Here is a 114,547-nt window from a genome sequence, read left to right as displayed (position 1 = left end):
CGCGCTGGCGTGTCTCGATCTCATCGTCAGCCTCGGCCTGCCGCAGAACCGGATCATCGTCACGGACGCGAAGGGCGTCGTCTACGCCGGTCGCACGGAAGGCATGGACGACAACAAGGCGCGCTATGCGGTGAAAACCGAGGCGCGAAAGCTCGACGACATCATCCAGGGCGCCGATGTCTTTCTCGGCCTGTCGGCAGGCAAGGTGCTGACGCAGGACATGGTAAAGCGGATGGCACGGGATCCCCTGATCTTTGCCATGGCCAACCCGATTCCGGAAATCATGCCGGAAGATGCACTGGCGGTTCGTCCCGATGCGATCATCGGCACGGGACGGTCGGACTATCCCAACCAGATCAACAACGTTCTCTGTTTTCCGTTCATCTTCAGGGGCGCGCTGGACTGCGGAGCGACGACGATCAACGAGGAGATGAAGCTCGCGACGGTGCGCGCGCTGGCGGATCTGGCCATGGCCGAAGTCCCCGAGGTGGTCGCTGTGGCCTACAAGGGAGAGGATCTTCGCTTTGGTCGCAACTATCTCATTCCAAAGCCGCTCGACCCGCGGCTGATCGAGGTCGTGGCGCCCGCGGTCGCAAGGGCCGCGGCGGACAGCGGCGTCGCCCGGCGTCCGATCGCGGACATGGAGGCCTATCGCCAGCAGCTGAGCCGGTTCGTCTATCATTCCGGCAACGCGATGCAGCCGGTGTTCTCGGTGGCGAAGGGAAGCGGCAAGTCGCTGCTTCTGGCCGAGGGCGAAGACGAGCGTGTGCTGCGCGCCGCACAGGTGGTCGTCGACGAGCGGATCGCAAAGCCGCTATTGGTGGGCCGGCCATCGACGATCGAGGAGCGGATCAAGTCGTTCGGTCTTCGGCTCAGGCCAGGCAGCGACTGCGACATCATCGATCCGCACGATTCCGAAATCTATTCTCAATGTGCGGAGGTCTACCACGGGCGCAGGAAGCGTGACGGTGTGTCAGCTGCGTTGGCGCTTTCGGAGACCCGCAGCAACGCCACCGTGCTCGCCTCGATCCTGCTCGAAAGGGGGCTCGGCGATGCGATGCTGTGCGGGGTCATCGGCAGGACGTCCGATCATCTGGCCGCGATCCGCAACGTGATCGGTACGCGCGACGGCCTGCGCACGCTCGCCGTGATGCAGATGCTCATCCTGCAGCAGCATCAGCTGTTCATCTGCGATACCCACTGCAATCTCAATCCGACCGCCGAACAGGTTGCCGACATCGCGCTGATGGCTGCGGCGGAGGTGAGCCGATTTGGCATTACCCCTCGGGTCGCGCTGCTGTCGCATTCCAGCTTCGGAAGCTCCGCGGTCCCGGACGCGCACAAGATGCGCGAGGCGCGGGCGATCATTCTGGAGCGGTCCCCTGATCTCGCGGTCGAAGGCGAGATGCGCGGCGATGCTGCATTGTCGCCGTCCGTGCTGCATCACGAGTTTCCGGATTCCGGTTTCGAGGGGCCGGCGAACGTGCTGGTGATGCCGAATCTCGACGCCGCCAACATCTCCTACAATTTGCTCAGGATGGCGGCGGGGCAGGGACTGACGGTCGGCGGCATCCTGCTCGGCGCGGCGAAGCCGGCCCACATCCTCACGCCATCGTCCACCGTCCGGCGCATCGTGAACATGGCGGCGGTCGCTGTCGCGGATGCGGTGTCCGAGAGGGCCTAATCCGGAGGATAACTTGGACACGTTGTGAGCGCGCTTGGTCGAGGCCATCATGGGTAAGGCGCAATTGGGAAGACCCCGGATTGTGATCGTCGGCGGCGGAGCCGGCGGACTCGAGCTTGCGACCCGCCTCGGCGACAGATACGGACGCAAGGGCAAGCTCGACGTCACGCTGATCGAGCGAAACCGCACCCATGTGTGGAAGCCGAAGCTGCATGAGATCGCCGCCGGCAGCATGGATATCTCGGCTCACGAGGTCGACTATCTCGCGCAGTCCTATTGGCACGGCTTCCGCTATCGCATCGGGGAGATGATCGGGATTGACCGGGACAAGCGCCAGGTGCTGGTCGCGCCCTATCTCGATTCCGATGGCCGGGAGGTCACTCCGAAACGGCTGTTCGACTATGACGTCCTTGTCGTCGCCGTCGGAAGCCAGAACAACGATTTCGGCACGCCCGGCGTCGCCGATCATGCGATCAAGCTGGAATCGCAGCTCGATGCGCGGCGGTTTCACGAGCGCATGGTCAACGCCTGCATCCGCGCCCATGCCCAATCGGCGCCGTTGGGAACGCACCAGCTCAAGGTCGCGATCATCGGCGCCGGGGCCACCGGTGTCGAGCTGGCCGCCGAGCTCCACAGGACGACGCGCGAGGTGGTGGCGTATGGCCTCGACCAGGTTGATCCGCAAAAGGACATCAGGATCACCCTGGTCGAAGCCGCCGATCGGGTGCTTCCCGCGCTGCCCGAACGGGTCTCGAAGGAGACCGAGAAACTGCTTGCCAGGCTCGGGGTCAATGTGCTGACCGGGGCTAAAGTCTCCGAGGTTGGTTCCGACCGCGTGAGCCTGACAGACGGCCGGACCATCCCCGCCGAACTGATCGTCTGGGCGGCCGGGGTCAAGGCGCCCGACTTCCTGAAGGATATCGCCGGCCTCGAGACCAATCGCATCAATCAGCTGGTGGTGCGTCCGACATTGCAGACGACGCGCGACGACGGCATCTTTGCCATCGGCGATTGCTCGGCCTGCTCATGGGGCGAGCGCGGCAACGTCCCGCCGCGCGCGCAGGCGGCGCATCAGCAGGCGTCCCATCTCTATTCGGAGATCCCGCGCCATCTTCGGGGCGAGCCGCTGAAAGAATATCGCTATCGAGACTTCGGATCGCTGGTATCGCTCGGTGAATTCAGCACGGTCGGATCGATGATGGGCGCACTCGTAGGCGGCAGCCTCGTGTTCGAAGGCATGTTCGCGCGGATGATGTACCTGTCGCTCTACAAGATGCACGAACACGCGCTGCATGGTTCGGTCAAGGTCGTGCTCGATACGCTGGCCCGCCTGATCACCCGGCGCACCGAGCCGCATGTGAAGCTGCATTGACGCGCATGAGTCACGCACGAGACGTTGCCTGACCGGGAGGGTTGTTGATGGACGCCGTGTTCCTTGCGCGCATGCAATTCGCCGCCAACATCACCTTCCATATTCTGTTCCCGTCGATTTCGATCGCGCTCGGCTGGATGCTTCTGTTCTTCAGGTTCAAGTACCTGCGCGCGACCGATCCGCAGCAGAAGCTCGACTGGCTTCGCTCGTACCGTCAGTGGACGAAGGTGTTCGCCCTGACGTTCGCGCTCGGCGTCGTCAGCGGCGTCACCATGAGCTTCCAGTTCGGCACCAACTGGCCGGGCTACATGGAGCGCGTCGGCAACATCGCCGGCCCGCTGCTCGGCTATGAGGTGCTGACCGCGTTCTTCCTGGAGGCGGGCTTCCTCGGCGTCATGCTGTTCGGCCATCGTCGTGTCGGCGAAATGGTTCACCTCGGTGCGACCATCCTCGTCGCGTTCGGCACGCTGATGAGTGCCTTCTGGATTCTCTCGCTCAATTCGTGGATGCAGACGCCTGCCGGCTACGAGATCGTGGGCGGTCAGTTTCACGCCCGCAGCTGGCTGGAGATCGTCTTCAATCCCTCATTCCCGTATCGCCTGGTCCACATGGTGCTCGCATCCACGCTGACCTGTGCATTCCTGTTGATCGGGATCAGCGCCTGGCAGCTGCTGAAAGGCGTCGCGACCACCAGTGCGTCACGGGTGCTGCGGACCGGGCTGATCCTGGCCGCGCTGGTGGCCCCGGCACAGATGGTGGCGGGCGACTTTCACGGGCTCAATACGCTCAAACATCAGCCGCAGAAGATCGCGGCGGTCGAGGGCATTTGGGAAACCATGCGCGGCGCGCCGCTCCTGCTGTTCGCCATCCCGGATGACGCGGCGAGAACGAACCATTTCGAACTGGCGGTGCCGAAGCTCGCGAGCCTGATTCTGCGGCACGATCCAGACGGGGAGCTCAAGGGGCTGAACGAGTTTCCCTCTGCTCATCCGCCGGTCCTGCCGTTGTTCTGGTCGTTTCGGATCATGGTGGGCACCGGCATCCTGATGCTTCTCGTCAGCTGGGTCGGCCTGTGTTGGCATTGGCGCGATGGCTGGGATTTCGCCAAAATGCCACGACCGATGCTGCGGATATTTGCGGGCATGACCTTTGCCGGCTGGGTTGCGACCATAGCCGGATGGTACGTCACGGAGATCGGCCGGCAACCCTTCATCGTCTCCGGTCTGGTTCGAACTGCGGATGTCGCGTCGCGGGTTCCGCCATCGAGCATCGCGGTGACATTCTCCCTCTATATCGCGCTCTATCTGGCGCTGCTCGCGGCCTATATCGGCGTGCTCAAATACCTGGCCGAGGCCGCCGATAAGAAGCCGTACGCAAGTACGTCGGCCGCCCTGCCGGGGGAGCCGAAGCCATATCAGCGCGACGGAGAATTCGCATGACCTCGATGTCATTCGACGAACTGCTGCCGCTGATCTTCATCGGGCTGATGGGCGTGTCGCTGCTCGTCTACGTCGTGAGCGACGGATACGATCTCGGCGTCGGCATGCTGATGCACCGGGCGACGCCCGAGGAGCGGGATACGATGGTCGCATCGATCGGTCCGTTCTGGGACGCCAACGAGACTTGGCTCGTGCTCGGCGTTGGCCTACTCCTGATTGCCTTCCCCAAGGCGCACGGGCTGGTGCTGTCGGAACTGTACCTGCCAACCACGCTTATGCTGGTCGGCCTGATCTTGCGCGGCGCAGCCTTCGATTTCAGGGTCAAGGCGAAGGCCAGCCGGAAAGGAATGTGGGACCGTCTGTTCATCGCCGGCTCGATGCTTGCGTCGGTCTGTCAGGGCTGGATGCTCGGCCGCTATGTCAGCGGCTTCGGCCAGGGCTGGAATTATCCGATCTTTGCCGGCGCCATCGCGGTCGCGCTGCCGATGGCCTACGCGCTGCTCGGCGCCACGTGGCTGGTGATGAAAACGGATGGCGCACTGCAGGGAAAGGCGATCGAGTGGAGCAAGATCGCCTGGCCGCCCATGGTCCTCGGCCTTATCCTGATTTCGATGGCAACGCCGTGGATCAGCGAGACCGTTCGCGAGCGGTGGTTCACCTTGCCGGCGATCATTGCCGTGGCATCGATCCCGGTAACCGCGGGGATTGCGCTCGTGACCGTACGCGTGGTGCTCGGCTCGTCCACCGTGCGCGGCCCCCTCTGCTGGCTACCGTTTGCCTTGCTCGTGCTGGTCTTCCTCCTTAGCTTTCTCGGCCTCAGCTACAGCATCTACCCCTTCGTGGTGATCGACAGGCTTACGGTATGGGAGGCTGCCAGCAGCCCGGATTCGCTCAAGATCATCCTGATCGGCGTATGCCTCACGCTGCCCGTCATCGTCGCTTATACCGGATTTTCCTATCGCGTATTCCGGGGCAAGACCATAGAGTTGGACTATGCGTGAGCCATCCTTTGCCATGGCCGGCGCTCCTCGGTTTGTCCTGGTTCACAAGATGACGGAGCTTTCATTCCCGGTGAAGGTCAAGAGGGGGTATGAAGCCGGTTCAACCGCATCCAGCTCGATGCGCTGGCTTGTTCGCGGAATAGCTGCTCTTGCCTTGGTCGCAGCGGCGTTGTGGCTCGGCTATGCCCTGGCGTTCCAACGGGGACTTGACCGTCTGCACGTTGCCGCTCAGCAGCGGCTTGCGGTCGAAGCGGCCAGGCTCGACGGCTATCTCTCCAGATTTGAATATCTGCCGTCGCTGCTGGAGACGTCGCCAAGCGTATTCAAGTTGCTCGGTGATCCCGCCGATCCCGAGCTGCAGCAATCGGTCAGCCTGTACCTGAAGTCAATCAATCTGCTTGCCGGGGCCGACAATCTTTACGTCCTGAGCGTCTCGGGCGAAGCCTTGGCCGCCGCCGACTTCGATGATCCCGGCACACCCGTCGGCCGGAACCTGTCATATCGCCCTTATGTGAGCGAAGCCCTCGCACGTGGCCGGGGCGCGTTTTTCGGTGTCGGCATCACCAGTGCACGCGCCGGCTATTACCTCTCCTACGCCCTCAAGGAGGGCGGGGCCACCAAGGGGATCGCCGTCGTCAAGATCAATCTCGATTCGTTCGAGCGCGGGTGGCGCGACCTTCCCGGCGACGCACTTCTCCTCGACGAACGGGGCGTGACGATCCTCGCCTCGCGCGAGGCGTGGCGCTATCGCCCGATCGCGCCGCTGTCGCGCGGAATGCTCGACGATATTGCGCGCTCCAAGCCTTACGCAGACTACAATCTGGCGCCACTCGGATGGACCGTCATCGCTCGGTCCGAAAGCGGTTCCGCACGCCTCGCCACCGGGAATGGAGCGGCCTATACGGCCAGCGAGCTTCCTATCAATCGGGGCCTCTGGAAGCTCGTCCTCCTCGATGACGAGGCGCCGGTCCGGCAGACCGCGCTGATCTTTGGCGCGCTTTCGGGTGTTGCCTCCATCGCTGCCTTGCTGGCGCTCGGACTCGTGCTGCAACGCCGCAGGGAGATCAGGCAAAGGCTGGCCAATCAGGCTGCATTGCAGGCGGCGCACGACATGCTCGAAGTCAGGGTGCAGGAACGAACCGCCGAGTTGCGGGCGGCCCAGGACGAATTGGTGCATGCCGGCAAGCTCGCTGCTCTCGGGCAGATGTCGGCCGGCATCGTACATGAGCTGAACCAGCCCTTGGCCGCGCTGCAGACCGCGGCCGACAATGCCATCCTGCTGGTCGATCGCGGGTCGGTCGCTGACGCGCGCGGCAATCTCACCCGGATCGGCGAGTTGGTAAGCAGGCTCGGGCGCCTGACCGGCCAGCTCCGGGTTTTCGCCTACAAGTCGAGCAGCCCCCTTGGTGCGATCTCGGTCGAACAGGCCGTGAGCGAGACGCTCAAGATATTCGCCGCGCGCGTCAAGGAGGGCGGCGTCAGCATCGTCACGGACATTCAGGCCGACCTCAGCGTCCTTGCCGACCAGACGCGGCTCGAGCAATTATTGTGCAACATCGTGGCGAATGCGCTGGATGCCGTCGAGGGCGTCGAACAAAAGTCGATCGTCATCCGGGCCACGAGGGAAGAGGGGCACCCGGCGCGCTGCCGGATCGCCATCAGCAACACTGGCCCCGCGATCGCGGCCGACGTTCTCAGGCGCATGTTCGAGCCGTTCGTGACGACCAAGCCTGCGGGCAAGGGCCTCGGCCTTGGCTTGATGCTGTCGAACCACATCGCGCGCTCCTTCGGCGGCGAATTGCAGGGGCGAAACCTTCCTGATGGCGCCGAATTTGTCGTGATTCTTCCGTTGGCCGAGATGACAGAGGCGGCTTCGCATGGCCGATGACCAATCCATTGGTGTGATCTACGTCGAGGACGACGAGGATGTCCGCATCGGGGGCGTTCAGGCGCTCGAGCTTGCGGGGTTCTCGGTCTCGGGTTTCGCCTCGGTCGAGACCGCCAACGCAAGCGTGCGCGCCGACATGCCCTTTGTCGCGGTCTGCGACGTGCGGCTGCGCGGCAAAAGCGGCCTTGATTGGCAGGCCGATCTGCGCAGGCTTGATCCGGACCTGCCCGTAATCCTGATCACCGGGCACGGTGATATCTCGATGGCTGTGCAGGCGATGCGGAACGGTGCCTACGACTTCATCGAGAAGCCGTGCTCGTCGGAGCAACTCGTTGCCGTGGTGCGCAGGGCGGCTGAAAAGAGACGCCTGACCCTCGAGATTCGCTCGCTGCGGTCGGCGCTATCCGACCGCCGGGGGATCGAGGCGAGCCTGCTCGGCCGGTCTCCGCAGATCCAGGAAGTGCGAAGGCTAGTGTCTACCCTGGCCTCGACCAATGTCGACGTCACGATCTATGGCGAGACCGGCACCGGCAAGGACGTGGTCGCGCGTTGCCTGCACAATCACAGCGCGCGGCGCGGCGGCAACTACGTCGCCGTCAACTGCGGCGGCCTGCCCGAGTCGCTCGTCGAGAGCGAACTGTTCGGCCACGAAGTGGGAGCGTTCACCGGAGCCACCCGCCAGCGCATCGGCAAGATCGAGTACGCCAATGGCGGAACACTGTTTCTCGACGAGATCGAGAGCATGCCGCTGAGCGTTCAGGTGAAGTTGCTCCGCTCGTTGCAGGACCGGTCGATCGAGCGCGTCGGAACCAACAAGCCGATCTCTGTGGACTGCCGGGTCGTCGCAGCGAGCAAGACGAATTTGCTCGAGCTGAGCGAAAAGAAGCTGTTCCGCGCCGATCTCTACTATCGGCTCGGCGTCGCATTCATCGACCTGCCGCCGCTTCGAGAGCGGCGTGAAGACATTCCACTGTTGTTCGAGCATTTCACGCTGGACGCCGCCAGGCGGTTCGAGCGTGATGCGCCGATCCTGGATGAGCAGACGATGTCCGCCCTGCTGGCTTATTCCTGGCCCGGCAACGTACGCGAGCTTCGCAATGTCGCCGATCGTTTCGTGCTGGGCGTGCTCGACGGCAAGGCGATCAACAAGTCAGGGTTTGGCACCTCGGATCTGTCGTTGCCACGACAGCTCGAAAACATCGAGCGATCGATCATCGAGGACGCGCTGCGGCGCAAACAGGGCGACGTGCAGGCAACCGCAACGCTCTTGGGCATCCCCAAGCAAACCTTGTACGACAAGATCAAGCGCCTCGCCGTGAACGTCGACGGCATCCGCGAAGGTTCGGTCGTTCGCTCCAGGACCTGAGGTTTCGGAGCGACGGTGCCGTGGGGGCGCGAAGCAGAAAAGGGCGCCGGATAGAAGCGACCCAATGTCGAAATGCAATACATCAATCTGGTTGCAGAGTGAGGAAATCCAATGGATCGGCCATTCAATATGCCTGATGAGTTCGTGGACGCGTTCGCGAAGGCGGGTGCGAGCCTTTGGCGATCGCTGGGGTGGCCGTCGAATGATGAACGCGACGGCGCGATGATCAACCCGTCCCTGGCTTCTTCAGGACGCATCGCCGAGCTGCAGGTTGAGTATCTCAAGGGCCTGTACCAACTCTCCGAGCACCATGTCACGTCGGCGGCGGACGGAAAGGGAAATGGAGGCATCGAACCTGTGCGCGGCGATCGCAGGTTCAGCGGCAGGGAGTGGCGGGAGAATTCGCTCTACAGCCTGCTGAAGCAATCCTACCTGCTGAATTCGCGCTACTGCACGGACTTGGTCGAAGCGCTCGATATGGAGGAAAAGGAAAAGCACCGGCTGCGTTTCTTCACGCGCCAGCTGGTCGAAGCGATGAGCCCGACCAATTGCATTGCCACCAATCCCGAGGTGATCAAGCTTGCAGCCGATACGGATGGTCAGAGCCTCAAGACCGGCTTGGACAATCTGGTGGCGGATCTGGGCAAGGGGAATCTGACGATCACGGACGAGACCGCGTTCGAGGTCGGAAAGGACGTCGCGACGTCCAAAGGCGCGGTCGTGTTCGGGAACGAGCTGTTTCAGCTCATTCAATACGAGCCGGCAACCGAGCAGGTGGCCGCACGTCCCCTGCTAATCGTGCCGCCTTGCATCAACAAGTTCTATATTCTGGACCTCCAGCCAGCCAATTCCTTCGTCCGGTTTGCGGTCGAACACGGTCTGACGGTCTTCATGGTGTCATGGCGCAATCTAGACGCTTCTTGCGGGCACTTCGGCTGGGACGATTACGTTGAGCATGGCGCCATGCGCGCCATCGAAATCACGCAATCGATCTCGGGGAGCGACAAAATCAACGTCGTCGGCTGGTGCGTCGGAGGAACCATCCTGTCCTCAGCACTCGCGATCATGCGGACGCGGGGCGATGAGTCGGTCGCCAGCGTGACGTTGTTGACCACCATGCTCGATTTCCGCGAGCCCGGCGATCTCGGTGTCTTCGTGGATGAAAAGAGCGTGCGACAGCGCGAACTGACGATCGGCAATGGTGGCATCTACCGCGGCGCGGAGCTGGGATTCGTCTTCCAGACACTGCGCTCGAAAGAACTGATATGGCCGAATGTGATCAATCACTACTTGAAGGGAAAGCCGCCCGAGCGCTTCGATCTCCTGTTCTGGAACACGGACGTCACCAACCTGCCCGGGCCGATGTATTGCTGGTACATCCGCAACATGTATTTGGAGAACAATCTCCGTGTCCCCGGCAAGTTGACGATATGCGGCACGCCAGTCGATTTGGGGCGGGTCGATTTGCCTGCCTACGTCCTGGCGACCGTCGAGGACCATATCGTGCCATGGCGATCGGCCTACCGGACGACGGGCCTCTTCAAGGGCGATACACGTTTTGTCCTTGGTGCGAGCGGGCACATTGCCGGCGTGATCAATCCGGCATCGAAGAACAAGCGGAGCTACTGGGTTTCAGACCAGCGCTGCGATGATCCGGCTGCATGGCTGGCGGGTGCGGACGAGAAGCCGGGCAGTTGGTGGAACGATTGGATCGCTTGGCTCAAGCCGCGGTCGGGAGAGCAGCTGCCGGCCCGCACTCAACTCGGCAATAACCTCTATCCGCCGGGCGAATCTGCCCCGGGTCGATACGTAAAGGCGAAAGCGGACTGAAGATCGGCCCGGTACGCGGGCCCGCGAGCGAGAATGCCGTCCTGCTAGTTTCTCCCTCGACTTTCGCCGATACGCTTTCCGGGATGAGCCGCGTTAGACTAGGCTAGGAGATCGGATGAGATATCGGAGGTTTTGTCGGCGTGGGGAAAGGCGGTAGCGCTCCCCCGCTACCAACGTTCCCCCCGACATAGCCATGTTCGGAAACAGGGCGGGATTGCCGCAGAGCGCGGCGAGGCGACCCTTGATGTCGATCCGAACGCTCCGATCATCCTCGGCATTGGCTTTGGTTCCGGCTCTGCCCGGCCGGCTTGAGCTTGCGTGTACGATGATTGCAGTCACCAACTCGCGGATGTTCGCAAACTCGGTCGGGCTGCCGCTCTTGAAATGGTCGGCCAACTCCAGGACGGCGCGCTTGTAGCGGTCGAGCGCCTTTGGGTGCAGGGCGATGACGTCGTCGACTTCCTTGGCCTCTTTAAGTCGGCCGGCAAGGACTGTGCGCTCAGCTTCCAACTCGCGCATTCGAGGCGCTAACGGTCCGGGCGGTACCTCTTCCTTCGTGATCGCGTCGATGGCGCGCCTGATCTCGCGGTCGATCTCCCCGAGCCGCCGTTCTATCCGGGCGTGCTCGGCATTCGCCTCCTTCTTCAGCCGTTTGCGCTCTGCATTATACACATCAACGAACTCGGTGATCGCCTCGGGGCGGTCGAGGTGTTGACGCAATCCCTTGATCGCCAAGGCTTCGATGTCATCGAGATAGATGCGTCGGCTGTTGTTGCACGATCCACTTTCCCGGTACGCGGAACATTGCAACCGCAAGCCTTTGCGATCACTGCCAACAGAACATCCGCCGCCGCACGAGCCGCATCGGATCAATCCCGAGAACACTCGCTTCGGCGTGCGCGCCCTTTGTGCTGATGCCGGCGTTGCTTCGCGGCGGCGCTCGACCTTGATGGCTTGTGCTGCCGTCAACGTCGCCTCGTCGACAATGCGCAAGTGCGGCGCCTCGACCCTCTTGTATTGCTCTTTCGGATTGGGACGCGACAGCCGCTTTCGGGTCACCGGGTCTTTGACCATATGCACCCGGTTCCAGACGATGCGCCCAGCGTAGAGTTCGTTCGAGATCATGCCACCGGCACGTGAGACGTTGCCGTTGATCGTTGATGCATTCCAAAGTTTGCCGCGCGGTGGGCGCACGCCGCGCTTATTGAGATGATGCGCGATCGCGCGCGGCGTCTCGCCTTGCACATAGCGGCCGAAAATCTCACGTACGATCTCGGCCTCGCTCTCGACGATCTCTAACTCGCCGGGCTTGCCGGGCACAGCGCGATAACCATGCCCAGGAGTAAGGAGTTTTTGGTGGAGCAGATCGCCCGCGCGCGGCGCTTCGCGGCGGCCATGAATACCGCGGCAGACCGAGAGCGCTTCGTTAAGATGGCGGCCGACCTGCAATTGCAAGGCGCCGAAGGGGAGGAGAGTCAATCGTCCGTCGCCCCGAACGCATCGGAAGACGGGGTCCAAGGAATGGAGCTGCCGGAGTGCAGTCCGAGACTGCGAACTCGGATGATACCGACCCAACGGCGAACGCGGAAGGCGATCAGCGGCCGCCGACGGACTAGCTTGTGGGCCTCCAGTCGCCCTTGCTGAAGCTTATCGGCACGCTGCACGACCACCGGGGCAGATCAGGCTGACCACTTATCTTTTTCGCGCCGAGCTTCGTCGTCGTTAAGGCGCCCGGGGCAGCGAGATCTGCATCCTCCGTGCTTGCGATCGGCTTGCCGTCCTGCTTTTTTATTTCTTGGCCTTCGGCAGTCACCGGGAAATCAGCGTGGAAGTCGGCCGCAGAAAATGTTTCCAGCCTTGGCATTTTTCGGGCAGGCATGGTCTCCTAACGCGATAGACGGAGACGAATTCCATGAAGAAACCTGCGGCGCTCGTCCCGGAAATCGAGATGAACCAAGCCAAGTTGGCCTTATTGCAGAAGCAGCATGCCGACATCGAGTAAGATTTCGGCCTTGGTCGCATCGAACAAGGTGAAGATCATCCAGCTTGTCGGGACCACGGTCGAAAGCCTGGATCTCCCGCGCACTCGTTTCGAAGCTGTCGCAGTTGGGCGAAGGGCTCATCCACGAGGAACCGGGCGGTCTTTGTAAAGTACGGACGCAATGCTTCTTCGGCGAACCGCCAGATGCTCGTGTCGGCTGGCCTCCACTGGCACGGCCGGGATGGCGGGTGGGTGGGCCAGGTGACAGAAGTGCAGCTTGCCACCCTGCGTTAGTCGTTCGGAGACCGCGTCAGCGCGCCGACGGGGCAGGATGCGGGCCATCCTATTGGGGAGCCGCCGGCTGCCCCTCCAGACCTGGCTTCTGCCGACGTGGCGGCCATTGTGCCATCGTCGAGGACGACGAAGGGCAGGGAGAACGAGCAACTCACCAAGTTCAGCCTGCATTCAGGTTGGTGCGGCCGTCCTTCCCGTTCCGCCGCGCCGGCCTGCGGAGCCCTGAGCGATGCCGGGATTGTGGGAAAACGCCCAGTGCCCGACGTCGTGAAGCCGTCGGTGGCGAAATCCCCGGCGGCATTGCTTGTCGGTCTTGCTTCGACCTTCAAGCCGTCGCCAGCTGCTGGCCTTGCAGGCTGCAGCACTGAGGTGCTACACATCGCACCGGTGTTGCCTGATTCGTTAATCTTTTCAGGTGGTTTGCCCCAAGCGATTTGTGGCTGAGTACCCTCCCGCCCCAGCCAGAAGCTCCGCTTGATCCGATCCTGCCCCGCTGCGTGGATCAACCAGCGGCGAACCGGTGTTCGGCAAGTCCCTGCGCGATGCCGTGAATGGCGAGCAGATGGCCGGCTTCGGACTCTCGGTCCAATTGCATGGGATCGAGGAATTTTCTTGCGGTGGTGACGAACATGGTCGTCAGGTCACGGCCGCCGAAGCAGACGCATGTCGGATTGGTCACGGGGAGGGGAATGATCGTGTCGATCCGGCCGTCCGGCCGATAGCGCACGATCCGGCCGCCGGAGAAGAACGCGGTCCAGAGCCCGCCATCGACGTCGACGCAGGCGCCGTCGGGTCGCTCTTTCGAGGCGGTATAGTCTGCGAACAGTCTTCTGTTGCCGATCACGCCATCATCGAGGTCGAAGTCGAACTGCCAGGTGCAGTATCGCCGCGTATCGGTGAAGTAGAGCGTGCGATTGTCGGCCGAAAACGCAATTCCGTTGCTGACGATGACCTCCGCGAACATCGGCGTGGCTGTACTGCCGTCGACGCAATAGAGCGAGCCGTTCGGCCGGTGCAGATCATTGTCCATCGTCCCGATCCACAGGCGGCCCCGCGCATCGACCCGTCCGTCGTTGAGCCGATTGTCGCGCCCCGTCTCGACTTCGCAGAAGCGGCTCGATTCCCGGCTTGCAGCATCGTAGCGAAACAGCTCCAGATCCTGCGCGAGGATGTGTGAGCCGTCCGACACCAGCGCCTGGCTTCCGAGAAACCGGCAATCGTGGCGAGTTGTCCGGTGAGCGCCAGTCGACGGATCGAACGATTGATGAAGCCGGCGGTCGATATCGATCCACCACAGCTTGTTTAAGCGGCTGCACCACAAGGGCGTCTCGCCCAGCACGTCACCTGCCGGCACTGCGGTTTGAACCTTGTCGGCAGCGATGATCCTCGCCGTCACCGCGCACTCCTTCAGCGCAGCGAGCTGTTGGCGAGCGCATCGGCAACGCAGTTGTTGACATGCGCGCAGAGCACCTTCTGCGCCGTCTCGGCGTCGCGCCTCAGCGCGCATTCGAGCAGTGCCCTGTGCTGCTCGGCCGGCTCAGCGCCACGATAGCGGAAAGCCACCATCTGGTAGCGGAAGTATTTGTCGAAGACGAGGCTATGCGTTTCCATCAGCAGGCGCGACCCGCAATTCGAGATCAGGGCCTGGTGAAACTCGCCATCATAGCGCTTCCATTGCTCCGGCTCGCCGATCCCCGAGTCCATCAGCCGCTCCGTCGAGGCGAGCTTGTGATGGGCCGAGACGACGCGCCCCTCCCATTCGACGTCGGCGCTGGCGAAAGAGATCGCCATGGCGTGCGACTCCAGCAGCAGCCGCAAGCCGGCGAGCTCGCGCAGATTATCGGCGGACACCCCGGCAACTTCGAAGCCGCGCTTGCCTTCTGCGGCCACGAAGCCTTCCGCCGCCAGCCGGCTCAGGATCTCGCGCAGCGTGCTGACGCTCACGCCATAGCTCTCGCGCAACGCTTCGAGCCTGAGCCGATGGGCTGGCTTGAGCCGTCCGAAAACGATGTCAGCTCGGATTCTGCGATAGCAGTCCTCGCCGATCGCTGATTCCTCTTTACCGATCAAGGGTATCGTTCCGTCTCCATGCCTTCATATGATAATCTAAACTTCATATGATGAAAAGAATTTCCTCCTTTGACTCCGATAATACCCTATGTTTATGCTTGCCAAAAGCCGCGGCCTCAGACCGCGGCGTGATCGAGGGAGCTGGGCATGCAGAGGAAAATGCTGGGCTGGGCCGTCATCGCGGTGGGGGCAGTTCTCGCCGTGCTACCTGCGGCTGCGCAGGTGCAGGAGCGGACGATCCGCTGGGGGCACCTCAACAACACCGACCACCCCGTCAGCCTCAGCGTGCAGAAATTTGCCGAGGTCCTGACCGCCAAGAGCGGGGGCAAGCTGAAGATCCGCGAATTTGCCGCGTCCCAGCTCGGAAACGAATTGCAGCAGCAATCGGCGGTCCGGGGCGGCACCCAGGAAATCTTCTCGGCGTCGACCACCTCGCTCGCCAGCGTCGTCAAGGATCTTGGCCTGTTCGATTTCCCCTTCAGCGTCGCCAACTTCGACCAGGCGACCGCGCTTGCCGATGGACCGTTCGGCAAGACGATGATGGACCTCCTGCCAGGGAAGGACCTGATCGCGCTCGGCTATTGGGGCCTGGGCTTCCGCAACGTCACCAACAGCAGAGGGCCGGTGGCGAAGCTCGAAGATCTCGCCGGCCTGAAGCTGCGTGTGATTCCGAACCCGGTCTATTTGGAGACCTTCAAGGCCTTCAAGGCTAACCCGGTGCCGATGGCGTTCGGCGAGCTCTACACCGCCCTCGAGAACAAGACGGTCGACGGCCAGGAAAATCCCTACAGCGTCATCCTGTCCAACAAATTCTACGAGGTGCAGAAATACGTCTCGGCGACCAACCACACCTTCACCCAGAACATCATCATCGTGAGCAAGAAGTTCTGGGACAAGCTGTCGCCCGAGGAGCAGAAGATGTTCCGCGACACCTACGCGGAGACGGTCCAGTATCAGCGCGAGCAGACCAAACTCGCCGCCGATCGGGCGCTCGGCGAGCTGAAGGCCAAGGGCATGCAGTTCAACGAGATCGCGCCGGCGGAATATGCGCGGATGCAGGAGGCGGTGAAGCCCGTCATCGAGAAGTTCTCCAGCGAATACGATCCCGACAAGGTGAAGCTCTTCAACGCCGAGCTCGCGCGCATTCGCAGCACCATCAAGTGACGGGACGGTAGATAAGGCGAATGGCAAAGATCCTCGACGCTTATTGCGACGTGTTGAAGGCGGCGGTCGCCGTTTGCCTTGCTGCGATGGTGGTGCTCGTGTTCAGCAACGTGGTGCTGCGCTACATCTTCAATTCGGGTATCGCGGTATCCGAGGAGCTGTCGCGCTGGCTCCTGGTCTGGCTGACCTTTCTCGGGGCCATCGTTGCACTGCGCCAGCACGCACATCTCGGCGTCGATACGCTCGTGCGTGCGCTGCCGCCGCGAGGCAGGATGCTCTGCTTCGTGGTCAGCTATCTCCTGATGCTCTATGCCGATTGGCTGCTGACGCTCGGAAGCTGGAAGCAAGCCGTTCTGACCTTCGGCGACACCGCGCCGGCGTCGGGTATCTCGGTCGGGCTTTTCTTCTACTCATCCGGGCTCGTCTTCGGCGTCTCGGCGGCCGCCATCCTCGCTTACGACCTCTTCCAGGTCGTCACCGGCGCGGCGAGCGGCGAAGACCTCATTGCTGTGAAGGAAAGCGACGGGCACAGCTGAGCTCCGCAAGCCCTGTTCTCGGCCGGATTGCACCATGACGATTGTCGTCTTCACAGTCTCGCTCCTCGGCGCCATGGCGCTGGGCATGCCGATCGCGTTTGCGCTGATCGTCTGCGGCATCGCCTTGATGCACTTCCTCGACATATTCGACTCACAGATCGTCGCGCAGAACATCATCAACGGCGCTGACAGTTTCCCGCTGATGGCGGTACCGTTCTTCATGCTTGCCGGCGAAATCATGAACAAGGGCGGGCTTGCCAGGCGAATCGTGGACATCGCGTTCGCGGTCGTCGGCCACGTGCGGGGCGGGCTCGGCTATGTCGCGATCCTGGCATCCTGCGCGCTCGCCTCGCTGTCCGGATCGGCGGCGGCGGATGCTGCGGCGCTGGCCGCCCTGCTGGTCCCGATGATGGTCGCGGCAGGCCACAAGAAGATGTACGCGGCCGGGCTGGTCGCGGCGGGAGGGATCATCGCACCTGTCATCCCACCGAGCATCGGCTTCGTCTTGTTCGGTGTCGCCGGCGGCGTCTCGATCTCGAAGCTGTTTCTCGCCGGCATCGTGCCCGGGCTGCTGCTCGGCCTCGGCCTTTGTGTTGCGTGGTGGTGGGTCGCCCGTGACGAGAACATCGAAAGCCCGCCGCGCAAGTCCCTTCGTGAGATAGCGAAAGCGGTGTCCGACGGATTTTGGGCGCTGATGCTGCCGGTCATCATCGTCGTCGGTTTGCGTTTCGGCATCTTCACGCCGACCGAAGCGGCAGTCGTGGTGGCGGTCTATGCGTTATTCGTCGCCACCTGCATCTACCGGGAGCTGAAGCTCTCGCAGCTCTACGAGGTGATGGTCTCGGCGGCGCTCAGCACAAGCATCGTGATGTTTCTGGTCGCGGCAGCGCTGGTCTCGTCCTGGCTCATCACCGTAGCCGAGATCGCGACCCAGGTCGTCGATCTCGTGCGCCCGTTCATGGGCAACCCGACGCTGTTGATGCTCGCGATCATGATCCTCGTCGTCATCGTCGGCACCGCGCTCGATATGGCGCCGACTATCCTGATCCTGACGCCGATCCTCATGCCCATCGTCAAGCAGGCCGGGATCGATCCAGTCTATTTTGGCGTGCTGTTCATCATCAACAATGCGATCGGCCTGATAACGCCGCCAGTGGGCGTCGTGCTGAACGTCGTCTGCGGCGTCTCGCGGATCAGCATGGAGGACGTCATCAAGGGCGTCTGGCCCTTCCTGATCGCGCAACTCGCCGTGTTGCTTCTGATGGTGCTTTTCCCCCAATTGGTCACGGAGCCGGCAAAATGGTTCGGTGGCTAGTCACGTCCTGTCGAAAGGAGCGGCCCCATGGCCACGCGGATCATGATCCTGAACGGCCCCAATCTCAATTTCCTCGGCATCAGGGAGCCACACATCTATGGCTCAACGACCCTTGGCGAAATCGAGGCAAGCTGCCTGGAACTCGCCAAGCTTCTTGACGTCTCGCTGTCGTTTCATCAATCGAATATCGAAGGTGAGCTCGTCGGCCTGATCCAATCGGCTCGTGGCAACGCGGATGCGATCATCATGAACCCGGCGGCGTTCTCGTTCACTTCGATTGCTTTGATCGATGCCTTGAAGATCTTCGATGGCCCCACGATCGAAGTGCACATCTCCAACATTCACGCCCGCGATGAGCTGCACCGGCATTCGATCACGTCCAGCGCCTCGACGGCCGTGATCTGCGGGCTTGGTCCTTACGGCTATATCGCCGCCATTCTGGCGGCCGTTCAGCGGCTCGGACGATTGCCCGATGGCGTTCCGGCTGCATTGCACGGCTTGAAGCCGAGGCGCAAGGCGTAGAGCAGGGAGGAGCGGATGCGCGGTGCGGGACTTCTAGCAATCTGGAGCGATATCGCGTCTGAGGACCTGACAGACTATCGGCATTGGCTCACCCGCGAGCACACGATGGAACGTGTGACGACGCGGGGCTTTCTCGCCTGCCGTGTCTTCCGCGCGTTGCGCGCCGATATCAACCGCTTCTTCATCTTGTACGAGCTCGAAACGCCTGACGTCCTGGACGGCCCGGCCTATCTGGCGCGCCTCAATTCACCGACGCCCTGGTCGCAGCGCATCATGCCCCGGCTGGGCAATTTCGTTCGCGGCGGGGGCAATGTGACAGTTCGCGCCGGGCGCGGCGAGGGCGCCACCGCGATAGTGCTGCGGATCGACCGGCCTCTGGACGATCCGGCAGGGTTTGCCAATGCCATTGCCGGTTGCGACGGCGTGGTCGCCGTTCAGATCGGTGCGACGGATCAGGATCGCACGTCAGTTCCGACGGTCGAAAAAGGCATGCGGACGAGCGAAGGCCTGTTTGCCGGCCTGCTGATGGTCGAGGCTCTCGACGAGACGGCGCTCCAAGCCGCTTGGCACAAGGCCGCCGAACTGGCGCCTGATGTCGGTGGCCGCCTTGGGGATCCGGAAATTTACCAAGGCATTTTCGCCCTCGATGCGCGTATCGCGGATTTCAACTGATGCGGTCGAGCGGGCGTTCGCAACCCGACGGGCCTGACACCAGGATGGATAGCGATGACGCGCGCGTAGTGTCTCCTTCAGGAGAGTTGGCGATAGGCGCGCGCAGCGGCGTGATTGTGTCCTTGCGCGCAACGGTACGCCGCTGCGCAGGCTCTACGCCGTGGGCAATGATGCGGCAGGCTTAGCCTATCCCTCATACTGATCCGGCCCCATCGCCCAGGCCGCCTCGTCATGCCCGTACGCATAGTTCCGGTTGGTCAGCGCCGGGTTGCGATTGACCATCGGCCGCATGAACATCGGGTGGGTCGCGCTGCGCACCTCGTGCTCGACAGTGAAGAGGTGCTTGCCGCTATCGAGGTCGACGATGTCGCAAAACCGGTACTGGTATTGATTGTCCTCGCGGGAAATCAGGTCGCGCGCCAGGAGCTTGCGATAGGGGCCGGAGAAGTCGGTGATGTAGATCTGCACATGGTGGCCGTCATAGTCCGGCTGCGGCCGATCGGTCTCGCGGAACAACAGGTGCTGGTCGCGGCCCGTCTTCACCGCGGCCACCTTGCCGCCGCCGTTTCGCAAGTCGGCGGGCATGCCCATGACTTCAGGATAGAACGCGCAGATGCCGGTTGCCGATCCCGCCGGCACGTTGAACTCGACATAGGGAATCCCGAGCGCGATGCGCCCGAAGCGCGCGGCGTCGGGCTCGTAGCAGCGCAAGCGGTTGCCCCATGGACAAACCGCCTCGACATGGTCGTTGCGCTCGGCGAAGGTGAACGCGGTGCCATCGAGCTTTTTGGCGACCGAAGCCAGCCGCGCGAGCAGTGCCTCGCGGCCGGCGATGACCAGCCCGACATGGCCGCGCAGCACCTGCGGCCTGCCGCTCGGCAAATGAAACTGGCTCCGTCCGGCGTTGATCCACATATTGGTGTCGGACACCATCAGATAGGGATCGCGGGTCAGCCCGAGTCCTGCCACGTAGAACAGGGTGGCGAGGCGCTGATCGGGGACCTGGATGTTGACGTGCTCGAAATGGATCGCGTTGCCGAGATCTTCCTTGGAGCGATCGAATGGCTGCGGCATGGATGGGGGCACTGGCTGGGGCACGGAGTTCATATTAAAGCAAACTTCTCCGCCGGTCGAAATTGTTCGCGCAGGGGCATCATGTCCACCGCCAGCCTTGCTGGGATCGCCAGTCCCTGCAAGTCGCACCGCGCGAGCAGGGGCCGGCGTGTGAGGGGAAAATTTTCGCGCAGCCCCCTTGAACAAAGATCGACTTGTTCCTAGGTCGTTTGCCGCCCGGGGGCCGGTTCCGGACCCGGATTTTGGACATCGCTGAACCTAGCAAGGAGGATGTGCATGCATTTCCGCCCGTTGCACGACCGTGTGCTCGTGCGCCGAATCGATGCCGAGGAGAAGACCGCCGGCGGCATCATCATTCCCGACACCGCCAAGGAGAAGCCGCAGCAGGGCGAGATCATCGCCGCTGGGCCGGGGGCGCGTAACGAGCAAGGCCAGCTCGTGCCGCTCGACGTCAAGGTCGGTGACCGGGTGCTGTTCGGCAAGTGGTCGGGCACCGAGGTCAAGATCGACGGCGAGGAGCTCTTGATCATGAAGGAAAGCGATCTTCTCGGCGTGGTCGAGCAGGCCGGCACGCTGAAGAAGGCGGCGTAACACTGACAGTCATCGAACGGAAAGGAGTTTGCAAAAATGGCTGCCAAGGACGTGAAGTTCGCGACCGAGGCCCGCGAGCGCATGCTGCGGGGCGTCGACACACTGGCGAATGCGGTGAAGGTCACGCTCGGTCCAAAGGGACGCAACGTCGTCATCGAAAAATCGTTCGGCGCGCCGCGCATCACCAAGGATGGCGTCACCGTCGCCAAAGAGATCGAACTGGAGGACAAGTTCGAGAATATGGGCGCACAGATGGTGCGCGAGGTCGCGTCAAAGACCAATGATCTTGCCGGAGACGGCACCACGACGGCGACCGTGCTGGCGCAGGCCATCGTCAAGGAGGGTGCCAAGGCAGTCGCCGCCGGGATGAACCCGATGGATCTCAAGCGCGGCATCGACCTTGCCGTGGACGCCATCGTGACCGACCTCAAATCGCACGCCAAGAAGGTTACCTCGAACGACGAGATTGCCCAGGTCGGCACCATTTCCGCCAATGGCGATACCGAGATCGGGCGCTTCCTGGCCGAGGCCATGCAGAAGGTCGGCAATGAGGGCGTGATCACGGTCGAAGAAGCCAAGAGCCTCCACACCGAGCTCGAGGTGGTCGAGGGCATGCAGTTCGATCGCGGCTACGTCTCCCCCTACTTTGTCACCAATCCGGAGAAGATGCGGGTCGAGCTCGAAGACCCCTATGTGCTGATCCACGAGAAGAAGCTGTCGGGCCTGCAGACGATGCTGCCGCTGCTCGAACAGGTCGTGCAATCGGGCAAGCCGCTGCTGATCATCGCAGAGGAGGTCGAGGGCGAGGCGCTGGCGACATTGGTCGTCAACCGTCTGCGTGGCGGCCTGAAGGTTGCCGCCGTCAAGGCGCCGGGCTTCGGCGACCGCCGCAAGGCAATGCTGGAGGACATCGCGATCCTCACCGGCGGCACCGTGATCTCCGAAGATCTCGGCATCAAGCTCGAGAACGTCTCGGTGAAGATGCTGGGCCGCGCCAAGAAGGTCGTCATTGACAAGGAGAACACCACGATCGTCGACGGGGCCGGCGCCAAGAAGGACATCGAGGCGAGAAGCCAGCAGATCAGAACCCAGATCGAGGAAACCACCTCGGATTACGACCGCGAGAAGCTCCAGGAGCGGCTGGCCAAGCTCGCCGGTGGCGTCGCGGTGATCCGGGTCGGCGGCGCGACCGAGGTCGAGGTGAAGGAACGCAAGGACCGCGTCGACGACGCGCTGCATGCGACCCGGGCTGCGGTCGAGGAGGGCATCCTGCCTGGCGGCGGCGTGGCACTGCTGCGCTCCCTCAAGGCGCTCGAGGGCGTCAAGACCGCCAATGCCGACCAGAAGGCCGGCGTGGACATCGTGCGCCGCGCAATCCAGGTGCCGGCTCGGCAGATCGTGCAGAATGCAGGCGAGGACGGCTCCGTCGTCGTCGGCAAGCTCCTCGAGAACCAGACCTACACTTGGGGCTTCAACGCGGCGAGCGGCGAGTACCAGGACATGGTGCAGGCCGGCGTGATCGATCCTGCCAAGGTGGTGCGCACGGCCTTGCAGGACGCGGCCTCGGTTGCTTCGCTGCTCATCACGACCGAAGCGCTGGTGGCCGACAAGCCGAAGAAGACGGAAGCGGCAAGCGCTCCCGCGATGGACTTCTGAGACGAGCGAGCCCGGCCCAGCGGCCGGGCTCGTTCTCCATGAGCTGTCACGATCAATTGCATCTGTTTTCGAACGATAGGAGGATGAGATGATCAAGGATCGTACGTTCTCCGCTCGCGCGGAGAACGCCCGAATAATGTTGCGGCACCTCGCCGCGTTGGCCGTTGGTGCCGGCCTTTCCCTCGTGCCCTTTGCGGCCTACGGCGCCGAAAGTCCCGGTTCTATCAGGAACGCGGCAGACAGTTTCGAACAGCTCGCGTTGCCGTCGATCCCATACCTGGACACGATGCCCTGGCAGAATTGGGAGCGGGCCAGTGCAACCATGAAGGTGGATACATTGCTGTCGCCGGTCCTGGGACCATCGGGTATCCGGCTCGATCTCGCGCCGCCGGATCGGGTCCGACCACAGCCTGCCATGAGCTGACAGCGGAGCGGCCGGCCGGCCGCTCCGGACGTGACGAGGCCGCGAACCGAAAGGAGGATGATCAGAGATGAGAGGCGTTATCGCTGCCATTGCCTTGTTGGGGATGGTCAATGCGCTTCAGGCCAAAGAGGCCGACTCTCCGCGCGCAGAGGCGCGGATTTCGGCCGAGCCCGCCCGGCAGCTCGCTACCAGTTCCGTTGCAACGTCTCGCAGCAATGCTGAAAAAGTGCGCCAGAATGGGCGCAGAAGCGCTGACTTTTCGGCCGAGCGTATCGTCCCCGACATCTGCAGAGGATGCTGATCGGCCTGGCCGATCAGCATCCGTTTCGCGCTCATCTAATGTATTGTCGCGAGGTTCGGATCGGCCAGGCCCGCGCAGACCTTCGCCTTGATCCGTTGCAACGCGCGCTGCTCGATTTGGCGGATTCGCTCGCGCGAGATGCCGAACTTGCCGGCGAGCGAGTCCAACGTCTTGTGCGGCTCGTCCAAATATCGTGCTTCGATGATGCTGCGCTCCCGTGGCGACAGCGCAGCAATGGCGTCCGTGAGGGCAGCTTTCGTTCGTTCACGATCGGCTGCTTCCAGCAGCAGACTTTCAGGATCGGGGGAGGGATCCACGAGACGATCCTGCCATTCATCGCCTTCTGTCTCGACGCTGAGCGGCACGTTGAGCGAGATGTCGCCGCGCAGCCTGCCATTCATCTCGACCACGTCATCCTCCTTCACCTCGAGACTATCGGCGATATATCTGAGCTGATCGGTGCGCAGATCGCCATCCTCGGCCACGCCAAGCCTGCGCTTCAGCTTGCGGAGATTGAAGAAAAGCTTCTTCTGCGCCGCGGTGGTGCCCAGCTTGACCAGCGACCATGATCTCAGGATGAATTCCTGCACTGATGCCCTGATCCACCAGGAGGCATAAGTCGCAAGCCGAAAGCCTTTCTCCGGATCGAACCGCTTGACGGCGAGCATCAGTCCGACGTTAGCCTCCGAGATGAGGTCGGCGATTGCCAGGCCGTAGCGGCGATGCTGGAGCGCAATCTTGGCCGCCAGCCGCAGGTGGCTCGTCACCAGCCGATAGGCCGCGTCACGATCGCCGCAATCGCGCAAGCGCCGGGCATATTCGGCTTCTTCCGACGGCTCGAGCAGCGGAAATCGATGGATCTCCTTCAGGTAGCGGGATAGCCCGCCTTCGGAATGGATCGCGGGAAGTGATGAGGCAACTAACATCGCGCACCCCCCTCACGAACATCGTTCGCGCCGATCGGGGGCGCGCTGCTGATCAATGTGGGAGTGGCGAAGAAGCGCCGAAAGCGGCACAGCTGGGAGCGCGGCGATTTTGGCGGGCCGCGCGGTCGTAGCGCAGGCAGGTTTCATGTCCAAATCCTCAATCGAGCAAGATGGTCAGAATCACCACCAGCCTCACTCGCTGAGCCCGAACTTGGCACCCAGACGCTCTCAGGCCGGTGGACGCATTTAGAATTTGAAAATCGGCGGAAGGTTCCGACTTGAATGTTGGATGCTGAAATTGGCAAGGAGAGGCCCGCCCCTTTCTTCGATGCAGACAGCCTCTTGAAACCTGAAGCCTTCGTTCCAATTTGGTCCACGCGCGCGGTGGAGTTCTCCGAATGCCATTCGCGTGCCCGGCAGGTTGGTCGGCCCCCTTCGCCTGGTGCGCATGTCTGGTTAGTGGGATGGATGATTATCGTGATCTTGTCAGCGCGGCTCTTGCGCTGTTCTGCGCCGGCGTGATCTTGGTGGCCGGCCACCTCTTGATCGAATGGCACGCCAGGCATGCCGAGCCCGGCATAGAGGTCGAGGCGCCGAAGAGCGGAGGCTCGCCTTCGCCGCTCCTCTCAAACGGCTCGCCGCCAAATAGGAAGATGATCGAACTCTCAACGGAGGTCAGGCGGAAGCGGCCTACTTAAAGCTGTCTTGCGTCATGAAGCTCAAATCGCACGCAGCCCCTCCTTGGGCATTTCGTGGATCAGCGCATCGATATCGCTCTGCTCCAGTGTCTCCCGTTCCAAAAGCTTCTTCGCGGCGCGGTCCAGGATCGGCCGCCGCGTGTTCAGGATGCCCTGGGTGCGCTGGAAGACCTGATCGACAATGGCTTTCACCTCGCGGTCGACTGCGGCCGCAGTTTCTTCCGCATAGTCGCGCTCGCGAACCGGATAGGGACGGTCGGCGCCGGCAAGGAAGTTGCCGGGATCGCGTTCATAGGCGACGCTGCCCAGTCTCTCGGACATGCCGTAACGCGTCACCATGCTGCGGGCGATGTCGGTTACGCGCCGCAGATCGTCGGCCGCACCGGTGGACAGGTGTCCGAACACGATCAGCTCCGCGGCGCGGCCGCCGAGCAGCACCGCCATCTTGTTCTCCAGCTCCTCCTTGGTCATCAGGAAGCGGTCTTCGATTGGTCGCTGAATGGTGTAGCCGAGCGCGCCCACACCGCGCGGGATGATCGAGACCTTGTGCACGGGATCCGTGCCCGGCAGGGAGAGCGCGACGAGGGCGTGCCCCATCTCGTGGTAGGCGACGATCTCGCGCTCCTTGGCGTTGAGCAGGCGATTGCGCTTTTCGAGGCCCGCGACCATGCGCTCGACCGCATTGTTGAAGTCGCTCATGCTCACCGCGTCAGCCGCGCGGCGCGTCGCCAGCAGCGCGGCTTCATTGACGAGATTGGCAAGGTCCGCACCCGTGAAACCCGGGGTGAGCGCGGCAACGGCGTCCGCATCGACGCCTGCCGCCAGGCGCACTTTCTTCATGTGCACCTTGAGGATCTCTATGCGGCCCTTTTTGTCGGGCCGGTCGACCAGCACCTGCCGGTCGAAGCGTCCGGCGCGGAGCAAGGCGGGATCGAGGATTTCGGGCCGGTTGGTGGCGGCGAGGATGACGAGCCCGGAGCGCGAATCGAAGCCGTCGAGCTCGACGAGCAGCTGGTTGAGCGTTTGCTCCTTCTCATCGTGGCCGCCGGCGAAAGGGCCGATGCCGCGGGCCCGGCCAAGCGCATCGAGCTCGTCGATGAAGATGATGGCCGGCGCCTTTTCATGCGCCTGCTGGAACAGGTCCCGCACACGTGCGGCGCCGACGCCGACGAACATCTCGACGAACTCCGAACCCGAGATCGAGAAGAACGGCACTCTGGCCTCGCCGGCGACGGCCTTGGCCAGCAGGGTCTTGCCTGTGCCCGGCGGGCCGACCAGAAGCACGCCTTTCGGCATGCGGCCGCCGAGGCGGCCATAATCGGTCGGGTTCTTCAGGAAATCGACGACCTCGCGAAGCTCGTCCTTGGCTTCGTCGACCCCGGCGACGTCGGCAAAGGTGACGCCGGTATTGGACTCGACATAGACCTTGGCCTTGCTCTTGCCGATGGCCATCAATCCGCCGCCGATCCCGCCGCCTTCCGCCATGCGGCGGCCGATGTACCACCACAGGCCGAAGAACAGGAGCACGGGCATGACCCACGACAAAAGGTCGCGCAGGAACGTGCTCTCGATCTGCCCGGTGAAACGGACGTTGTATTTCTCCAGCTCCTGCGCAACGTCGTGGTCGACACGCGTGGTGACGAATTGCTTCTGGCCGCCCGGCAGCGGCTCCTTCAGCGTGCCCTGCAGGGTGCGGTCGGAGATGCCCACGCTATCGACTTTCCCCTGACGCAAGAGCTGCTGGTATTCGCTAAAGGGGATCACGGCTATCTGGTGGGCCGCGGAGATCAGGTGCTGGATCAAGAAGACCGCGAAGATCGCGGCGACAGCATACCCAAGATTGAAGCGGACATTCTTGTTCATGCGAAAGCCAGGTCCGATATCGTTGCGCAGCCGGGTAGCCTCGAGGCGCGTTTTTTAGCGCGCTCGTTTGGGCCCGGTACGCATCCGGACCTGCATCGTACCGACAGAACTTTTCCCGCCGCCATCTGTTCCTGGCAGACCAACTGCGCCCTCAGTGAGAGGTACTCGCATCCGCAGGGGTGCGTTCAGGCGATGGCGACGCAAGATAGCAATAAGGCCCGGTTGCAGGCCGGGCCTTATCTCAGCTCACCAGGGATACCAATAGGGATACGCCGCTGGATAATAGCGGACGGTCCGATAGTATCGGGGTCCATAATAGACCGGCGGACCATAGACCGGCTCATAGTAAACCGGCGGTGCAGTCGCGGCGGCCAATGCTCCGGTGAACAGGCCGAGCGCGACGGCCGGACCGATGCCTGGACCACCCCAGTGATGATGGCCTCGCCAGTGGGCCGAAGCTGGCGCAACCGTTCCGATGAGGAGCGTTGCTGCCGCGGCGATTGCAAGAGCAAGCTTTCTCATGTGACTTCCCTCGAATACGCGCCCGCGAAGCGCGGGCTTCCCAATCCTCTGCATGAGTTCCGTTTTGCCGAACACGCGGCCCGGCAGCATCAAAACTTAGGAATGGCCGCGGCGAGTTCAAGTCTCGTGCTTCGGCTCCTTTGCGGATCCGACGTTTGGTCGCACTGGCGAAACGTGCCCGGCCTCCCTTGCCGTGGCCGCCAGCCCCTGTAATTTGGAGCGCAAACATCAGGGGGGAAGCGATCAATGGGAGGAGTTCTGGAAGGCGTCCGCGTGCTCGATTTCGGGCGCTATATCGCGGGGCCCTATTGCGCGACATTGCTGGCCGAATTCGGCGCCGAGGTCATTCGGGTCGAAAAGCGCGACGGCAGCGAGGATCGCTTCGTGGCACCGGTCGGCGACGATGGCGAAGGCGCGCTGTTTCTCCAGGTCAACCGCAACAAGAAATGCATTACGCTCGATCCGATGAAGGAGGAGGGGCAGGAGGTGATGCGCCGCCTGATTGCCACCGCGGACGTTGTCGTCGCCAATCTGCCGCCGCAGACCCTGCGCGCGATGAAGCTCGACTACGCGTCGTTGCAGACGATCAAGCCCGACATCATTCTGACCACGGCGACCGCGTTCGGCGGGCCGGGGCCCTGGTCCGACCGGGTCGGCTTCGATGGCGTGGGGCAGGTGATGTCGGGGGCGGTGTACATGACCGGCGCAGGCGATCCGCCGTATCGGGCCGCGGTGAATTGGGTCGATTTCGGCACGGCGCTGCACTGCGCGTTCGGAACGCTTGCCGCGCTGATCGAGCGCGGCAAATCCGGGCGCGGGCAGATCGTCGAGGGCGCGCTGCTCGCAACGGCTTTGTCCTTCACCAATGCCACCTTGATCGAGCAGGCCGTCATCAACGTCAATCGCGTGCCGACCGGCAACCTCGGCCAGACCGCGGCGCCAGCCGACATCTACCGCACCAAGGACGGGTGGGTGCTGTGCCAGGTCACGGGTCAGCCGCTGTTCAAGCGCTGGGCGAGGCTGATGGGCGAGGAGGAGCTGTGGCTGAACGACGCGCGCTTTGCCGACGACATCAGCCGCGGCAACAACGGCCCTGTCATCAGCGAGCGGATGGCGCGCTGGTGCGCCGAGCGCACCACGCAGGAGGCTGTCGACACCCTGGGCAAGGCCATGATTCCGACCGGACCTGTCCTCAGCCCGCAACAGGCGCTGGACCATCCGCACATTCGCGCCGCCGGCTTCATGCAGGACGTCGACTATCCAGGCCTGCCGAAGCCCGCACCGATCGCCCGCGCCGCCGTGCGGCTGTCGGAGACGCCGGGCGAAATCGCAACGCGCCCGCCGACGCTGGGCGAGCACACCGATCTCGTCCTCACCGAGCTCGGCTACGACGAGGCCGCGATCGCGGCGCTTCGGCAAGATGGCGTCATCTAGACCATGACAGGAGGGCGCAGCCAATCCGAATGGCTGCGAGCACGCCCGCCACTGAACACCCGCGGCGAAAAACCAGTGAGAGCGGCGCAAAGGTCTTGCAAGGGGAAGCGAAAATAATCGATCGCGGACGCTCGCGTCCGGCGGACAAACGGAACGAGGCGGGGAGCGGCGAAGGAGCATCTTGACAGCGTAACAAGCCGGAATATTTTTCACGCCGGAAGAACTATCTTTCGATATATCGAAATCAAGAGGACCGTGGAAAGACCGTCAGGAGTGACGATGATGCTTGACCAGGATCTGGCCCGCATTCGTGCGCACCGAAGCAACCTCCAGCGCTATCGGCGCCTGCTGAAGACGAAGCTCTCAGATATCGAACGCCAGTTCATCGACCGACGGCTCGCCGAAGAGCAGGCCGCGCTCGAGGCGCTCGCCGCCGATGTCTTTCCCGCCACGTTCACGCTCCCGAATATGCAATCGGCTTCCGCCGCGATGGGAGCGGAACGATGAGCGACGTCCGCAACCTCCTCATCCGCGGCAGCGAGAAGGTGATCCAGCACTATCGCCTGCTGCTGGCCAGCGCGAAGACCGAAAGCGAGCGCCAGCTCTATCGGAGCCGGATCGAGCGAGAGCAGCGCCTGCTCGAGACGCTGCAAGACGGCGTCCCGCAGCGATCGGCGGCATGAGGTCCCACCCTGGTGTAGCGACAATCAGGTGCAGCGCAGTGTGGCCGGGCGCTACAGCAATTGCTTCAACGTCCGGGCATCGGCCGGCGCCGCGCTCTTCTGGTCGTTGTCGAAATAAACATAGACGTCGCAGCCCTGCCGCTTCCATGACTTGATACGCCGCGCCCATTGCGCCAGCATGGTCTTGGTATAGTGCCCGTGATAGCGCCCGCTCGGCCCGTGTCCGCGCACATAGACGAAATCCGCCGTGCGCTTCCATGGCGCCGGCGCATCGTGATGATCCGACAGGCACAGCGAGATGTTCTCGTCGGCCAGCATGCGCAGGATGCGCGGCTGGTACCAGCTCGGATGACGGAATTCGAAGCTATAGCGCCGTTTCCTCGACAATAGCTTGAAGAAGGCGGCGAGGCGGTCCGCGTTGGCCTCGAATTGCGGCGGGAGCTGGAACAGGATCGGCCCCGCCTTGCCGCCCAGCCTTGAAATACGATCCTCCAGCAGCTCGAGGCTGTTGACGGAGCGGTCCGACAGGCGCTTCCAATGCGTGATGAATTTCGACGCCTTCCAGGCGAAGACGAAATCGCGGCCGGTCTGCTCGCGCCACCCTTTCACCGCTTCCGGCGTCGGCGTGCGGTAAAACACGCCGTTCAGCTCGGTGGTATCGAACTGTCCGGCGTAGTAGCCAAGCTGCTGCTTCAGCGGCAGGCCTTCGGGAAAGAACGGTCCTCGCCAGGAATCGTAGTGCCAGCCGGAGGTGCCGATCAGAATGCGCGCCATGTTTCACGTGCCATCCGTTGCCATTTGCCGGAGGGAACGTCCGCGCGGCCGATACGTTGCTCGTGAGCTTGATCAACGCAGGACTGAACCGATGTACGCGCTGTTCGAAGGCAACAAGCAGATCGGGGACCCCTTTCCGACCGAGAAAGAAGTGTGGGAGGCCGCCTTGATCGAGGGATTGGTGACCGACGTCCCGGTCGCCGACGAGGAGGGCGGCGGCCGGCTGCTGCCTGCCGGCTATCATGTCGAGCGGGTGGAAGAGGTTTGCGAGCCGCGGCCGGACTGGAAGCTGCCGCGCGAGATCTCCTGAATAGGCCTGCGCCTAATTCGACGCCAGCGCCATCTTGGCGACCTCGGCCATCCAGCCCGATGCGACGGGGAGGATCGCGTCGTTGAAATCGTAGCGCGGGCCGTGCAGCTCCGCGCCATCGCGCAAGTCCCCGTTGCCGATCCAGACGAAGGCGCCCGGCCGCTGCTGGAGATAGAATGCAAAGTCCTCGCCGGCCATGCTGGGCGCGAGATCGCGCCGCACGGGAGCCTGCACCTTCTCCGCGGCGATGCGGGCAAGCTCCGCTTCGGCCGGCGTGTTGATCACCACACCCACACCCCAGATGATCTCTGGCGTGACCGTGACGCCGAAGCTCGTCGCAATCCCGGCGCAGGTGCGCTCGATCCCGTCGAGGATGGTATCCTTGACCGCGTCGCGATGGTACCGCAGCGTGCCGCGGACCACGACGCGTCCGGCGATCTGGTTCGGCGCGGTGCCGCCTTCGATGGTGCAGAGCGAGAGCACTGCGGTGTCGAGCGGATCGACGCTGCGCGAGGTGATCGATTGCAGCGCCACGATCAGGTGGCCGGCCGCCACCACCGGATCGCGCGTCAGATGTGGCATGCCGGCATGTCCGGCATGGCCCTCGATGGTGATGGTGATGCGCCCGCCCGAGGCCATGACGACGCCGTCATGCACCGCGATGGTGCCGGCCGCAAGGCCCGGCCAGTTGTGAAAGCCGAACACCCGCTCCATCGGAAAGCGGTCGAACAGCCCGGCCGCGACCATCGCGCGCGAGCCGCCAAAGCCTTCTTCGGCCGGCTGGAAGATGAAGTCCACCGTGCCGCTCCAATCGGTGTCGGCGGCGAGCAGTGCTGCCGCGCCGAGCAGCGAGGCGGTATGCCCGTCATGGCCGCAGGCATGCATCACGCCGGGAGTTTTTGAGGCGTAGGGCAGGCCGCTGTCCTCGGTGATCGGCAGCGCATCCATGTCGGCGCGCAGGCCGACGCGCCTCTGCGCATGCCCGCGCATCAAGGTCGCGACGATGCCGTGGCCGCCAAAGCCTGAGACGAAGGAGATGCCGAGCTCGGTGAGCCTGTCCTGCACGAAGGCAGAGGTCTCCTTCTCCTGCAGGGACAATTCGGGATGCGCATGCAGATGGCGGCGCCACGCGGTCAATTTCTGGTGCAGCTCGGGTGTCAAGATGGGGGTCTTTCGCAGGGGATTGGCGGCGGCACCATAGCGGAATATCCGTGCCCTGCATCAAGCGCCATGGAATGCCTCACTTGCAGCCGCATCGTCATGGCCGGGCTTGACGGAGCACTCTACGCCGCCAGCTTCGCCAGCCCCTTCCAGTCAAAACCGACGCCGTGGCCGGGACGGTCCGGCGCCAGTGCCATGCCGTCCTTCAGCACCAGCGGATGCTCGATATAGGTGTCGAGCCCGAAGCCATGCGCTTCCAGATAGGAGCGGTTCGGGCACGCCGCGAGCAGATGCACGGTGATGTCGTGCGCGCCGTGGCTGGTGACGGGCAGGTTGAAGGCCTCCGCCAGCCGCGCGATCTTCATGAACGCACTCACGCCGCCGCAATTGGTGACGTCGGGCTCGGGATAGGACACCGCGGCATTGGCGATGTAGTTCTTGAACTCCCACAGCGAACGCAGATTCTCGCCCGCTGCGATCGGCACACAGCCCTCCTGCATGATCCGCGCATGGCCTGCGACGTCATCGGGGATGATCGGCTCCTCGAGCCAGGTGAGGTCGAAGGGCTGAAGCGCGCGGGCGGCGCGGATGGCCTCCTCGACGGTCCATTTCATGTTGGCGTCCGCCATCAGCGGAAAACCGTCGCCGAGATGCTGTCGCATCGCGGAGACACGCCCGATGTCGGATTTCAGGTCGGGCCGGCCGACCTTCATCTTGATGGCGCGAAATCCCTTGGCGAGATTGCCGTCGGTCTGCTTGAGCAGCGCCTCGACCGAAAGATCGAGATCGATGCCGCCGGCATAGCACGGCACGGCAGCGTCAAAACCGCCGAGCAGACGGAACAGCGGCAGCTTCGCGCGCCGCGCCTTCAGATCCCACAGCGCGATGTCGAGCGCGGAGAGCGCCAGCACCACCGGCCCGCCGCGGCCGCCATAATGCAGGGCCCACCAGACATGATGCCATATCGCCTCCGTGTCCTCCGCCTCGCGGCCCTCGACGAGCGGTGCAATTTCGCGCTTGACGATGTCCGCAGTCGCCCCGCCATTGCGCCCGACCGTGTAAGTGTAGCCCACGCCTTCGGCACCGTCAGCATCGCGGATGCGGCAGGTGATCAGCTCGAACGCCGCCATCTCGCCATGCATGGAGTCGGAGAGCGTAACGGGCAGCGGGATTCGGTAGAGTCCGGTCTCGGTCGTTGCAATGCGCGCCATGTTTCCTTCCTGCGCTTTTCCCGCAGGCTAGGGCGATGTGCGGGCCCCCGCAAGCGCGCACCGTGCAAGGCAGCTCACCGCATCGTCGCGAGCTGCAGGGCCAGCGCACAGGCGCGGTCGTATTCGTCGAGATTGATCCACTCGTCGATGGTGTGCGCCTCGTTCTGGCCGGCGCCGAAGGTCACCGTCGGAATGCCGTGGCGGACCATCCAGTTGGCATCCAGGCCGCCATTAGCGGCGCGGACGTTCGGGGTTCCCCCGACCGCGGACACCGCCGCGATCGCGCGTTTGACCACGGGCAGGCTCTCCTTCATGCGGAACGGATAATAGTCGGTCTCCGCCTTGAATTTGACGCGACCGGACTTGCCTTGCGCGTTGGTGACCTTCTTGGCGGCCTTCTCGAACGCGGCCTTGTAGGCCCTGGTGATCTCTTTGAAGAATTTTCCGTCGTGGCTGCGGCTCTCGCCGCGCACATGCACGTAGTCGGTGACCACATTGGTGGCATCGCCGGCGGGGCGGCCCTCGCCGCCGGTGACGGGACCGACATTGCTGGTGCCTTGCCGCTTGCCCTTCACCACCTTGCCGAACCAGCCGCCGGCCTTCACCTCGGCAAGCGCGAGCGCCATGATCATCGTCGAGGAGATGCCGCGCTCCGGCGCGACGCCAGCATGGGAGGCGCGGCCGAAGATCTCGACGGTCCAGCGGTCGGCGCCGACCGCGCCGATGACGACGTTGGAGGCCGAGCCGCCGTCATAGTTGAACGCCATCTCCGGCGCGCCGAGCTCGTCGAGCTTGACGTGGCGCGCGCCGTAGAGCCCGCTCTCCTCGCGCACGCAGAACAGCAGCGTGATCGGCGGATGATCGGGCTTCTGCCTGGCAAGCTCCGCGGCCAGCGTCACCAGCACGCCGCAGCCGCAGCGATTGTCGCCGCCGAGCGCGGTCCTGGCGTCGTTGACGATCTTGCGCCCCGATTTCTTCGGCTTGGCGCCGGCGCAGAGCGGCACGGTGTCCATGTGGGTCATGAACATGATACGCGGCTGGTTGTGCAGAGCGCCGCGGCCGGGCAGGTCGACGATGAGGTTGCCGGTCTCGGTCGGCACGGGAATGCGCGTGTTGGCATCGTCGAGCCGGATCGCCTTCGCCGGCACGCCGCTCTCCTTCAGCGCGGCCGCGAGCTCACGCCCGATCGCCGCCTCCTGTCCCGTTACGCCCTCGACAGAGAGGAAGCGCATGAGGCGGTCGGTGGCGGCTTTGGTATCGACAGGCATGAATGATTCCTTTGGCGAGCGGGCGCGTCATCCTATGGGCTTGGCGAGGTGTAAGCCAAGAAGATCAGCACGCCGAATGCGAGCATGGCAGCCATGAACAGCAGCACCGCCGGCAGCCCGGCGAGCGCCGCCACCGCACCGGTGACCGACTGCATCAAGGCCGCGCCGAGAAAGAACGCGAGGTTCACGGCTGCGAGCGCCTTGCCCGCTGTCTGCGCATCGACCAGCTGCCGGGACATGCCGAACAGCAGCGGCTGCGCAGAGGTCGCAAGGCCAATGAGCACGAACAGCACGAAGTCGTATTGCGGCGGCATCACCGGAAGGCCGAACAGCACGGAAACCGCGTGATGCGGTGCCCCCAATGCCATCAGCGCCAATAACAGCGCCCCGGCCATATGCGTGCCTGCCACAAGCGCGCGGCGGCGGCCCAGCCTGCGGTCGATCATACCGATGCACAAGGGGCCGGCGATCATCGCCAGCGTGAACGCGCCGAGCTGATTGCCGGCTTCGACCCGCGACAGGTCCTTGACCTGCATCAGCCACGGCCCGCCCCACAGGCCGCGCAGCACCAGCGAGGTCGCCAGCGACACCAGCGCCAGTGCGATCAGGCCGCGCAGGGGCCGCGACAGTCCGAGCCGGAGCACCTCGATCATCTGCGACAGTGGCGAGGACTCGTCCTTGTGCTCGGCCGCCTGGTGCGGCACCAGCGCGAACACGGCGAGCGCCACCGCGACGCCGCCAGCCGCGGAGATCCAGAACCCTGCGCGCCAGCCCCAAGTGTCGACCACGAAGGCGAGCGGGCTCGACGACAGCAGCATGCCGATATTGCCGATCGAGAGGATCGCGCCAGACCATAGGCCGAAGCGACTTGCCGACAATTGCTTGGCCGCCAGCGTCATCGGGCACATCAGCATGCCCGAGGTGGCAACGCCGAGCAGCACCTGCCCGACGGCAAAGCTCGCAGGTCCGGCCGCAAACCCCGACGCGATGGCGCCGATGACGGTTCCCGCGAGCAGGCTGAGCGAAACGGGGCGCACACCGAAGCGGTCCATCGCCGCCCCGACCGGGATCTGCGCCGCGGCAAAGGCGAAAGGATAGACCGAGGTGAGGCTGGCGAGCGCCTGCGGCTCGATATGGAAATCCGCCGCCATCAGGTCGAGGCTGACCGCAGGAATCGTGCGCAGCAACGTGGAAAGCATGTGCCCGCAGGCGAGCGCGAGCAGCGCGAAGATCAGCGCGCGGGTGCCATCTCCCGTGGCAGCGGTCGTCATGAGCGTCCCGTCCCTGGAAGGTTTCGGATCGGCGTACATGATCGTCGGGCGGACGCCAATGGCGGCAGCGGGACCCCCTCATTCCGGAATGTGGCTTCTGGATCACCGCGCGAAATGACCAGGTGCAGACAGCCGGCAATCAGCATGGCGCTTGCCGAGCGCCGGCCGTCACGACGACGCGCTTGGCAGGCGTTCAGGCCTCGGACGGTTTGTGAACCAGGACGGCCGCCAGGACGTTATACTCAGGAAAAACGTGGTATCCTGCCAGGCAGGTGCGCCATGATCTGCGGCGGCAGCGGCAATGTCTTCGTCCGAGAGTCCAAGTCAGACGACCAGCGACGCGGCCCGCCGAGAGCGGAGAAGGAGCAATTCCTTACTGTTGGTCCTCGCCGTTGGATTTCTTGTTTTTGGCGTTGCGGCGGGTGCACTCTATTACGCGTTACGGCCGGACATTCTGCGGATCGCCGTCGGACCGCCCGGCAGCGACGACTACAGAACAATTCAGGCGATGGCCGATGCCTTCGGCAGCGAAAGCCGAACGACCAGGCTGGCTCTGATCAAGACCGAAGGGGCGGTGGAGTCTCTCGCCCTGCTTGGGGCAGGCAAGGCAGATCTTGCCGTCGGCCGCGGCGATCTGGAAATGCCCGCCGAGGCGCAGACCGTTGCAGTCGTGCGTAAGAATTTCGTCGTGCTATGGGCGCCGTCTGGACTTGCCGGCAAGAGCTCCAAAAGAAAACCCTCGCCGAAAATCAAGGAAGTCGCCGATCTCGCCGGACGCCGTGTCGGCGTGATCGGGCGGACCCCGGTGAACGCCGCGTTGCTGCGGGTCATCCTGAGCGCGTCCGGAGTACAGGCGGACAAGGTCGCGGTCGCGCAATTTGGCACTGACCAAATCGAGGAACTAGCACGCGATCTCACCCTCGATGCATTCATGGCGGTCGGGCCCCTCGACAGCAAGATCACATCCGATGCCGTGGCCGCAACGGCGCGGGTGCGCGGCGAGCCGAAGTTTCTCCCCATCGAGACATCGGAAGCGATCGCCCTGAAGCACCCCCGCTATGAAACCGAGGAGATTCCGCCCAGCGTCTTCAATGCGGATCCGGCTTGGCCGGATGACAAAGTTGAGACGGTCAGCGTCAGCCACCTCATCGTGGCGAGAAAGACCTTGTCCGAAACGACGGTCGCCGCGTTTTTCCGGCAGCTCTTTGCCGTTCGTCAGGCGATTGCGAGGCAGGTCCCCGGTGCGGCACACATCACCAAGCCGGACCTCGAGAAGGACCCCGAGCTGCAGGTACATCGGGGAGCGGCGGCCGTCATTGATGGCAACGAACGCACCTTCCTCGACCGCTATGGCGATTACTTCTGGTTCGGGCTCCTGCTTCTCTCCGGAATCGGCTCGGCCGCCGCCTGGTTGCGCCGCTATTTGAACCGCGACGAAAGGGACGATAACACCAGCCATCGCAAGAGAATCCTGGCCATGGTTTCCAGCGCGCGGACCGCGGAATCCAACCAGGAACTACTTGCCCTGCAGCGTGAGGCCGATGCCATCATCGCCGAGACGCTCGAGTGCTACGATGACGGTGCTATCGAGGAAGAGGAGCTCGCGGCATTCGGGCTGGTGCTCGACCTCTTGAGCAATGCCATTGCCGAGAGGCGAGCCGCGCTGCAACGGGCTACCTTCGAAACCGTTCGCGGCGCGGCAACAGGCCATGGCGTTACGCCGCGCGGATAACGGCAGCCATCTGAACCTGTCGTAGCGGGCTCCGCGGCGCCCGCGACGGCTGCCATTCGCCGCCTTGCCGTACTCAGCTCTTGAGTGGCCTTCCGATCGGCGGACGATAGGAACCAAAAAGACATCGTCGCTCTTACCTCGGTCAGGAGACCTACTCATGCTGTCCTCAAAACCGCCACGGCCCATTCGCACAACGCTCGATCTTGCGAACGCAGAGCAGGTCAAGTCTGTACGCAGGCGGCTTCGCATCTCAGCTACCGATTTGGTCAGGATCGTCGACAAGATCGGCAACTCTCTAACGGCCATAGAGAAGGAAGTGGAGCTCGAGAAGCTGGCCGTTCAGCAGTGTAATGCCAAGAACGCGCCCACGACTCTCGAATAAATTCGAGTCATCCCGTCGAAAAGGAGAATTGCGATGAACGGCCTGATTTACCTCATAGGGCTAGTCGTTGTGATCGCGGCCATTCTTTCGTTCTTTGGCTTGCGATGACCGTCTCGGTCCTGCAGGCTGACGCACCGCCGATCCGGTGAAGTCGTTCGCAATTTCGCGTGCAGCAAATGGTTGATCCGCACCAGGTGAATACCATCATAGCCACGACGATTTGTGCGTTCTTCAAGGGACATCCTGACGCCCAAATCGGAGCCGAAGAAGCCAAGCTGCTGGCCAAGCAGATCACTGAAGCGCTGAACGGGGCTGGGCTGCAGATTGCTGCCGTCAATGAGATCACGCCGCGCTAGCCCTGCCGCTGGCGAGCGCATGACTTAGCTCGATGTATGGAGATCGGGCTTGAGGCGGCGAGGGGCAGCCGTGCATCGTTCAGCACGAGATCGGACATGTGGCCGCACCGTTTGGGGCACCCTCGGGTCGTTTGTCGACCAGGATCGTCGGATCCGGGGCTGAGCGCTAGCTCCGTTCGAACGTATCGACGTTCGTTGTAACGGCGCGCCACCAATTCACCGGTTTCAGCTTCGCCGGCTCGCCCTCGCTGGAGGCGCTCAGCGCTTGGTCTGTAATCACGAACCAGGCGGTCTCCATCTTTCCGTGACGCAACAGTCCGGTATAGGAGACGGCCCGATCGCCCGTCGCAGACGAGCCCACCGCGACAAAGGCGATGCAATTGCCCTTGTGAAACCCGGTGATCGGCACCGCTTGCCCGTAAAAGCCGCTGTCTTCGAGCGCGGTCTCGAAATTCCCCTCGATGCGGCCGTTCGCATCATTAGTGATGCGCAAGATGGAGCCGAATTGATTTCGCCAATTGCCGACCCAGGCGATCTCGGTTCCCATGCCGGTTCTCCTACGCTCGTCGATTTGGTTCGGCGCGCAGCCGGGCAGCCTGTCCAGTTCCTTCGCGACGCCGCCTGACTGTGGCTGATCTTGCTGCCCCTTCAAACGCCTCGGGAGGCGCGACGGTGCTTCAGCCGGAGATCGCGCCCGCGTGCTGTCCGCCTGCCTGTGAAATCCCGTGCAGCGCCTTCGCGGCACCGTCGCCCGGCTTGCACACGGCGATGTCGCCGAGCGAGATGATGCCGACCAGCCGCTTGTCTCGATTGAGCACGGGCAGCCGCCGCACCTGGATGTCGGCCATGTTGCGGGTGACCTCGTCGATGTCCTGGTCCTCGAAGCAATATTTGACATCTGCCGTCATGACGTCACGGACCGGCGCATCCGGTCCCAAGCCCATCGCGACACCTCGCGTGGCGATATCGCGATCCGAGATCATTCCGACCAGGCGGTCATCGTCGGTGACGGGCAACAGCCCGACATTGAGCGCCGCCATCGCCTCGGCGGCCTCCCTGATGGTGTCTTGGGGTGTGCAAAGCTGCACGTCGTGGGTCATTGCGTCGCTAACTCTCATTGGAAACCTCCATCCCTGATAGGCCGCCAACAAAAATCGCTGGCGGTCGTTCCTCCGGAGCAGGTCGCCGAAGGCGACGAATTCATGACGTGGCGATGGCGTGCCCATGGCACGATTCTCGGGAGCGACAGCGCATCTGACTGACCTCCCACGGACCATCTGACACGTCGGGCGCACGCAACTTACTTTAGGTCATTCAGAAGCTTCCATGCTTCATCCAGCAAGACCTGAACCTGCCGTCGCTCGGCGGCGCTATCCTTTGTGAACATTCCATGCTTCCGCGCATTCTGATTTCCCTTCGGCGCGCCGGATCTCCGTGCGCCGCCGTGCATGCGGCAGCGGACCTTGCCGTGCATTGCCGGCGCACGACAGACGGTGCCGCTGCGCGTCCGTGCGCCGCAGCGCAGGCTCGACTGCATTGCATCCGTGTTGCGGACGTGTTCGCTGCTCATGCGCTCGCGTCGTTTTCCACGCCGAGTCCGCCTTGTCCGCCCTCGCGTGCCGGGACCGCTTCTGCCTCGGCCGCGCCTGGCTGCGCAACGATCACGCTCGCATGCTGGGTGACGTTGCCCACAATAGCGCTGCCGCCGTCCTGCACCGACACGTTCTGCACCGTGATGGCGCGCTCGCCATTGCTGCGGTGGCGGCTGAGCGCCTCGGTCTGGGCTGCAAACGTGCGGGCCAACCGGGTCAATGCACGGGTGATGCCTTCCTGCTGCTGAAGATTCTCGGTGAGAGCGAGGCGAAAGGCGGAGCGCATCGCCGCGACGTGGACGGACACCATCTGCGCCATCAGCATGGTTTCGATGGAATCCCTGGGCCCGATGCTCTTCATCATCGAGATCATGAAGGCGAGATTGGCCTCGTCCGGCTTTTGGTTGATCACGCTGGCCTTGAGCAATTGCTTGAGAATGCCATGCAGCGCGTCGCGATCGACGGCACCGAGCGCCTCGGCCAGCAGCCGCTCGCCAGCTTGCGGGTCGGGATGTTGGATCGTCAAGCGCCGTCGGGTGAGCTTGATGCGAGGCGTGGCTCTGCTGCGATCCGTTGTTGCCGCGGTGGGTGCCGTGCTGGTGCAATTGAGAGATGTCGTCATGTCCTGGGTTCCTTGCCGGAAGAGGCGCGAGCGCTTGCCGCGCGAAGGCGGGTCGCGCTCGGCGCGCGGTGATTGCGATTTTCAGATGTCGATGAAGGGCTTACGCGCAGCCAGCTCGATGTGCCCGGGGGCTGGACCGGCCTGGACGCTCACGGCTGCTGCGATGATGATATTCTGCCAGTGTTTTGCCCGACGAGTCAATTCGATTTCGTAATACCAGAAACTCCGCTCGTCCTGCGCAAGCCCTTGTTCCGACAGCGGTCGGCTACTGTGCATGGGGTTGTTTTCGCATCTTTTGTTGCAGAGCTGCTCTCTCGTGCCGCGCGGCGGAATGCCGGTGTGCAAACGTGATTGCGAATTTTGGCGGAGCCGCTCATCATGATCTACGAGCGCGTCGCACCAACAAGCATGCACAAGCGGCGCGATGAGGTCTGGGGAGGGAACGAATGCAACGAACGCTTCGCCTGCTGGCGATTGTCGCCGGATTGTGCGTGACGACACAGGCGCTCGCGCAGAAATATCCGGCGCGGCCGGTCAAGATCATGGTCGGCTTCAGCGCCGGCGGCCCGGTCGACGTCGTCGCGCGCATCATCGGCGATCGCTTAAGCAACAAGCTCGGACAGCCCTTCGTGGTCGAGAACCGCGCCGGCCAACGGCATGATCGCGGCCGAAGGCGTCGCGCGCGCGGACGCGGACGGCTACACTATCCTCGCTTGCAATTCGTCCACAATCACGCTCAACAAGACGCTGTTCAGGGATATCCGCTACGATCCGGAGAAAGACTTCGCGCCGCTCACCACCGTGGTCTCGGCGCCGCTCGTGCTCGTCGTCAATCCCGAGAATCCCAAGACGGCGAACATCAAATCGGTGGCCGATCTCGTCGCCGCCGCGAAGGCCGCGCCCGGCGCGCTCGCCTACGGCTCGGGCGGCAACGGCAACCTCGCCCATCTCGCCATGGAGCTGCTCAGCCAGAAGGCCGGCATCAAGATGATCCATGTGCCCTATCGCGGAGGTTCGGCGTCCGAGGTCGGCCTGCTCGCTCAGGAGGTGCTGGCGGTGTTCGATCCGCTCTCCGCGGTGCCGCTGGTGAAGGCCGGCAAGCTGCGCGCCCTCGCGGTGTCCTCAGCCGAGCGGCTGCCGTCGCTGCCTGATGTGCCGACCGTCGCGGAAGCCGGCTATCCCGGCTTCGACATCTCGTTCTGGGTCGGCTTCTTCATGCCGAAGGCGACACCCGCCCCGATCCTTGAGACGCTGCACCGGGAGATCATCACTGCTGCCAAGGATCCGTCGGTCGAGGATAAGCTCGGCTCGCAGGGCGTGGTCTCGGTGCTCAGCCCGACTGAGTACGCCGCCAAGATCGCGAAGGAGACCAAGGAGCTCGCCGACGTCGTGGCGGCCGCGAGCATCAAGGCGGAATAGGGAGGCTTGCGTTTGCGCATGATCGCGCTGCGGGCCTCCCTTAACCGCTTCCGCTTGCGGGAAGGTCGGCGCGTAGCGCCGGGTGAGGGCATTTTCCTCTCGGGGACTCCCAATGCGGAGACACCCTCTCCCCAACCCTCTCCCGCAAGCGACGACAAGCCGGTCTGAGCGGCGCGCCTATTCGCCGCTGGCCAGTCGCTTCAGCCGATCAAGCAGCGGGCGTTGTCCTGCGTTGATCCTCTCCTTCGCCTCTTCGAGCGCGAACCATTCGGCACGGTCGACCTCCGGGAAGGTCTGCCGTTTGCCGCTGCGTGGCGGCCATTCAATCTCGAACGTGTTGCTACGCATGCTGCGCGTGTCGATGTCGAACTCGGCTGCGAACGCGGTGACGAGCTTGCCGCCGCGCTGCCTGACCTCTCCAAGCGCGATCAGCGGCACGGACAGCTCGAGTCCAAGCTCCTCGGCAAACTCCCGCCGCGCGGCGATTTCCGCATCTTCTTCGCCCGCATACTCCCCCTTCGGGATCGACCATGCACCGAGATCCTTGTTGCGCCAGAACGGGCCTCCGGGATGAACGAGGAGAACCTCGAGTCTGCGGCCCTTCCGATAGGCGATGATTCCGGCGCTCTTCGATGGCATCGCAGTTCCGTGGCGGCGGTCTGTCCTTCTCTCGGGAAAAAGTGGAACAGAGCGTTTTAACGCAAGTTAGTAGCCAATGTTCATTTGATAAAATGGAGTGAACCATGATCCGCCTGTTGGCAACCACCGCCTTAGGGCTGGTGCTGGCGAGCGCCGCTCTTGCGCAATCGCCAAGCACGACCACGAAGTCCGAGCAGACACCGCAATCCCAATCAAATTCCACCGCGCCGTCCACCACCTCGCCATCGGGCGCGGCTGACAAGCAGTCGACCACATCGCAACCGCAGCAATCACCGCCGACAGGAAGCTCGGCGCAGAATGCGCAGACAAGCGCACCGCCTTCCGGGTCTGCGAACTCCGGTTCCGGCACCTCAAATGCTGCCAACAGCGCGGACACGTCCACGCGGCCGCAGAGCGGCGCGGCAGGCTCGAACACGGCCGGCAACCAGCCTGCGACGCAGCAGGGCGCCAACCCGCCACCGGCGAACACGAACCAGGCGCAGGATCGGTCCAATCCGCCGCCGGCCAATCAGGCTCAGCAGGCGCCCGCGGCATCTGGGGCCAACCAGGCGCAACAGTCGCCGAATGCGCCAGCCAGCAATCAGGCGCAGGGCGAGCGGTCCGGCACCAATTCACAGGCGGCCGCTCAGACCGACGTCAACCTCAACAAGCAGCAGGAGACCAAGATCAGTACCTCGATCTCGCGCCTGAACGTGCGGCCGCTGACCAGCGTGAATTTCTCGCTGAATGTCGGCACCGTGGTGCCGCGCGACGTGCATCTCTCGACATTGCCGCCTGACGTCGTCGAGATCGTGCCGCAATATCGCGGCTACAGCTTCGCGCTGGTGAAGGATCAGATCGTCGTGGTCGATCCGGCGACCTACAAGATCGTGACGGTGCTGCCATATTCGGGGCAGTCCACCGCAACAACGACGACCACGCGCGAGCGTAGCGCCAGCAAGTTCTCAGATCGCGATCGTGAAGCGATCCGCAAGCATGTGAAGACCCGCACCGAAGGACGGAGCGAACGGCAGACCACCGGCAGCACGGCACGCACCGAGATTCGTGTCGGCGACCGCGTTCCTGAGAGCGTCGAGGTGGAAGAATTTCCGAGCACCGTCTATCACGATGCGCCGGACCTGCGGGAATATCGCTACATCCACCGTGACACGCGCACCTACGTCATCGAGCCGCGCGAGCGTCGCGTGATCGAGGAGATCGACTAGCCTCCCGCCGATCGGAAGTCGCTCTGTCGAGCGACTTCCGAATCAGAGCATCAGCCCGAAGTCCGTTCGCGCGCCGCGAAACGGATAGCGCGGGTCTTCGCGCTCTTTCCGGCCGCGCGTGCTGCAATCATGCTGCGCGCGTTGCCGTGAGCCGAAGTGTTCTTCCGGAGCAAGGTCGCGAACCGCTTGCGGGCGCGGTTCGCGGTCAGCCGTGCGGCAAGCTGTTCGCCCTTGCGAATGATGGTCGTGACCGAAGGCGTCAGGTTGACCGGAACCCAGGCGACATCCCTGGCTTTCGAGAGGCTGCCGACGCCTTCGCACGGCGCTTCGCGCGGCAGGTCGATCCGAATCGCAAGCGCTTCCGCGCGCTCGGTCCAGTCGTCGGCCCTGGTCCCGGTGATGATGCGGACATAGTCGCGTGTCTCTCGCGGCAGCTCGCTCTCCTTCGCAAGCCACTTCTGGATGCGGCCGGGGCCTGCGTTGTAGGCGGCGGCTGCGAGGCCCAGATTGCCGAAATCGTCACGGAGCTTGCGCAGGAATTTTGCCGATGCCGGCAGCGCCTTCATGGGATCGAACGGATCGTCGAGCCCGACTTCGGCGGCGGTCTCGGGCATGAATTGCGCGACGCCCTGCGCGCCGGCGTGGCTAACCTCGTTGGACTTGAAGCGGCTCTCCTGCCAGATGAGGCGCGCGAAGAACGGCACCGGAATGCCGCTGGTTTCGGCTGCCTCACGAAGCGCGTGGCAGAACCGGTCTGTCGGTGAAACGGGCCCCTCGGCGACGGTTTCGCTCGCGCGTGGCGGATCGCTCTTCTCCTCATAGGCCGCGCGTGCATTGGCGAGCTCGATGGCCTGCACGCTGGCAAGGAAGAGCTCGACCACCGGAACAAGTGGCAAGGCATGATTGTTCTGAAGAACAGTGGTGTCGAATGTTGATGTTTGCCGGGACGCCGACGGATCGAGATCGCACATCAGAATTAGAAATGCGGCGCAAGCCGCGACGACAAATCGCATTACTGGGGCAACCTCGAACTGTGGGGTGAGCGGCCAGCGATGCGCCGGCGATAAGGAGTTCTTAACCGCGCGATTGCGGCAAAGCTGCGGTCTTATGGGTTCCGTCGGTGCTACTACGGTGTTCCTGATGAGAAACTCTCCGCGGCTTTGCGGATCGCTGTTGCGAGCTGGGAAGAGCGATCATGGTGCGATGGATGCTTGGCGCGGTGATGTCGCTCTGGTTGCTCTGCCCGGCATTCGCGGGCAATTTCGACGCAGCAGCGGTGAACGATGCTGCGCGTCCTGAAAAGCAGCCGGCGACCGACAAGATCAACGCTTCGGTGTTGAAGCTTCAGATCCTGCTCGATCGTGCCCAATTCTCTCCCGGCCAGATCGACGGCAAATTCGGCGAGAACGCGCAGAAGGCGCTGAAGGCATTCGCCGAGCAGAACGGGATCGCATCCGACGCGGGCATAGCACCGGAGCTCTGGGAGAGGCTGAGCACGGCGAGCGAAGGTCCTGTCGTCGTCGACTACAAGATCACCGAAGCAGATGTGAAGGGGCCGTTCCTCAAAAAGCTGCCGGCCAAGCTCGATGACATGAAGTCGCTGGAGGCGCTGAGCTACACCAGTCCGCTCGAAGGGCTCGCGGAAAAATTCCACATGAGCGAGGAGCTGTTGAAGGCGCTCAATCCAAGAAAGGCCTTCGACAAAGCCGGCGAGACGATTGTCGTGGCCAATGTTCCGGCGCGACGGGAGCTTCCGCGGATTGCGCGGGTCGAGATCGACAAGACGAACGCAACACTGAAGGCGTTCGACGAGACCGGTCGTCTCATCGCGTTCTATCCGGCGTCAATCGGCAGTCCGGACCGCCCGACGCCAACGGGGACGTTGAAGGTAACCGGCACCAACGAGCAGCCGACCTATCACTACAATCCCGAGTACAAGTTCAAGAGTGTCAAATCCAAAAGGCCGTTCGACATCAAGCCGGGGCCGAACAATCCGGTGGGTTCGTACTGGATCGGCTTGTCGGCGCAGGGCTACGGCATTCATGGAACGGCAGAGCCCGACAGGGTCAGCAAGTCCGCGTCTCACGGCTGCATCAGGCTCACCAATTGGGACGCTCGTGTGCTCGGCGAGAACGTGAAGCGCGGTACACCCGTCGTCTTCCTCGATGCGCCGACGGAATCCTCCTCCAAGCAGCGGAGCAGACCGACCGGCGGGCGGACCTCGAACTGATCTTTGGGAAAATCCTTGCGCATCGCGATCTCGGCGGCGTCGCCGGGCCGCAGCACGGTCTGGAAGGCCGGTTGCGGCCTCGTCATGATGTCGTAGAGCGAGGTGGCCTTGATCGGCTTGCCCCTCAACTCGCGGACGCAGTCGGCGAGCGTGCCGCTGTAGACGAGATAGGGCGGGCTTCGGTCCTTCTGCCTCTACCCTTTCGCCGACGGCCACTTCTTCGGCTCGGCCGGCGCGTCATAGGCGATCGCCGATCCCTCTTTGAACATGCGCTTGGACCCTGAACGCTAAAGAATTGGTTCAGATCGGCCGGCAACGAAGGCGAGCAGGGTGCCGTTGGCCTTGGCCGGCGGCACGCAGATGGCGCCCCCGCTGCGCATGGCTGCCGAACCGAGCGCCTTCTCGGTTGCCGCGAGGTCGCCGCTGATGAGCACCAGCGCCGCGCCGCCGCGCTCGGAGAGGCCCGCGAGCGGCACGCCGGGATAGCGTTTGGCGAGCTGGTCCAGCGTCAGGTAGACGAAGTCGGCGCGATCGCCGCCGGAGGGCACGGTGACCGCGCCGTCCGCCTCTGCCTTCGGCTCGCGGTCGATCAGTTGGCCGAGGTGCGCAGCTTCTTTCGCGGGCTCAGGCGTTGCGATCAGCGTCTGCTTGATCCGCCTGGCTGCATTGGCATGCTTCATCAATTCAGGAATCCACACCGTCTCGCGGGTCTTGTGCTGGCAGGCGAAGATGCGGACGCCGCCGGGCGCCTCCACGGTCGGCCACATGAAGGTGCGGAATTTTGCCGCCGAGACCGTGCCGTTCGGCAGCGTCACGGGCCGTTCGAAATCGGTCGGGCCGATCGGCTCCAGGCCCCGTGCACGGATCTCTTCGGCACCTGCGGCGGAATCGACCGAGGTGAAGGCGATGCGCTCGATGCCTTCGCCGTGCTTGTCGAGGAAAGCGCGCGCCGGGGCGTTGAGCTCGGTCGCAGCGAGCACGCCGAGCAGCTCCATATAGTCGGGATCGAACATGATGGTGTAGTTGCCCGTGCCCATATGGACGCTGTGGGTGCCGCGCGGGGAGACGGTGAAGCCGAGCTGCCGATAGTTCTCGGCGGCCTTGTCGAGGTCCTTGACCATGACCACGGCGTGGTCGATACCGATGACGTTCTTGAGGGCCACTGTTCTTTCCCCGATTGCGAGCTGAATTGGGCCGCTCCGGCGGCTGCCGGTCCTGTCTACGCGTGATAGACGGTTAAGTCATTTTCAATTCAGCGAAACATGCGGAAATTTCATTCTGCGAAATGCTGTCGATGCGCGGCGGCATCAACGGGCCTGCTCGATGTAAGCGGCGAGGATGGCGCGCTCCTCACTGGTCATCTCGGTGATGTTGCCCGGCGGCATCGCATTGGACCAAGCCGCGACGCGGCCGATCAGCCGCATGTTGCGATGGATGTGCTCGGGCGCGTCGAGCAGTATCCCTTTCGGTGCGGCGACGATGCCGGCCCAGACCGGCTCGACGGCGTGGCACATGCTACAGCGGGACATCACGATCTCCTCGACATTGGCGAGCGTCGGCTGCGCCGGCAGGGCGCTGGTCTTGACGTTGCGCGGTCCGGCGGCGGAGAGGAACAGGATCGCGATCACGCCAACCGCTGCCACGCCCCACACCCACCACGGCGATTTGCGCCCCGCATGCCGCGCGTTAAAGAAGTGGCGGATCACGGGGCCGAGTGCCAGGATGATCGCGACGATGATCCAGTTGAAGCGCGTGGCGTAGAGCAGGGGATAGTGGTTGCTGATCATCAGCACGACCACGGGTAGCGTCAGATAGTTGTTGTGGACCGAGCGTTCCTTGCTGGCCTTGCCGAGCCTGGGATCGGGCGCCTGTCCCGCGATCAGGCTGGCTACGATCTTCTTCTGGTTCGGGATGATCAGCGCGAAGACGTTGGCGACCATGATGGTGCCGATGATCGCGCCGATCTGGTTGAAGGCGCCGCGGCCGCTCAGCACATGCGTGAAGGCGTAGGTCAGCGCGACCAGGAACAGATAGCCGCCGATGGCAAAGGGCAGCTCGCGCTGCGCAAGCCCGGTGCAACAGGCAGCCTCATAAAGCAGCCACGCCAGCGCGAGACTGAAGAAGCTGAACAGGCCGGCCTGGAACGGCGTGAGGTCGAGGATCGATCTGTCGACCAGGAACAAATCGGCCTCGAGATAATACACCACCACCATCAGCGCGAAGCCGGACAGCCAGGTGGTGTAGGCCTCCCATTTGAACCAGGTCAGCTCGTCCGGCATCTGGCTCGGTGCGACCAGATATTTCATGATCCGATAGAAGCCGCCGCCATGGACCTGCCAGGCTTCGCCCTGCACGCCGTCAGGCAAGTCGCCCGGTGGGTCGCTCTTGGGCCTGAGGCTGAGGTCGAGAGCGATGAAGTAGAAGGAACTGCCGATCCAGGCAATCGCCGCCACCACGTGCAGCCAGCGCAGCAGCAGGCTCGCCCATTCCGATATGACGGATCCCCACATGATCACCCCAATCAGCCGCGACACCAATGCCGCAGCTTTGAACAATCGGCAGTCGCGCCCCAGCAATGTGTCGCACCGATCAGCCGCATTTTCCAGTACGATGGGCCGCGGCTGATGCCCATCGTGCGGGCATGAACTGATGTCGGATTCGGCAGGCGCATGACCTGCCGCAGAACGTTTGCGGATCGTCGCATGTTGACGTTGAGACGCGCAGGCCGGGAGAAAGACGTGAAAGACAGAATATGGTCCGTTGCGATGTTCGCGGGATTGCTGGTCGCGGCTGCCACCAGCGCACAAGGTGAGCCGGTGCTGCAGGGCAAGGATGCCTACGGCGATTGGCGGGCCGACAAGCCCGGCACGGTCAGGTTGATCCGGCCACAGGATCTGGTCAGGCCCGGCGCCACGCGCTCCGTTGCGAGCTCGTCGCGTGTGGTGCCGCGTCCACCGGAGGCCACGCTCCAGGTCCCGGCCGGATTCAAGATCGAGCTGTTCGCCGAAGGCCTGCGCGCGCCGCGCATCGTGCGGGTCGCGCCGAATGGGGATGTCTTTGTCGCGGAGACACGGGCCGGCACCATCCGCGTGCTGCGCGCGGGCGATGGCGGCAAGGCCGCGACCAACGAGGTGTTTGCCGGCGGCCTGAGGCAGCCGTTCGGCATCGCCTTCTTTCCGGACGGTGACAATCCGCAATGGGTCTATGTCGCCAACACCGACAGCGTCCTTCGCTTTCCCTACCAGGCCGGCGATCTCAAGGCACGCGGCAAGGCGGAAACGATCGTGGCAAGCCTGCCGCATGACGGCGGACATTCCACCCGAGACATCGTGTTCGCGCCCGACAACAAACGCATGCTGGTGTCGGTTGGCTCACTCAGCAACGTCGCCGAGGGCATGGGCACGCCGCCGGGTGGATTGGAGGCTTGGTCGAAAGCGCAACCGCTTGGCGCTGCCTGGGCCAGCGAGACGGAGCGCGGCGCCGTGCTGGCCTTCAATCCCGATGGCAAGGAGCGGAAGATCTACGCCACGGGCCTCCGCAATTGCGTTGGACTTGCGATCCAGCCGCAGACTGGCCTGCCCTGGTGCTCGACCAACGAGCGCGACGGCCTCGGCGACGATCTCGTGCCCGATTACGTGACCAGCGTGAAGGAGGGCGGCTTCTACGGCTGGCCCTGGTTCTACATCGGCAACAATGAAGACCCGCGCCACGCCGGCGCGCGGCCGGACCTCAAAGACAAGGTGACCGTCCCGGACGTGCTGATCCAGCCGCATTCGGCCTCGCTCGGCATGACCTTCTATCAGGGCACGCAGTTTCCGCCCGAGTATCAGGGCGACGCCTTCGCCGCCGAGCACGGCTCCTGGAACAGATCGAAGCGCACCGGCTACAAGGCGATCCGCATCCGCATGAACGACGGCAAGCCGACGGGCGAGTACGAGGACTTCGTCACGGGGTTCGTCGTGAGCGACACTGAAGTGTGGGGACGGCCGGTTGGCGTTGCCGTGGCGAAGGACGGATCGCTGCTGGTGTCGGAGGATGGCAACGGCACGATCTGGCGGGTGACGTATTCGCGCTGAGCGCGCCGCGTGACGCTGCCCCCTCTTCCCTTGTGGGAGAGGGTGGCTCGCCGCGAAGCGGCGTGACGGGTGAGGGTCTCCATCCTCACGAACGGTTGGGCGATTGGAGAGAACCCCTCATCCGGCGCTTCGCGCCACCTTCTCCCACAAGGGGAGAAGGAGAAAGAGAACCCTACCCCCGTCTCACGCTCGCACCGCCATCCACCGGCAGCGTCACGCCGGTGATGAAGCTCGCTTCATCTGAAGCCAGGAACAGCGCGGCATTCGCGACGTCCCATCCGGTGCCCATCTTCCTGCGCAGCGGCACCTTGCTGTCGCGTTCGGCTTCGACTTCGGCGCGGGTCTTGTGCCATTCGCGGGCGCGGGTATCGACGGCCATCGGCGTGTTCATCAGGCCGGGCAAAATGACATTGGCGCGGATGCCGTATTCGGCATTCTGGTAGGCGAGCTGTTCGGTGAAGGCGATCATCGCCGATTTCGTCGCCTTGTAGGCGACGTAAGGGTAGGTCGTGATCGCCGCCATCGAGGAGATGTTGATGATGGCGCCGCCTCTCTGCGTGCGCATGATCGGGATGACCTCTTTCGCGGCGAGAATGCAGCTCTTCAGATTGATGGCGACGACGCGGTCGAACGCTTCTTCGGTCAGTTGCAGCAATTCTGCATCGCCGCCGGCGAGGCTGACGCCGACATTGTTGTGCAGCACGTCAATCCGGCCCCAGCGCGATTGCGCGTCCGCGACCATCGCCTTGATGTCGGCGGCTTTGGTCACGTCGCCCTTGAAGGCTGCGGCTGTGCCCTGCTTCGCCGTGCTCATCGCGACCGTCTCCTGCGCCGAGTCCAGATGATGATCGACGCACAAGACCTTGGCACCCTCCCGCGCGAACGTGAGCGCAGTGGCGCGGCCGTTGCCCATGCCCTCGCCCGGGCTCTGCCCCGCGCCGACGACGATCGCAACCTTGTCCTTCAAGCGCATCTCGGTTTACTCCCGGGCCCGGATCCTGTTGATCCAATATTTTCGTGCAGATTAGCAATCGCCTCGACCGGAGAGAAGGGCGCCGCTCCCGCGTTCATGTCATTGACATCACATGCGATTGCATGTTGCCGCCGGCCGACCGCGCATGGCTGACCCCAGCGGTTCAGGAACCGTTCTGAGGTCGCAGCGTTTGTTGCGGAGCCTTTCCCGCGCTAGGCTCTGTCCCGGGGCTTCCCAACCGCCAGTGGCTTGCCGATGAATCTGCTCGATCCGCAAGGGCCTGTGGCTGCGGCCAACAGCACCATCCTGATCGATTCCGTCTTCATCATGCTCGTGATCGTGGTGCCGACCATCGTTGCGATACTCGGCTTCGCGTTCTGGTTTCGCGCGTCCAATCCGAAAGCGCGCTACCAGCCCGACTTCGTCTATTCCGGGCGCGTCGAGATGGTGGTGTGGGCGATCCCTGCGCTCACTGTCATCCTGCTCGGCGGCGTCGCCTGGATCGGCTCGCATCAGCTCGATCCCGCGGCACCCGTGCCGGGCACCGGCAGCCCGGTGCGCATCCAGGCCGTCTCGCTCGACTGGAAATGGCTATTCATCTATCCGGATCAGCGCATCGCCACCGTCAACACGCTAACGGTACCAGCCGGCGCCGAGCTGAACTTCCAGCTGACGTCGTCGAGCGTGATGAACACGTTCTTTATCCCGCAGCTCGGCAGCATGATCTACACCATGAACGGCATGGTGACGAAGCTGAACCTGCGCGCCGACCACGAGGGCAGGCTCCAGGGCCTGTCGGCGCATTTCTCCGGCGACGGCTTCCCCGACATGATGTTCGACGTCAACGTGATCTCGCCGCTCGCGTTTCCGGATTGGGTGGCGGGCACGGCGAAGACCGATGCCGTGCTGAATGAGGACAGCTACAGGACCCTGCTGCAGCAGGGAATCGAGAAGAGCCGGCCGACTTATCGGCTCGAGGATCCGCGCCTGTTCGATCTGATCGCAACCCAGCACATTCCGCCGGGTCCTGGGCCGGAGCTGGCATCCGAAGCCGGCCGGTCGCACAGTGGAGGCCACGATGCTCGGTAAGCTCGATTGGTCCGCCATTCCGTTCGATCAGCCGATTCCGCTCGTCGCCGGCGCGGTGGTGCTGGTCGCCATCCTGGGCGTGCTGGCCTGGGTCGTGGTGAGGGGGCATCTGCCCTATCTCTGGAGCGAATGGATCACCAGCGTCGACCACAAGCGCATCGGCGTCATGTATGTGCTGCTGGCCTCGGTGATGCTGCTGCGCGGCGGCAGCGACGCCATCATGATGCGAATCCAGCAGGCGGTCGCCTACCAGTCGCAAGGCTATCTCCCGCCCGAGCACTACAACCAGATTTTTTCCGCGCACGGCACCATCATGATCTTCTTCGTGGCGATGCCGTTCGTGATCGGGCTGATGAACTTGATCGTGCCGCTCCAACTCGGCGTGCGCGATGTCGCGTTCCCGACGCTCAATTCGGTCGGGTTCTGGCTGACCGCGACCGGCGCACTGCTGGTCAATATCTCGCTCGTGGTCGGCGAATTCGCGCGCACCGGTTGGCTCGCCTTTCCGCCGCTGTCGGAACTGTCCTACTCGCCCGGGGTCGGCGTCGATTACTACGCCTGGTCACTCCAGATCTCCGGCGTCGGCACGCTGGTCGCCGGCATCAATCTCGTCACCACCGTGCTGAAGCTGCGCACCAAGGGCATGAACTATCTGCGCATGCCGATGTTCTGCTGGACCACGCTGGCCTCGAACCTCCTCATCGTCGCCGCGTTCCCGATCCTCACCGCCACGCTGGCGATGCTCTTGCTCGATCGTTACCTCGGCTTCCACTTCTTCACCAACGAGGCCGGCGGCAACGTCATGATGTTCATGAACCTGATCTGGGCTTGGGGGCATCCCGAGGTCTACATCCTGGTGCTGCCGGCCTTCGGCATCTTCTCCGAGGTGGTTTCGACCTTCTCCGGCAAGGCGCTGTTCGGCTATCGCTCGATGGTGCTCGCCACCATGGCGATCTGCGTCATCTCCTTCATGGTATGGTTGCATCATTTCTTCACGATGGGTGCCGGCCCCGACGTCAACGCCATCTTCGGCATCGCCAGCATGATCATCGCGGTGCCGACGGGGGTGAAGATCTACAATTGGCTGTTCACGATGTATGGCGGCCGCATCCGTTTTGCGACGCCGATGCTGTGGGCGGTCGGCTTCATGGTGACGTTCATCGTCGGCGGATTGACGGGCGTCCTGCTCGCGGTGCCGCCGGCCGACTTCATGCTTCACAACAGCATGTTCCTGGTGGCGCACTTCCACAATGTCATCATCGGCGGCGTGCTATTCGGCGCCTTCGCCGGCTTCGAATATTGGTTTCCGAAGGCGTTCGGTTTCCGCCTCGACGAACGCTGGGGCAAGGCTGCGTTCTGGTTCACCTTCCTCGGCTTCTTCATCACCTTCATGCCGCTCTATGTCGCCGGCATGCTCGGCATGACGCGGCGCATGCAGCATTACGATGTCGCGGCCTGGCGGCCCTGGATGCTGGTGGCGGCGGTGGGCATGGCGGTGCTGACGATTGGCGTGATCTGCCAAATCGTGCAGATCGTGGTCAGCATCCGCAACCGCGAGGCCTTGCGTGACCGCACCGGCGATCCCTGGGACGGCCGCTCGCTGGAATGGGCGACCTCGTCGCCGCCGCCGGTGTTCAATTTCGCCTTCCATCCCGACGTGCGCGGCGAGGATGCCTATTGGGAGATGAAGGCCCATGCCAAGCAGCAACTGCTCGAGCACGAAGAGCCGGAATATCAGGACATCGAGATGCCCCGGAATTCTCCCACCGGTTTCGTCTGCGCGTTCTTCGCCACCATCATGGGCTTCGCGCTGATCTGGCACATCTGGTGGATGGTGATCCTGGGCGGCCTGGGCGCCTTCGCCACCTTCGTCGTGTTCGCCTGGCGCGACCATGACGAATACGTCATCCCGGCCGATGAGGTCGCCCGCATCGACCGCACCAATCTCGAGGAGCGGCGCAGCCTCGTCAGCATGGCGGGGGCAGTCTGATGTCGATGACCGCCACGGCCGGCCGCGCCCACGCCGATCCCCATCACATCGGGCTCATCATCGAGCATCCCGGACCCGCGCCGAAGCGGATCGTGACCGCCTACGGCTTCTGGATCTTCCTGCTCTCCGACATCGTGATGTTCTCCTGCTTCTTTGCGGCCTATGCGGTGCTGGCCGGCCAGACCGCCGGCGGCCCGAAGGGCTCGGAGATCTTCGAGCCGAAGAACGTCGCGATCGAAACGGTCTGCCTGTTGCTGTCGAGCTTCACCTGCGGCATGGCCAGCATTGCAGCCGACGTGCGCAACCGGTTCTGGTTCTACCTCGGCATGGCCGTGACCTGTGTGCTCGGCCTCATATTCCTCGCCATCGAGTTCCGCGAATTCGTCGACCTCGTCGCCCGTGGCTATGGCCCGTCGCGCAGCGCGTTCCTGACCGCGTTCTTCTCGCTGGTCGGGTGTCATGGCCTGCACGTCTCGGCCGGAGTGCTGTGGCTGCTCACCATGATGGCCCAGGTGTTCGCCAAGGGCTTTCGCGCCGACATATTGCGGCGGATGATGTGCTTTGCGCTGTTCTGGCACGCGCTCGACATCATCTGGGTCGCGGTGTTTTCCGTGGTCTACCTGCTCGGGAGCGCGCCATGAGTGATCAGACCCATGGGTTGGTCAAACACGACCTCGCGCCCGGCGAGGAAGAGCAACACAGTGTCGGCACTCGCATCCTCGGTTACGTCGTCGGTCTTGTCTTGGCCCTGCTGCTCACGGCGACGTCGTTCTTCATCGCCGGTACGGATCTGGTCTGGCAGCCGTCGATCCCTGTTGCGCTGATCGTGCTCGCGATCGCACAGATGGGCGTGCATCTCGTGTTCTTCCTGCACATCACCACAGGTCCGGACAACACCAACAACGTGCTGGCGCTCGCCTTCGGGCTTCTGGTCGTCTTCCTGGTGGTCGGAGGAACGGTCTGGATCATGGCGCATCTGAACGCCAACATGCCACCGATGGACCACATCATGCAGATGCGGAGTTAGGACCCGCCCAAAAAGAAAGAGCCGCTTGGATAACAAGCGGCCCAAGTCTAGGGAGGAAACGCCCGAGCAAGGCAATCGGACCGAAGCCGGATTGCTGCCAAAGGAAACGCTCGCGCAAGGCGCTTGCGTACGCATACAACTGACGCAACTCCCGATAGACTTCAATTCCGGATCAATACGGTCTTGGACTACTACTCACGGATGTGTGAAGGAATTGTTCACTTCGGCCGACGGCAATTATAGGCCTTGCGGAAACCGGCGGCCTGGGCGTCGTCCTCCGAGCAGAACCAGCGGTCGGGCTTAGTCGTCGCCGGATAGCTCGGGCAGCCCCGCAAATGATAGATGCCGATATTGCCGGTGACGCGTGCGCGCACCGCAAGCTTGCCCTTGATGCTGCAACTCGGCGGCATCGTCAGCTCCTCCGGGAACAGCACGGCGCGGATTTCCTTGTCCCGGTCTGGGCGGCACGCGGCGCCGAGAAGCGCGCCGTCCCTCTTGCCGGCGCGGAAATCTTGCGGTGCAACAAAGCAGCCCTTCCAGATCCCAGCGGCCGCCGTCTTGGCCTCGGTGGCCGCCGGTTTGACGTTGGCCTTGATCGGCTCGCGCGCGAGGGCAAAGCCGAGCTTGATCAACTGCTCGTTCAAGCTGGCCTTGTCGCCCTCGGCCGTGCAGATGGCGCGGTGCCGCTTGCCAAAACTCTTTTCCGGTCCGACGTCGTCGCAGCGCACCGTCCGTTTTCCGATCAGTTTCGTCAGCTGGTCGCGGGCCTCGATGCCGCAGCTCCAGGAATCGGCGTGCTCGTCGATGCAGACCTGATCAAGCTCGGGCGCATCAACGCCGTCGAGCCGATAGGTGACGTCGCCGAGCTGGATGGAGTTGCCGTCGCGGGCTGTCGCGGCGGCAGTCAGCGCGGAGGCTGGTCCGGGCGAGACCAGAAGTCCGGACAAGGCGAAAAATGAAGCGAGCGCAAAAGCGCGGGCGGGGGCAAAGAAATTTCGGAAGGACATACGTTCTCGCTATCGATGGCTCGTGCGGCCCTGTTCCTAGCATCCGGATGTGGCGAGACCAATGGTCTGCGCCCTGCGAAGTGCGACATTCCGGCCTCGCGGCTTTACTCAGCCGTTGCTCTGATCCTATCGTTCGCCGGCCTCGCGGACCGCAGGGCCGAATCGCCCGGAAAGCGGCGAGGGGAGGAAAAGGTTGCAATGAAAGACCCCGTGGACGTCCTGATCATCGGCGCCGGCGCTTCCGGCGCGGCGGTGGCGTGGTCGCTGGCCGAGACCAAGATGCACATTCTCTGCCTGGAGCAGGGCGGCTGGATGAATCCGGCGGAATATCCCAGCACCGGGCGGGACTGGGAAGCCAAGTTCTACGGCGAATGGTCGTCGAGCCCCAACGTCCGCGGGCGGCCCGAGGACTATCCGATCAACGACGACAATTCGCCGATCAAGGTCGTCAACTACAATGCAGTAGGCGGCTCGACGGTCATGTACACCGCGCACTGGCCACGGCTGCATCCCTCCGATTTCAAGGTGAAGACGCTCGATGGCGTCGCCGACGACTGGCCGATCGACTACGATGCGCTGACCCCGTTCTTCGAGGAGAACGACCGGATGATGGGGACCTCCGGCCTGTCAGGCGATCCGCTTTCGCCGCTGACGCATCCGCCGATGCCGCAACAGCCGCTGGGATTGTCCGGCGCCATCATCGGCAAGGCCATGAACAAGCTCGGCTGGCACTGGTGGCCGTCTGACACGACGGTCGCGACCATGGACTATGAGGGCCGGGCGCGCTGCATCAATCTCGGCCATTGCACGCCGGCCTGCGCGCAAGGCGCAAAGTCTTCCACCGACATCACCTATTGGCCGCATGCGATCCGTGCCGGCGTCGAGCTGCGCACCCATTGCCGCGTGCGTGAGATCACCACCGACGAGACCGGCATGGCCTCGGGCGTGGTCTATTACGACAAGGACGGCATCGAGCAATTTCAGCCCGCGCACGTCGTCATCATCGCCTGCAACGGCGTTGGTACGCCGCGACTGCTGCTGAACTCGGCCTCGGGGCGTTTTCCGAATGGACTTGCCAATTCGTCCGGCCTCGTCGGCAAGAACCTGATGTTTCACCCCTATGCGCAGATCTACGGGTATGTGAAGGAGCCGACGGATAGCAACCGCGCGCCGCCGACCTGCCTGTGGAGCAAGCAGTGGTATGACACGGACCTGTCGCGCGGCTTCGTGCGCGGCTATGGCGTGCAGTTCGTACGCGGGGCAGGACCGGTGTTCGAGGCCGTCGTCAGCGAGCAGAAGGGCATTTTGCCCTGGGGCGCCGACCATCACCGCGTCTTCCGCAAGCTCAATGGCCATCGGCTGGGTTTCTCCGCGATCTGCGAGGACCTGCCCGAAGAGCATAATCGCGTCACGCTCGATCCGGTGCTGAAGGACAGCCACGGCATTCCCGCACCGAAGATCGATTATACGATCAGCGAGAACAGCCGGAAGATGATGGAGCATGCGCTCGCCCGCGGCCGCGAGGTTCTCGAAACGGCGGGCGCGACCGACATCTGCATCAATTCGCCGATCCCGTGGGGCGGCTGGCACCTGCTCGGCACCGCGCGGATGGGCACCGACCCCGAACGCTCGGTCGTCAACGAATGGGGCCGCACCCACGACGTCAAGAACCTGTTCATCGTCGACGGCAGCATCTTCGTCACTTCGGGCGGGGTAAACCCGACCTCCACCATCCAGGCCCTCGCGCTTTATATCGCCGATCAGATGAAGCAGCGCCTCGCCAATTTGTTCGATTGAGGGCCCGTGATGGATGCACTGAACCCGCCACGAATTCGCTGCACCTCTCCCGCTTGCGGGAGAGATCGCCGCGCTCGAAGAGCGCGGCGGGTGAGGGCTCTCCCCTCTCGAGGAGTCTCTCTGCGGAGATACCCTCTCCCCAACCCTCCCCCGCAAGCGGGGGAGGGAGCAGACCTTCATCGCGGCGTTAGAAGAGCGCACACAATGACTGATCAACTCTCCCTCACGCCGCGTCAGCGCGGCGACCTCCGCACCATTGCCGCGATGATCATTCCGGCCAGCGAAGAATACCGGGTCCCGGGCGCCGACGATCCCGCGATCCAGGCCGACATGTTGGCCACGCTCGGCCGCGACACCAAACAGGTGGCGGCGGCGCTGGATCATTTGGCGCGGCTCGCCGGAGCGCCGCTCGTCGAGCTCGATGCCGCCAGGCGCGATGCGGTGGCGCAGGATTTTCGCAAACATGGCGGTGTCGCCGCCGCAACGCTCGTCCGCGTCGTGCTGCAATGCTATTACCGCGACGACCGCGTGCTGGGCTCGCTCGGGCTCGAGCTGCGCGCACCATTCCCCAAGGGCCATGTGCTCCCGGATGGAGACTGGTCGCTGCTCGATCCGGTCAAGGCGAGAGGCGGCTCGCTGAGGCGGGCACCCTAGCAGCCCAGCCTTGCGCCGCGGTCGGGCCACTTGCGCGAGAGAGAACAGGCCACCATCTGTGTGAGCCTCAAGGACTCTTGCCATGTTGGACTTCACCTCAGATGTCGCCGATGACGCATCGTCATCGCGAACGACGGCGTCTGCTCCGGTCGATGACCGGGCTCTGCTGGACGCCTATTCCAATGCCGTCATCGACGTGACCGACCGCGTCGGCCCTGCGGTCGTGCGTGTCGAGACCGGGCCGAAAGTGCCGAACGGCCGCGAGCGCGGCGGGTTCGGCTCGGGCATCGTGATCTCGCCTGATGGACTCGTGCTCACCAACAGCCATGTGGTCGGCTCCTCAAAAGAGATTCGGCTGCGCGACGTTGAGGGGCACGTCGGCGACGCCCGGGTGCTCGGTGTCGATCCCGACACTGACCTCGCGCTCTTGCGCGCCAACGGCGTGCGCCATTTGCCTTATGCCGCGCTTGGCAACTCCAAGAGCCTGCGGCGGGGCCAACTCGTGATCGCGATCGGCAATCCGCTCGGCTTCGAGTCGACCGTGACCGCCGGAGTCGTCTCGGCGCTCGGCCGCTCGATCCGCTCGGTCAGCGGGCGCACCATCGAGGATGTGATCCAGACCGATGCCGCGCTCAATCCCGGCAATTCCGGCGGACCACTGGTCTCGTCGAATGCCGAGGTGATAGGCATCAACACCGCCATCATCAACGGGGCGCAGGGCATCTGCTTTGCGGTCGCCAGTAACACCGCGCAGTTCGTGCTGTCGGAGATCATCCGCCACGGTTATGTCCGCCGCGCCTATATCGGCGTTGCCGGGCAGACCGCGCCGGTCCCGCGGCGGCATGCGGTGCTGGCCGGTGTCGAGAACAAGATGGGCGCGCTCTTGATGCAAATCGAGCCGGACGGCCCGGCGGCGAAGGCGGGCCTGTTGCCCGGTGACGTCGTGATCAGGCTCGACGGCATCGAGATCAACGGTGTCGACGATCTGATCCGCGTGCTCGACCGCGACCGGATCGGCCGGCGGCTGTCCATGGACGTGCTGCGGCTCGGCCGCCTGCGGGCGATCGATATCGATCCGATCGAACGCAAGCCAGCGCGCTAGCACGGTTCCCCTTGGGCGAGGTACGACGGTGTCATGCCTTGTCCTCGGAAGCCCGCCGCACGATGCCGGCACATCAAAGCTACGACATCATCGGCGCCCGTGCCGGCGGCATGACAGCTGCGGCCGTCGCTGCGGGCCGAAGGGCTGCGCGTGGACGCGCGGCCAAACTGTCAGTGATGTGTCCGAACAGGCGTCAGCCATGTCTGCGGTCTAAACACTTCGCGGGCGATGATACTCAGTGTGTCGCGAGGCGCATTCCACCATCTCCGTCGTTGCGAACGTAGCGAAGCAATCCAGAGTCTTTCCGCGGGGGTTAGTCTGGATTGCTTCGTCGCAAGGGCTCCTCGCAATGACGCGGGGCGAGAGCTTCGCGCTCTCGCCACTACTCGGCCGCGGCGGCAAAGCGGCTGTTCTCCAGCTCCGCTTCCAGCCGCGCCGTCTCGGTCGAGGCAAGTTTGATATTTGCTTCCTTGACGTGGCCGAAGCCGCGGATCATTTCCGGCACGCGCGCAAGCCGCACCAGCAGCGGGATCTGCTCTGCCTTCAGTCCCGCGATCCGCTGATCGATCATGCCGAGATAGTCCTCAATCAGCTTGCGCTCTGTCTTGCGCTCATCGGTACGGCCGAACGGATCGAACGTGGTGCCACGCAGGTACTTGAGTTTCGCGAGAACGCGGAAGGCGTGGATCATCCAGCCGCCGAACTCCTGCTTTTGAAGCCGGCCCGTCTTGTCGCGTTTCGCGAAGATCGGTGGGGCAAGATGGTATTTCAGCGTGAAGTCGCCGTCGAATTTTTCCGACACCTTCTTGGCGAAGCTGCCATCAGTGTAGAGCCGTGCGACCTCATACTCGTCCTTATAGGACATCAGCTTGAACAGGTTCTTTGCGACTGCCTCGGTCAGTTCGGTGGAGCCCGGCGTGGCCGCGCTCTCCGCCTTGCGTACCTTGGCGACGGCTGCGAGGTAGCGCTCGGCATATGCCCTATTCTGATAGCCAGTCAGGAACTCGGCGCGGGTCGCGGTGATGTCGTCGAGCGACTTGGTCGGTGCGGCCGCCCTGTTCTTGAACTGGAGCACGCTGCGCACCCGCGACATGTCGTGGGCGGCGAGACGGCCCCAAGTGAAGGCGAGCTTGTTCATCTCGATCGCGGTGCCGTTGATCTCGAAGGCGCGGAGCAGGGCCTCCAGCGACAGCGGGATCGCGCCCTTCTGGAAGGCGAAGCCGAGCATGAAGGGATTGGTGGCGATGCTGTCGCCCATCAGCGCGGCGGCAACGCCCGTCGCGTCGATGATGTCGAGATTCTTGTCCCCGACGGCATCGCGCAGCACCGTCTGCATCGTTCCCATCTCGAAATCGAGATCCGGGTTTTGCACGAAGCTCGCGGTCGGCTGCAGATCGGCGTTGATGTAGGCCTTGGTCACGCCGCGCTCGGCGCGGCTCAGCGCGGTGGCACCGGCCGAGACGATCATGTCGCAGCCGAGGATGACGTCGGCGCCGCCGGTCGTGATGCGGACGGCGGAGATATCCTCCGGCTTCGGCGCGATACGGACATGGCTCATCACCGCGCCGTTCTTCTGCGACAGTCCGGTGAAATCGAGCGCCGAGCAGCCGCGGCCCTCGACATGGGCGGCCATGCCGAGCAGCGCGCCGATGGTGATGACGCCGGTGCCGCCGATGCCCGTAACGAGGATGTTATAAGGGCGGTCCAGCTCGCGCATTGGGGGCAGCGGCAGGTCGGCGAACAGTTGGCCGGAATCGACCGCTGACGTCTTCATGCGCTTCAGGCTGCCGCCATGCACGGTCACAAAACTCGGGCAAAAGCCCTCGACGCAGGAAAAGTCCTTGTTGCAGTTCGACTGGTCGATCTGGCGCTTGCGGCCGAACTCGGTCTCCAGCGGCTGCACCGAGACGCAGTTGGAGGCCTGCGAGCAGTCGCCGCAGCCTTCGCAGACGAGCTCGTTGATGAAGGCGCGCTTGGCGGGATCGGGATAGAGCCCGCGCTTGCGGCGGCGGCGCTTTTCTGCCGCGCAGGTCTGGTCGTAGATGATGACCGTGAGGCCCTTGATGTCGCGCAGCTCGCGCTGCACGGCGTCGAGCTCGCGGCGGTGGTGGATGGTCGCGCCTTGCGGGAAGTAATTTCCTGGCGGATACTTGCTCGGATCGTCCGAGACGATCGCGAGGCGCTTGACCCCTTCGGCCCAAACCTGATGCGCGATTTGCGCGACGTTAAAGCTGCCTTCGGCTGGCTGGCCCCCGGTCATGGCGACGGCATCGTTGTAGAGAATCTTGTAGGTGATGTTGATGCCGGCAGCCGAAGCGGCGCGGAGCGCCAGAAGTCCGGAATGCGTATAGGTACCGTCACCGAGATTCTGAAAAATGTGCTTCTCGGTGGTGAAGGGCGATTGGCCGATCCAGTTCACGCCTTCGGCGCCCATATGCGAGATCAGATCGGTGCGGCGCGTCGGCATGCTCAGGGCCATGCCGTGGCAGCCGATGCCGGCCATGGCGCGGCTTCCTTCGGGCACGCGCGTCGAGGAGTTGTGCGGACAGCCCGAGCAGAAGAACGGCGTGCGAGCGAGCTTGATCGGCGGGATGGTGATAACAGGGTTGTCGAACGCCTCGAGCCGCGCGAGGCGCTGCTCCAGCACCGGGCTGTGATGGCCGAGCTTGCGTAACCGCGCCACCAGCGCAGAGGCAACGATGGTGGGCGTCAGCTCGCCCTCGCTCGGCAGCAGCGGCGCGCCGCGCTCGTCGCGCTTTCCCGTGACAGTCGGGCGTTTCGAGGCATCGATGTTGTAGAGGATGCGCATCAGCTGGTCTTCGATGAAGCCGCGCTTCTCCTCGACCACGAGCACGTCCTGAAGACCCTCGGCGAAACGCTTGGCGCCGCTCTCTTCCAGCGGCCAGGTCATCGCAACCTTGTAGATGCGAAGGCCGAGGTCCTGCGCGTCCTTGTCGGTGATCCCTAAGTCGGCGAGCGCTTGGCGCAGATCGAGATAGGCCTTGCCGGTCGCGACGATGCCGAGCCGAGCCGGCTTGGAATCGAGCACGATACGGTCGAGTTGGTTGGCTCGGGCGAAAGCCTGCACCGCTTCCATCTTCGGCCCGAACAGGCGCCTCTCGGCCTCCAGCGGCGGATCAGGCCAGCGGATGTTGAGACCGCTGGCCGGCATCTCGAAATCGTCGGGAAGCCTGATCTGGATGCGCTCGGGGTCGCTATAGATCGAGGCCGAGCTCTCGACAGTTTCGCTGATGGCCTTGAAACCGACCCAGCAGCCGGAGAAGCGCGACAGCGCAAAGCCATAAAGGCCGAGGTCGAGATAATCCTGAAGCGTGGCGGGATTGATCACTGGGATCAGCGCTGCCGCGAACACCTGCTCGCTCTGATGAGCCAGCGTCGAGGACTGGCAGCCATGATCGTCACCGGCCAGCGCCAGCACGCCGCCATTGAGCGAGGTGCCAGCGGCGTTGGCGTGCTTGAGCGCATCGACCGAGCGATCGACGCCGGGGCCCTTGCCGTACCAGATGCCGAACACGCCATCGACCTTGGCGCCGGGAAACAGCCCGACTTGCTGGCTGCCCCAGACCGCGGTCGCCGCGAGGTCCTCGTTCAGGCCGGGCACGAAGGCGATGTCATGCTGCTGCAGATGCGATTTCGCGCGCCACAGCGCGTGGTCATACATCCCGAGCGGGGAACCGCGATAGCCCGAGATGAAACCGCCGGTGTTAAACCCCTGAAGCCGGTCGCGTTCGCGCTGCAACATCGGCAAGCGGACCAGGGCCTGGGTGCCGGACAGGAAGATCCGCTTCGATTCGAGCCGGTATTTATCGTCCAGCTCGACCTGCATTAGCGTCATTTCGGAAGTCCTCGTCTTCTTGCTCGGCGCGGGTCTGTGCTGCGGGAGGGATTGCGCGGCGCGACGCGAATTGTGACAGTCAAAGCATGGGTCGGCGAAGTCAATATCGCTGGCCGCATCCGTGGCGCTCCTGCTAGTCATGGCTACTTGTGGAGAACACCATGGCTGCAAACGCATTCGACACCGAGATCACTGAGACGGCCCAGGCGTTGATCGGACCGTGGCGCCGGCCGCGCCAGATGCTGCAAGCGCAAACTTACGAGGCGCACGCCTCGATCCATGACGACGCCACGGCGCAGAAGCTCGGCTTCAAGGGCGGCACTATCGAGGGGCCCACGCATTTCAGCCAGTTCGCACCGCTCGGCGAACGGCTGTGGGGGCGCGCTTGGTTCGAAACGGGGTGCCTCTCCGCGCATTACCGCAGCGTCTGCTATGAGGGTGAGGAGGTGCAGGCAATCCTGTCGAAGCCGCTGCCGGCTACCCGCCAGTGCCAGATCCAGATGGTCAAGCGCGACGGCACCGAGGTGCTGCGCGGCACCGCCTCGGTCGGCGAGCCGCACGTAGCGACCGCGCTCGAGACGCGCCTTGGCGAGCTCAAGCCGCTGACCGATCCCGTGATCCTGCGCGACGTGAAGGTGGCGCAGACCAGCAAACGGCAGACTGTCCGCATGGCATTTGATCAGAATATGGGCGATCTCTACCCGTTCTCGCTGCGGCAGAAACTCGCGGTCATCACGGAGAGCTCTCCGTACTACTCTGGCGCCGACAATCCATGGCGCAAGCCTATCATCCCGATCGAGATGCTCAGCGTGCTGTTCCAGTACCGCTCCAAGGACGATCCGCTGCCGGCCAAGGGGCCCGCGGTCGGCCTGTTCGCCGATCAGGAGATCCGCCTGCTGAAAGGCCCGCTCTTCGTCGACGAGGACTATGAGGTGGAGCGCGAGGTGGTCGCACTTTCCGGCAGCCGGCGAACCGAAAGCGCCTGGGTCAAGACGCGCGTGTTCGACAAGGCGAATGCGCTGGTCGCCACCATGCTGCTGAACATGGCAACGCTGAAGGAGTCGTACGCGCCGTACGAGGACGAGTATCGGCAGCTGTATGGGGGACGGTAGCGGCGAGCGGTGGCGTTCGCCTCTCCGGTGAGAACGGGAGCAAGACCAGAGAGCGTCGCTTCGAATGGCACGGCGCTTGCACAAGTTTGCGGCACAGCGTTTCGGGCGGGGGGCATCATGCTGAACTCAACCAAGCCGGCACGGGGGATCATCAACGCCGAGCCCGAGCCGATCGGGCTCGACTGGCTCGCCACCGCGCTCCTCATCATCGACATGCAGCGCGACTTCATGGAGCCCGGCGGCTTCGGTGAGACGCTGGGCAACGACGTCAGCCTGCTCGCGCGCGCGGTGAATCCGATCGGCGCGGTGCTGAAGGCGGCGCGCGACACCGGCATGCTGGTGATCCACACCCGGGAAGGCCATCTGCCGGATCTCTCCGACGCACCGCCGGCGAAGGTCGAACGCGGCGCGCCGTCCTTGCGCATCGGCGATCCCGGCCCGATGGGGCGTATTCTCATTCGCGGCGAGGCCGGGCACGATATCATTCCCGAGCTCTATCCGCTCGACAGCGAGATCGTGATCGACAAGCCGGGCAAGGGTGCGTTTTACGCCACCGAGCTCGGCGATGTCTTGGAGAAATACGGCATCGAAAACTTGCTCGTGTGCGGTGTCACCACGGAGGTCTGCGTCAACACCACCGTGCGCGAGGCCAATGACCGCGGCTATCGCTGCGTCGTCATCTCCGACGGCTGCGCATCCTACTTTCCCGAGTTTCACGAGATGGGCCTGAAGATGATCAAGGCTCAAGGCGGCATCTTCGGCTGGGTCGCGGATTCGGCCGCCATCCTGGTGGCGATGAAGACTTTGACGGGCTAGACGACGGCCAGTTTCAGATTCGTTATGACCTACGGCCGCACCGCCGGCGTCTCCATTGGCAAGCCGCGCGCCCGCGACATCAGATAGAGCTCGAGCGCAACGAGCTCGGGCGAGCCGTAATCATAAGCCTGGGCGCGCACGCCGGTCATGCAGCTGCGCAGCCGTCGCTCCAGTGAACCCAGCGTCTGCCATTCCAGGCGATAGAGTGGATATCCGGTCGGCTGTCCCTGCGTGATCGGCGCACCGGCGAGACGTTTATCGAAATTGTCGTCATGGCAGTTGGAGCAGGCAAGATTGAGCTGGCCCTCGCGCTGCATGAACAGGTCGCGGCCCTGGTCGACGAAGGGTCTTACTTGCGGATCGTCGCCGGCGGTGATCGGAACGCCGCGCGATTGATGGGCGACGAAAGCGGACAACGCCAGCAGGTCGCGGCTCTCGTATGGCAGTGGCGTAGCCTGCTGGTGGTTGCTGCGGCAGAGATTGATGCGTTGGTCGAGCGTGACGGGGCGGCCGAGCGCCTTGTCGAAGGCGGGATAGCGCGCCGCGACGCCCTTCATGCTGCCGCGGGCATCGCCATGGCAGTCGGCGCAGGAGTTCTGCGCACGGCCGGTCTTCTTCCCCCACAGCGCCTCGCCGTCGAGCACGAATAGCATGCCCGGATTGGAGGTGTCGTCATCCTGCATCGCGCGCGTGTCGGGTCCCATGAAGGAATAACCGGAGCGACGCGCCTCGGGCGGGATTTCACCGGCGAGCAGGGCAGGGACCGTGGCGGTCAGCGCCACCGCTATCGCGCGCCAAAACCTCATTCGACTAGGATGGACACCGATGCGGTGGACGAATAGCCGTTGTCGCCGATCCATTCGAATTCGAACTTGCCGCTGTCCTTGGCGACCGTGAAGAACGACAGATAAGGGTTCGCGGCGATCGCCGGGAACAGATCCGCGCGGAAGATCTCGGTGCCGTTGTAGCGGCACGTGAAGCTCGTGATGATGTCGCGCGGCACCAGCGCGCCGGCTGCGGTGTGGCGGAAGCCGGTCTCCATGATGTGTGAAGTCAGCGTGCGGATCTCGATGATCTCGCCGCGTTTGGCCTTGGCCGGAACATTGATGAGCGCTGCCATCAGTTCATCTCCTCTGTGCAGGCGGCCAGCGTCACGACGACGTCGGCGGCGACCTGCCAGAAGGTGTCGTCGGAAAGGCGCGCGATCGCGACCACCTTCTGGCTGTCGGCGAGCCGGATCCGAGTCGAGACCTGGGCGCGGCCGGAGGAGGGACCGAGATGGAAATTGCCAATGTTCGGCTGCGGGTTCTTCTCGTTGAAGACGTGGATGCTCTTGACGTAGTCCGCGTCCGTCATTGGACTTGCGACGCTCACCGTCAACGGCACGGTATTGCCGTTCTCGACCAGCGGCGGGATGTCGAGCTTGATTTTGCCGGTGCGAATCTGTGCCTCACCGACGACGTTGCGGATCGCGGTGTTGAGCATTGGCGGTGTCGCCTCGACTGGCCGCAGCGTGACGATCGGGATCGTGCCGGCGGCCGTCAAGCTGCCGGCGAGGCTTAAGAATTGTCGTCGCGTGGTTGGCATGAGCGATCCTAGTCTCGGAGCGTTGCAAGATAGGCCACGATGTCCTCGATCTCGACGGCCGATAATATCGGCTCGCCGGCGAAATTGCGCCCGACGCGCACAAGCCCGTCATGGCGATAATAGGACGGCATGATGGTCTGCGGGTTGAAGCGCGAGGCATCGACCAGACGAAGCCGCAACTGACTCGCCGTCCACCGGTTCCCGGCACCGGTGAGATCGGGCGCGAGATCGCCCTGGAACGGCGTTTCCGGGAATGGACCGGAATGGCAGAGGATGCATGTCGTCGTGCGCGCCAGCACCAGCGCGCGGCCGCGCACGGCATCGCCGGGCGAGCCGGTGAGCGAAGCCGGAATGCCGTCGCCGATGATTGTGTAGGGCGCGAGGCTTTCGGCTTTCGCAACACCCGCGAGTGCAAGACTTGCTGCGACCAGCGCAGCGACAGTCAAGCGATTGTGTGAAGAGAAATCTAGCCGCGAACCCCTTTTACCTCTCCCGCTTGCGGGAGAGGTCGCGCCGAAAGCGCGGGTGAGGGCTCTTTCCTCTTGGGGGTTCTTGATTGCGGAGACACCCTCTCCCCAGCCCTCCCCCGCAGGCGGGGGAGGGAGCGCACCGTGTTCGTGGCTGGCAAGCGGACCGAATCTCATCCAAAGGTGTCCGCCGTGATGGTTTGAAACCAATGCTCGGCCTCAATCGCCTCGCGCGCACGCAGCTCGCGCGGCGCGTCAACGGGGCTGGTCGCGCCGCCTTCGACCTCCGCAAAGATGTCGCCCTTCGGCTGGTAATTGCCGGCAAGCGAAAAGCCGTAGTCGGGAGCGACAATGTTGTAGCAGACGCCGGTCAGCCGTGGCGTCTCCGGCGCACGGCCGGCAAGGAGGTTCACGATGGCAGCGGCGCAAGCCCTGCCTTGCGCGCTTGCAGCGGAAGCCGATTTGGGAATGCCGCCGCCGAGGCAGGCGTCGCCAATGACGTGGACATTCTTGACGAGCTTTGATTCGAAGGTGACGGGATCAATCGGGCACCAGCCGGTCGCGTCCGCAGCGCCTGCGATTTCGGCAATGCGCCCGGCGCGCTGCGGCGGAATAACGTTGGCAACATCAGGGGTGTAGTTGCCGAATTCGGTGACGATGGTTCTGGTTGCGGCATCGACCGAGGTGACGCGACCGCCTTGCGACAGCGCGACGCGATCGATCATATCGCCGTAGAGCTCCTTCCATGCCTTTTCGAACAGCCGCTGCTGTGAGAAACTGTCCTTGGCGTCGAGGATCAGCACCTTCGAGCGCGGCTTGTTCGTCTTGAGATAATGCGCAATCAGGCTGGCCCGCTCGTAAGGTGCTGGCGGACAGCGCGAGGGATTGGCGGGAATTGCGATCGCGACGGTGCCGCCGTCCGCCATCGCCTCCAATTGCCTGCGCAGCAGCAGGGTCTGCGCACCCGCCTTCCAGCCGTGCGGCATCTTTTCCGATGCGGCGTCGTCGTAGCCGGGCAGCGCTTCGACATGGAAGTCGATGCCTGGGGATAGCACGAGATGGTCATAACCGAACGCTTCCCCATCGGCCGCCGTCACGCTGCGCTTTTGCGTGTCGATGGTCGTCGCAGCCTGGGCGACGACGCTGATGCCCTCGGCGGTGAGCTTGTCGTACCCGAACTGCTGCGCCTCGATCTCGCGCAGGCCCGCGATCACCTCGTTGCTGAAGGGGCAGGAGATGAAGATATTGTTCGGCTCGATCAGGGTCACCTGCAATTTCGTATCGACACGCTTGAGCGCGCGGGCACAGGCCGCGCCGCCAAAGCCGCCGCCGACCACGACGACGCGGCCCGCCGATTGCGCCCGCAGGATCGAAGGTGCGGCGAGCGATGTGGCCGCAGCGGTGATGCCGAGGACGGCATTCCGCCGTGTCACCGGCGCATTCATGAGACTTGTCCGGAAAAATGCTGCGGCTGCCGTTGTGGCAGCCGCAGCGCTCTCTTAGGCGAAGGTGATGTTCTGGTCGCGCAGCGGCACCGAGCGGATGCGCTTGCCCGTTGCCGCGAAGTAGGCGTTGAGCACCGCCGGCGCCGCGACGCCGATGGTCGGCTCGCCGACGCCGCCCCAGAACCCGCCGCTCGGCACCATCACAGTTTCGACCTTCGGCATCTCGTTGATGCGCATCGAGTTGTAGGTGTCGAAGTTGGTTTGCTCGATCTTGCCGTCCTTGACGGTGCAGCCGCCGTAGAACAGCGCGGAGAGGCCATAGACGAAGGAGCCAGCGATCTGCCGCTCCACCTGCGCCGGATTGACGACATAGCCGGGATCGGTGGAGGCGACGATTCGATGCACCTTGATCTTGCTGCCATCGGTCACCGAGATTTCGGCGGCGCCGGCGACATAGCTGCCATAGCCCATGACCTGCGCGATGCCGCGATAGACGCCCTGCGGCGCGGGCGTGCTCCAGCCGATCTTCTCGGCAACGGCGTTAAGCACCGCGAGGTGCTTGGGGTGATTGCCCATCAGCTTGCGGCGGAATTCGAGCGGGTCCTGGCCTGCGGCCTCGGCCAGCTCGTCCATGAAGCATTCCATATAGATCGCGTTGTGATTGACGTTGACGCCGCGCCAGAAGCCGGGCGGGACGTGCGGGTTACGCATCGCGTGCTCGATCAGCAAGTTCGGCACCGAGTAGCCGAACGCGGCCTCGCCCGATTGGGCGACGCCCTGGAATGCGGCCGGATCCATGCCATTCTGCAACGCTTCAGGGCGGAGCGAGAACAGGATCGATTGCCCGGACAGGCGGTAGTGCAGCGCGACCAGATTGTTGTTGGCATCGAATGCGCCGGTCATCTTGCACTGGGTGATCGGGTGATACTTGCCGTGCGCCATGTCCTCTTCGCGCGACCACAACAGCTTGATCGGTGTACCCGGCATCTGCTTGGCGATCATGACCGCCTGGCGGACGTAGTCGGTCTGACCGCGCCGGCCGAAGCCGCCGCCGAGCATCACCTTATGCACGTCGCACTTCTCCGCCGGCAATCCCGATGCCTCCAGCACCGCCGCGAACGCCGCCTCGCCATTCTGCGTGCCGCACCAGACCTCGCATTTGTCCGCGGTGTAGAGCGCGGTGGCGTTCATCGGCTCCATGGTGGCGTGGTTCTGGTACGGGTAGCTATAGACGGCCTCGATCTTCTTAGCGGCACCGGCGATTGCCGCTTTGGCGTCGCCGTTCTTGTTGCCGACATAGGCCGGCTGCGCGTCGTCGAGGCCTTCAGCCAGCCATTTCGCAATGGACTCGCTGGAGACCTTGGCGTTGTCGCCCTCGTCCCAGACGATCGGCAGCGCCTCGAGCGCGGTCTTGGCGTGCCACCAGGTGTCGGCAACCACGGCAACCGCGGTATCGCCGACCTTGACGACCTTCTTGACGCCCTTCATGCCGGAGACCTTGGCTTCGTCAAAGCTCTTCAGCTTGCCGCCGAACACCGGGCAGTCCTTGATTGCGGCGTTCAACATGCCCGGCAGCTTGACGTCGATGCCGTAGATCATGGCGCCGGTGGTCTTGTCGGCGGTGTCGAGCCGCTTCACGCCCTTGCCGATCAGCTTCCAGTCCTTCGGATCCTTCAACTTGACGTCCGCCGGCGGACTAAGCTTGGCCGCAGCCTCGGCGACCTTGCCGTAGGTCGTCGTCCTGCCCGAGGGCGTGTGGGTAATGACGCTGTTCGCGGCCGTGCATTCGGATGCCGGCACTTTCCACGCATCGGCGGCGGCCTGGATCAGCATCACGCGCGCGGTGGCGCCACCCTTGCGGACATAGTCCTGCGAGGAGCGGATGCCGCGGCTGCCGCCGGTCGAGAAATCGCCCCAGACACGCTTGCGGGCGACGCTCTGGCCCGGAGTTGGATATTCGGTCGTGACCTTGGTCCAGTCGCATTCGAGCTCCTCGGCGACGAGCTGGGCGAGGCCGGTCAGCGAGCCCTGACCCATTTCCGAACGGGCGATGCGGATCACGACCGTGTCGTCCGGCCGGACCACGACCCAGGCGCCGACCTCAGGCGAGCCGTCGGCGGCGCGGACCACGGCGGGGCCGCCGAACGGGATGTCGAGGCCGATTGCGAGGCCGGCGCCGACCGCGGCCGTGCCGATGACGAAGGCGCGGCGGTTGAGCCGCGGCGAAACATGCTTATTCATGTGGGATTTCCTTACGCGCTTGCGATCGTGTGAATCGCCTCGCGCACCTGGGCGAAGGTGCCGCAGCGGCAAATGTTGGTGATGGCCTCGTCGATGTCGGCGTCGGTCGGCTTCGGCTTCTCGTTCAAGAGCGCGGCCACCGCCATAATCATGCCGCTCTGGCAATAGCCGCATTGCGGCACGTCCTGGGCGATCCAGGCTTCCTGCACCTTGTGCAGCGAATCTCCGGAGGCGAGCCCTTCGATCGTGGTGATCTTCTTGCCCTCGGCCTCACTGACGGAAACGCCGCAGGAGCGCATCGCCACGCCATCGATGTGAATCGTGCAGGCGCCGCATTGTGCAATGCCGCAACCGTATTTGGTGCCGGTCAGGCCAGCGTTCTCGCGGATCGCCCAGAGCAGCGGCGTATCCGGCTCGACGTCGAGTGTGAAAGTTTTTCCGTTGATTGTTAGATTTGCCATCGCAAGTCCCCTGATTGGCCCAATCCACCGATTGAACTCAGGGACGCAATGTGTCGGGCAAACTGGAACTGTTCAAATCAACAGTCCGAGGGTATCTGTTGCGCTGCCGCTCGAGAGGATGGACCGGAGCGCTGTTTTGCCTCATCCCTTCTCGATCGATTCGGGTTGACGCCTCTTCGGTGGGCGCCAATCCGCGGCTTAAGGCGACGTCCGGCCGTGAACGCCGGTTCCGGGCCGGACCGCCGCCGCACAGCGGCGACAGTTTGTCCCTTTTGCGGGATGCAAGACGCAGGCACTTTGGTACACTGCGCCGCCGCCAACAGGAGTTCCATGAACGTGCCGAGTCCCTGCAACGTACTGATGCTCTACCCCCTGTTCTCGGCAGAGTCCTTCTGGAGCTTTGGCGAATCCTGCAAAGTGCTGGGCGTCAAGCGCCCTGCCGCTCCTTTGGGGCTGATCACCGTCGCCGCAATGCTCCCCAAGAGCTGGACGGTCCGGCTGATCGATTGCAACACGGCGCCTTTCAGCGACGAAGATCTCGCCTGGGCCGACGTCGTCTTCACCGGCGGGATGTTGCCGCAGCAGGCCGACACGCTGCGCCTGATCGAGCTCTGCCGCGCCGCCGGCAAGCCGGTGGTCGTCGGCGGTCCCGATCCCACCTCGAGCCCCCACATCTATGAGCGGGCCGACTTCCGGGTGCTCGGCGAGGCCGAGAGCGTCATCGATGAATTCATTGCGGCCTGGGACAGCGGCGCCCGGTCCGGCGTCTTGACCGCGCCGAAATTCCAGGCCGACGTCACCACCACGCCGGTTCCGCGTTTCGACCTGCTCAAGTTCGAGGACTACCTCTATCTCGGCGTGCAGTATTCCCGCGGATGTCCGTTCACCTGCGAGTTCTGCGACATCATCGAGCTCTACGGACGCGTGCCGCGGACCAAGACCAACGAGCAGATCCTGCGCGAGCTCGATACACTCTATCAGATGGGCTATCGGGGCCATCTCGACTTCGTCGACGACAACTTCATCGGCAACAAGAAGTCGCTGCGGCTGTTCCTGCCCCAGCTCGCCGAATGGCAGCGCGCCCACGGCTATCCGTTCGAATTCTCCACCGAAGCCTCGGTCAACCTCGCCGACGATCCGGAGCTCCTGGAGCTGATGGGGGCGGCCAATTTCTTTGGCATCTTCGTCGGCATTGAGAGCCCTGATCCGGCGACGCTGGTCGCGATGCGGAAGAAGCAGAACACGCGGCGCAATATCGCCGAGAGCATCCACAAGATCTACGCCGCCGGCATTCTCGTCACCGCGGGCTTCATCGTCGGATTCGACAACGAGAAGGTCTCGATGGCGGAGGCGATGATCGATTTCATCGAAGAGGCAGCGATCCCCGTCAGCATGGTCGGCCTGCTCTATGCCTTGCCGAACACGCAGCTGACGCGCCGCCTGGAGCGGGAAGGCCGGCTACACCCGGGCCACGATGTGGCGCCGACCGTCGGCGCCGATCAGTGCACGGCGGGGATCAACTTCGATCCGGTGCGCCCGCTGCGCGACATCCTGATGGATTACAAGCGGGTACTCGAGCACATCTACAGCCCCTCGGCCTATGCAGGACGCGTCGACCGCCTGATGACGCTGCTTGACCGTTCGCGGCAGCGCCACGAGCTCGCGGAAGGCGACAAGCGCGCCAAGCTCGGCGCGATGGAAACGGTGCACCGTGTGGTCACCGCCCTTCCCGAGGCGCGCGGGCCGCTGTGGCAGACCTTCATGAACTGCGCCAAGCGCGATACCTCATCGGCGCGCATCGCCGTGCAGATGATCGCCGCCTACGCCCATCTCGGACCGTTCGCGCGCAAGGTCATCGCTGCCATCGACGAGCGCCTGGCGGCGCTGGACAACGAAACCGTCACTCCGGCGACTGCCGACGTGACGGCGGCTTGACCCCTGGGCTCGGGAGCTTACTTCACCGCCAGACGCAGGAAGCTCATCACGCTGCCGAGCGCGGCAAAGCCTGCGCCGAGCGCCAGCGCCAATGTCGCGCCGTCGTGGCCCGCGAGCGCGAAGCAGGCCGCGGCGAGCGCCGCGCCCGTGGTCTGCCCGGTCAGGCGCGCGGTGGCGACGATGCCGGAGGCGCTACCGCTGCGATGCGGCGGCGCGCTCGACATGACCGCCTTCATGTTCGGCGCCTGGAAGAAGCCGAATCCCATGCCGCAGATCACCATCCGCCAGATGATGTCGGCAATGGCGGGATTGGCCGGCAGCATCGCCAGCAGCGCCATGCCGAGGCCGAGCAGCACGAGGCCGATGCCGCCGAGCAGGCCGACCGCGTGGCGGTCGGACAGGCGCCCGGCGATCGGCGCCATGATGCCGACCACCAGCGGCCATGGCGTCATGAGGAATCCGGTCTCGACCTGCGAGCGCCCGAGCACGTCCTCGAAGTAGAACGGCAGCGAGACGAAGGCGAGGCCCTGCACGGCGAAGGAGCACACCGCGGTTGCCGCCGACAGCGCGAACATCGGCCGGCTGAACAGGTCGATCGGCAGCATCGGCGCGGGATGGCCGGCATGGCGGCGCGTCAGGATGATTCCGAGCGCGAGCGCCGAGACCAACTCGATGCCGACGACCACCGGCGACAAATTATGCGCGGCGCTGCCGATCCCGGTGATGAACAGGCCGAGACAGGCGGACGCCAGCATCGCGCCGAGAAAGTCAAAACCGTGGTCGGCGCGCGGAGTCTTCGGCAGCATTGCAAAGCCGATGCCGATCGCGACCAGGCCGAACGGGATATTGACGGCGAACAGCCATGGCCACGGGCCGAGCGCGAGGATCGCCGACGCAATGGACGGCCCGAAGGTGAAGGCGGTCGCAACCACCAGCGCGTTGTGGCCGAAGCCGCGGCCCTGCATCCGGCCGGGATAGACGAAGCGGACCAAGGCAGTGTTGACGCTCATGATGCCGCTGGCCCCTAGGCCTTGCAGCGTGCGCGCGACGAGCAGGCTGTCCAGCGACCAGGCCACCGCGCAGAACAGCGAGGCGATGGTGAACAGGATCAGGCCGCCGAGATAGATGCGCTGGTGCCCGACGATCTCGCCGAGCGCCCCGAGCGGCAGCAGCGTCGCCACCAGCGCGATCTGATAGACGTTGACGACCCAGACCGATTGCTCCGGCGTGACATGCAGGTCGGCGGCAATGGCGGGCAGGGCGATGTTGGCGATCGCGGTGTCGAGCGAGGCCATCGCCAGCGCGGTGAAGATCGCGGCGATGGCCCAGCGCCGCTGCGCGGCCGGCAGGCCATCGGAAATGGTGTGATCGGGCTTGCGCGCTGCGGCAGGTAACGTGATTGTCATTGCGTTATTGTCATTGCCTTGCGCATTGCACCGGCGGCGTGTTGAGGGGCTTTCGGCATGTACTACGGCCGGGCCGCCTGCCACAGAGACAAGCACGCATGCTGTGTATGCGCACGCCCGCAGCTGGGCGCTCAGACAAAAAGTGCGAAAACAACCCCATGCACAGTAGGGATGGGTTTGATCGACAAGGGGTTTTCAACTGCACCGGGACGACATCTGCCGTCGCAGCGACGTTGACACGTCGGGCAAAACACCGGCAGGATGCTATCCTGCCATCGATGGGCACAGGCGCGCATTGGTTCGCTGGAATGCGCGTCCGCTTTGCGAGCAGCATATCCGATCATCTCGTCGCCATGCGCCCGACTGATCGGATGGTCGCTGTCGTCAACTGATCCGAACAACCATCTTCCCGAGGGCGGAGCGCGTCGTCATCGCCGCGAAGGCATCCCGGAATTCCTCGAAAGGGAAAACCTTTCCGACAACCGGAATAAGCGTCTTGTTGCTGAGCCAGTCGAACAATTGGGCAACCGAACGGTCTCGTACCTCCGGCTCTCGACGGCCGATCTGGGCCAGGTCCACGCCCAGCAGCGCACCCCCCTTTCAGGAGGGGCAGATTGAACCGCAGCGCCGGAATGGTCCCTGAGGCAAAGCCGATCACGAGGTGCCGGCCGTTCCACGCGATCGACCGAAACGCCTGAAGGCTCAGGTCGCCGCCGACCGGATCATAGATGACATCGGCGCCGTGACCGCCTGTCAGTTCGCTGAGCTCGTCGCGCCACCTCTCACCCGTGTAGTCCAGGGCGGCATCCGCGCCGAACCTGATCGCAAACCTTCGCTTGTCATCGGTCGATGCCGCCGCGATCACCCGCGCGCCCAGCAACTTTCCGACCTGAACGGCGGCTATGCCGACGCCGCCCGCAGCACCTAGAACCAGAAGTGTCTCGCCCCTGACCAGCTTGGCCCGCGCACTGAGCGCATAGAGCGCCGTGAGATAGTTGGCAAAGAAGGCGGCTCCAGTTTCTGGATCGATGCCATTCGGCGTCACGAAGAGGTCTGCGGCCCGAACGCAAATATAGTCTGCAAGGCCGCCGTTTCGGACCATCCCGATGACCGGCGTCCCTCGTGCAAAGCCCGCCACATCGGAAGCCGCCTCATCGACGACGCCCGCAAATTCCGAGCCGGGCGTAAAGGGCAGAGGGTCCTTGGTCTGGTAGAGGCCCTGCACCTTCAAGCCGTCCACGAACCCGACCGCGGCCGCCTGGACCCGAACCCTGACGTGCCCTGGCGACAGCTCCGGCCTCGCGATCTCCTTGATGGCGATGTTTTCAATGCGATCGTAGTTTTCGACGACAACTGCTCTCATGACTCGTTCCCAAACCTGGCGTCGGGCGAGGACGAAGCTCCGCTGCCGCTCGAAAAGCAAATGGTATTGTTCGCTTCCTATTCCGGCAATAGCGCCCATCGCTTGCCTTCGAACTTCATCAAACGGACCTTCTTGATCAGGCGATAAATCCCCTGATGATCTGGGCGCATCCGCCGAGACGGACCAGACTTGCTTCGGGCAATGCGCTGATGCGATCCGTGCCCGCATGCATGATTTAATTTGACTTTTGTATAGCGTCAAAATTATATGGTTAATACATTTAAATATTTAATAATTATAAGCGGTTATTTCGATCTAAGCGTGTTTTGGGCGAGGACTGAAACCATGCGAACAGGCCGAAGTATTCGCCGCAACGGACTCGCTGTCGAACGAGGCCTGATCCATGCGCCGACCAATTGATACTGCACCGAGGAACGGAGAAGGCATCTGGGTGGAAGATGCGACCGGGGCTGTTGAGGTCGGCCATTGGTCATCGGAGGCGGGCAAATGGGTCTGGCAGGACGGCTCTCCCATCAATCCTGCGCCGACCCATTGGTGTCCGGCGATCGAGGAAGCCGATCCAGAGGAGGAACGATCGGGCAGTTGGCTGGTGGCGGTGGCAATTTTTGTTCCTATCATCCTCGTTGGCGCTTCCCTGCTCGGTGTGTTCGAGCCCTTCAATGCGCAAACGTTTCCGGACATGACGCGCATCGGCAGTGAGAGCGCCCTCAGCCTCGATCAGCGGCCGGAAATCACGACCGGATCGCTAGCTCCCCTTCAGAACGAAACGGCCGGAGCCCTGATCCACGCGGAGCCGGCAAGCGTGGTTCGAGCTCAGCAGCGGCTGGACGAAAACGCTCCGCGCGTTGAAGCACTCGCCAATCAGCTGGCCGAGGCGCACCGAGAGCTCGACGAGACAGTCCAGCGCACGCAGGCGGCGGAAATCGCCGCGGAGGAGCTGCAGAAATCACTTCAACAGGAGCAAGCCCACAGCGCCGCGCTCGTGAACGAACTTGCCGAAGCGCGCCGCGAGATCGATGCTGGTAAGGCACAATCCCGAAAGGCGGACGAAGTGGCCGCGCAGCAGAGAGAGGCGGCGGCGGGCGAGATCGCAGAACTGCAGCAGTCCCTTCAGCAGGAGCGGCAAAGAACCGGCCTGCTCGTGAAGCAGGCGAACACCGCGCAGGCAGCGGCGGCGAGCGCTGAGCAACAACGCCACGAGGCGCAGGCACGCGCCGCCGCACTCGCGAGCGAACTCGCCGGAATACCTCGCGGATCGCTCATGGCGGAAGCTGCGGCAGCGGAGCAAAGCGAGGCGGCGGAGCGGGAGATTGCGGAGCTGCGGCAGTCTTTGCAAGACGAGCGGCAGAAGAACGCCGACCTCGTCGCCGGGACCAAAGCAGCGCAAGCGATGACGGCCAATGCCGAACAACAACGGCGCGCTCTCGAAGAGGCCCAGGCGCATGCAAGCGCGCTCGCGAGAGAACTTGCGGAAACGCGCCGTGAGATCGAAACGCGGAACGTGCAATTGCGCGAGGCGGCCGATGCGGCCTCGCAGCAGAGACAGGCAGCGACGCGCGAGATTGCCGAGTTGCGGCAGTCGCTGCAACAGGAGCGGAGCGCGGTCGAAGCTCGGGAAAGAGCCGGCGCATCGGCAAGGGGCCTGACCGATGTGCGCCTTCCGGTGGAGCAAACGAATGAAGGCGTCATCTTGCCGGCGAGGCAGAACGTGGAAGTGACCGTACCGGAGCCGCCGACAGCCGCAAATCAAAACGAGGCGGAGGCCCGATTGATCCCGCGCGCCAGGGCATTGCTCGACCAGGGAAATATCGGTGCAGCGCGGATTGTCCTCGAGCTCGCGGCTGAGAAGGACATTGCGCAGGCAAGCTTCATGCTCGCGGAGACATATGATCCGGCGGTCTTATCCGCCTGGGGGACTTATGGAACGCGCGGCGAAGCGGCCAAGGCGCGAGAACTCTACGCGAAGGCACACCGGGGCGGTATTCGCGAAGCGAAGGAACGGCTGGATGCGCTGCGGCGCTGAGAATCGGCCCGTTGCATTTCGGCGGGACAAAAGGTTGCGACAGATGATCCAGAAGGGAACGACATGAACAGGGTGCCAAATTCAACCTCGTTGCTTCTGCTCGCCGCGCTGACGACATTCGCCTCGATGCTTCAGCCGGCTCGCCTGGAAGCGCAAACCGGAAAAAGCGCCAGGGCCGAGGCACAAATGGTCCGACGGCCGCTCCCGCTAGAGAACGAAAAAGACCGGATGAACGCCTGGACGGTCGGGCTCGCCAGCGGCCTGCTCGAGGGCGCGCCGATCCGCCTCGCCGCAGAAATGGCTCGCGTCGTCGATGACGGAGCAGACCTGCATCTCCTGCCGATCGTCACCCGGGGCGCCACCGACAATCTGAATGCGCTGCTCTATTTGCGTGGCGTGGATACCGCCATCATCAATTCCGACGCACTCGAAGAGTACAAGGTTCAGGCACCGCAGATCCGAAGCCGCATCACGTATCTGCTCAATCTCTTCCCATCCGAGCTGCACATTTTCGTGCGACCGGAAATCGCGAGTCTGCAGGATCTTGCCGGCAAGAAAGTGAACTTCAACACTCTGGGCACCGCAGCCGCCTATTCAGGACCACTGATCTTCAGCCGCCTCGGCATCGATGTCGACAAGACATTCATTCCGCATCAGGTTGCCTTGGAACAGATGCGCAAGGGCGAGATGTCGGCCGTCGTGTTCATCACATCGAAACCGGTCGACGCCTTCGTAAAGGGCCGCTGGGAGGCTGGATTCAAGTTCCTCCCGGTCCCTTACGACAGCAAGTTCGAGGACTATTATCTGCCCGCGAGCCTTGACGCCAATGAGTATCCCAATCTGATCAGGCAAGGCGAGCGGGTCTCGACCATCGCGGTGCCAACAGCGCTCGTTGCCTTCAACTGGCCGCAACGTTCGAATCGCTACCAACGCGTGGCGCGCCTTGTCGAGTACCTGTTCTCGCGAATCGACCGCCTGCAGGCTCCAGGCTTCGATCCGAAATGGCAGTCGATCAATCTCGCGGCAGAGGTTCCAGGGCTCACCCGATTCCAAGCTGCGCAGGTATGGCTGGATCGCAAGGCTCGCAGCGTACAGGCGAGGCCATGAAGACTGCCGCTCCTCCGATTGCCCTCGCCCTGAACGTCGCCTGTGGAATCGCTTACGCGCAAAACACGAGCGATCCCATGGAAACACTTCGGGCTTGTTCGGCGATGGAGGGGGCAGCCCGGCTGGAATGTCTACAAGATCTGTCCCGCAAGATTCCGCCGCCCGGCCGGCGGGCGTCGGACGATAGCTGGCTGGTCAGCGAGACCACTTCGCCGGTCGACTATTCACCGATCGTCACCGCCACCACCTCTTCCATTGGCGGCTCGGATGGCGCGGCGATGCAACTCGCAATCCACTGCCGCAAAGGCCGGACGGAAGTCATGGTCGCAGGACCGACGGTGTCGCGCAATGCAAACGAATACGTCGTCTCCTTTCAGCTCAATGCGGAGCCGCCAATGCAACTCACGGCAGCCTCGCCGTCATTCGGCTCTGGCGTTGCTTTCGGCGGCGACGTCGTGCAGTTGCTGAGGTCGCTACCCGATGACGGTTACATCGATGTGCGTCTTTCCACCCGTACTGGCGCGGTGCAAGAGGGACACTTCCTGCTCAGCGGATTCAAGAATGTGCGCAAAAAAATGGGGGCTGCATGCAAATGGCCACATGCCGTCGCCAGACCAGGAAGGTGATGGTCAGGGAACGGGAGACACGAGATGATTAATCCAAAGTTGACGATGGCAGTCATCAGCGGCCTGGCGATGCTGCTTCTCATCGGACCAAGCGCGCAGGCGCAGCAGGACAACCAGTGGCTCCCGCAGGCGAGTGCGAACAGTCACGCGAGCTACCCGAAGCATCCGGCTCGACAGAAGCCGGCGAGAAAGCCGGAGCATAACCACACAAGCAAGCAGGCCGCTGCGAACAACACGATGATGACGCAGGCAACAAAAACCGAGAGCGCCAGCAAGCCGCACCGGCTGATCCTGCAGGTCAATTCCAACGAACCTGCGATGATGAACCTCACACTCAACAATGCGACCAACGTCGCGCAATACTACCGCGATCGCGGTGAACCAGTATCGATCGAGGTTGTCACCTTTGGTCCAGGTCTTCACATGCTGCGTGACGACACCTCGCCGGTGAAGCCTCGGATCGAGGTGCTAGCGATGAGCAATCCCGAAATCGCCTTCAAGGCTTGCGGCAACACGCAGGAAAACATGCGTAAGGCGGAGAACAAGGACATAAGCCTGATTCCACAGGCCACGCTTGTCAAATCCGGTGTCGTCCGCGTCATGGAGCTGCAGGAACAGGGCTGGAGCTACGTCAAACCGTGAGGTCCGCCCGCAACCCAGGGCAATCCCATATGGCAAGCAGCATTCTTTGCGGCCCTTCCTTCGAGACCCCCCGCTTTGGCGGGCTCCTCAGGATGAGGCGGAGTGTGCGGCAGCAGTTTCAACGGGCCCGATGCCAATTAGCCTCATCCTGAGGAGACCGCTGGAAGCGGTCGTCTCGAACGACGAGGCGCTTGCTCAAGCCGCTCCAAGAGATCATATGCGACAGCCCTGCCAGCAAACCGGACCCCGCATGCATTCGCGGGCCGAGCGGATTCAGCAGCCCGCCCTTAAAACTGATATCTCCGCAAGCCCCCGTCCACCGGGATCACCGTGCCCGTGATGTAGCGCGCCACCGGTGATGCCAGGAACACCGCGAGCGCAGCGAGATCTTCCGGCTCGCCCCAATAGCCGACCGGGATCTCTTCCTCGGCAAAGCGCTCGCGATAGTCCGGCGGGTAGTTGCGGCGGATCTGCTCGCTCATGATGCGGCCGGGCGGGATGCAGTTGATGGTGATGCCGTGCGCGCCGATCTCGCGTGACAGGCCCTTGGCCCAGGCATGCACGGCGGCCTTGGCGGCGAAGGCGGCGTTCAGGCCCTCCGGCTCGGACTTGCCGGTGATATTGACGATGCGGCCCCATTTGCGTTCGATCATCTGCGGCAGCAGCGCGTGCGCGATGCGGCGGTAGCTGGTGAAATTCAGCGCGATCGCCTCGTCCCATTTGCTGTCGGGCGCATCAACGGGCAGCGGACGGCTGCCACCGGCATTGTTGACGAGGATGTCGACATGGCCGAGCTCGCTCACGGCGAAGGCCGCGATGTTCTCGGCGGCGTCCTTCGCCATCACGTCCTGCTCGAACGGAGCAATCAACCCGCCGCCGACTTCTTTCACCAGTTCGGCGAGAAGGTCGTTCCGCCGCGCCACGCCCACGACGCGCACGCCTTCGGCAGCAAGGCCCTTGGCGATGGCGCGGCCGATGCCGATGCTCGCGCCCGTGACGACAGCGGTTTTCGATTTGAGCCCGAGGTCCATGGTCACACGCTTTCTTAATTGCTTCTGGCTGTTGCTTTCGTTTCCTGCCCGGTCCTGCGGGCTTTGCGAATTGCCCGACCGGGACGAGCAGTGGTAACCAGAAGCTTCGGCGAAGGAAATACGAAAAAGAAAAGGCGCGAGCGATGGTTTGGGACCCGCAGCAATATCTGAAGTTCTCCGGCCACCGGCTCCGGCCCGCCCTAGACCTGTTGATGCGGATTCCGGATTTCGCTCCGCGCGCGATCGCCGATCTCGGCGCCGGCGCCGGCAACGTGACCAAACTGATTAGGGAGCGTTGGCCTGAGGCCACCGTGACGGGAGTCGAGGGCTCGGCCGAGATGGTCGCGGCCGGCCGCAAGACCGCGCCCGAGGTGGAATGGTCGCATGAGGATCTCGGCCATTGGCGCCCTGCCCAACAATACGACTTGATCTATTCCAATGCCGCACTGCACTGGCTGCCCAATCACGCGGCGCTGTTTCCGTCGGTGATGGAGAAGGTGACCCCCGGCGGCATGCTCGCGGTGCAGATGCCGCGCAACTTCACCGCACCGTCGCACGTGCTGATCGGCGAGACCGCGCTGAATGGTCCCTGGCGGTCCAAGGTCGCGCATCTCGTTACGCCACCGCCGGTCGAAGCGCCGGCCTTCTATCATGATCTGCTTGCACCGATGTCGGCCTATATCGACATCTGGGAGACGGAATATCTGCAGGTGCTCGAAGGCGAGAACCCCGTGAAGGAATGGACCAAGGGGACCTGGCTGACGCGCTATCTCGATGTGTTGCAGGGCGATGAGAAGGCCGCGTTCGAAGCGGCCTATGGGATGCGCGTTGCCAAGGCCTATCCGAAGAATGCGGCGGGGCAGACGCTGTTCCCGTTCCGGCGTCTCTTCATGGTCGCCCAGCGCAAAAGCTGATGGCGCTGCCGCAATGCGGCATAAGCGCTCGTTTCCTTGCACTGTAGCGGCTCCGGGTTGCGCACCCGGCTGCCGTCAAGTTAGCTTGGCTGCGGCAAATTGGGCTTAGGTCTAGTTGTTCGGGTGGCAGATTGCTGCCACTACTGACCTGAAAAACAAAAAGAACCCGGCTTTCGAGGTTGTTGGGAGGTTACTTCATGCGCAAGCTGCTTCTTGCGGTCGCCGCCACGGCCATTCTCGTGGCCTCCGCCGCTGCCCAGGCCCAGAACCCCGTCGTCATCAAGTTCAGCCACGTCGTTGCCAACGATACTCCGAAGGGCAAGGGCGCGCTGAAATTCAAGGAGCTCGCCGAGAAGTACACCAACGGCAAGGTCAAGGTCGAAGTCTATCCGAACTCCACGCTATACAAGGACAAGGAAGAGATCGAGGCGCTCCAGCTCGGCTCGGTGCAGATGCTCGCGCCGTCGACCGCGAAATTCGCGCCGCTCGGCATCAAGGAGTTCGAGGCGCTCGACTTGCCGTGGCTGTTCAAGGACGACCAGACCTATGCCAACGCGATGAAGGGTACGGTCGGCAAGTGGCTGTTCCAGAAGCTCGAGGCCAAGGGCATCACCGGGCTCGCTTATTGGGACAACGGCTTCCACATGGTCTCCGCCAACCGGCCCCTGATGAAGCCGACCGATTTCCAGGGCCTCAAGTTCCGCATCTCGGGATCGAAGATTGCCGACCAGTATTTCCGCCTGGTCGGCTCGATCCCGCAGATCATGGCGTTCTCCGAAGTCTACCAGGCGCTCCAGACCGGCGTGGTCGACGGCTGCGAGAACACGGCGTCCAACTATCTGACGCAAAAGTTTTACGAGGTGCAGAAGGACATCACCGTGTCTTATCACGCGCATCTGCAATATGCCGTCATCGTCAACTCGAAATTCTGGTCGGGCTTGCCGCCCGACATCCGCACCCAGCTCGACAAGGCGATGGCGGAGGCGACCGATTACACCAACTCGATCGCGCGCCAGGAGAACGAGGACGCGCTGGCCGAGATCAAGAAGACGGGCAAGACGACGCTGCATTACCTCAGTGACGCCGATCGCAAGGCGTGGCAGGAGGCGATGCAGCCGACCTACAAATGGGCGAAGGGCCGGGTCGGGCAGGAGGTGCTCGATCTCCTCGCCAAGGAACTCGACGTCAAGATGAACTGACGGCCGCGGCCTAATAAGGACAATAACAACGGTCGGGGGTGATCGCACTCCCGGCCGTTTCGCTCTTGAATGGACGAGCCAATGCTGGGGGGACCAAGTTGCTGCGGGTGCTGAATCGTTTTCTCGACCATCTCGAGGAATGGCTGATCGCGACGATGATCGCGGCTGCGACGTCGCTGATCTTCGTCGCCGTGCTGCACCGCTACGGGGCAGGGCTGTCGATCGATATCGCCAAATGGGCCGAAGCCCGCAACCTGGCTTTCCTCGCCGTACCCGCGCGCGCTGCGTTCGTGTGGCTTGCCTCGCTCGACCTGTCCTGGGCGCAAGAGCTCTGCATCTACATGTTCATCTGGATGGCGAAGTTCGGCGCGGCCTACGGCGTGCGCACCGGCATCCATGTCGGCGTCGACGTGCTCGTCAACATCCTTCCGGGCGGATCGCGCCGTCGCGTTATCACCTTCGGTCTGTTGTGCGGCGCGCTCTTCACCGCCATCGTGGGCTATTTCGGGGCCGCGTTCGTCGGCCAGATGTGGCAGACGGGCCAGCAGTCCAACGATCTCGAAGCGCCGATGTGGATGGTCTATCTCACCATTCCGCTCGGCTCCGGCCTGATGTGCTTCCGCTTCCTGCAAGTGGCGTGGTCGTTCTACCGCACCGGCGAGCTGCCGCATCACGACATGGCGGGCGTCGAGGGCGTCGAAGCGGATCCGGTGCATCCGGCCCCGGTCACCCCCAGCCAGGTCGCCCGGGACGAGCGCAGCCCGCTCGGCTGGATCCTGATGCTGCTGCCGATTCTGATCGTCGCCCTGTGCTTTGCGCATGCCGGCCACATCATCACGCTGCCGCAAGGCCTGCGCGTCGCCATCGTGTTCGCGCTGCTGCTGTCATTGATGCTGACGGGCATGCCGATCTCGATCGCGCTTGGTCTGACCGTGCTCAGCTTCATGTTCACGCTGACCGACGTGCGCACGGAATCGGTGGCGCTGAAGCTGTTCACCGGCATCGAGAATTTCGAGATCATGGCGATCCCGTTCTTCATTCTCGCCGGCAACTTCCTGACCCATGGCGGCGTGGCACGCCGGATGATCACGTTCGCGACCGCGCTGGTCGGCCATTGGTACGGCGGCCTCGCACTCTCCGGCGTGGTCGCCTGCGCGCTGTTCGCGGCGATTTCCGGCTCCTCGCCGGCGACCGTGGTGGCGATCGGCTCGGTGATCCTGCCTGCGATGGTCGCGCAAGGATTTCCCAAGCGGTTCGGGGCGGGGGTGATCACGACCTCCGGCTCGCTCGGCATTCTCATTCCGCCGTCGATCCCGATGGTTCTCTACGCCGTCTCCACCAACAGCTCGGTGGGCAAGCTGTTCATCGCCGGCATCGTGCCGGGGTTGGTGCTGGCCTCGCTGCTTGGGGCGACGACATTCTATCGGGCCTGGCGCAACGACTATCCGCGGATGCCGAAGGCTACGTTCCTTCAGCGTCTCGACGCATTTCGCAAATCGATCTGGGGCATTTTGCTGATCGTCATCGTGATCGGCGGCATCTATAGCGGCCTGTTCACGCCGACGGAAGCTGCCGCCGTCAGCGCGGTCTACGCCTTCATCGTCGCAGTGTTCATCTACAAGGACCTGAAGCTGCGCGATGTGCCGCGGGTGCTGCTGTCGTCGGCGAACCTATCGGCGATGCTGCTCTATATCATCACCAACGCGGTGCTGTTCTCGTTCCTGATGACCTACGAGAACGTGCCGCAGGCGCTGGCACAATGGATGATCGACCAGGGCTTGGGCTGGATCGGCTTCCTGCTGCTCGTCAACCTCCTGCTGCTGCTGGCGGGCAACGTGATGGAGCCGTCCTCGATCATCCTAATCATGGCGCCGATCCTGTTTCCGGTCGCGGTCAAGCTCGGCATCGATCCGATCCATTTCGGCATCCTGATGACGGTCAATATGGAGGTCGGGCTGTGCCATCCGCCCGTCGGCCTCAATCTCTACGTCGCATCAGGTATCGCCAAGATGGGCATCACCGAGCTCACCGTCGCGGTGTGGCCCTGGCTCCTGACCATGTTGGGATTCCTCGTGGTGGTGACGTATTGGCCAGGTCTGTCGTTGTGGCTGCCAAGGCTGCTGGGGATGTAGCTGATAGCCCTCTCCTTGCGGGAGAGGGTGGCTCGCCGCGCAGCGGCGAGACGGGTGAGGGGTCTCTCTGCGCGTGAGGCTCGCGCAATCGAGTTCGCGGCGAGAGACCCCTCATCCGGCGCTTCGCGCCGCGGTCTTTCACACAAGGGACGAAGGGAATGAGGCACCGTCCGGGAGGAGAGCAACATGGCTGAAGCCAACAACGAGTCGAAACACGCTTCTCCCTCTGTCATCGCGCAGCATGACGCCATGCTGAACGCGCTGCCGTTTTCAGACACGCGCGATTTCGACGATGCCGCGCGCGGCTTTCTCGGCACGATCGAGAACGCGACAATCACAAATCCGCAAGGGCGGACGGTCTGGAGCCTGGAGCCTTACGGCTTTCTCTCTGCTGAACGGGCGCCGCCCACCGTCAATCCGAGCCTGTGGCGGCAGTCGCGGCTCAACATGCATCACGGCCTGTTCGAGGTCGTGCCCGGCGTGTATCAGGTGCGCGGGCTCGACATCGCCAACATGACGCTGATCGAGGGCGACAGCGGCGTCATCGTCGTGGATACCCTGACCTCGATCGAGGGCGCGCGCGCCGCGCTCGATCTCTACTTCAGCCATCGTGGCAAGCGCCCGGTCGCGGCCGTCATCTTCACGCACACCCACACCGATCATTGGGGCGGCGCGCGCGGCGTGCTGGAGGAGGAGGCGCTGGCGACTAGCCGCGTGCCGATCATCGCGCCGAACCTGTTCATGGAGCACGCCGTCTCCGAGAACATCATCGCCGGACCGGCGATGCTGCGCCGGGCGCAGTACCAGTTCGGTCCCTTTCTCGCGAAGGGCGTGCGCGGGCAGGTGGATTGCGGGCTCGGCAAGTCGATGGCGGCGGGATCGGTCGCACTGCTGCGCCCGACCGATTTGATCATGGCGACCGGCGAGACGCGTGTCATCGACGGCCTCGAGTTCGAATTCCAGATGGCGCCGAACAGCGAAGCGCCGGCGGAGATGCATTTCTTCGTCCCGCGCTACAAGCTGCTGAACCTTGCCGAGAACTGCACCCACAATTTCCACAATCTGCTGCCGTTCCGTGGCGCCGACGTGCGCGATGCGCTGGCCTGGTCGAAATATCTGGGCGAGGCCCTGCTGCTTTGGGATGACAAGGCGGAGGCGATGTGCGGCCAGCATCACTGGCCGGTGTGGGGGCGGGAGCGCATCGGCACCATGATCCGGCAGCAGCGCGATCTCTACAAATTCGCGCACGACCAGACCATCCGCCTGATGAACCACGGCCTCACCGCCGCCGAGATCGCCGAGACCATCCAGCTGCCGAAGAGCCTTGAGTCCGCCTGGCACGGCCGCGGCTATTACGGCCACATCCGGCACAACGTGAAGGCGATCTACCAGAAATATCTCGGCTGGTACGACGCCAATCCGGTCAATCTCGATCCGCTGCCTCCGGTAGAATCAGGCAAGAAGTATGTCGAATACATGGGTGGCGCGGATGCCATCCTGGCGCGGGCACGGACGGATTTCGACAAGGGCGAGTTTCGTTTCATCGCGCAAGCGCTCGGCCATCTCGTCTTCGCCGAGCCGGACAATCAGCCGGCGCGCGCGTTGCTGGCGGATACGCTCGAGCAGCTCGGCTATGCCGCCGAAAGCGCGACCTGGCGCAACGCCTATCTGTTCGGCGCGCAGGAGCTGCGAAACGGCATGCCGAAGGCGCCCCAGCGCCCGCCAATGCCGCGCGAAACGCTGGCCGCATTGCGCACCTCGCAGCTCTGGGACCTGCTCGGCATCCGCCTCAACGGCCCGAAAGCGGAAGGCAAGCACATCGTGCTGAACTGGAGTGTTTCCGACACCGGCGAGACCTTCGTGCTCAATCTGGAGAACTCTGCGTTGACCTATGCCGAGGGCGTGCAGGCGGAGCGCGCGGATGCCAGCTTCACGCTGGCACGCGCGACGCTCGACGAAGTCATTGCAAAACAGACGAGCTTTCCGGAGGCGGTCGCCGCCGGCAAGATCAAGCTATCAGGCAATCCGATGCGGCTCGCCGAGCTGATGGGCCTGATGGATGAATTCCCGCGCATGTTCGAGATCGTCGAGCCGAAGCGGGCGTTGGTGAGCTAGGCGCGCGGTCTGTTGGCTCTGACCTCTTTCCTTCTCCCCTTGTGGGAGAAGGTGGCGCGAAGCGCCGGATGAGGGGTCCGTTTCCGCGGAGAGATTTTTCCTTGGCGAGGCCAACCCCTCACCCAAGCGAGTGTGCCGCGTGGGTCTTGAGCCCTCTCCCACAAGGGGAGAGGGCACTTCGACCAGCAGCGTTGCTTGAGGCGCTACTCCGCGCTGCTCACCAGCTTGATTCGCGGCGCCTGTGCCTCGGTCAGGCTGCGATACGCCGCGAGATAGTCCAGTGCCATGCGCCGCGCCGTGAAGCGGGTCTCGAACTGCTTGCGGATTGCAGTGCGGTCCAGTTGCGCGAGGCGTTTGACCACTCCCGCTGCGCTGATGACGTCCTCGACGATGAAGCCGGTGAGGCCCTCGTCGATGATCTCCGGCACCGAGCCGCGGTTGAAGGCGACCACCGGCGTTCCGCACGCCATGGCTTCGATCATCACCAGACCGAACGGCTCCGGCCAGTCGATTGGCAGCAAGAGACCGAGCGCGCCGCTCAAAAAGTCCGATTTCTCGTGATCGCTGATCTCGCCGATGAACTCGACCAGCGGATTGTTCTCGATCATCGGCCGGATCAGTTCGTCATAATAATCCTGGTCGGCGCGATCGACCTTGGCGGCGATCTTCAGCGGGATGCCGCAATGCGTCGCGATCTTGATGGCGCGGTCGACGCCCTTCTCGGGCGCGATGCGGCCGAGCACGGCGAGATATTCCTGCTTGACGGGTTTCGGCGTCAGCAGATTCTCTGGCAGGCCGTGATGAATGGTGGTGACCCAGTTCGCCTGCGGCACGGGCCGCCGCTGCGCATTGGAGATCGAAATAACCGGCATTTTCGAGAAAGTGTTGAAGACCGGCTGGTGCTCCGGCAGGTCGAGACGGCCGTGCAGCGTGGTCACGAACGGCGTTGGCTGCCGGTAGAACAGCGACCAAGGATAGTAGTCGAGGTGGAAGTGGAGGAAGTCGAACTCCTCGTCGTCACATTTCTGCCGCACGCGCTCCAGCAACACCATGTGCAGCGCATTGGGATCACGCACGGAACCATCCAGGCGGAGCGCCCGCGGCCATAATGCATCCAGCTTTGCCGAGGTTTGCGAGTCGCCGCTGGCGAACAGCGTCACATCGTGTCCAAGGGCCACCAGCTCTTCCGTCAACCAATGCACCACCCGCTCGGTGCCGCCATACAGTTTGGGTGGAACAGCCTCCGTCAACGGAGCAACCTGCGCGATGCGCATCTCACCATCTCCTCTGTGCGATCATGTATTGAAACCCCCCGCCTGTACGGCACCGGCAATGCCAGACAAGGGAACGTTCCCGCACCTGCGAAGTTCCTCCCTCCGAACGTTACATATTCGACACGTCAGGGGGACGTCTCGATGCTGCCACTACATCTTCTCAGATCGTCCGCATCCGCATGTCGTGATCGCCGGGCCCGGGAACCGAGGCGAAGTGGTCGCTGTTCACTCGACCAGTAACGAAATTGAAAATCAGCATAACGGGGCGATAGCCATATGGATCAGCTTTCTGGATACGCGCGCAGGCCATTTGCCTTTGTCTTGCGCTATCTCCGGCGTCGTCTCGCGTCACACCTGGTGATTCTGACCGCTGTCGTGGCAGCGGTTGCCTGCTCCGTGGGCACCCAGTACGGCGTCAAATCCCTGGTCGACAGCCTGTCCGCCGGGCCATCTCATGGCGGGAGCGTATGGCTGGCATTCATTCTGCTCATGTCACTGATCGCCGCCGACAACTTCCTGTGGCGGATCGCGAGCTGGACGGCGAGCTTCACCTTCGTCCGGGTCACTGGTGATTTACGCCGCGACATATTTCGTCATCTGACCGGCCACGCGCCGAGCTATTTCTCCGATCGCATGCCGGGCATGCTGACGAGCCGCATCACGGCGACTTCCAACGCGGTGTTCACGGTCGAGAACATGTTCGTCTGGAACGTGCTGCCGCCCTGCATCGCCACAATTGCGGCAATCGTGCTGATCGGAACCGTGAGTCCGTATATGGCGCTGGGCCTGATCGCGATCGCCGGCGGCATGGTGGTCGCGATGTTCCACTTGGCCGCCGCCGGCAAGCCGCTGCATGACGATTTCGCCGACAAAGCCGCGGTGGTCGACGGCGAGATGATCGACGTGATCAGCAACATGCCGCTGGTGCGCGCCTTCTGTGGCATCAGCCACGAGCATGAGCGGTTCGACGCGACGGTGAACCGGGAGCTCACCGCGCGGGGCCGCAGCCTGCGGTACCTGGAGAAGCTGCGGATCACGCATGCCGGCGTAACCGTCGTGCTGACCGTGGCGCTGATGGCCTGGGCGATCACGCTGTGGCAGAAGGGCGAGGCGACCACCGGCGACGTCGTGCTGGTCTGCACCCTCGGCCTGTCCATTCTCAATGCGACGCGCGATCTCGCGGTGGCGTTGGTCGACGTCACCCAGCACGTCGCGCGGCTGACCGAGGCGATCGCCACCCTGCTGGTGCCGCACGAGCTGCGCGATCACCCCGAGGCCGAGCCTCTGGTCAAGAGCGGCGCCGCGATCGCGTTCAATAACGTCACCTTCGGCTATCCCGGTGGTGAGAAGATTTTTGAGCGGTTCAGTCTACGCTTGCAACCCGGCCAGCGCGTCGGCCTGGTCGGCCAGTCCGGCGGCGGCAAATCGACCCTGTTCACGCTGCTGCAGCGCTTCTACGACGTCGATGAGGGTAACATCACCATCGATGGCCAGGACATTTCCAAGGTGACGCAGCTGAGCCTCCGCGAGGCGATCTCAGTCGTGCCGCAGGACATCTCCCTGTTCCACCGCTCCATCCGCGAGAACATCCGTTATGGCCGGCCGAACGCCACTGACGACGAGGTGCTGCGCGCGGCGATCGCGGCGCGCTGCGATTTCGTCGAGAGCTTGCCGGAAGGTCTCGATACTATGGTCGGCGACCGCGGTGTGAAGATGTCGGGCGGCCAGCGCCAGCGCATCGCGATCGCGCGCGCCTTCCTCAAGGACGCGCCGATCCTGCTGCTCGACGAGGCGACCGCAGCGCTCGACAGCGAGTCGGAGGAGGCGATCCGCGAGGCACTGTCGCGGCTGATGCGCGGCCGCACCGTGGTTGCGATCGCGCATCGCTTGGCGACGCTGCGCAATTTCGACCGCGTGGTCGTGCTCAAGGCCGGCAAGATCATCGAGGATGGCGCGCCCGACCGGCTGATGCAGGGTCACGGCCCCTACCGTGAGCTGGTGACGCAGGAGATGAGCCGGCTCGCGAAGGTCGCCGCGTAGATCGAGCAGTCACATTCGCGTTGGTTGCGTTTCGAATCAAGGCGCAGGGGAGCAGCTCATGGCAGCCGAAACCGTAACCCAGATCATTTCCGTGTCCCAGACGGTGGAGGCCGTCGCGGAGCAGACGTTCTACATTCCGATGACGGGACCCGCCGCCCGGCCGCGGCGGTCCCTCAAGCACGACGATACCTTCATCGTGCTCGACAGCCACGGCGACATCGGCGCTTCGGCGGGCGGGCCGGACGGGCTGTTTCACTCCGACACGCGCTACCTGGCGCGGCTGGAGCTCGTGCTCGACGATCTTCAGCCGCTGCTGCTCGGCTCGAACCTCCGCGACGACAATTCGGCGTTGACGGTCGATCTCACCAATCCCGACATCTACCGTCAGGGCCGCCTCGTGTTCCAAAAGGATCTGCTGCACATCGTGCGCACGATCTTCCTGTGGCGCGGTAGCGCTTATCAGCGCATCGGCGTGCAGAACCACGGCGACGCACGCGCCAGCTTCGAGCTGACGCTGCTGTTCGACAACGACTTTGCCGACCTGTTCGAGGTCCGCGGCGAGCGGCGCCCGCGCCGTGGCACCGGTACGAGCCGCTTGTTAGGTCCGACCGACGTGTTGTTCGAGTATCGCGGCCTCGACGAGGCCGAGCGCATCACTGGGCTGCATTTCGATCCGCGTCCGACGCGGCTGTCGGTCAATGCTGCGACTTGGCAGCTCGAGCTCGACCCGCACGAGGCCAGATCGCTGTTCGTTGCCGTCTCCTGCAACCGGCCGGTGACGGAAAAGCCGGCGCGGTTTTTCCCCGGCCTCTTGGCGCACCGCCGCGAGATGCGGCAGTCGACCATGGGCGCCGCCAGCATCGAGACCTCCAACAACATCTTCAACGAGGTGCTGTGCCAGGCCATGGCCGACCTCAACATGCTCATGACGGAGACGCCGCAAGGGCGTTATCCCTATGCCGGCATTCCCTGGTACTCGACGACGTTCGGCCGCGACGGGCTGATCACCGCACTCCAGATGCTCTGGGTCGATCCGCGCGTCGCCAAGGGCGTATTGCGGCGCCTTGCGCATTTCCAGGCGAAGGCGGTCGATCCGCTCGCCGACGCCGCGCCCGGAAAGATCCTGCACGAGATGCGCGGCGGCGAGATGGCGGCGTTGGGCGAGGTGCCGTTCTCCCAATATTACGGCAGCGTCGATTCGACCGCGCTATTCGTCCTGCTCGCGGGAAGCTATTTCGAACGTACCGGCGACGAGGCCACGTTGATCGAGCTGTGGCCGGCGATCGAGGCCGGGCTCGCCTGGATCGACGGCCCCGGCGATCCCGATCAGGACGGTTTCGTCGAATACCAGCGCGCGACGGAGAAAGGACTCGCCAACCAGGGCTGGAAGGATTCCTACGACGCGATCTTCCATGCCGACGGCCAGCTCGCGGAAGGCAACATCGCGCTCGCCGAAGTCCAGGGCTACGTCTACATGGCCAAGCAGTCGGCGGCGCGCTGTGCCCTGCAGCTCGGCAAGCCGGACCGCGCGCGCCAGCTCGAGGCCGAAGCCAAGGCGCTGGCCGAGCACTTCGAGAAGGCGTTCTGGTGCGAGGAGCTCGGCACCTATGCACTCGCCCTCGACGGCAAGAAGCGCCCCTGCAAGGTGCGGACCTCGAATGCCGGGCAGGTGCTGTTCAGCGGCATGATCCGCGAGGACCGCGCCCGTCTGGTCGCAGCCGATCTAATGCGGCCGCATTTCTACTCGGGCTGGGGCATCCGCACGGTCGCGCAAGGCGAGGTCCGCTACAACCCGATGTCCTATCATAACGGGTCGATCTGGCCGCACGACAACGCGCTGATCGCGCTCGGGCTCGCGCGCTACGGCCTCAAGCATTCGGTGGCCCATGTCTTCAAGGGGCTGTTCGACGCGGCGACCTATATGGATTTGCGTCGGCTGCCCGAATTGTTCTGCGGCTTTCGGCGCGAGAAGCGGCGCGGCCCGACGCTGTATCCGGTCGCCTGCGCACCGCAGGCCTGGGCCAGCGCGACGCCGTTCACGTTGCTGGAGGCGGCGCTCGGCATCGAGTTCGACGTGGCGCGCGGGGAGATTCGCCTGCGCAATCCGCATCTGCCGGCGTTCCTGAACGAGGTGATCCTGCGCGATGTGCGGCTGGGCGAGTCCAGCGTGGATCTGCGCGTCAGCCGCCACGCCGATGACGTGGCGCTGGAAGTGTTGCGCACGCGCGGCCAGATCCAGGTCTCGATCGTGCTGGCGCGCTAGCGGCGTGCCGTGAGGAGGGTGTGATGCGTGCCATCGTAGCGCTGATCATGGGCGTAGCCATCGTCGCGGGCCTGGCGGCTGCGCCCTCGCACGCCGCGGAGGATCCGCCCGCGAGCCAGAGCGAAGCGAATGCGCCGCCGGCACAGCCGCCGGCTTCGACCGTTCCGGTCACCCCGAAGGATGCTGCCCCGCCGCCCTCGGTGACCATCATCGGCGCGAGCGAGGCGCATGGCGTTCTTGGCCGCGACGTGCGCAGCGCCGCCGGCGAAGACATGGGCCGTATCGTCGACGTCATCGTCGATCGCACCGGCCATGTGCGCGCGGCGGCGATCGATTTCGGCGGCTTCCTCGGCGTCGGCAGCCGTAAGATCGTGGTGGACTGGAACGCGCTGCGCTTCGGCAAGATCGCCAACAAGAAGGACAGCATCACGCTGGAATTGACCAAGGCGCAGGTCGCGGCCGCGCCGGAATACAAGGAAGACACGCCGATCGTGGTGCTCGGCGCGTCCGGCAGCCTTCAACCGCTGCAAGCGATTCAGTGAGGTGCCCGGAGGGCTGACCGCCTGTGCTGTTGTCGAGAAAGCCGAAACATGCAGATCGCGACGGCCCCGTTGAGCAGGACCACGTCGCCGCGCTACCGGCTGCAGGCCTTCCGGCACCGTCGCGCCAGAGCCTGCGCGGGCTCGACTGGTTCATCTTCTTCCTCGCCGATGTGCAGACCGGATTCGGTCCGTTCATCGCGGTTTACCTCACGACGCAGAAATGGACCCAGGTCGAGATCGGCCTCGTGCTGTCGATCGGCGGCATCGTCGCCCTGATCGGGCAGATGCCGGGCGGGGCAATCATCGATGCGGCGAAATCGGAACGGCTGGTGGCCGCGCTTGCGATTGCCACCATCGGCTGCTGCGCGCTGGCCTACGCCGCGATGCCGATCTTCCCAGTGGTGGTGACCGCCGCCACGCTGCATGCGATGGCGAGCTGCGTGCTGGGGCCGGCGATTGCCGCGATCAGCCTCGGCCTCGTCGGTCCGCTCGCAATTGGCGAGCGTCTCGGCCGTAATGCGCGCTTTGCCTCGCTCGGCAACGGCGTCGCGGCGGCGGTAATGGGCACCGCCGGCTATCTGCTGTCGAGCCGCTCGGTATTCCTGGTCACCTTCCTGCTCGCGATCCCGACCCTGATCGCGCTTTCGCGCATCCGCGAGCACGAGGTCGACATCGCGCGCTGTCACGGTGAGATGCCGCCTGAGGCAGCCGATCGCGGCGACACCAATGTCTGGCACCTGATCCGGCAGCGTCCGCTGATCGTGTTCGCGCTGAGCGTGCTCTTGTTGCAGCTCGCGAACGCGGCGATGATGCCGCTGATGGCGAGCGCGGTGACGGCGCGGTCGAGCCAATGGGCGACGGTGCTCGTCGCCTTTTGCATCGTCGTCCCGCAGGCGATCGTGGCGCTGCTGTCGCCGACCGTCGGGCGCAAGGCACAACTCTGGGGCCGGCGGCCGCTGCTTCTGATCGGATTCGGCGCGTTGACGATTCGCGGTCTGTTGTTCGCAACCGTGCGCGATCCCTATCTGCTCGTGCTGGTGCAGGTGTTCGACGGCCTCACCGCGGCCGTGTTCGCGGTGATGATTCCGCTGATCGTCGCCGACGTTGCCTTCGGCAGCGGTCACTTCAACCTGGCGCAGGGCATCGTCGGCACTGCGACCGGCATCGGTGCGTCCTTGAGCACCGCGCTTGGCGGCTATGTCAGCGACAGGTTCGGCAACGCCACCGCCTTCATCGGACTATCCGGGGTCGCCGCGACGGGGCTTCTGCTGATTCTGTTCGTGATGCCGGAGACGCGGCGCGCGGGTATGACTGCAGCACCGGATCGTCCATCCTGGTGATGCTCAATTCGTTGCCGGCGTAGCGCCCACGCCGGCCACGCAAGCGTGCCAGCCGAAAGCGTCGAACAGTCGCCCCAGCACGGCCGTGCCGACCAGTCCGCCACAGAAATAGCAGGCAAGATAGGTGCCGCCGGCGATGCCGCGGTTGTCGGAGGCCGCCTGTCCGACGAAGCCGATATGGACGCACTGCCGATTGCGGCGGACTGAGAGCCTTGTTCGTCATTGTTTTGCGCGATGGCGATTTCGCAGGCGCGCGGTCCGGGCTATTGTCGCCATGTCTTCGTCGCGAGGCTTGCAATTGGTTGGTGAAAAAGATCTGGAGGCGTCGCTCGATAGGCTGCGCGCGAACGCGGCGGGACCGGTCGCAGGCGTGTTCGGTCCGGCCTCGCTGACCTGGCAGATCGACCGGGAAGCCGTCATCTTCCTCGGCGCCGGCCGTGCGCTGCTGCTGCAACTGGCGCATCCATGGGTCGCGGCGGCGATCGCCGAGCATTCGCGCACTCTTGCCGATCCGATCGGCCGCTTCCATCGCACTTTCGACGTCGTCTTTACCATGGTGTTCGGCTCGCTGGACCGGGCGCTGCGGTCGTCGCGGCAGTTGCACCGGCGCCACAGCATGATCGTCGGCGAGATGCCCGAGACCGTCGGTCCGTTCGCGGCCGGCTCGCGCTACTGCGCCAACGACATTCCCTCGCTCCGCTGGGTCCATGCGACGCTGGTCGAGACCGCGCTGATGGCGCATGATCTGGTGCTGCCGCCACTCTCGGCGGAGGAGCGCGAGCGCTATTGGAGCGAGGCCCGGCTGTACGGCGCCCTGTTCGGACTGACGGGGGATGATCTGCCGGCGGACTGGTCGGGCTTTGCAGCCTACACCAAGGCGATGGCGCAGTCGGATACGCTGACCGTCAGCCCGGCGGCGCGCGAGATCGCCGAGCAGATCTTCAGCGGGGCCCGTCCCTGGTTGCGGCCGCCGCGATGGTACCGCGCGCTCACGGCGAGGATGCTGCCGGAACGCTTGCGGGCCGGCTTCGGATTTGAGCTCGATGAGCGGGACATCACAACTGCCGATCACGCGCTGAAATGGATACGGCGTGTCTATCCGAGATTGCCCGACAGGCTGCGCTATGTCGGGCCCTATCAGGAGGCGCAGGCGCGGCTGCGCGGCGAGCCGCAGCCCGACTGGCTGACCCGATGCCTCAACAGAGCCTGGATCGGGCGGCCGCAGATGGATGCGCGGGGGAAGTAGAGTCTCAAAGCCAAGTGTGTCCGGTCGTGCCGTTCACGGGGTGCCGTTATTCCTCCGTCATTCCGGCGGTACGATGGATTCCGGGCTGGCGCCAAGAGGCGCGCCCTGGAATGACAGTGTCGCCTCACACCGACGCCAGCTTCCGGTATAGCGCGCTGTAGCTGCCGGCCGAGATGCTCCAGGAGAACGATCGTCCCATCGCGCTGCGACGCATGGTATCGAGCTGGTCCTGCGCCATGAACGCCTCGAACGCGCGGCGGACGCCGCCGAGGAAGGATTCACGCGAGGGTCTTGAGAACAGGAAGCCGGTCTCGCCGTCAGTGATGGTTTCGGCAAGGCCGCCGGTCTGGTGTCCGATCGGCAGCGAGCCGAAGCGCTGCGCGTACATCTGGCTGAGCCCGCATGGCTCGAAGCGTGAGGGCATCAGGGTGAAATCGCTGCCGGCGAAAATACGGCGGGCCTGGGCGTCGTTGAAGCCGATCACGACCCCGATGGCGTCGGGGCGGCGCCGGTGCGCGTCGATCAAGGCTTGCTCGAGCGCCGGCTCACCGGAGCCGGTGACCACGATCTGCCCGCCGGCATCGACGATCTCGTCGGCGGCCGACAGCACGAGGTCGATGCCCTTCTGGTGCACAAGGCGGGCAACGATGCCGAACATGGGACCGCGTGAGACCGCAAGCCCGAACTGCTTGCGCACGTAGTCCGCATTCGCTTTCTTGCCGACCCAGTCGCCCGCGCCGAATTGCTGGGCGAGCTGTGCGCAGGAGCGTGGGTCCCAGCTCTCGTCGATGCCGTTGAGGATGCCGGTGAGCTCGGCCGCGTCGGAGCGGACGCGAAGCAGGCCTTCAAGGCCGCAGCCGTATTCGGCCGTCGTGATCTCGCGCGCATAGGTGCCGCTGACCGTGGTGAGGTGAGAGGCATAGACCAGCCCAGCCTTGAGGAAGGAGACCTGGTCGTAGAATTCGACGCCGTCAATGTGGAACGAGCTCTCCGGAGCGCCGATCCGCCGCAGCGAGTCCTTCGGGAAGAGACCCTGATAGGCGAGATTGTGGATGGTCAGGATCGACGGCAGCTTGGCACCGCGCCAGGCGAGATAGGCCGGCACGAGCGAGGCCTGCCAGTCATTGGCATGGATCAGGTCTGCTGCCCAATTCTTGTCCAGCGTGCCCATGGCCAGCTCAGCGGCGGCCGAGGCAAGGCGCGCGAAGCGGATGTCATTGTCCGGCCAGTCGCGCCCGGATTCGTCGCCATAGGGATTGCCGGGCCGGTCGTAGAGCTGTGAGCACAACAGCACGTAGACCGGCAGGCCATCCTTGGTCGCGGCCCGTCCGAGCGAGCAGGCCGGCATCTCCGCAAATGCCGGACAGCGGCCAACGATTTGAATGTGCGTGAGTTGCTCGATGATGTCGCGATAGCCGGGCAGCATGATCCGGATATCGGCAAAGGAGCGAAGGGCGCGAGGAAGGGCCGCGGAAACGGCGCCAAGTCCGCCGACGCGGACGAAGTCGTCCATCTCTGTCGTGACGAACAAGACCCTCAAGAACAGCTGCCCTCTGCCGAGCCCGCTTGCCTCTATGCAAGAACGGGTCCAGTTGCCGTCACACTCAAATCCCCGCCCACGCGGCCTGACCGTTCGGTAAAGACTTTCCTACTCAGCCGCCGCCCTCTAGGGTCGGCGCATCAACAACAAAGAACACTGAAGGTTCCATGGGGCTCCGCGGATGCAGCTAGCAGATAAGCATGAGGGGAAGACGACAAAGGCCTTTGCGGGCCTGCGGGTCCTGGATTTTTCGACCACGATTGCCGGTCCCCATTGCACGCGGATGCTCGCCGACATGGGCGCTGAGGTCATCAAAATCGAGAGCGACGGCGGAGAGACGATGCGGACCCGACCACCGCTCCGCAAGGGTTGCAGCACCACGTTCGGCCAGCTCAATGTCGGCAAGAAGAGCGTGGTGCTCGACCTCAAATCCGAGGACGGCAAGGAGGCGGTGCGCCGGCTGGCCGCGACATCAGACATCCTCGTCGAGAACTTCCGCCCGGGGGTGATGCGCCGGCTGCGGCTCGACTACGACAGCATGCGTCAGATCAACCCAAGGCTGATCTACTGCTCGATCTCCGGCTACGGCCAGACCGGGCCCTCGGCCGAACTGCCGGCCTATGCGCCGGTGATCCATGCGGCCTCGGGCTACGACATGGCGCATCTCGCCTACCAGCCCGGCCGCAGCCGTCCCGACTATTGCGGCATCTACCACGCCGACGTCGTCACTGGCACCTACGGCTTCGGCGCGATCGCGTCCGCGCTCTATCAGCGCACCGTGACGAGCCTTGGCCAGCATATCGACGTTTCCATGCTGGAAACGATGCTGTCGCTGACGCTGACCGAGTTGCAGAGCTCGCAATTTGCCGTGAAGCCGCCGCCGCGCCCGATGTTCGGGCCGACGGAGACGGCCAGCGGCTACGTCATGATCACAATCGCCAGCGAGAAGACGTTTCGAGGTCTGATGGAGGTGATCGGCCGCCCCCAATGGATTTCCGATCCGCGCTTTTCGACCTACGCCGCGCGCCGCGAGAACTGGGCCGAGATGATGGACGGCGTCGAAGCCTGGTCACGGCAGCTCACGACCGATGCATGCCTTGCCGCGCTCGGCGCGGCCGGCGTCCCCGCCTCGGCCTATCGCACCGTGTCCGAAGCGCTGGCTGATCCGCAGCTCGCGCAACGGCAGGCGCTGTCCGAGGTGCGGGATGAAGGCGGCTCCTTCCAGGTGCTCAATTTGCCGTTCCGGATGTCGGGCGCGGACACCGCGCCAGCCGAGACGATGGCCGTGCTCGGCGAGCATACGGATGCGCTGCGCGCCGAGATCGGCCTTGCGAGCGATGCGCCAATTCCGTCAGGCAAAACCGCCGCGACGCGCTGAACGCAACGCGCCGCGGCATGCGGCGCTCGAACCCTCGTGCGTTCCTCTTGCCGTGGCGGACATTTGTCGCCAATCTCGCTCCCGAGTCATTCAACGATCCGAAACATCGGACGAGGGATCCTGGGAGGAATCATGACGAAGGCGGCTGCACTCGCACGCAAGCGCGTGCCGATTTTCCTCGTCGCGGCATTTGCTCTGGCCGCGCCTGCGCAAGCGCAGAAATCGGGCGGCAGCATCACCGTCGGACAGGAGCTGGAAATCGCAGGGTTCGATCCGCTCAAGGTCGGCGTCTACGACACCTCCACCTTCACCGCGGCCGCCGCAATCTTCGACACGCTGACGACGCTGGATGAGAAAGGGGAGGCCGCGCCAAAACTGGCGGTGTCCTGGACCCATTCCGATGATTACAAGAGCTGGACCTTCAAGCTGCGCCAGGGCGTGAAATTCCATGACGGCACGCCGTTCAACGCGCAGGCTTTCAAGGAGAATTTCGACCGGCAGAAGGACCCCGCCAACAAGTGCCGCTGCGCCTTCTACATCACCAACGTCAAGGAGGTGCTGGCGCCCGACGAGTACACCATCGTCTATAATCTCACCGATCCGGCCGTGAACCTGCCGGCGACGATAACCATCCAGAGCCAGAACAACGTCGTGCATTCGCCGACGGCCTGGAAGACCAAGGGCGACGACTATAATCGCAATCCCGTCGGCACCGGCCCCTACATGCTGAAATCCTGGACTGCGGGCGACCGCATGGTGCTGGAAAAGAACCCCGATTACTGGGACAAGGGCCGTCCCTATCTTGACCGCATCATCCTAAAGCCGCTGCCGGACGCGCAGTCGCGCTTCGCCTCGCTGCAATCCGGCGAGGCCGACATCATCTGGGACGACGAGAACGACGCCGACAACATCATGAGGGCGCAGAAGGATCCCAAGCTCACCGTGCACACCTACAAGGGCTCGGGCGCGCAGGTCTATGCCTTCAACACCAAGGTCGCGCCGTTCGACGACGTCCGCGTGCGGCAGGCGCTGGTGATGGCGATCGACCGTCCAAAAATGTCGCAGGCGATCAGCAACGGCCTGAGCCGACCCGCGAGCAATCCCTATGGCGACGGCTCCTGGGTCAAGTGCAAGGACGACGGTGCGCTGCCGTTCGATGTCGAGAAGGCCAAGGCGCTGCTCAAGGATTATGGCAAGCCGGTCGAGTTCAAGATGCTGGTGACCGCAACGCCGCGTGGTCGCATGATCGGCCAGGTGCTCCAGCAGTTCTGGAAGCGCGTCGGCGCCAACATGGAGATTGAGCAGGTCGACCAGGCCACCATTCCGTCGCGCGCCTTCGCCCGCCAGTTCCAGCTGACGCCATGGCGCATCGTCGATCTCGCCGATCCCGATCCGCAGATGTATGCGAACTTCCGCAGCGGCAGCCCACTCGCGCTCGCGGGCTTTTCAGATCCCGAGCTCGACCGGCTGCTCGATCACGCCCGCGTCACCGCTGATCCGGCACAGCGCACCGAGGATTATTGCGCGATCAGCCGCCTGATCAACAAGGAGGCGATCTGGTTCTGGACGTTCCAGAACACCTATTACGCGCTGTCGAGCGCCAAGCTGAGAGGCTTTCCGAAAATCTACAACGGCGTGATCGACGTCTCGAGCACCTGGCTGGAATGAAAGCGCGATGCTGAACTTCGTCGTTCGGCGGCTCCTTGCCATCCTACCGGTTCTGCTGGCCGTCTCGTTGCTGACGTTCCTGATTGCATCGCTGCTGCCGGGCGATCTCGCCTTGGTCATCCTCGGCGACCAGGCGACGCCGGAGAACGTTGCGGCGCTGCGCCGTGACATGGGGCTCGACCAGCCGCTGTGGTGGCGTTACCTGAGCTGGCTCGGTCATGTGTTGCAGGGCGATCTCGGCCGCTCCTTCCGCACCGGGCAGACGGTGCTCCAGGCAGTGGCCGAGCGCATCCCGGTCTCGCTCCAGCTGATGCTGATGGCGGAGTTCATCGGGCTCCTGATCGGCGTGCCGCTCGCGATCGCCTGCGCCGCGCGCGCCGGCGGCGCCTTCGACCGCTTCATGACCGGCAGCGCCTTTGCCATGCTGTCGATGCCGTCCTTCCTGACCGCGATCCTCCTGATCTATCTGTTCGCGGTCGAGCTGCACTGGTTGCCGGCGACCGGCTATGTGCCGTTCACGGAGGCGCCGCTGGCCAATCTGCGCTTCTTCGTGCTGCCCGCGCTGACGCTAGCGCTGGCGGAATGGCCGGGCATCATGCGCGTCCTGCGCTCCGACATGATCGCGACCTTGCAGGAGGACTATATCGCGTTGGCCAAGGCCAAGGGCCTCAAGCCAGCGCGCATTCTGTTCGTGCATGCGCTCAAGCCGTCGTCGCTGACGCTGGTGACGGTGACCGGGATCAATATCGGCCGCTTGCTCGGCGGCACGCTGATCGTGGAATCGATCTTTGCGCTGCCTGGCATCGGCCGGCTGCTGGTCGGCGCGATCTATACCCGCGATCTTGTCATTCTCCAGGGCGTGGTGCTGCTGGTCGCCTGCGGCTTCGTGCTCGTGAACTTCATCGTCGACATGCTCTACGCCGTGCTCGACCCCAGGATCCGCCATGGCCACGCTTGAGCTCTCGATGCAGGACGATGCAACGTCCGCGCCCGTTCGCGGCAGGCATAAGCTCGGTCTGCTGTTTTGGCTCGCGAGCGGCTGGCTCGCGATCGTTCTTGCGCTCGCGATCCTCGCGCCGGTGCTGCCGCTGCAGAACCCGACCGACATGGACATGCTGGAGCGGCGCGCGGCGTTCTCCGGAGAGCACTGGCTCGGCACCGACGGGCTCGGCCGCGACGAGTTCGCTCGCCTGATCTTTGGCGCGCGGGTGTCGCTGACAGTCGGGCTGATCGCGCCGATGATCAGTCTCGTTTTCGGCGGCGCGCTCGGCCTGCTCGCCGGCTACTTCCGCGGCCGGTTCGAGACGCTGGTGGTCGGCAGCATGGACGTGCTGCTGGCCTTTCCGCCGCTGATCTTCGCGCTGGCCGTGACCGCCTATCTTGGCCAATCCGTCCCCAATCTCACCTTGATCCTCGGCGTGCTCGGCATTCCCGCCTTCATGCGGGTGGCACGCGCGGCAACGCTGACGCTGGCGCGGCGGGAATTCGTGATTGCAGCAGAGGCGCTCGGCGCCAGCCATGCCCGCATCATCTTGCGCGAGCTGCTGCCGAACGTGATCCTGCCGCTGCTCGCCTTCTTCCTGCTCGGTGTCGCCGTCACCATCGTGGTCGAGGGCGCGCTGTCCTTCCTCGGTCTCGGCGTGCCGCCGCCGATGGCGAGCTGGGGCAGCATGATCGGCGAAGGACGCGACAGTCTCGACATCGCGCCGCGGCTCGCCTTCCTGCCGGCGGCGGCGCTGTTCCTGACCGTCCTGGCCTTCAACCTTGTCGGCGATACCTTGCGGGCGCTGACCGACCCGCGTCAGGGGGCATTGTGAGCGCGCCGCTCCTGAGCATCGAGCACGTCGCGGTCGAGCTGCCGACACCGCGCGGCAATCTGCGTGCTGTGGATCACGTCGACCTGTCGCTGGCGGCCGGCCGCACGCTCGGCATCGTCGGTGAGTCTGGCTGCGGCAAGACCATGCTGTCGCGCGCGGTGCTCCAGCTGCTGCCGAAGAAGGCGAAGCTCACCGGCCGGGTGATATTCGACGGCGAGGATCTGGTGCGGCTCGATGCGGAACGGCTGCGGCGCTTGCGTGGGCGCGATCTGGCGGTCGTGTTCCAGGATCCGATGACCTCGCTCAATCCGGTGCTCACCATCGGCACCCAGCTGATGGAGACGATCCAGGAGCATCTCGAGCTGGATGCCGCGGCGGCACGGAAGCGCAGCATTGAGCTGCTGGCGGCCGTTGGCATTCCGGCACCGGAGCAGCGGCTCGCGCAATACCCGCATCAATGCTCCGGCGGCATGCGCCAGCGCATCGCGATCGCGATCGCGCTGTCCTGCGAACCGAAGCTGCTGATCGCGGACGAGCCCACCACGGCACTCGACGTGACCATCCAGGCGCAGATTCTCGATCTCCTGGCGCGCGAGCAGCGCCGCCGTCACATGGCGATGATCATCATCACCCATGATCTCGGCGTGGTCGCCGGCCGGGCCGACGAGGTCGCCGTGATGTATGCGGGCAGGGTGGTGGAGCGCGCACCGACGTCGGCGCTGTTCAAGCGCATGCATATGCCCTACACCGAGGCGCTGCTGGCGGCGATTCCGAAGTTGGACACCGCGCCGCATACGCTGCTGCCTGCGATCTCCGGCCGTCCGCCGGACCCGACACGGCCGCTGCGTGGCTGCTCCTTTGCGCCGCGCTGCCGCTATGCCGCAGGGCGCTGTCACGAGGCCAAGCCCGAACTGAAGGGCGCGGAGATGCCGGAGCATCTCTATGCCTGCTTCTATCCGATCCGGATGGCCGAGGGGATCGGCGCATGATGCAGCTTGCCGTGCGCCCCGAGCCGCTGCTGAACGTCGACAATCTCGTCGTCGAATATGGTCTCGGCAACAAGACGGTGCATGCCGTCTCCGGTGTCAGCTTCGAGGTCGCGCGCGGCGAGACGCTGGGGCTGGTCGGTGAATCCGGCTGCGGCAAGTCGACGCTGGGGCGTGCGGTCCTGCAATTGCGTCGCGCCAGGTCCGGGCGCGTGATGTTCGACGGCCAGGATCTGACGGCGATGGAGGGCGAGGCGCTGCGCAAGATGCGCCGCCGCGTGCAGCTGATCTTCCAGGATCCGATCGCCTCGCTCAACCCGCGCCGGCGTATCGGCGACATCGTCGCCGAGCCGCTGATCATCGCCGGCGTCAAGGATGCTGCCGAGCGCAAGCGGCGCGTTCACGAGGTGCTCGTCGCGGTCGGGCTCGATCCCGATATCGTGGCGGGCCGTTTGCCGCATGAATTCTCCGGCGGGCAGTGCCAGCGCATCTGCATCGCGCGGTCGCTGGTGCTCAATCCTGAGTTCATCGTCTGTGACGAGCCCGTCTCGGCGCTCGACGTCTCCATCCGCGCGCAGATTCTCAATCTGCTGGAGGAGATGAAAGCGCGCTTCGGCCTGACGCTGCTGTTCATCGCGCATGATCTCGCGGTGGTCAAAGCGGTCAGCGACCGTGTCGCGGTGATGTATCTCGGCCGGCTCTGCGAGGTCGGGCCGTCGGAGCAATTGTTCGCAAGGCCTGCGCATCCCTACACGGACCTGCTGTTGCGGGCGATCCCGGTGCCGGATCCGGACGTGCGTCCCGCCGAGAGTGTGGCGACCGGCGAGCCGCCATCGCCGATTGCGCCGCCGTCCGGCTGCCGCTTCCGCACCCGCTGTCCGCGCGCCGATCAGCAATGCAGCGCGCAGATACCGGAGTTGCGCGAGGTCGCAATCGGCCAGTTCGCGGCTTGCCATCATCCGCTGGCCTAAACTAAGACGACTTCGGGGTTTGTCTCGTCGCGTCGGCCATGGCATGGTGGCGCGACAACAAGAACATGCCGGGAGGATGTCGATGAAGAGCTTCAAGGTCGCCGATTTCAAGGCGCCGCTGCAGGAGTTCGACGAGCCCACGCCGCAGCCGTCGGGTACCCAGGTTCTGATCAAGGTCAAGGCGGCCGGCGTCTGCCACAGCGACCTTCACATCTGGGAGGGCGGCTACGATCTCGGTCACGGTCGTAAGCCGCTGTCGCTGAAGGACCGTGGCATCAATTTGCCGCTGACGATGGGCCACGAGACGGTCGGCGAAATTTTGGCGTTCGGTCCCGACGTGAAGCCGACCGACCAGGGCGACCTCAAGCTCGGCGATGTCGGCCTGGTCTATCCCTGGATTGGTTGCGGCAAATGCGCCACCTGCCTCGGCGGCGACGAGAACATGTGCCTGACGCCGCGCTCGCTCGGCGTCTATTGCGATGGCGGTTATGCCGATCACATGCTGGTGCCGCATCCGCGCTATCTGCTCAATCTCCGGGGGCTCGATCCCGCGACAACCGCCCCCTACGCCTGCTCGGGCGTCACCACCTACAGCGCGCTGAAGAAAGTCGAGCAGCATTTCGATACGCCGATCGTGATGTTCGGCGCCGGCGGCCTTGGCCTGATGGCGCTGTCGCTCTTGAAAGCGATGGGCGGCAAGGGCGCGATCATGATCGACATCGATGCGAAGAAGCGCGAGGCGGCGGAAAAGGCCGGTGCGCTCGCGACCGTCGATCCCAAGGCGTCGGATGCGCTGGAGCAACTCGCCAAGAAGGCGGGCGGTCCGATCCGCGCCGTGATCGACCTCGTCGGCAACGCCGCGACGACGCAGCTCGGCTTCGACTGCCTGACCAAGGGCGGCAAGCTCGTCATCGTCGGCCTGTTCGGCGGCGGCGCGACCTGGGCGCTGCCGCTGATTCCGATCAAGGCCGTGACGATCCAGGGCAGCTATGTCGGCAATTTGCGCGAGACGCAGGAATTGCTCGATCTGGTGCGAACGAAGAAAGTGCCACCGATCCCGGTGACGCCGCTGCCGCTCGCCAGGGCCAACGACGCGCTGGTGCAATTGCAGCAGGGCGCGGTGGTCGGGCGCACCGTGCTGACGCCGTAGTTTCACATCGTCGTTCCGGGGCGATGCAAAGCATCGAACCCGGAACCTCGAGATTCCGGGTTCGGTCCTGCGGACCGCCCCGGAATGACATCCCTGGATCAGGAACGTCCATGTCCGCAAATAACGCCTTCCACATTGCCGTGCTGGCCGGTGACGGCATCGGACCCGAAGTCATGGCGCCGGCGATCGAGGTGCTGCGCAGGATCGAGCAGAAATCGGATTTGAGCTTCCGCTTCACGGAGGCCCCGGCCGGCGCCAACAATTATCTCGCGACCGGAAAGTCGATGCCCGACACCACGATCAAGCTGTGCGAGGAGGCGGACGCGATCCTGCTCGGTGCCTGCGGGCTGCCGTCGGTGCGCTACCCCGACAACACCGAGATTGCGCCGCAGATCGAGCTGCGCTTCATCTTCGATCTCTATGCCGGCGTGCGTCCGGCGCGGCTCATTCCGGGCGTGCCGAGCCCGATCGTCGGCGCCGAGCAACGCGGCATCGATCTCGTCGTGATCAGGGAGTCGACCGAAGGCCTGTTCGCCTCGATGGGCAAGGGCATCGTCACCCATGAGGACGCGCGCGAGACCATGGTGATCACGCGCAAGACGTCCGAGCGACTGTTCGAGTTTTCGTTTCGCCTTGCCGAGCGGCGCAGGGCGCGCGGCAAGCCCGGTGCACTCACCTGCGTCGACAAGGCGAACGTGTTTAAGGCTTTTGCCTTCTTCCGCGGCATCTTCGACGAGATCGCCAAGACGCATCCGGAGGTGAAGACCGACCGGCTCTATGTCGATGCCTGCTCGGCGATGCTGGTGAAGCGTCCCTGGGATTTCGACGTGATGGTGATGGAGAACATGTTCGGCGACATCGTCTCCGACATCACCGCGAGCCTGATCGGCGGCCTCGGCATGGCGCCGTCGGCCGATATCGGCGACAAGTACGCGGTGTTCCAGCCCTGCCACGGTACCGCGCCCGACATTATGGGGCAGGGCAAGGCCAATCCCACCGGCATGATCCTGTCGGCGGCGATGATGCTGGACTGGCTCGCCGACAAGCACGGCATCGAGAGCGCGGCTGAGGCCGGCGAGACGATCGAGCGTGCGGTGGACCAGGTCTATGCCGGCGGCATCAAGCCGATGGAGTTCGGCGGCAGCAACGGCACGGCGGACATTACGAAAGCGGTGCTCGCGGCGCTGTAGCCAAAGAAAGGGCCCCCTTGGGGCCCCTTTGTCGTTCACCAGCGGCGCCAGTGGTGGTGACGCCAGCCCCACGGACGCGGACCGTAGAAGCGCGGACCGCCGTAAAAACCGTAGGCGCGGTAATAGTTCGGACGCCACCAGCAGCGGCCCCAGGGGTTACAGACCCAGCGCACCTGTTCGACTTCAGCGGCCGGGCCGCTCGCAATCTTGTCCGCCTGCGGAATGCCGTTCGGCATTGCCGCGAGCGCGGGGCCCGAGGCGAGCGCCGCACCGCCCAAGGCAGCCAGACCAAGCACAGCAAATTTGAGTGTCATCGCAATCTCCCTCATTGGTGGCGGGAGAACTTTCGACAGATCAACTGGTTGCTGATGCATTGAAAAGCGCGAGGAATTTAATCTTCCTGAACGTCGGTTCAGCTTCAGCGCCCCTGGAACTTGGGCCTGCGCTTTTCCATGAAGGCCTGCCGGCCCTCACGAAAATCCTGGGAGTCCATGCAGGCGTTACCGATCGTCTTGATCGTGTCCATGTCGCGCTGGCTCTCGTCCTTCAGAACTTGCGCGATGGTGATCTTGGCGGCCTTGATTGCGAGCGGCGCGTTTTCGGAAATGGTCTGCGCGATTCCCATGGTCTCGCCCCAGAGTTGATCGTCGGGGATCACGCGCTCGACGAGGCCGATGCGCAGCGCCTCGGAGGAATCGATGCGCATGCCCGTGTACATCAACAGGCGCGCCCAGGACGGGCCGACCAGCGACACCAGGTGCCGCAAGCCTTCATAGCCATAGGCGATGCCGAGCCTGGCCGCGGGAATGCCGAACTGGCTGTCGTGCGAGGCGATGCGGATGTCGGCAAGCATCGCGACCTGCATGCCGCCGCCGAGGCAAAAACCCTGGATGCAGGCGATGGTCGGCTTGGGATAATCAGCGAGCAGCGCGCGCTGGGCGGCGCTGCGCTTGGCGTACTCCTCGGACGCCGCCGCGTTGTGCCGCGTCTTCTCGAACTGGCTGATGTCCGCGCCCGACACGAACGCCTTGCCGCCGGCACCGCGGAGGATCACGACGCGCACGGTCTCGTCGTCGCGCAGGCTGGTCAGCGCCTCGCCAAATCCCTCCCACATCTCCAGCGACATCGCGTTGCGTTTGTCGGGATTGTTGAAGGTGATCACGCCGACGCCGCCGGTCGTGTGCTTGAGGATCTTGCGGTCGGCGTAAGCGGTTTCTGTCGTGTCGGTCATGTCGGACATCGCGCGCTCGCTGTCGTTGGCGAGGCAATGTGCGGCGCGGGCGCCGCCGCGGTCAACCGGGTAGGGCGAGGTGTATTGCATCCGCCTGTGCTGCGATCGCATGGCGCGGCGAGGGGGCAGCAAAACCCGCGGGCGAGTGGCAGTAATTGCATGAAAAAGGAGCGGTCATGCCGCCCCGAGAAGGCCGCGCGCACCCCGCGCGGGCTCAGATACAGCCAATCCGCTCGTTCAATCCGGCCGCGCCCCGTGACGCGACGGATTGAACATCGGCCGTTGAGGCCAGAGCGTCGATCGAATCAGGCTTCGTTCGCTGCGATCGATTCCATCAGCGAGACGAGCTGACGCTGCACCGTCTGGTCCTTGATCTTGCTGTAGGCGCGCAGCAGCCGGAGGCTGAAGGCGCTGTCGAGGAAGAGCAGGCTCTCCACTTCGCGCGCCTTGTTGTCGCCGTCATAGAAGAAGGTCACAGGCACGTCGAGGGCGGTGGCGATCTGCTGAAGCCGCGCCGCACCGACGCGATTGACGCCCTTCTCGTATTTCTGGACCTGCTGGAAGCTGACGCCAAGCTTCTCGCCGAGCTCGGCCTGCGAGATCTTCATCTCGACGCGCCGCAGACGGATCCGCTTGCCAAGCTCAATGTCCGGCTTGCCGGCACTGCGCTGCTTCATTCTCTTCGCCGCTGTTTTCATACTTCTCACCGTTGTTCTTCGGTTGAAAATCCCCCGAAGAGCTGGGTCAGGGGTTCGCCCATATACGAGTCGTTGAATTCATGCGGATGCACGAACTCTTCCTTAAACCACGGGAAGCGAGCCGGATTGAAAGCCTCGATCAGCCAGTCAATCATGTGCCGCACGCGCGGAATCCGGCCGCTACCGGGATGGTAGGACAGCCAGATGTCCAGCGGTCGGTTCAGCTCGACCTCCAGTGGAATCAACTTCCCGCCAAGCGCAATGGCGTAGCTCGGAAATACGCCGATTCCGGCGCCATTCGCGACCGCCCAGTAGTTAGCGCTCGAGACGTTGGTCTTCATGACCAGAAGGTCACGCTCCGACACGCCCGGGAAGAAACTCTCGAAAGATTCCTTGGCGGCGAGCTGGTCGGCGAATTGGAGCACCAAGCGGTGCTTGATCAATTCAGCTGCCGAGCGCGGCGCGCCATGTTTTGCGATGTATTTCTCCGAGGCCCAGAACATCAGATGCATACGGCCGAGCCGCACCAGCTTGACGTCGAGGGCCGAGGGACGCGACAGATGGATGGCGACGTCGGCCTCGTGGCGGGAGACGTCGGCCGAACGCATCGCGCAATGCAGGTCGACCAGGATCTTCGGATAGGCTTGCTGGAATTCAACCAGCCGCGGTGCGAGCCAGAACGTCCCTAGTCCCTCGGTGACGGCGACGCGGACTTCGCCGGACAGGGCATTGGCCGTCGAATCGCTGGTCCGCAGCACGTCGAAGGCCGCCGCCTCCATGCGCTCGACGGCGGAGACCACCGTCGCACCTTCGTCGGTCAGATGGGTGCCGTGGACGTCGCGGGTGAACAGGGTGGTGCCGGTCTGACGCTCGAAATCATCGATCCGGCGACGGACGGCGTTGATCGACAGCGACAGGCGTTCGGCCGCCGAGCGGAAACTTCCACATCGGACGACTTCCAGGAATATGCGGGCCGCGTCCCAATCGGAGAGGCCGCTGATATTTGTTTTTGGGCGTTCTTCCAGCGGAACGCCCCTTTCCGCCAAGGAGTGCATACAATTCCCTTCGGTTTGCTAAACTGGCAGAATCTGGCGCAAACTACAACCACGGCGGGTTGCGGGGTGATGAGTTTTGAACGTCATCCTTACTGCGACGCGAGCGGTATTTGAGTGCTGCCGGGGTTGGAATCGGGCAGACTGTTGCTCGTTTGAGGGGTCATTGCGTGAGTTCCGTTGCGAGCCTTGAGATGGCTGCGGGATTGTCGGAGCTGTCCGCAATGGACGTTCATGCGCGCGAGCCGTTGCCATCGTCCCGGATGGATCAATCGCTGCACACCAGACGTTTGGTCCCGGATCGCTCCGATGGTTGCCGGTGGCGTCGTGGGACGATGTTGGCGGGAACCGCGGTTTCACCGCAGAGACACACTGAAATCGTGTTCAGAGGCTCAGAGGCCTCATGTTATCCTTGTCGCTCCACGGGGGCCGAAGGGGTCGTCACAACCACGTCTCGCAGGCCGATTTAACGGAAAGAACGCCGGTGTCGCATTCAGACGAACATTTGCAGTCGGTGCTGGAAACGCTCGAGGAGTGCCGCAGGGTTCTCAATGCGAGCAACAGCCGCGAGTCGGCCGAGCTGCTGTCCATTGTCATTCTCGACGTCAGGATGAAGCTAAAAGGCATTGACGATGCCGATCTCAAGGCATTGTGCGACGAAATGCTGCGGAGCGCTGCGAGCGAACCGCCGTCCCCTTCCAAGCAGACGCAGGTCCAGCCCCGGCGTCCGCTGCTCCGCGTGGTGAAGTAGCCGCGCCGCCGAGTCTCGCTTTTCGGCGAGATTTGAGCGCATCCCGATGCCGCATCTGTGATCAGGGGCGGCATCGGGAGGAGCCCTGGATTTCGCGCACCTCTGTTGCGCATTCTTAGCCATCGGTTACACCAGAGCCGGTTCGCTCCGGTCCGCGCGCGTTCCCCGCGCCTCGTGCCGGGCCTGAGATGGCTCCGACTGCATCATGCAAAATGTTTCGATTCCGGCGGCGCTGATTGCCGGCCTGGTCAGCTTCCTCTCGCCGTGCGTCCTGCCTTTGGTCCCGCCCTATCTGATCTATCTTACGGGCGCCACGATCGAGCATGTCGAAAGCGACCAGCCGGCCGCGGCGTCCAAGCGCGCGATCATGATGTCGGCACTCCTGTTCGTGCTTGGCTTCTCGACCGTGTTCGTGGCGCTCGGTGCCAGTGCCTCGCTGATCGGAGGCCTGATCCGCGCCTGGTCGGCCGAGCTGTCGATTCTCGCAGGCATCGTCATCATCATCATGGGCCTGCACTTCCTGGGACTGACGCGGATCGGCCTGTTGATGCGCGAGGGCCGGCTGCCGATCCCGAAGCCCGTCGGGCTCTGGGGCGCCTACATCATGGGGCTCGCCTTTGCGTTCGGCTGGACGCCCTGCATCGGCCCGATCCTCGCCGCGATCCTGTCGATTGCCGCGGCCGAAGCGACGGTCACCAAGGGCGCGGGCCTGCTCGCTGTCTATTCCGCGGGCCTCGGCATTCCCTTCTTGATCGCCGCCCTGATGATCGAGCAGTTCTCCGCGCTGTTCGCACGGATGAAGGGCCAGCTCGTCAACGTCGAGCGCGCCATGGGCGTATTGATGGTGATCACCGGCATCGGCTTCCTCACCGGCGCGGTGTCGAACGTGAGCATCTGGCTGCTGGAGACGTTCCCGGCGTTGCAGACGATCGGGTAGATTGGCTATTTCTCGCTGCAGGTCAGGCAACCGCCCGACTGATGAAAGCCTGACATCAGCTCTGTGAACATGAAGACGGCGCTGAGACGAAGCAAAGACGCTACGGAGTTTGTACGATCCGAGCGTTTTCGTTTTCGCGCTTCTCAGCAGGGGTCGCAACGCTCTGATCAACAGAGCGAGGACGCCCGCCAGGCGGCGAAAGCTTTTGCTTCGAGGATCTGCACATGGTTGATTCTCATCGCCGATGCCCCTTCATTCCGTTCACCGCATCTCATCCAGCGCGCACGTCACCGTGCAGACGACGCCGCGCGGCAGGAAGTCGACGGTTGCCTCGCCGCCGAGCTGGTCGCGCGCGCTGCGCTCGATCAGGCGCGAGCCGAAGCCGCGTTGCACTGGGGCCGTCACCGGCGGTCCGCCGATCTCGGTCCAGATCAGCCGCAGCCGCGGCTTCGGCGCATCGGCGATGACCTCCCAGTCCAGGGTCACCCGGCCGGTCTCGTTGGACAGCGCGCCGTATTTCGCGGCGTTGGTGGCGATCTCGTGCACGATCATCGACAGCACCACGGCGAGCCGCGGCGACAGCGGCACAGCCGGGCCGGCCATGCGGATGCGGTCGGGCTTGGCGAGCAGGAACGGCTGAATTGCGCGGGCAATAACGCCTCTCAGCTCCGAGCCCGCCCACTTCTCCTGGCTCAAGAGATTGTGCGCTTCGGCCAGCGCGCCGAGCCGTCCCTCGAACTTGGTCCGCTCGTCCCGGCTGGCGCTGCGGAAGGTCTGCACCGCGATCGCCTGCATCAGGGCCAGCGTGTTCTTGACCCGGTGGTTGAGCTCCTCAATCAGCAGATTGTGCAGCATCTCACCGCGCGCAATCGTGGTCGCCATCCTGACTGCGAAGGTCAGGCCGGTCAGCAGCAGGATGCCGCCGATCAGGCTGGTGATGGCGATGTTGTGCCAGAGCGGCGCGATCAACGAGCTCTCGGCGACGCCAGCCACGACCGTCCAACCGGTTAGGTGCGACCTGGTAAAAGCTGAGGAGAGCGCGATCCCGTCGAGCGAAACGGTCGAAAGGGCTGCCTCCGACGTCCGAGACATCGCATCGTATAGCGCGCCGGAAGCCTGCTTGCCGACCGTCTCGGCAGGGTTCGGTGCGCGCGCGAATACGACGGCCTTGGTGTCGAGCAGGGCCACTGTCCAAAGCCGGTCGGGGCGCTGCTTCTCCAGCAGCTCCTGAAAGATGCTGATCGGCGGGCTGAAGCAGAGATCGTAGATCACCTCGCCATCGCGCAATACCGGGACCTCGACGGTGAGCACCTGCCGCCCGTTGATCGCGCCGGTGAACAGGTCGGAATATTGCGGCGACCTGGTTGCGAATACCTTTTCGATGATCTCCAGATTGCCGCGCCGCGGCAGGCTCGCGATGTCGTCCGTCGTCGAGGAGAACAACAGCCGGCCCTTGCGGTCGGAGATCAACACGAGACCGCCCTTGCCATACTGGTCGAGGAAGCCGAGCGCGATGCGGCGGAAGTTCTGGAAGTCGTCGTTGCGCAGCGAATTCGTCAGCGCCAGGACCTGCAGGCCGCCGGTCATCCGCTGCACTTCGGAGTCCAGCACAAGGCGCATGCTGCGCACGTTCTCCAGCACGCGGCTGGTCGCGTCAGTTCGATCCTGCTTGTAATTGTAGACGGCGATGCCGACCGCGAAAATGATCAGCGGCAACATCGTTCCCGCGACCAGGAGAGCGAGCCGGACCGGCAGGGTAAGCTTTGACAAACGCGGGCGTCCCGATTCCAGCGCAGCGGCGCTAGATTATGGTTTTGGCAAGACCATAAGGGCAGCACTTCTCCGGCGCCACGATTTTTCGCATCCGCGAGCAGGCCGGGAGATTTTGGGATGCAGCCGGGGCGGGGGTCAGATCATCGCGATCGCGGTCAATAGCAGGCACGTGGCGTAGACAGCCGCCAGACTGAGCCCGGCGATCCGGGCCTCTCGATGCGATTTCATGCGGTCAACTCCAAGTGGGCGGCCGCCGCTGGCGACAGCCGCCGGAGGTCACGTCGTGATCAATCGATTTCCTGAACGACCGTGCGTGAACCCGGATCCACCAGCATCACGCGATCGCCGAAATAGACATAGCGGTACTTCGTCAGCGACGGCCCCCAATCCGCCGGAACGGCCTCAAGCTCGACGTCACCCGGCACCGTCGCGCCGACGACAATCTTTTCCTTCGTCGTCACCGGACGGACGCGGTGCTCGGTGATGTAGGATTTGATCTTGGTCCGGTATTGCGGCTCGATCTGAACTGTCGCCGCGTGACCGGTTCCGGTGGTGGTCACCACAGTGGACTGCGCGAAAGCGCTGGTCGAAATCAGGACCGCCGCAGCGGACAGCAGGAACAGTTTTTTCATCTCGTTCTCCTCAAAAGAATTAAGTGTGCCACCAACAACTTGGGGTGAGCGAGGTTCCCAGCCCAGGGAACAAGTTGCCGCTTTTTCCCGTTGTAAATTGACCGGGCCAAACTGCCCGGAAGTTGGAGGAGGAAAACATGAAGCTGAAGATTGCGACCGCAGCACTGATGGTTGCTGCTTTCTCCATGCCAGCGTTCGCGGCCGACGAGTTCTACGTCGTCCAGGACGTCAAGACCAAGAAGTGCACTGTCGTCGATAAGAAGCCGACAGACGCCTCCATGACCGTCGTCAGCCCTTCGGGCACGGTCTACAAGACGCGTACCGAGGCTGAGAGCAGCATGAAGACCGTCAAGGT

Annotated in this window: 103 protein-coding genes and 3 pseudogenes (2 of these 106 only partly in view); 61 read left to right on the top strand and 45 right to left on the bottom strand. The window is 63.9% G+C overall.

Features of this window, described 5'->3' with window-relative positions; genetic code table 11:
• The 7 genes from IVA96_RS12480 to phaC form a co-directional block, all read left to right on the top strand.
• Nucleotides 1-1,684: the 3' portion of an NADP-dependent malic enzyme gene (locus IVA96_RS12480; RefSeq protein WP_247417452.1), read on the top strand. It extends 593 nt beyond the left edge of the window; only the last 1,684 of its 2,277 coding nucleotides appear in the window; its start codon lies off the left edge, out of view; it ends in the stop codon at nt 1,682-1,684.
• A 49-nt stretch (nt 1,685-1,733) separates the two neighbouring features.
• A complete protein-coding gene (locus tag IVA96_RS12475; protein ID WP_247417449.1) occupies nt 1,734-3,056 on the top strand; it encodes an NAD(P)/FAD-dependent oxidoreductase in 1,323 nt (440 codons plus the stop codon).
• Between the two features lie 47 nt (nt 3,057-3,103).
• Nucleotides 3,104-4,495, top strand: a complete 1,392-nt coding sequence (locus IVA96_RS12470; protein ID WP_247417446.1) for a cytochrome ubiquinol oxidase subunit I — start codon at nt 3,104-3,106, stop codon at nt 4,493-4,495.
• Nucleotides 4,492-5,496 carry a cytochrome d ubiquinol oxidase subunit II gene (locus IVA96_RS12465; protein ID WP_247417445.1) on the top strand — a complete coding sequence of 335 codons (1,005 nt, stop codon included), beginning with the start codon at nt 4,492-4,494 and terminating at the stop codon, nt 5,494-5,496. Before IVA96_RS12470 ends, IVA96_RS12465 begins: the two co-directional genes overlap by 4 nt.
• Nucleotides 5,497-5,545: 49 nt before the next feature.
• Nucleotides 5,546-7,384: an ATP-binding protein gene (locus IVA96_RS12460; RefSeq protein ID WP_247417442.1), complete on the top strand. Its 1,839-nt coding sequence runs from the start codon at nt 5,546-5,548 to the stop codon at nt 7,382-7,384.
• On the top strand, nt 7,374-8,750 hold the full coding sequence (locus IVA96_RS12455; RefSeq protein WP_247417441.1) for a sigma-54 dependent transcriptional regulator: 1,377 nt from the start codon (nt 7,374-7,376) through the stop codon (nt 8,748-8,750). The genes IVA96_RS12460 and IVA96_RS12455 overlap by 11 nt, the downstream gene beginning before the upstream one ends.
• Nucleotides 8,751-8,861: 111 nt before the next feature.
• Nucleotides 8,862-10,580, top strand: coding sequence for a class I poly(R)-hydroxyalkanoic acid synthase (gene phaC / locus IVA96_RS12450; RefSeq protein WP_247417439.1), 1,719 nt, complete (start codon nt 8,862-8,864; stop codon nt 10,578-10,580).
• Nucleotides 10,581-10,673: 93 nt separating this feature from the next.
• Here phaC and IVA96_RS12445 read toward each other — a convergent pair whose 3' ends face one another.
• From IVA96_RS12445 to IVA96_RS12430, 4 genes are all read right to left on the bottom strand, one after another.
• Entirely contained in the window at nt 10,674-12,059 is a 1,386-nt protein-coding gene (locus IVA96_RS12445) for a recombinase family protein (protein ID WP_247417436.1), read from the bottom strand.
• A gap of 133 nt (nt 12,060-12,192) precedes the next feature.
• On the bottom strand, nt 12,193-12,459 hold the full coding sequence (locus IVA96_RS12440) for a hypothetical protein (protein WP_247417433.1): 267 nt from the start codon (nt 12,457-12,459) through the stop codon (nt 12,193-12,195).
• An 898-nt stretch (nt 12,460-13,357) separates the two neighbouring features.
• Nucleotides 13,358-14,251: an SMP-30/gluconolactonase/LRE family protein gene (locus IVA96_RS12435; RefSeq protein WP_247417430.1), complete on the bottom strand. Its 894-nt coding sequence runs from the start codon at nt 14,249-14,251 to the stop codon at nt 13,358-13,360.
• 11 nt (nt 14,252-14,262) lie between these two features.
• Nucleotides 14,263-14,925, bottom strand: coding sequence for a GntR family transcriptional regulator (locus IVA96_RS12430; RefSeq protein ID WP_247417428.1), 663 nt, complete (start codon nt 14,923-14,925; stop codon nt 14,263-14,265).
• Nucleotides 14,926-15,072: 147 nt separating this feature from the next.
• On the opposite strand from IVA96_RS12430, the gene IVA96_RS12425 reads away from it, so the two are divergent.
• Genes IVA96_RS12425 through IVA96_RS12405 form a run of 5 tightly spaced genes read left to right on the top strand, consistent with a single transcriptional unit; the run spans nt 15,073 to nt 19,134 of the window.
• Nucleotides 15,073-16,089 (top strand): TRAP transporter substrate-binding protein, encoded by a 1,017-nt coding sequence (locus IVA96_RS12425; RefSeq protein WP_247417425.1) that lies wholly within the window; start codon nt 15,073-15,075, stop codon nt 16,087-16,089.
• Between the two features lie 20 nt (nt 16,090-16,109).
• Nucleotides 16,110-16,625 (top strand): TRAP transporter small permease, encoded by a 516-nt coding sequence (locus tag IVA96_RS12420; RefSeq protein WP_247417423.1) that lies wholly within the window; start codon nt 16,110-16,112, stop codon nt 16,623-16,625.
• Nucleotides 16,626-16,659: 34 nt separating this feature from the next.
• Nucleotides 16,660-17,940: a TRAP transporter large permease subunit gene (locus tag IVA96_RS12415; protein WP_247417420.1), complete on the top strand. Its 1,281-nt coding sequence runs from the start codon at nt 16,660-16,662 to the stop codon at nt 17,938-17,940.
• A gap of 27 nt (nt 17,941-17,967) precedes the next feature.
• A complete protein-coding gene (locus IVA96_RS12410) occupies nt 17,968-18,462 on the top strand; it encodes a type II 3-dehydroquinate dehydratase (RefSeq protein WP_247417418.1) in 495 nt (164 codons plus the stop codon).
• A gap of 15 nt (nt 18,463-18,477) precedes the next feature.
• Nucleotides 18,478-19,134: a hypothetical protein gene (locus tag IVA96_RS12405; protein ID WP_247417416.1), complete on the top strand. Its 657-nt coding sequence runs from the start codon at nt 18,478-18,480 to the stop codon at nt 19,132-19,134.
• A gap of 186 nt (nt 19,135-19,320) precedes the next feature.
• On the opposite strand, the gene IVA96_RS12400 is transcribed toward IVA96_RS12405, so the two are convergent.
• Nucleotides 19,321-20,208 carry a hypothetical protein gene (locus tag IVA96_RS12400; RefSeq protein ID WP_247279208.1) on the bottom strand — a complete coding sequence of 296 codons (888 nt, stop codon included), beginning with the start codon at nt 20,206-20,208 and terminating at the stop codon, nt 19,321-19,323.
• A gap of 276 nt (nt 20,209-20,484) precedes the next feature.
• Between IVA96_RS12400 and groES the strand changes: the two genes are divergently transcribed.
• The 3 genes from groES (at nt 20,485) to IVA96_RS12385 (ending at nt 22,879) form a co-directional block, all read left to right on the top strand.
• Nucleotides 20,485-20,799, top strand: a complete 315-nt coding sequence (gene groES / locus IVA96_RS12395) for a co-chaperone GroES (protein ID WP_247279209.1) — start codon at nt 20,485-20,487, stop codon at nt 20,797-20,799.
• Nucleotides 20,800-20,835: 36 nt separating this feature from the next.
• On the top strand, nt 20,836-22,455 hold the full coding sequence (groL, locus tag IVA96_RS12390; RefSeq protein ID WP_247417413.1) for a chaperonin GroEL: 1,620 nt from the start codon (nt 20,836-20,838) through the stop codon (nt 22,453-22,455).
• A gap of 88 nt (nt 22,456-22,543) precedes the next feature.
• A complete protein-coding gene (locus IVA96_RS12385; protein ID WP_247417412.1) occupies nt 22,544-22,879 on the top strand; it encodes a hypothetical protein in 336 nt (111 codons plus the stop codon).
• 336 nt (nt 22,880-23,215) lie between these two features.
• Here IVA96_RS12385 and rpoH read toward each other — a convergent pair whose 3' ends face one another.
• The 3 genes from rpoH to IVA96_RS12370 form a co-directional block, all read right to left on the bottom strand.
• On the bottom strand, nt 23,216-24,106 hold the full coding sequence (gene rpoH, locus IVA96_RS12380; protein ID WP_247417410.1) for an RNA polymerase sigma factor RpoH: 891 nt from the start codon (nt 24,104-24,106) through the stop codon (nt 23,216-23,218).
• Nucleotides 24,107-24,825: 719 nt separating this feature from the next.
• Entirely contained in the window at nt 24,826-26,667 is a 1,842-nt protein-coding gene (ftsH, locus tag IVA96_RS12375; protein WP_247417408.1) for an ATP-dependent zinc metalloprotease FtsH, read from the bottom strand.
• A 246-nt stretch (nt 26,668-26,913) separates the two neighbouring features.
• Nucleotides 26,914-27,189, bottom strand: a complete 276-nt coding sequence (locus IVA96_RS12370) for a hypothetical protein (protein ID WP_247279212.1) — start codon at nt 27,187-27,189, stop codon at nt 26,914-26,916.
• A 246-nt stretch (nt 27,190-27,435) separates the two neighbouring features.
• On the opposite strand from IVA96_RS12370, the gene IVA96_RS12365 reads away from it, so the two are divergent.
• The 3 genes from IVA96_RS12365 (at nt 27,436) to IVA96_RS12355 (ending at nt 29,306) form a co-directional block, all read left to right on the top strand.
• Nucleotides 27,436-28,623, top strand: a complete 1,188-nt coding sequence (locus tag IVA96_RS12365; protein WP_247417406.1) for a CoA transferase — start codon at nt 27,436-27,438, stop codon at nt 28,621-28,623.
• A gap of 282 nt (nt 28,624-28,905) precedes the next feature.
• Nucleotides 28,906-29,130, top strand: a complete 225-nt coding sequence (locus IVA96_RS12360) for a hypothetical protein (protein ID WP_247279331.1) — start codon at nt 28,906-28,908, stop codon at nt 29,128-29,130.
• On the top strand, nt 29,127-29,306 hold the full coding sequence (locus IVA96_RS12355; protein WP_247279214.1) for a hypothetical protein: 180 nt from the start codon (nt 29,127-29,129) through the stop codon (nt 29,304-29,306). Before IVA96_RS12360 ends, IVA96_RS12355 begins: the two co-directional genes overlap by 4 nt.
• A gap of 51 nt (nt 29,307-29,357) precedes the next feature.
• Here the strand turns inward: IVA96_RS12355 and IVA96_RS12350 are convergent, their stop codons facing one another.
• Nucleotides 29,358-30,080 (bottom strand): DUF72 domain-containing protein, encoded by a 723-nt coding sequence (locus IVA96_RS12350; protein ID WP_247417404.1) that lies wholly within the window; start codon nt 30,078-30,080, stop codon nt 29,358-29,360.
• Nucleotides 30,081-30,171: 91 nt separating this feature from the next.
• Between IVA96_RS12350 and IVA96_RS12345 the strand changes: the two genes are divergently transcribed.
• The gene (locus IVA96_RS12345; RefSeq protein WP_247279216.1) at nt 30,172-30,390 is read left to right on the top strand and encodes a hypothetical protein; all 219 of its coding nucleotides are present in this window, start codon (nt 30,172-30,174) and stop codon (nt 30,388-30,390) included.
• A gap of 12 nt (nt 30,391-30,402) precedes the next feature.
• On the opposite strand, the gene IVA96_RS12340 is transcribed toward IVA96_RS12345, so the two are convergent.
• The 4 genes from IVA96_RS12340 to IVA96_RS12325 form a co-directional block, all read right to left on the bottom strand.
• A complete protein-coding gene (locus IVA96_RS12340; RefSeq protein WP_247279217.1) occupies nt 30,403-31,551 on the bottom strand; it encodes an amidohydrolase in 1,149 nt (382 codons plus the stop codon).
• Nucleotides 31,552-31,673: 122 nt separating this feature from the next.
• Nucleotides 31,674-32,762: a mandelate racemase/muconate lactonizing enzyme family protein gene (locus IVA96_RS12335; protein ID WP_247279218.1), complete on the bottom strand. Its 1,089-nt coding sequence runs from the start codon at nt 32,760-32,762 to the stop codon at nt 31,674-31,676.
• Nucleotides 32,763-32,836: 74 nt separating this feature from the next.
• Nucleotides 32,837-34,030, bottom strand: a complete 1,194-nt coding sequence (locus IVA96_RS12330; RefSeq protein ID WP_247279219.1) for a M20/M25/M40 family metallo-hydrolase — start codon at nt 34,028-34,030, stop codon at nt 32,837-32,839.
• A 32-nt stretch (nt 34,031-34,062) separates the two neighbouring features.
• The gene (locus IVA96_RS12325; protein WP_247279220.1) at nt 34,063-35,301 is read right to left on the bottom strand and encodes an MFS transporter; all 1,239 of its coding nucleotides are present in this window, start codon (nt 35,299-35,301) and stop codon (nt 34,063-34,065) included.
• Nucleotides 35,302-35,602: 301 nt separating this feature from the next.
• Between IVA96_RS12325 and IVA96_RS12320 the strand changes: the two genes are divergently transcribed.
• From IVA96_RS12320 to IVA96_RS12310, 3 genes are all read left to right on the top strand, one after another.
• Nucleotides 35,603-37,033: a TAXI family TRAP transporter solute-binding subunit gene (locus IVA96_RS12320; protein ID WP_247279221.1), complete on the top strand. Its 1,431-nt coding sequence runs from the start codon at nt 35,603-35,605 to the stop codon at nt 37,031-37,033.
• Nucleotides 37,034-37,190: 157 nt separating this feature from the next.
• Nucleotides 37,191-37,415, top strand: a complete 225-nt coding sequence (locus IVA96_RS12315; RefSeq protein ID WP_247279222.1) for a hypothetical protein — start codon at nt 37,191-37,193, stop codon at nt 37,413-37,415.
• Nucleotides 37,416-37,591: 176 nt separating this feature from the next.
• Nucleotides 37,592-37,771: a hypothetical protein gene (locus tag IVA96_RS12310; protein WP_247279223.1), complete on the top strand. Its 180-nt coding sequence runs from the start codon at nt 37,592-37,594 to the stop codon at nt 37,769-37,771.
• A gap of 166 nt (nt 37,772-37,937) precedes the next feature.
• Here the strand turns inward: IVA96_RS12310 and IVA96_RS12305 are convergent, their stop codons facing one another.
• From IVA96_RS12305 to IVA96_RS12290, 5 genes are all read right to left on the bottom strand, one after another.
• Entirely contained in the window at nt 37,938-38,318 is a 381-nt protein-coding gene (locus tag IVA96_RS12305) for an avidin/streptavidin family protein (protein WP_247417398.1), read from the bottom strand.
• Nucleotides 38,319-38,448: 130 nt separating this feature from the next.
• Nucleotides 38,449-38,889: a CBS domain-containing protein gene (locus IVA96_RS12300; RefSeq protein WP_247279225.1), complete on the bottom strand. Its 441-nt coding sequence runs from the start codon at nt 38,887-38,889 to the stop codon at nt 38,449-38,451.
• Between the two features lie 182 nt (nt 38,890-39,071).
• The gene (locus IVA96_RS35705) at nt 39,072-39,308 is read right to left on the bottom strand and encodes an HGGxSTG domain-containing protein (RefSeq protein ID WP_275974779.1); all 237 of its coding nucleotides are present in this window, start codon (nt 39,306-39,308) and stop codon (nt 39,072-39,074) included.
• A gap of 29 nt (nt 39,309-39,337) precedes the next feature.
• A complete protein-coding gene (locus tag IVA96_RS12295) occupies nt 39,338-39,985 on the bottom strand; it encodes a hypothetical protein (RefSeq protein WP_247279226.1) in 648 nt (215 codons plus the stop codon).
• Between the two features lie 81 nt (nt 39,986-40,066).
• Nucleotides 40,067-40,261, bottom strand: coding sequence for a hypothetical protein (locus IVA96_RS12290; RefSeq protein WP_247417395.1), 195 nt, complete (start codon nt 40,259-40,261; stop codon nt 40,067-40,069).
• 381 nt (nt 40,262-40,642) lie between these two features.
• Between IVA96_RS12290 and IVA96_RS12285 the strand changes: the two genes are divergently transcribed.
• Nucleotides 40,643-41,404 (top strand): tripartite tricarboxylate transporter substrate-binding protein, encoded by a 762-nt coding sequence (locus IVA96_RS12285; protein ID WP_247417392.1) that lies wholly within the window; start codon nt 40,643-40,645, stop codon nt 41,402-41,404.
• A gap of 177 nt (nt 41,405-41,581) precedes the next feature.
• On the opposite strand, the gene IVA96_RS12280 is transcribed toward IVA96_RS12285, so the two are convergent.
• Entirely contained in the window at nt 41,582-42,043 is a 462-nt protein-coding gene (locus IVA96_RS12280) for an NUDIX domain-containing protein (RefSeq protein ID WP_247279229.1), read from the bottom strand.
• 104 nt (nt 42,044-42,147) lie between these two features.
• Here IVA96_RS12280 and IVA96_RS12275 point away from each other — a divergent pair, with 104 nt between their 5' ends.
• Nucleotides 42,148-43,269: a DUF1236 domain-containing protein gene (locus IVA96_RS12275; RefSeq protein WP_247279230.1), complete on the top strand. Its 1,122-nt coding sequence runs from the start codon at nt 42,148-42,150 to the stop codon at nt 43,267-43,269.
• Nucleotides 43,270-43,319: 50 nt separating this feature from the next.
• On the opposite strand, the gene IVA96_RS12270 is transcribed toward IVA96_RS12275, so the two are convergent.
• Nucleotides 43,320-44,282, bottom strand: coding sequence for a lytic transglycosylase domain-containing protein (locus IVA96_RS12270; RefSeq protein WP_247279231.1), 963 nt, complete (start codon nt 44,280-44,282; stop codon nt 43,320-43,322).
• 182 nt (nt 44,283-44,464) lie between these two features.
• Here IVA96_RS12270 and IVA96_RS12265 point away from each other — a divergent pair, with 182 nt between their 5' ends.
• Nucleotides 44,465-45,499, top strand: coding sequence for a L,D-transpeptidase family protein (locus tag IVA96_RS12265; protein WP_247279232.1), 1,035 nt, complete (start codon nt 44,465-44,467; stop codon nt 45,497-45,499).
• Nucleotides 45,500-45,786: 287 nt separating this feature from the next.
• Here IVA96_RS12265 and IVA96_RS12260 read toward each other — a convergent pair whose 3' ends face one another.
• Both IVA96_RS12260 and IVA96_RS12255 read right to left on the bottom strand, forming a co-directional pair.
• Nucleotides 45,787-46,662: a VOC family protein gene (locus IVA96_RS12260; protein ID WP_247417388.1), complete on the bottom strand. Its 876-nt coding sequence runs from the start codon at nt 46,660-46,662 to the stop codon at nt 45,787-45,789.
• Between the two features lie 144 nt (nt 46,663-46,806).
• Nucleotides 46,807-48,009 carry a urate hydroxylase PuuD gene (locus IVA96_RS12255; RefSeq protein ID WP_247417476.1) on the bottom strand — a complete coding sequence of 401 codons (1,203 nt, stop codon included), beginning with the start codon at nt 48,007-48,009 and terminating at the stop codon, nt 46,807-46,809.
• A 228-nt stretch (nt 48,010-48,237) separates the two neighbouring features.
• On the opposite strand from IVA96_RS12255, the gene IVA96_RS12250 reads away from it, so the two are divergent.
• Nucleotides 48,238-49,575, top strand: coding sequence for a sorbosone dehydrogenase family protein (locus tag IVA96_RS12250; RefSeq protein WP_247417385.1), 1,338 nt, complete (start codon nt 48,238-48,240; stop codon nt 49,573-49,575).
• A 172-nt stretch (nt 49,576-49,747) separates the two neighbouring features.
• On the opposite strand, the gene IVA96_RS12245 is transcribed toward IVA96_RS12250, so the two are convergent.
• Nucleotides 49,748-50,548, bottom strand: a complete 801-nt coding sequence (locus IVA96_RS12245; RefSeq protein WP_247417383.1) for an SDR family NAD(P)-dependent oxidoreductase — start codon at nt 50,546-50,548, stop codon at nt 49,748-49,750.
• Nucleotides 50,549-50,803: 255 nt separating this feature from the next.
• On the opposite strand from IVA96_RS12245, the gene IVA96_RS12240 reads away from it, so the two are divergent.
• From IVA96_RS12240 to cyoD, 4 genes are read left to right on the top strand one after another with little or no spacing between them, the layout of a single operon-like run.
• Nucleotides 50,804-51,637, top strand: coding sequence for a cytochrome ubiquinol oxidase subunit II (locus tag IVA96_RS12240; RefSeq protein WP_247417380.1), 834 nt, complete (start codon nt 50,804-50,806; stop codon nt 51,635-51,637).
• Complete coding sequence (cyoB, locus tag IVA96_RS12235; RefSeq protein ID WP_247279237.1) at nt 51,627-53,627, top strand: cytochrome o ubiquinol oxidase subunit I; 2,001 nt, start codon at nt 51,627-51,629, stop codon at nt 53,625-53,627. Before IVA96_RS12240 ends, cyoB begins: the two co-directional genes overlap by 11 nt.
• Entirely contained in the window at nt 53,627-54,268 is a 642-nt protein-coding gene (locus IVA96_RS12230) for a cytochrome (ubi)quinol oxidase subunit III (RefSeq protein WP_247417378.1), read from the top strand. Before cyoB ends, IVA96_RS12230 begins: the two co-directional genes overlap by 1 nt.
• Entirely contained in the window at nt 54,265-54,654 is a 390-nt protein-coding gene (gene cyoD, locus IVA96_RS12225; protein ID WP_247279239.1) for a cytochrome o ubiquinol oxidase subunit IV, read from the top strand. The genes IVA96_RS12230 and cyoD overlap by 4 nt, the downstream gene beginning before the upstream one ends.
• Nucleotides 54,655-54,872: 218 nt before the next feature.
• On the opposite strand, the gene IVA96_RS12220 is transcribed toward cyoD, so the two are convergent.
• Nucleotides 54,873-55,661 (bottom strand): thermonuclease family protein, encoded by a 789-nt coding sequence (locus IVA96_RS12220; protein WP_247417375.1) that lies wholly within the window; start codon nt 55,659-55,661, stop codon nt 54,873-54,875.
• 198 nt (nt 55,662-55,859) lie between these two features.
• On the opposite strand from IVA96_RS12220, the gene IVA96_RS12215 reads away from it, so the two are divergent.
• The 3 genes from IVA96_RS12215 to IVA96_RS12205 all read left to right on the top strand — a co-directional run bounded on the left by IVA96_RS12215 (nt 55,860) and on the right by IVA96_RS12205 (nt 59,214).
• Entirely contained in the window at nt 55,860-57,458 is a 1,599-nt protein-coding gene (locus tag IVA96_RS12215; protein ID WP_247279241.1) for a GMC family oxidoreductase, read from the top strand.
• A 204-nt stretch (nt 57,459-57,662) separates the two neighbouring features.
• Nucleotides 57,663-58,112: a gluconate 2-dehydrogenase subunit 3 family protein gene (locus tag IVA96_RS12210; protein ID WP_247279242.1), complete on the top strand. Its 450-nt coding sequence runs from the start codon at nt 57,663-57,665 to the stop codon at nt 58,110-58,112.
• 82 nt (nt 58,113-58,194) lie between these two features.
• A complete protein-coding gene (locus IVA96_RS12205; RefSeq protein ID WP_247417371.1) occupies nt 58,195-59,214 on the top strand; it encodes a trypsin-like peptidase domain-containing protein in 1,020 nt (339 codons plus the stop codon).
• 382 nt (nt 59,215-59,596) lie between these two features.
• On the opposite strand, the gene IVA96_RS12200 is transcribed toward IVA96_RS12205, so the two are convergent.
• Nucleotides 59,597-63,070, bottom strand: a complete 3,474-nt coding sequence (locus IVA96_RS12200) for an indolepyruvate ferredoxin oxidoreductase family protein (RefSeq protein ID WP_247417369.1) — start codon at nt 63,068-63,070, stop codon at nt 59,597-59,599.
• Nucleotides 63,071-63,231: 161 nt separating this feature from the next.
• Here IVA96_RS12200 and IVA96_RS12195 point away from each other — a divergent pair, with 161 nt between their 5' ends.
• The gene (locus IVA96_RS12195; RefSeq protein ID WP_247417367.1) at nt 63,232-64,182 is read left to right on the top strand and encodes a hypothetical protein; all 951 of its coding nucleotides are present in this window, start codon (nt 63,232-63,234) and stop codon (nt 64,180-64,182) included.
• A gap of 117 nt (nt 64,183-64,299) precedes the next feature.
• Nucleotides 64,300-64,998 carry an isochorismatase family cysteine hydrolase gene (locus tag IVA96_RS12190; RefSeq protein WP_247417366.1) on the top strand — a complete coding sequence of 233 codons (699 nt, stop codon included), beginning with the start codon at nt 64,300-64,302 and terminating at the stop codon, nt 64,996-64,998.
• 29 nt (nt 64,999-65,027) lie between these two features.
• On the opposite strand, the gene soxA is transcribed toward IVA96_RS12190, so the two are convergent.
• The 7 genes from soxA to IVA96_RS12155 all read right to left on the bottom strand — a co-directional run bounded on the left by soxA (nt 65,028) and on the right by IVA96_RS12155 (nt 71,199).
• Complete coding sequence (gene soxA, locus IVA96_RS12185) at nt 65,028-65,804, bottom strand: sulfur oxidation c-type cytochrome SoxA (protein WP_247279247.1); 777 nt, start codon at nt 65,802-65,804, stop codon at nt 65,028-65,030.
• A complete protein-coding gene (gene soxZ, locus IVA96_RS12180) occupies nt 65,801-66,118 on the bottom strand; it encodes a thiosulfate oxidation carrier complex protein SoxZ (protein ID WP_247417363.1) in 318 nt (105 codons plus the stop codon). The genes soxA and soxZ overlap by 4 nt, the downstream gene beginning before the upstream one ends.
• Nucleotides 66,118-66,585, bottom strand: a complete 468-nt coding sequence (locus tag IVA96_RS12175; RefSeq protein WP_247279249.1) for a SoxY-related AACIE arm protein — start codon at nt 66,583-66,585, stop codon at nt 66,118-66,120. Before IVA96_RS12175 ends, soxZ begins: the two co-directional genes overlap by 1 nt.
• Nucleotides 66,586-66,593: 8 nt before the next feature.
• Complete coding sequence (gene soxX, locus IVA96_RS12170; protein ID WP_247279250.1) at nt 66,594-67,031, bottom strand: sulfur oxidation c-type cytochrome SoxX; 438 nt, start codon at nt 67,029-67,031, stop codon at nt 66,594-66,596.
• 194 nt (nt 67,032-67,225) lie between these two features.
• Nucleotides 67,226-68,497 (bottom strand): NAD(P)/FAD-dependent oxidoreductase, encoded by a 1,272-nt coding sequence (locus IVA96_RS12165; protein WP_247417361.1) that lies wholly within the window; start codon nt 68,495-68,497, stop codon nt 67,226-67,228.
• Between the two features lie 54 nt (nt 68,498-68,551).
• On the bottom strand, nt 68,552-70,738 hold the full coding sequence (locus IVA96_RS12160) for a molybdopterin cofactor-binding domain-containing protein (protein WP_247417359.1): 2,187 nt from the start codon (nt 70,736-70,738) through the stop codon (nt 68,552-68,554).
• A gap of 11 nt (nt 70,739-70,749) precedes the next feature.
• Nucleotides 70,750-71,199, bottom strand: a complete 450-nt coding sequence (locus IVA96_RS12155; RefSeq protein ID WP_247417357.1) for a (2Fe-2S)-binding protein — start codon at nt 71,197-71,199, stop codon at nt 70,750-70,752.
• Nucleotides 71,200-71,529: 330 nt separating this feature from the next.
• Here IVA96_RS12155 and IVA96_RS12150 point away from each other — a divergent pair, with 330 nt between their 5' ends.
• Nucleotides 71,530-73,134, top strand: a complete 1,605-nt coding sequence (locus tag IVA96_RS12150) for a radical SAM protein (protein ID WP_247417356.1) — start codon at nt 71,530-71,532, stop codon at nt 73,132-73,134.
• Nucleotides 73,135-73,151: 17 nt separating this feature from the next.
• On the opposite strand, the gene IVA96_RS12145 is transcribed toward IVA96_RS12150, so the two are convergent.
• From IVA96_RS12145 to IVA96_RS12140, 3 genes and pseudogenes are all read right to left on the bottom strand, one after another.
• Nucleotides 73,152-74,540: an MFS transporter gene (locus tag IVA96_RS12145; protein WP_247417353.1), complete on the bottom strand. Its 1,389-nt coding sequence runs from the start codon at nt 74,538-74,540 to the stop codon at nt 73,152-73,154.
• Between the two features lie 384 nt (nt 74,541-74,924).
• Nucleotides 74,925-75,119 carry a zinc-binding dehydrogenase gene (locus IVA96_RS35800; RefSeq protein ID WP_346347898.1) on the bottom strand — a complete coding sequence of 65 codons (195 nt, stop codon included), beginning with the start codon at nt 75,117-75,119 and terminating at the stop codon, nt 74,925-74,927.
• 94 nt (nt 75,120-75,213) lie between these two features.
• Nucleotides 75,214-75,903, bottom strand: a pseudogene (locus tag IVA96_RS12140) (zinc-binding dehydrogenase); the annotation flags it as partial.
• Nucleotides 75,904-76,354: 451 nt separating this feature from the next.
• On the opposite strand from IVA96_RS12140, the gene IVA96_RS12135 reads away from it, so the two are divergent.
• From IVA96_RS12135 to IVA96_RS12120, 4 genes are all read left to right on the top strand, one after another.
• Nucleotides 76,355-77,947 (top strand): hypothetical protein, encoded by a 1,593-nt coding sequence (locus tag IVA96_RS12135; RefSeq protein WP_247417350.1) that lies wholly within the window; start codon nt 76,355-76,357, stop codon nt 77,945-77,947.
• Nucleotides 77,948-78,010: 63 nt separating this feature from the next.
• On the top strand, nt 78,011-79,054 hold the full coding sequence (locus tag IVA96_RS12130; protein WP_247279259.1) for a TAXI family TRAP transporter solute-binding subunit: 1,044 nt from the start codon (nt 78,011-78,013) through the stop codon (nt 79,052-79,054).
• Nucleotides 79,051-79,680 carry a hypothetical protein gene (locus IVA96_RS12125; protein ID WP_247279260.1) on the top strand — a complete coding sequence of 210 codons (630 nt, stop codon included), beginning with the start codon at nt 79,051-79,053 and terminating at the stop codon, nt 79,678-79,680. Before IVA96_RS12130 ends, IVA96_RS12125 begins: the two co-directional genes overlap by 4 nt.
• 24 nt (nt 79,681-79,704) lie before the next feature.
• On the top strand, nt 79,705-80,322 hold the full coding sequence (locus IVA96_RS12120; RefSeq protein ID WP_247279261.1) for a hypothetical protein: 618 nt from the start codon (nt 79,705-79,707) through the stop codon (nt 80,320-80,322).
• Between the two features lie 287 nt (nt 80,323-80,609).
• On the opposite strand, the gene IVA96_RS12115 is transcribed toward IVA96_RS12120, so the two are convergent.
• On the bottom strand, nt 80,610-81,353 hold the full coding sequence (locus IVA96_RS12115; protein WP_247279333.1) for an SDR family oxidoreductase: 744 nt from the start codon (nt 81,351-81,353) through the stop codon (nt 80,610-80,612).
• A gap of 143 nt (nt 81,354-81,496) precedes the next feature.
• Between IVA96_RS12115 and IVA96_RS12110 the strand changes: the two genes are divergently transcribed.
• The 5 genes and pseudogenes from IVA96_RS12110 (at nt 81,497) to IVA96_RS12090 (ending at nt 87,713) form a co-directional block, all read left to right on the top strand.
• Nucleotides 81,497-82,267: a methyltransferase domain-containing protein gene (locus IVA96_RS12110; protein WP_247279262.1), complete on the top strand. Its 771-nt coding sequence runs from the start codon at nt 81,497-81,499 to the stop codon at nt 82,265-82,267.
• A 197-nt stretch (nt 82,268-82,464) separates the two neighbouring features.
• A complete protein-coding gene (locus tag IVA96_RS12105; RefSeq protein WP_247279263.1) occupies nt 82,465-83,466 on the top strand; it encodes a DctP family TRAP transporter solute-binding subunit in 1,002 nt (333 codons plus the stop codon).
• A gap of 155 nt (nt 83,467-83,621) precedes the next feature.
• A pseudogene (locus tag IVA96_RS35795) lies at nt 83,622-84,098 on the top strand (TRAP transporter small permease); the annotation flags it as partial.
• Nucleotides 84,099-84,317: 219 nt separating this feature from the next.
• A complete protein-coding gene (locus tag IVA96_RS35790; protein ID WP_247279334.1) occupies nt 84,318-85,598 on the top strand; it encodes a TRAP transporter large permease subunit in 1,281 nt (426 codons plus the stop codon).
• A 186-nt stretch (nt 85,599-85,784) separates the two neighbouring features.
• Nucleotides 85,785-87,713 carry an alkyl sulfatase dimerization domain-containing protein gene (locus IVA96_RS12090; protein WP_247417346.1) on the top strand — a complete coding sequence of 643 codons (1,929 nt, stop codon included), beginning with the start codon at nt 85,785-85,787 and terminating at the stop codon, nt 87,711-87,713.
• 203 nt (nt 87,714-87,916) lie between these two features.
• On the opposite strand, the gene IVA96_RS12085 is transcribed toward IVA96_RS12090, so the two are convergent.
• Nucleotides 87,917-88,987, bottom strand: coding sequence for a glycosyltransferase family 4 protein (locus IVA96_RS12085; RefSeq protein ID WP_247279265.1), 1,071 nt, complete (start codon nt 88,985-88,987; stop codon nt 87,917-87,919).
• Nucleotides 88,988-89,263: 276 nt separating this feature from the next.
• On the opposite strand from IVA96_RS12085, the gene IVA96_RS12080 reads away from it, so the two are divergent.
• Genes IVA96_RS12080 through IVA96_RS12065 form a run of 4 tightly spaced genes read left to right on the top strand, consistent with a single transcriptional unit; the run spans nt 89,264 to nt 95,172 of the window.
• Entirely contained in the window at nt 89,264-91,027 is a 1,764-nt protein-coding gene (locus IVA96_RS12080) for an ABC transporter ATP-binding protein (protein ID WP_247417343.1), read from the top strand.
• Between the two features lie 58 nt (nt 91,028-91,085).
• A complete protein-coding gene (locus tag IVA96_RS12075; protein WP_247303075.1) occupies nt 91,086-93,290 on the top strand; it encodes an amylo-alpha-1,6-glucosidase in 2,205 nt (734 codons plus the stop codon).
• Nucleotides 93,291-93,313: 23 nt separating this feature from the next.
• Complete coding sequence (locus IVA96_RS12070; RefSeq protein WP_247417341.1) at nt 93,314-93,832, top strand: PRC-barrel domain-containing protein; 519 nt, start codon at nt 93,314-93,316, stop codon at nt 93,830-93,832.
• Nucleotides 93,833-93,855: 23 nt separating this feature from the next.
• Nucleotides 93,856-95,172 (top strand): MFS transporter, encoded by a 1,317-nt coding sequence (locus tag IVA96_RS12065; protein ID WP_247417338.1) that lies wholly within the window; start codon nt 93,856-93,858, stop codon nt 95,170-95,172.
• Nucleotides 95,173-95,175: 3 nt separating this feature from the next.
• Here IVA96_RS12065 and IVA96_RS12060 read toward each other — a convergent pair.
• Nucleotides 95,176-95,346, bottom strand: a pseudogene (locus IVA96_RS12060) (MFS transporter); the annotation flags it as partial.
• Between the two features lie 124 nt (nt 95,347-95,470).
• On the opposite strand from IVA96_RS12060, the gene IVA96_RS12055 reads away from it, so the two are divergent.
• Nucleotides 95,471-96,418: an oxygenase MpaB family protein gene (locus IVA96_RS12055; RefSeq protein WP_247417336.1), complete on the top strand. Its 948-nt coding sequence runs from the start codon at nt 95,471-95,473 to the stop codon at nt 96,416-96,418.
• Between the two features lie 124 nt (nt 96,419-96,542).
• Here IVA96_RS12055 and glgA read toward each other — a convergent pair whose 3' ends face one another.
• Entirely contained in the window at nt 96,543-97,958 is a 1,416-nt protein-coding gene (glgA, locus tag IVA96_RS12050) for a glycogen synthase GlgA (RefSeq protein WP_247449696.1), read from the bottom strand.
• A gap of 181 nt (nt 97,959-98,139) precedes the next feature.
• On the opposite strand from glgA, the gene IVA96_RS12045 reads away from it, so the two are divergent.
• The 8 genes from IVA96_RS12045 (at nt 98,140) to IVA96_RS12010 (ending at nt 107,118) form a co-directional block, all read left to right on the top strand.
• On the top strand, nt 98,140-99,336 hold the full coding sequence (locus tag IVA96_RS12045; RefSeq protein ID WP_247417333.1) for a CaiB/BaiF CoA-transferase family protein: 1,197 nt from the start codon (nt 98,140-98,142) through the stop codon (nt 99,334-99,336).
• Nucleotides 99,337-99,468: 132 nt separating this feature from the next.
• Nucleotides 99,469-101,004, top strand: a complete 1,536-nt coding sequence (locus IVA96_RS12040) for an ABC transporter substrate-binding protein (RefSeq protein WP_247417331.1) — start codon at nt 99,469-99,471, stop codon at nt 101,002-101,004.
• 7 nt (nt 101,005-101,011) lie between these two features.
• Nucleotides 101,012-101,962: an ABC transporter permease gene (locus IVA96_RS12035; protein ID WP_247279274.1), complete on the top strand. Its 951-nt coding sequence runs from the start codon at nt 101,012-101,014 to the stop codon at nt 101,960-101,962.
• The gene (locus IVA96_RS12030) at nt 101,949-102,821 is read left to right on the top strand and encodes an ABC transporter permease (RefSeq protein WP_247417328.1); all 873 of its coding nucleotides are present in this window, start codon (nt 101,949-101,951) and stop codon (nt 102,819-102,821) included. Before IVA96_RS12035 ends, IVA96_RS12030 begins: the two co-directional genes overlap by 14 nt.
• On the top strand, nt 102,818-103,810 hold the full coding sequence (locus tag IVA96_RS12025) for an ABC transporter ATP-binding protein (RefSeq protein ID WP_247279276.1): 993 nt from the start codon (nt 102,818-102,820) through the stop codon (nt 103,808-103,810). Before IVA96_RS12030 ends, IVA96_RS12025 begins: the two co-directional genes overlap by 4 nt.
• Complete coding sequence (locus IVA96_RS12020; RefSeq protein WP_247417325.1) at nt 103,807-104,778, top strand: oligopeptide/dipeptide ABC transporter ATP-binding protein; 972 nt, start codon at nt 103,807-103,809, stop codon at nt 104,776-104,778. Before IVA96_RS12025 ends, IVA96_RS12020 begins: the two co-directional genes overlap by 4 nt.
• A gap of 82 nt (nt 104,779-104,860) precedes the next feature.
• The gene (locus IVA96_RS12015) at nt 104,861-105,928 is read left to right on the top strand and encodes an alcohol dehydrogenase (protein ID WP_247417323.1); all 1,068 of its coding nucleotides are present in this window, start codon (nt 104,861-104,863) and stop codon (nt 105,926-105,928) included.
• A gap of 110 nt (nt 105,929-106,038) precedes the next feature.
• Nucleotides 106,039-107,118: an isocitrate/isopropylmalate dehydrogenase family protein gene (locus IVA96_RS12010; protein WP_247279279.1), complete on the top strand. Its 1,080-nt coding sequence runs from the start codon at nt 106,039-106,041 to the stop codon at nt 107,116-107,118.
• 35 nt (nt 107,119-107,153) lie between these two features.
• Here the strand turns inward: IVA96_RS12010 and IVA96_RS12005 are convergent, their stop codons facing one another.
• The 4 genes from IVA96_RS12005 to IVA96_RS11990 form a co-directional block, all read right to left on the bottom strand.
• Entirely contained in the window at nt 107,154-107,432 is a 279-nt protein-coding gene (locus tag IVA96_RS12005; protein ID WP_247279280.1) for a hypothetical protein, read from the bottom strand.
• Between the two features lie 104 nt (nt 107,433-107,536).
• The gene (locus tag IVA96_RS12000) at nt 107,537-108,358 is read right to left on the bottom strand and encodes an enoyl-CoA hydratase (RefSeq protein WP_247417473.1); all 822 of its coding nucleotides are present in this window, start codon (nt 108,356-108,358) and stop codon (nt 107,537-107,539) included.
• Nucleotides 108,359-108,654: 296 nt separating this feature from the next.
• Nucleotides 108,655-109,026, bottom strand: a complete 372-nt coding sequence (locus tag IVA96_RS11995; protein ID WP_014497036.1) for a helix-turn-helix transcriptional regulator — start codon at nt 109,024-109,026, stop codon at nt 108,655-108,657.
• A 26-nt stretch (nt 109,027-109,052) separates the two neighbouring features.
• Nucleotides 109,053-110,102 carry a LysR family transcriptional regulator gene (locus tag IVA96_RS11990; protein WP_247279281.1) on the bottom strand — a complete coding sequence of 350 codons (1,050 nt, stop codon included), beginning with the start codon at nt 110,100-110,102 and terminating at the stop codon, nt 109,053-109,055.
• 481 nt (nt 110,103-110,583) lie between these two features.
• Between IVA96_RS11990 and IVA96_RS11985 the strand changes: the two genes are divergently transcribed.
• Both IVA96_RS11985 and IVA96_RS11980 read left to right on the top strand, forming a co-directional pair.
• A complete protein-coding gene (locus tag IVA96_RS11985) occupies nt 110,584-110,850 on the top strand; it encodes a hypothetical protein (protein ID WP_346015484.1) in 267 nt (88 codons plus the stop codon).
• Nucleotides 110,851-111,055: 205 nt separating this feature from the next.
• The gene (locus IVA96_RS11980; protein ID WP_247279282.1) at nt 111,056-111,787 is read left to right on the top strand and encodes a cytochrome c biogenesis protein CcdA; all 732 of its coding nucleotides are present in this window, start codon (nt 111,056-111,058) and stop codon (nt 111,785-111,787) included.
• A 261-nt stretch (nt 111,788-112,048) separates the two neighbouring features.
• On the opposite strand, the gene IVA96_RS11975 is transcribed toward IVA96_RS11980, so the two are convergent.
• Both IVA96_RS11975 and IVA96_RS11970 read right to left on the bottom strand, forming a co-directional pair.
• Nucleotides 112,049-113,506, bottom strand: coding sequence for a sensor histidine kinase (locus IVA96_RS11975; protein ID WP_247279337.1), 1,458 nt, complete (start codon nt 113,504-113,506; stop codon nt 112,049-112,051).
• A gap of 341 nt (nt 113,507-113,847) precedes the next feature.
• On the bottom strand, nt 113,848-114,192 hold the full coding sequence (locus IVA96_RS11970) for a DUF1236 domain-containing protein (RefSeq protein WP_247417319.1): 345 nt from the start codon (nt 114,190-114,192) through the stop codon (nt 113,848-113,850).
• Nucleotides 114,193-114,329: 137 nt separating this feature from the next.
• Between IVA96_RS11970 and IVA96_RS11965 the strand changes: the two genes are divergently transcribed.
• Nucleotides 114,330-114,547, top strand: the 5' portion of a protein-coding gene (locus IVA96_RS11965) for a hypothetical protein (protein WP_247279284.1). Its footprint extends 16 nt past the window's final position; 218 of the gene's 234 nt are visible here — the first part of the coding sequence; its start codon is at nt 114,330-114,332; its stop codon lies beyond the right edge, outside the window.

This window comes from Bradyrhizobium sp. 159, assembly GCF_023073795.1.
Taxonomy (GTDB): Bacteria; Pseudomonadota; Alphaproteobacteria; order Rhizobiales; family Xanthobacteraceae; genus Bradyrhizobium.
The sequence above is the reverse complement of the archived record's forward strand: the minus strand, read 5'-3'. Positions and strand labels throughout refer to the sequence as shown.

Coding starts and splice junctions, on each gene's coding strand:
- IVA96_RS12405 (WP_247417416.1), top strand. CDS start 18,478: ATGCGCGGTGCGGGACTTCTAGCAATCTGGAGCGATATCGCGTCTGAG.
- IVA96_RS12470 (WP_247417446.1), top strand. CDS start 3,104: ATGGACGCCGTGTTCCTTGCGCGCATGCAATTCGCCGCCAACATCACC.
- IVA96_RS12150 (WP_247417356.1), top strand. CDS start 71,530: ATGAACGTGCCGAGTCCCTGCAACGTACTGATGCTCTACCCCCTGTTC.
- IVA96_RS12415 (WP_247417420.1), top strand. CDS start 16,660: ATGACGATTGTCGTCTTCACAGTCTCGCTCCTCGGCGCCATGGCGCTG.
- IVA96_RS12160 (WP_247417359.1), bottom strand. CDS start 70,738: ATGAATAAGCATGTTTCGCCGCGGCTCAACCGCCGCGCCTTCGTCATC.
- IVA96_RS12220 (WP_247417375.1), bottom strand. CDS start 55,661: ATGTCCTTCCGAAATTTCTTTGCCCCCGCCCGCGCTTTTGCGCTCGCT.
- IVA96_RS12030 (WP_247417328.1), top strand. CDS start 101,949: ATGGCCACGCTTGAGCTCTCGATGCAGGACGATGCAACGTCCGCGCCC.
- IVA96_RS12320 (WP_247279221.1), top strand. CDS start 35,603: ATGTCTTCGTCCGAGAGTCCAAGTCAGACGACCAGCGACGCGGCCCGC.
- IVA96_RS12070 (WP_247417341.1), top strand. CDS start 93,314: ATGCGTGCCATCGTAGCGCTGATCATGGGCGTAGCCATCGTCGCGGGC.
- groES (WP_247279209.1), top strand. CDS start 20,485: ATGCATTTCCGCCCGTTGCACGACCGTGTGCTCGTGCGCCGAATCGAT.
- IVA96_RS12455 (WP_247417441.1), top strand. CDS start 7,374: ATGGCCGATGACCAATCCATTGGTGTGATCTACGTCGAGGACGACGAG.
- IVA96_RS11980 (WP_247279282.1), top strand. CDS start 111,056: ATGCAAAATGTTTCGATTCCGGCGGCGCTGATTGCCGGCCTGGTCAGC.
- IVA96_RS12090 (WP_247417346.1), top strand. CDS start 85,785: ATGGCTGAAGCCAACAACGAGTCGAAACACGCTTCTCCCTCTGTCATC.
- IVA96_RS12115 (WP_247279333.1), bottom strand. CDS start 81,353: ATGGACCTCGGGCTCAAATCGAAAACCGCTGTCGTCACGGGCGCGAGC.
- IVA96_RS11990 (WP_247279281.1), bottom strand. CDS start 110,102: ATGCACTCCTTGGCGGAAAGGGGCGTTCCGCTGGAAGAACGCCCAAAA.
- IVA96_RS12215 (WP_247279241.1), top strand. CDS start 55,860: ATGAAAGACCCCGTGGACGTCCTGATCATCGGCGCCGGCGCTTCCGGC.
- IVA96_RS12270 (WP_247279231.1), bottom strand. CDS start 44,282: ATGCGATTTGTCGTCGCGGCTTGCGCCGCATTTCTAATTCTGATGTGC.
- IVA96_RS12210 (WP_247279242.1), top strand. CDS start 57,663: ATGACTGATCAACTCTCCCTCACGCCGCGTCAGCGCGGCGACCTCCGC.
- IVA96_RS12325 (WP_247279220.1), bottom strand. CDS start 35,301: ATGACGACCGCTGCCACGGGAGATGGCACCCGCGCGCTGATCTTCGCG.
- IVA96_RS12420 (WP_247417423.1), top strand. CDS start 16,110: ATGGCAAAGATCCTCGACGCTTATTGCGACGTGTTGAAGGCGGCGGTC.
- IVA96_RS12410 (WP_247417418.1), top strand. CDS start 17,968: ATGGCCACGCGGATCATGATCCTGAACGGCCCCAATCTCAATTTCCTC.
- IVA96_RS12315 (WP_247279222.1), top strand. CDS start 37,191: ATGCTGTCCTCAAAACCGCCACGGCCCATTCGCACAACGCTCGATCTT.
- IVA96_RS12020 (WP_247417325.1), top strand. CDS start 103,807: ATGATGCAGCTTGCCGTGCGCCCCGAGCCGCTGCTGAACGTCGACAAT.
- IVA96_RS11975 (WP_247279337.1), bottom strand. CDS start 113,506: ATGTTGCCGCTGATCATTTTCGCGGTCGGCATCGCCGTCTACAATTAC.
- IVA96_RS12440 (WP_247417433.1), bottom strand. CDS start 12,459: ATGCCTGCCCGAAAAATGCCAAGGCTGGAAACATTTTCTGCGGCCGAC.
- IVA96_RS12200 (WP_247417369.1), bottom strand. CDS start 63,070: ATGACGCTAATGCAGGTCGAGCTGGACGATAAATACCGGCTCGAATCG.
- IVA96_RS12300 (WP_247279225.1), bottom strand. CDS start 38,889: ATGAGAGTTAGCGACGCAATGACCCACGACGTGCAGCTTTGCACACCC.
- IVA96_RS12345 (WP_247279216.1), top strand. CDS start 30,172: ATGTACGCGCTGTTCGAAGGCAACAAGCAGATCGGGGACCCCTTTCCG.
- IVA96_RS12110 (WP_247279262.1), top strand. CDS start 81,497: ATGGTTTGGGACCCGCAGCAATATCTGAAGTTCTCCGGCCACCGGCTC.
- ftsH (WP_247417408.1), bottom strand. CDS start 26,667: ATGAACAAGAATGTCCGCTTCAATCTTGGGTATGCTGTCGCCGCGATC.
- IVA96_RS11995 (WP_014497036.1), bottom strand. CDS start 109,026: ATGAAGCAGCGCAGTGCCGGCAAGCCGGACATTGAGCTTGGCAAGCGG.
- IVA96_RS12350 (WP_247417404.1), bottom strand. CDS start 30,080: ATGGCGCGCATTCTGATCGGCACCTCCGGCTGGCACTACGATTCCTGG.
- IVA96_RS11970 (WP_247417319.1), bottom strand. CDS start 114,192: ATGAAAAAACTGTTCCTGCTGTCCGCTGCGGCGGTCCTGATTTCGACC.
- cyoB (WP_247279237.1), top strand. CDS start 51,627: ATGCTCGGTAAGCTCGATTGGTCCGCCATTCCGTTCGATCAGCCGATT.
- IVA96_RS35705 (WP_275974779.1), bottom strand. CDS start 39,308: ATGCAGTCGAGCCTGCGCTGCGGCGCACGGACGCGCAGCGGCACCGTC.
- IVA96_RS12085 (WP_247279265.1), bottom strand. CDS start 88,987: ATGCGCATCGCGCAGGTTGCTCCGTTGACGGAGGCTGTTCCACCCAAA.
- IVA96_RS12010 (WP_247279279.1), top strand. CDS start 106,039: ATGTCCGCAAATAACGCCTTCCACATTGCCGTGCTGGCCGGTGACGGC.
- IVA96_RS12425 (WP_247417425.1), top strand. CDS start 15,073: ATGCAGAGGAAAATGCTGGGCTGGGCCGTCATCGCGGTGGGGGCAGTT.
- IVA96_RS12190 (WP_247417366.1), top strand. CDS start 64,300: ATGCTGAACTCAACCAAGCCGGCACGGGGGATCATCAACGCCGAGCCC.
- IVA96_RS12475 (WP_247417449.1), top strand. CDS start 1,734: ATGGGTAAGGCGCAATTGGGAAGACCCCGGATTGTGATCGTCGGCGGC.
- IVA96_RS12360 (WP_247279331.1), top strand. CDS start 28,906: ATGCTTGACCAGGATCTGGCCCGCATTCGTGCGCACCGAAGCAACCTC.
- soxA (WP_247279247.1), bottom strand. CDS start 65,804: ATGAGGTTTTGGCGCGCGATAGCGGTGGCGCTGACCGCCACGGTCCCT.
- IVA96_RS12130 (WP_247279259.1), top strand. CDS start 78,011: ATGAACAGGGTGCCAAATTCAACCTCGTTGCTTCTGCTCGCCGCGCTG.
- IVA96_RS12275 (WP_247279230.1), top strand. CDS start 42,148: ATGATCCGCCTGTTGGCAACCACCGCCTTAGGGCTGGTGCTGGCGAGC.
- soxZ (WP_247417363.1), bottom strand. CDS start 66,118: ATGGCAGCGCTCATCAATGTTCCGGCCAAGGCCAAACGCGGCGAGATC.
- IVA96_RS12195 (WP_247417367.1), top strand. CDS start 63,232: ATGGCTGCAAACGCATTCGACACCGAGATCACTGAGACGGCCCAGGCG.
- IVA96_RS12040 (WP_247417331.1), top strand. CDS start 99,469: ATGACGAAGGCGGCTGCACTCGCACGCAAGCGCGTGCCGATTTTCCTC.
- IVA96_RS12330 (WP_247279219.1), bottom strand. CDS start 34,030: ATGCCTGTCGATACCAAAGCCGCCACCGACCGCCTCATGCGCTTCCTC.
- IVA96_RS12465 (WP_247417445.1), top strand. CDS start 4,492: ATGACCTCGATGTCATTCGACGAACTGCTGCCGCTGATCTTCATCGGG.
- groL (WP_247417413.1), top strand. CDS start 20,836: ATGGCTGCCAAGGACGTGAAGTTCGCGACCGAGGCCCGCGAGCGCATG.
- IVA96_RS12245 (WP_247417383.1), bottom strand. CDS start 50,548: ATGCGCTTGAAGGACAAGGTTGCGATCGTCGTCGGCGCGGGGCAGAGC.
- rpoH (WP_247417410.1), bottom strand. CDS start 24,106: ATGTTAGTTGCCTCATCACTTCCCGCGATCCATTCCGAAGGCGGGCTA.
- IVA96_RS12035 (WP_247279274.1), top strand. CDS start 101,012: ATGCTGAACTTCGTCGTTCGGCGGCTCCTTGCCATCCTACCGGTTCTG.
- IVA96_RS12355 (WP_247279214.1), top strand. CDS start 29,127: ATGAGCGACGTCCGCAACCTCCTCATCCGCGGCAGCGAGAAGGTGATC.
- IVA96_RS12230 (WP_247417378.1), top strand. CDS start 53,627: ATGTCGATGACCGCCACGGCCGGCCGCGCCCACGCCGATCCCCATCAC.
- IVA96_RS12280 (WP_247279229.1), bottom strand. CDS start 42,043: ATGCCATCGAAGAGCGCCGGAATCATCGCCTATCGGAAGGGCCGCAGA.
- IVA96_RS12045 (WP_247417333.1), top strand. CDS start 98,140: ATGCAGCTAGCAGATAAGCATGAGGGGAAGACGACAAAGGCCTTTGCG.
- IVA96_RS12335 (WP_247279218.1), bottom strand. CDS start 32,762: ATGGCGCGCATTGCAACGACCGAGACCGGACTCTACCGAATCCCGCTG.
- IVA96_RS12015 (WP_247417323.1), top strand. CDS start 104,861: ATGAAGAGCTTCAAGGTCGCCGATTTCAAGGCGCCGCTGCAGGAGTTC.
- IVA96_RS12310 (WP_247279223.1), top strand. CDS start 37,592: ATGGTTGATCCGCACCAGGTGAATACCATCATAGCCACGACGATTTGT.
- IVA96_RS12265 (WP_247279232.1), top strand. CDS start 44,465: ATGGTGCGATGGATGCTTGGCGCGGTGATGTCGCTCTGGTTGCTCTGC.
- IVA96_RS12165 (WP_247417361.1), bottom strand. CDS start 68,497: ATGAATGCGCCGGTGACACGGCGGAATGCCGTCCTCGGCATCACCGCT.
- IVA96_RS12080 (WP_247417343.1), top strand. CDS start 89,264: ATGGATCAGCTTTCTGGATACGCGCGCAGGCCATTTGCCTTTGTCTTG.
- IVA96_RS12105 (WP_247279263.1), top strand. CDS start 82,465: ATGCGCAAGCTGCTTCTTGCGGTCGCCGCCACGGCCATTCTCGTGGCC.
- IVA96_RS12075 (WP_247303075.1), top strand. CDS start 91,086: ATGGCAGCCGAAACCGTAACCCAGATCATTTCCGTGTCCCAGACGGTG.
- IVA96_RS12175 (WP_247279249.1), bottom strand. CDS start 66,585: ATGCCAACCACGCGACGACAATTCTTAAGCCTCGCCGGCAGCTTGACG.
- IVA96_RS12305 (WP_247417398.1), bottom strand. CDS start 38,318: ATGGGAACCGAGATCGCCTGGGTCGGCAATTGGCGAAATCAATTCGGC.
- IVA96_RS12145 (WP_247417353.1), bottom strand. CDS start 74,540: ATGACAATCACGTTACCTGCCGCAGCGCGCAAGCCCGATCACACCATT.
- IVA96_RS12460 (WP_247417442.1), top strand. CDS start 5,546: ATGACGGAGCTTTCATTCCCGGTGAAGGTCAAGAGGGGGTATGAAGCC.
- IVA96_RS12000 (WP_247417473.1), bottom strand. CDS start 108,358: ATGTCCGACATGACCGACACGACAGAAACCGCTTACGCCGACCGCAAG.
- IVA96_RS12005 (WP_247279280.1), bottom strand. CDS start 107,432: ATGACACTCAAATTTGCTGTGCTTGGTCTGGCTGCCTTGGGCGGTGCG.
- IVA96_RS12295 (WP_247279226.1), bottom strand. CDS start 39,985: ATGACGACATCTCTCAATTGCACCAGCACGGCACCCACCGCGGCAACA.
- IVA96_RS12285 (WP_247417392.1), top strand. CDS start 40,643: ATGATCGCGGCCGAAGGCGTCGCGCGCGCGGACGCGGACGGCTACACT.
- IVA96_RS12400 (WP_247279208.1), bottom strand. CDS start 20,208: ATGCCGCAGCCATTCGATCGCTCCAAGGAAGATCTCGGCAACGCGATC.
- IVA96_RS12120 (WP_247279261.1), top strand. CDS start 79,705: ATGATTAATCCAAAGTTGACGATGGCAGTCATCAGCGGCCTGGCGATG.
- cyoD (WP_247279239.1), top strand. CDS start 54,265: ATGAGTGATCAGACCCATGGGTTGGTCAAACACGACCTCGCGCCCGGC.
- IVA96_RS12370 (WP_247279212.1), bottom strand. CDS start 27,189: ATGAGAAAGCTTGCTCTTGCAATCGCCGCGGCAGCAACGCTCCTCATC.
- IVA96_RS12125 (WP_247279260.1), top strand. CDS start 79,051: ATGAAGACTGCCGCTCCTCCGATTGCCCTCGCCCTGAACGTCGCCTGT.
- phaC (WP_247417439.1), top strand. CDS start 8,862: ATGGATCGGCCATTCAATATGCCTGATGAGTTCGTGGACGCGTTCGCG.
- IVA96_RS12365 (WP_247417406.1), top strand. CDS start 27,436: ATGGGAGGAGTTCTGGAAGGCGTCCGCGTGCTCGATTTCGGGCGCTAT.
- IVA96_RS12290 (WP_247417395.1), bottom strand. CDS start 40,261: ATGCACAGTAGCCGACCGCTGTCGGAACAAGGGCTTGCGCAGGACGAG.
- IVA96_RS12155 (WP_247417357.1), bottom strand. CDS start 71,199: ATGGCAAATCTAACAATCAACGGAAAAACTTTCACACTCGACGTCGAG.
- IVA96_RS12240 (WP_247417380.1), top strand. CDS start 50,804: ATGAATCTGCTCGATCCGCAAGGGCCTGTGGCTGCGGCCAACAGCACC.
- IVA96_RS12205 (WP_247417371.1), top strand. CDS start 58,195: ATGTTGGACTTCACCTCAGATGTCGCCGATGACGCATCGTCATCGCGA.
- IVA96_RS12255 (WP_247417476.1), bottom strand. CDS start 48,009: ATGTGGGGATCCGTCATATCGGAATGGGCGAGCCTGCTGCTGCGCTGG.
- IVA96_RS12385 (WP_247417412.1), top strand. CDS start 22,544: ATGATCAAGGATCGTACGTTCTCCGCTCGCGCGGAGAACGCCCGAATA.